Origin of the sequence: Microseira sp. BLCC-F43 (genome assembly GCF_041929235.1) — a bacterium.
Classification (GTDB): Bacteria; Cyanobacteriota; Cyanobacteriia; order Cyanobacteriales; family Aerosakkonemataceae; genus Microseira.
Window position 1 is genome coordinate 1 of the sequence record NZ_JBHFNP010000115.1, and the last position, 96,542, is coordinate 96,542.

The 96,542-nt window shown below is 45.4% G+C and carries 70 protein-coding genes, 1 pseudogene and 1 riboswitch; of the genes and pseudogenes, 35 read left to right on the top strand and 36 right to left on the bottom strand.

What is annotated here, in order from left to right; all coding sequences use genetic code 11:
• Positions 1-25: 25 nt before the first annotated feature.
• The 5 genes from ACE1CM_RS16695 to gyrA form a co-directional block, all read right to left on the bottom strand.
• Entirely contained in the window at positions 26-1,285 is a 1,260-nt protein-coding gene (locus ACE1CM_RS16695) for a GUN4 domain-containing protein (RefSeq protein ID WP_374878635.1), read from the bottom strand.
• A gap of 488 nt (positions 1,286-1,773) precedes the next feature.
• A complete protein-coding gene (locus ACE1CM_RS16700; RefSeq protein ID WP_374878636.1) occupies positions 1,774-2,778 on the bottom strand; it encodes a serine/threonine protein kinase in 1,005 nt (334 codons plus the stop codon).
• Positions 2,779-2,961: 183 nt separating this feature from the next.
• Positions 2,962-4,446, bottom strand: coding sequence for an amidophosphoribosyltransferase (purF, locus tag ACE1CM_RS16705; RefSeq protein WP_374878637.1), 1,485 nt, complete (start codon positions 4,444-4,446; stop codon positions 2,962-2,964).
• A gap of 179 nt (positions 4,447-4,625) precedes the next feature.
• Complete coding sequence (locus tag ACE1CM_RS16710; protein WP_374878638.1) at positions 4,626-8,729, bottom strand: AIR synthase-related protein; 4,104 nt, start codon at positions 8,727-8,729, stop codon at positions 4,626-4,628.
• 727 nt (positions 8,730-9,456) lie between these two features.
• A complete protein-coding gene (gene gyrA / locus ACE1CM_RS16715; RefSeq protein ID WP_374878639.1) occupies positions 9,457-11,958 on the bottom strand; it encodes a DNA gyrase subunit A in 2,502 nt (833 codons plus the stop codon).
• A 209-nt stretch (positions 11,959-12,167) separates the two neighbouring features.
• Between gyrA and ACE1CM_RS16720 the strand changes: the two genes are divergently transcribed.
• Complete coding sequence (locus tag ACE1CM_RS16720; RefSeq protein WP_374878640.1) at positions 12,168-12,566, top strand: response regulator; 399 nt, start codon at positions 12,168-12,170, stop codon at positions 12,564-12,566.
• A 444-nt stretch (positions 12,567-13,010) separates the two neighbouring features.
• Here ACE1CM_RS16720 and ACE1CM_RS16725 read toward each other — a convergent pair whose 3' ends face one another.
• Both ACE1CM_RS16725 and ACE1CM_RS16730 read right to left on the bottom strand, forming a co-directional pair.
• On the bottom strand, positions 13,011-13,295 hold the full coding sequence (locus ACE1CM_RS16725; RefSeq protein WP_374878641.1) for a hypothetical protein: 285 nt from the start codon (positions 13,293-13,295) through the stop codon (positions 13,011-13,013).
• Positions 13,296-13,425: 130 nt separating this feature from the next.
• On the bottom strand, positions 13,426-14,313 hold the full coding sequence (locus ACE1CM_RS16730) for a tetratricopeptide repeat protein (protein WP_374878642.1): 888 nt from the start codon (positions 14,311-14,313) through the stop codon (positions 13,426-13,428).
• 590 nt (positions 14,314-14,903) lie between these two features.
• On the opposite strand from ACE1CM_RS16730, the gene ACE1CM_RS16735 reads away from it, so the two are divergent.
• The 9 genes and pseudogenes from ACE1CM_RS16735 (at position 14,904) to ACE1CM_RS16775 (ending at position 32,997) form a co-directional block, all read left to right on the top strand.
• Positions 14,904-16,970, top strand: coding sequence for an efflux RND transporter periplasmic adaptor subunit (locus tag ACE1CM_RS16735; RefSeq protein WP_374878643.1), 2,067 nt, complete (start codon positions 14,904-14,906; stop codon positions 16,968-16,970).
• Between the two features lie 114 nt (positions 16,971-17,084).
• On the top strand, positions 17,085-18,299 hold the full coding sequence (locus tag ACE1CM_RS16740) for an ABC transporter permease (protein WP_374878644.1): 1,215 nt from the start codon (positions 17,085-17,087) through the stop codon (positions 18,297-18,299).
• 250 nt (positions 18,300-18,549) lie between these two features.
• Entirely contained in the window at positions 18,550-19,323 is a 774-nt protein-coding gene (locus ACE1CM_RS16745; protein WP_374878645.1) for an ABC transporter ATP-binding protein, read from the top strand.
• Between the two features lie 261 nt (positions 19,324-19,584).
• On the top strand, positions 19,585-20,592 hold the full coding sequence (locus ACE1CM_RS16750; protein WP_374878646.1) for an aspartate/glutamate racemase family protein: 1,008 nt from the start codon (positions 19,585-19,587) through the stop codon (positions 20,590-20,592).
• Between the two features lie 293 nt (positions 20,593-20,885).
• On the top strand, positions 20,886-26,024 hold the full coding sequence (locus ACE1CM_RS16755; protein WP_374878647.1) for an amino acid adenylation domain-containing protein: 5,139 nt from the start codon (positions 20,886-20,888) through the stop codon (positions 26,022-26,024).
• Positions 26,025-26,116: 92 nt separating this feature from the next.
• Positions 26,117-30,388: an aminotransferase class III-fold pyridoxal phosphate-dependent enzyme gene (locus ACE1CM_RS16760; protein ID WP_374878648.1), complete on the top strand. Its 4,272-nt coding sequence runs from the start codon at positions 26,117-26,119 to the stop codon at positions 30,386-30,388.
• A gap of 51 nt (positions 30,389-30,439) precedes the next feature.
• Complete coding sequence (locus tag ACE1CM_RS16765; RefSeq protein WP_374878649.1) at positions 30,440-30,961, top strand: hypothetical protein; 522 nt, start codon at positions 30,440-30,442, stop codon at positions 30,959-30,961.
• Positions 30,962-31,269: 308 nt separating this feature from the next.
• Positions 31,270-32,622: pseudogene (locus tag ACE1CM_RS16770) on the top strand (condensation domain-containing protein); the annotation flags it as partial.
• A gap of 96 nt (positions 32,623-32,718) precedes the next feature.
• A complete protein-coding gene (locus ACE1CM_RS16775) occupies positions 32,719-32,997 on the top strand; it encodes an acyl carrier protein (protein ID WP_374878702.1) in 279 nt (92 codons plus the stop codon).
• A gap of 584 nt (positions 32,998-33,581) precedes the next feature.
• Here ACE1CM_RS16775 and ACE1CM_RS16780 read toward each other — a convergent pair.
• From ACE1CM_RS16780 to hutH, 4 genes are all read right to left on the bottom strand, one after another.
• A complete protein-coding gene (locus ACE1CM_RS16780) occupies positions 33,582-34,841 on the bottom strand; it encodes an MFS transporter (RefSeq protein WP_374878650.1) in 1,260 nt (419 codons plus the stop codon).
• A gap of 462 nt (positions 34,842-35,303) precedes the next feature.
• On the bottom strand, positions 35,304-35,549 hold the full coding sequence (locus ACE1CM_RS16785; protein WP_374878651.1) for a hypothetical protein: 246 nt from the start codon (positions 35,547-35,549) through the stop codon (positions 35,304-35,306).
• Positions 35,549-35,764, bottom strand: coding sequence for a hypothetical protein (locus ACE1CM_RS16790; protein WP_374878652.1), 216 nt, complete (start codon positions 35,762-35,764; stop codon positions 35,549-35,551). Before ACE1CM_RS16790 ends, ACE1CM_RS16785 begins: the two co-directional genes overlap by 1 nt.
• A gap of 13 nt (positions 35,765-35,777) precedes the next feature.
• Entirely contained in the window at positions 35,778-37,463 is a 1,686-nt protein-coding gene (gene hutH / locus ACE1CM_RS16795) for a histidine ammonia-lyase (protein WP_374878653.1), read from the bottom strand.
• Positions 37,464-37,971: 508 nt separating this feature from the next.
• Here hutH and ACE1CM_RS16800 point away from each other — a divergent pair.
• The 6 genes from ACE1CM_RS16800 to ACE1CM_RS16825 all read left to right on the top strand — a co-directional run bounded on the left by ACE1CM_RS16800 (position 37,972) and on the right by ACE1CM_RS16825 (position 46,223).
• On the top strand, positions 37,972-38,139 hold the full coding sequence (locus ACE1CM_RS16800; protein WP_374878654.1) for a hypothetical protein: 168 nt from the start codon (positions 37,972-37,974) through the stop codon (positions 38,137-38,139).
• 412 nt (positions 38,140-38,551) lie between these two features.
• Positions 38,552-40,375: an AMP-binding protein gene (locus ACE1CM_RS16805; protein WP_374878655.1), complete on the top strand. Its 1,824-nt coding sequence runs from the start codon at positions 38,552-38,554 to the stop codon at positions 40,373-40,375.
• A 6-nt stretch (positions 40,376-40,381) separates the two neighbouring features.
• On the top strand, positions 40,382-41,443 hold the full coding sequence (locus ACE1CM_RS16810; protein ID WP_374878656.1) for a thioesterase domain-containing protein: 1,062 nt from the start codon (positions 40,382-40,384) through the stop codon (positions 41,441-41,443).
• 99 nt (positions 41,444-41,542) lie between these two features.
• Positions 41,543-41,668 carry a hypothetical protein gene (locus tag ACE1CM_RS16815; protein ID WP_374878657.1) on the top strand — a complete coding sequence of 42 codons (126 nt, stop codon included), beginning with the start codon at positions 41,543-41,545 and terminating at the stop codon, positions 41,666-41,668.
• 95 nt (positions 41,669-41,763) lie between these two features.
• The gene (locus tag ACE1CM_RS16820) at positions 41,764-44,427 is read left to right on the top strand and encodes an amino acid adenylation domain-containing protein (RefSeq protein ID WP_374878658.1); all 2,664 of its coding nucleotides are present in this window, start codon (positions 41,764-41,766) and stop codon (positions 44,425-44,427) included.
• A 290-nt stretch (positions 44,428-44,717) separates the two neighbouring features.
• The gene (locus tag ACE1CM_RS16825) at positions 44,718-46,223 is read left to right on the top strand and encodes an MFS transporter (RefSeq protein ID WP_374878659.1); all 1,506 of its coding nucleotides are present in this window, start codon (positions 44,718-44,720) and stop codon (positions 46,221-46,223) included.
• An 804-nt stretch (positions 46,224-47,027) separates the two neighbouring features.
• Here the strand turns inward: ACE1CM_RS16825 and ACE1CM_RS16830 are convergent.
• Together ACE1CM_RS16830 and ACE1CM_RS16835 are read right to left on the bottom strand one after the other, a co-directional pair.
• Positions 47,028-47,306, bottom strand: a complete 279-nt coding sequence (locus ACE1CM_RS16830) for a hypothetical protein (RefSeq protein WP_374878660.1) — start codon at positions 47,304-47,306, stop codon at positions 47,028-47,030.
• Between the two features lie 524 nt (positions 47,307-47,830).
• Complete coding sequence (locus ACE1CM_RS16835) at positions 47,831-48,025, bottom strand: hypothetical protein (RefSeq protein WP_374878661.1); 195 nt, start codon at positions 48,023-48,025, stop codon at positions 47,831-47,833.
• Positions 48,026-49,074: 1,049 nt separating this feature from the next.
• On the opposite strand from ACE1CM_RS16835, the gene ACE1CM_RS16840 reads away from it, so the two are divergent.
• Genes ACE1CM_RS16840 through ACE1CM_RS16850 form a run of 3 tightly spaced genes read left to right on the top strand, consistent with a single transcriptional unit; the run spans position 49,075 to position 55,482 of the window.
• Positions 49,075-53,049 carry an ATP-binding protein gene (locus ACE1CM_RS16840; protein ID WP_374878662.1) on the top strand — a complete coding sequence of 1,325 codons (3,975 nt, stop codon included), beginning with the start codon at positions 49,075-49,077 and terminating at the stop codon, positions 53,047-53,049.
• A 45-nt stretch (positions 53,050-53,094) separates the two neighbouring features.
• A complete protein-coding gene (locus ACE1CM_RS16845) occupies positions 53,095-54,288 on the top strand; it encodes a response regulator (RefSeq protein WP_374878663.1) in 1,194 nt (397 codons plus the stop codon).
• A gap of 21 nt (positions 54,289-54,309) precedes the next feature.
• Positions 54,310-55,482 (top strand): response regulator, encoded by a 1,173-nt coding sequence (locus ACE1CM_RS16850; RefSeq protein ID WP_374878664.1) that lies wholly within the window; start codon positions 54,310-54,312, stop codon positions 55,480-55,482.
• Between the two features lie 119 nt (positions 55,483-55,601).
• Here ACE1CM_RS16850 and ACE1CM_RS16855 read toward each other — a convergent pair whose 3' ends face one another.
• Both ACE1CM_RS16855 and ACE1CM_RS16860 read right to left on the bottom strand, forming a co-directional pair.
• Positions 55,602-56,246 (bottom strand): response regulator transcription factor, encoded by a 645-nt coding sequence (locus tag ACE1CM_RS16855; RefSeq protein WP_374878665.1) that lies wholly within the window; start codon positions 56,244-56,246, stop codon positions 55,602-55,604.
• Positions 56,247-56,965: 719 nt separating this feature from the next.
• Positions 56,966-57,409, bottom strand: a complete 444-nt coding sequence (locus ACE1CM_RS16860; RefSeq protein WP_374878666.1) for a ferredoxin — start codon at positions 57,407-57,409, stop codon at positions 56,966-56,968.
• On the opposite strand from ACE1CM_RS16860, the gene ACE1CM_RS16865 reads away from it, so the two are divergent.
• The 6 genes from ACE1CM_RS16865 (at position 57,403) to ACE1CM_RS16890 (ending at position 61,156) form a co-directional block, all read left to right on the top strand.
• Complete coding sequence (locus ACE1CM_RS16865; protein ID WP_374878667.1) at positions 57,403-57,660, top strand: hypothetical protein; 258 nt, start codon at positions 57,403-57,405, stop codon at positions 57,658-57,660. The two genes, ACE1CM_RS16860 and ACE1CM_RS16865, sit on opposite strands and share 7 nt — an antisense overlap.
• Before the next feature lie 173 nt (positions 57,661-57,833).
• The gene (gene groES / locus ACE1CM_RS16870) at positions 57,834-58,145 is read left to right on the top strand and encodes a co-chaperone GroES (RefSeq protein WP_374878668.1); all 312 of its coding nucleotides are present in this window, start codon (positions 57,834-57,836) and stop codon (positions 58,143-58,145) included.
• A gap of 145 nt (positions 58,146-58,290) precedes the next feature.
• Complete coding sequence (gene groL / locus ACE1CM_RS16875) at positions 58,291-59,931, top strand: chaperonin GroEL (protein WP_374878669.1); 1,641 nt, start codon at positions 58,291-58,293, stop codon at positions 59,929-59,931.
• Between the two features lie 371 nt (positions 59,932-60,302).
• Entirely contained in the window at positions 60,303-60,572 is a 270-nt protein-coding gene (locus tag ACE1CM_RS16880; RefSeq protein WP_374878670.1) for a hypothetical protein, read from the top strand.
• Between the two features lie 70 nt (positions 60,573-60,642).
• Complete coding sequence (locus ACE1CM_RS16885; RefSeq protein ID WP_374878671.1) at positions 60,643-60,843, top strand: hypothetical protein; 201 nt, start codon at positions 60,643-60,645, stop codon at positions 60,841-60,843.
• Between the two features lie 28 nt (positions 60,844-60,871).
• Positions 60,872-61,156: a hypothetical protein gene (locus tag ACE1CM_RS16890; RefSeq protein WP_374878672.1), complete on the top strand. Its 285-nt coding sequence runs from the start codon at positions 60,872-60,874 to the stop codon at positions 61,154-61,156.
• Positions 61,157-61,215: 59 nt separating this feature from the next.
• Here the strand turns inward: ACE1CM_RS16890 and ACE1CM_RS16895 are convergent, their stop codons facing one another.
• A complete protein-coding gene (locus ACE1CM_RS16895; protein ID WP_374878673.1) occupies positions 61,216-61,683 on the bottom strand; it encodes an NUDIX domain-containing protein in 468 nt (155 codons plus the stop codon).
• A gap of 686 nt (positions 61,684-62,369) precedes the next feature.
• Between ACE1CM_RS16895 and ACE1CM_RS16900 the strand changes: the two genes are divergently transcribed.
• Positions 62,370-63,026, top strand: a complete 657-nt coding sequence (locus ACE1CM_RS16900; protein ID WP_374878674.1) for a hypothetical protein — start codon at positions 62,370-62,372, stop codon at positions 63,024-63,026.
• A gap of 77 nt (positions 63,027-63,103) precedes the next feature.
• On the opposite strand, the gene ACE1CM_RS16905 is transcribed toward ACE1CM_RS16900, so the two are convergent.
• A complete protein-coding gene (locus ACE1CM_RS16905) occupies positions 63,104-63,571 on the bottom strand; it encodes a hypothetical protein (protein ID WP_374878675.1) in 468 nt (155 codons plus the stop codon).
• A 24-nt stretch (positions 63,572-63,595) separates the two neighbouring features.
• Here ACE1CM_RS16905 and ACE1CM_RS16910 point away from each other — a divergent pair, with 24 nt between their 5' ends.
• Entirely contained in the window at positions 63,596-64,291 is a 696-nt protein-coding gene (locus tag ACE1CM_RS16910; protein ID WP_374878676.1) for a hypothetical protein, read from the top strand.
• 207 nt (positions 64,292-64,498) lie between these two features.
• Here ACE1CM_RS16910 and ilvD read toward each other — a convergent pair whose 3' ends face one another.
• A complete protein-coding gene (gene ilvD / locus ACE1CM_RS16915) occupies positions 64,499-66,184 on the bottom strand; it encodes a dihydroxy-acid dehydratase (protein WP_374878677.1) in 1,686 nt (561 codons plus the stop codon).
• Between the two features lie 394 nt (positions 66,185-66,578).
• Between ilvD and ACE1CM_RS16920 the strand changes: the two genes are divergently transcribed.
• Complete coding sequence (locus ACE1CM_RS16920) at positions 66,579-67,415, top strand: pentapeptide repeat-containing protein (RefSeq protein WP_374878678.1); 837 nt, start codon at positions 66,579-66,581, stop codon at positions 67,413-67,415.
• 736 nt (positions 67,416-68,151) lie between these two features.
• On the opposite strand, the gene sir is transcribed toward ACE1CM_RS16920, so the two are convergent.
• Entirely contained in the window at positions 68,152-70,134 is a 1,983-nt protein-coding gene (sir, locus tag ACE1CM_RS16925; protein WP_374878703.1) for a sulfite reductase, ferredoxin dependent, read from the bottom strand.
• Between the two features lie 465 nt (positions 70,135-70,599).
• Between sir and ACE1CM_RS16930 the strand changes: the two genes are divergently transcribed.
• The gene (locus tag ACE1CM_RS16930) at positions 70,600-71,043 is read left to right on the top strand and encodes a hypothetical protein (protein WP_374878679.1); all 444 of its coding nucleotides are present in this window, start codon (positions 70,600-70,602) and stop codon (positions 71,041-71,043) included.
• A gap of 139 nt (positions 71,044-71,182) precedes the next feature.
• On the opposite strand, the gene ACE1CM_RS16935 is transcribed toward ACE1CM_RS16930, so the two are convergent.
• Positions 71,183-72,271 carry a tol-pal system YbgF family protein gene (locus ACE1CM_RS16935; protein ID WP_374878680.1) on the bottom strand — a complete coding sequence of 363 codons (1,089 nt, stop codon included), beginning with the start codon at positions 72,269-72,271 and terminating at the stop codon, positions 71,183-71,185.
• An 80-nt stretch (positions 72,272-72,351) separates the two neighbouring features.
• A complete protein-coding gene (locus tag ACE1CM_RS16940) occupies positions 72,352-73,092 on the bottom strand; it encodes a 16S rRNA (uracil(1498)-N(3))-methyltransferase (protein ID WP_374878704.1) in 741 nt (246 codons plus the stop codon).
• A gap of 201 nt (positions 73,093-73,293) precedes the next feature.
• Between ACE1CM_RS16940 and ACE1CM_RS16945 the strand changes: the two genes are divergently transcribed.
• Positions 73,294-74,376, top strand: a complete 1,083-nt coding sequence (locus tag ACE1CM_RS16945; RefSeq protein WP_374878681.1) for an N-acetylmuramoyl-L-alanine amidase — start codon at positions 73,294-73,296, stop codon at positions 74,374-74,376.
• On the opposite strand, the gene ACE1CM_RS16950 is transcribed toward ACE1CM_RS16945, so the two are convergent.
• Positions 74,373-74,714, bottom strand: a complete 342-nt coding sequence (locus tag ACE1CM_RS16950) for an ArsR/SmtB family transcription factor (RefSeq protein ID WP_374878682.1) — start codon at positions 74,712-74,714, stop codon at positions 74,373-74,375. The genes ACE1CM_RS16945 and ACE1CM_RS16950 overlap by 4 nt on opposite strands.
• Before the next feature lie 90 nt (positions 74,715-74,804).
• Between ACE1CM_RS16950 and ACE1CM_RS16955 the strand changes: the two genes are divergently transcribed.
• From ACE1CM_RS16955 to ACE1CM_RS16965, 3 genes are all read left to right on the top strand, one after another.
• The gene (locus ACE1CM_RS16955; protein ID WP_374878683.1) at positions 74,805-75,245 is read left to right on the top strand and encodes a beta-lactamase hydrolase domain-containing protein; all 441 of its coding nucleotides are present in this window, start codon (positions 74,805-74,807) and stop codon (positions 75,243-75,245) included.
• Positions 75,246-75,394: 149 nt separating this feature from the next.
• Positions 75,395-76,093 carry an MBL fold metallo-hydrolase gene (locus ACE1CM_RS16960; protein ID WP_374878684.1) on the top strand — a complete coding sequence of 233 codons (699 nt, stop codon included), beginning with the start codon at positions 75,395-75,397 and terminating at the stop codon, positions 76,091-76,093.
• Positions 76,094-76,114: 21 nt separating this feature from the next.
• Positions 76,115-77,062 carry a sulfite exporter TauE/SafE family protein gene (locus ACE1CM_RS16965; RefSeq protein ID WP_374878685.1) on the top strand — a complete coding sequence of 316 codons (948 nt, stop codon included), beginning with the start codon at positions 76,115-76,117 and terminating at the stop codon, positions 77,060-77,062.
• Positions 77,063-77,189: 127 nt separating this feature from the next.
• On the opposite strand, the gene ACE1CM_RS16970 is transcribed toward ACE1CM_RS16965, so the two are convergent.
• Both ACE1CM_RS16970 and ACE1CM_RS16975 read right to left on the bottom strand, forming a co-directional pair.
• Positions 77,190-77,663 (bottom strand): DUF6882 domain-containing protein, encoded by a 474-nt coding sequence (locus ACE1CM_RS16970; RefSeq protein WP_374878686.1) that lies wholly within the window; start codon positions 77,661-77,663, stop codon positions 77,190-77,192.
• Between the two features lie 591 nt (positions 77,664-78,254).
• Positions 78,255-81,347, bottom strand: coding sequence for an MFS transporter (locus ACE1CM_RS16975; RefSeq protein WP_374878687.1), 3,093 nt, complete (start codon positions 81,345-81,347; stop codon positions 78,255-78,257).
• Between the two features lie 433 nt (positions 81,348-81,780).
• Here ACE1CM_RS16975 and ACE1CM_RS16980 point away from each other — a divergent pair, with 433 nt between their 5' ends.
• Positions 81,781-81,999: a chlorophyll a/b-binding protein gene (locus tag ACE1CM_RS16980; RefSeq protein WP_374878688.1), complete on the top strand. Its 219-nt coding sequence runs from the start codon at positions 81,781-81,783 to the stop codon at positions 81,997-81,999.
• A 587-nt stretch (positions 82,000-82,586) separates the two neighbouring features.
• Here ACE1CM_RS16980 and ACE1CM_RS16985 read toward each other — a convergent pair.
• The 3 genes from ACE1CM_RS16985 to ACE1CM_RS16995 form a co-directional block, all read right to left on the bottom strand.
• Positions 82,587-83,924 carry an ArsB/NhaD family transporter gene (locus tag ACE1CM_RS16985; RefSeq protein WP_374878689.1) on the bottom strand — a complete coding sequence of 446 codons (1,338 nt, stop codon included), beginning with the start codon at positions 83,922-83,924 and terminating at the stop codon, positions 82,587-82,589.
• 362 nt (positions 83,925-84,286) lie between these two features.
• Positions 84,287-84,457, bottom strand: a complete 171-nt coding sequence (locus tag ACE1CM_RS16990; protein ID WP_374878690.1) for a hypothetical protein — start codon at positions 84,455-84,457, stop codon at positions 84,287-84,289.
• A gap of 87 nt (positions 84,458-84,544) precedes the next feature.
• Positions 84,545-84,694: riboswitch (cyclic di-AMP (ydaO/yuaA leader) on the bottom strand.
• Between the two features lie 381 nt (positions 84,695-85,075).
• Positions 85,076-87,802: a cation-translocating P-type ATPase gene (locus ACE1CM_RS16995; RefSeq protein WP_374878691.1), complete on the bottom strand. Its 2,727-nt coding sequence runs from the start codon at positions 87,800-87,802 to the stop codon at positions 85,076-85,078.
• A 26-nt stretch (positions 87,803-87,828) separates the two neighbouring features.
• Between ACE1CM_RS16995 and ACE1CM_RS17000 the strand changes: the two genes are divergently transcribed.
• Complete coding sequence (locus ACE1CM_RS17000; RefSeq protein WP_374878692.1) at positions 87,829-87,996, top strand: hypothetical protein; 168 nt, start codon at positions 87,829-87,831, stop codon at positions 87,994-87,996.
• A 131-nt stretch (positions 87,997-88,127) separates the two neighbouring features.
• On the opposite strand, the gene ACE1CM_RS17005 is transcribed toward ACE1CM_RS17000, so the two are convergent.
• The 9 genes from ACE1CM_RS17005 to ACE1CM_RS17045 form a co-directional block, all read right to left on the bottom strand.
• Entirely contained in the window at positions 88,128-88,796 is a 669-nt protein-coding gene (locus ACE1CM_RS17005) for a response regulator transcription factor (RefSeq protein WP_374878693.1), read from the bottom strand.
• Positions 88,797-88,841: 45 nt separating this feature from the next.
• A complete protein-coding gene (locus ACE1CM_RS17010; protein WP_374878694.1) occupies positions 88,842-89,432 on the bottom strand; it encodes a Uma2 family endonuclease in 591 nt (196 codons plus the stop codon).
• Between the two features lie 17 nt (positions 89,433-89,449).
• The gene (locus ACE1CM_RS17015; protein ID WP_374878695.1) at positions 89,450-90,877 is read right to left on the bottom strand and encodes a sensor histidine kinase; all 1,428 of its coding nucleotides are present in this window, start codon (positions 90,875-90,877) and stop codon (positions 89,450-89,452) included.
• Positions 90,878-91,091: 214 nt separating this feature from the next.
• Complete coding sequence (locus ACE1CM_RS17020) at positions 91,092-91,682, bottom strand: sensor histidine kinase (RefSeq protein ID WP_374878696.1); 591 nt, start codon at positions 91,680-91,682, stop codon at positions 91,092-91,094.
• Positions 91,683-91,702: 20 nt separating this feature from the next.
• Positions 91,703-92,191: a hypothetical protein gene (locus ACE1CM_RS17025; protein ID WP_374878697.1), complete on the bottom strand. Its 489-nt coding sequence runs from the start codon at positions 92,189-92,191 to the stop codon at positions 91,703-91,705.
• A complete protein-coding gene (locus ACE1CM_RS17030) occupies positions 92,191-93,213 on the bottom strand; it encodes an adenylate/guanylate cyclase domain-containing protein (RefSeq protein ID WP_374878698.1) in 1,023 nt (340 codons plus the stop codon). The genes ACE1CM_RS17025 and ACE1CM_RS17030 overlap by 1 nt, the downstream gene beginning before the upstream one ends.
• The gene (locus ACE1CM_RS17035; RefSeq protein ID WP_374878699.1) at positions 93,185-93,712 is read right to left on the bottom strand and encodes a Rab family GTPase; all 528 of its coding nucleotides are present in this window, start codon (positions 93,710-93,712) and stop codon (positions 93,185-93,187) included. Before ACE1CM_RS17035 ends, ACE1CM_RS17030 begins: the two co-directional genes overlap by 29 nt.
• A 14-nt stretch (positions 93,713-93,726) precedes the next feature.
• Entirely contained in the window at positions 93,727-95,493 is a 1,767-nt protein-coding gene (locus ACE1CM_RS17040; protein ID WP_374878700.1) for an OmpA family protein, read from the bottom strand.
• Positions 95,494-95,540: 47 nt separating this feature from the next.
• Positions 95,541-96,140, bottom strand: a complete 600-nt coding sequence (locus tag ACE1CM_RS17045; protein ID WP_374878701.1) for a hypothetical protein — start codon at positions 96,138-96,140, stop codon at positions 95,541-95,543.
• Between the last annotated feature and the right edge of the window lie 402 nt (positions 96,141-96,542).

The window sequence follows — 96,542 nt, forward strand, 5'->3', positions numbered from 1 at the left end:
CGAAAGTAGGCTGAGTCATTCACCCTTAGAGCAGTTCTGCATGAAGCCAGAAACGGTTAGCCAGATAGCTATTAATGAGCGAAAAGCTAACTCTAATTCCTGGCCTGATTCCTCGTCTCTTTAGAGCGAGGAGCGGCTCAAGCCATCCTACGCGATCGCCCAGGCGGCATTCTGTTTCATCATCCACTTTTCCGCCCACTTCTTGCCAGATGCGCTTCTGCACGCTAAAGCCGAAGCGCCCATTGCTGTATTTTACCCAGAGTTGGTCAATGGCGCGGAGGTCTTCACAGGGAAAGTTTTTGATGGAATCGGAATCAAGCCAGCCTTCTTTTGTTCTCCCAGCCACCTGAAGCATCACCTTTGCCGTTTCTTGATCCGCCTCTTTCCACTTCCCAGCTTGAAGCAAATCCCGCAATTGCCGATATCGGGGTAGAACTTGTTCGCTATCCTCCTGACTGGGGAACAAAGCCAACCAATCCGACACAGAAGCCGGACGCTGATTGGGTTCAAATTCCAATCCGGCAATAATAGCCCAGTTCAATTCATCGCTGAGACTGGCTACGTGACTTTGAGGTGGAATTAATTCCTCACCATCCCTGCGATCATAAGCTTTGGTTGGATATTCACCCGTTACCGCATAGTACAGCGAAGCAGCCAGGGTGTAGATATCCACCCTTGGGGCGCTATAGCCTGGTTTTCTGCGAAGTAACTCATAGGGTGCAAATATCTCATTGCCAAACAGCTTTGAACTAATGGAGATAGGAACAATTTCTCCCGCCAACCCAAAGTCAATCAGCACCGCCGAAACAGAATTTCCCCCTGTTGTATGGCGCAGCATAATATTTCCAGGGTGAACATCCCGATGCACGATGCCCTCGCGATGTACGACTTCCAACGCCGAAGCAACTTGCCGAATATACTGTACCGCTTCCGCTTCCGGTAACCTGCCTCGATTGCGAACTAGATGAAACAAGTTCTCCCCTGGAATAAATTCCATTACCAAACAAGGAGTTCCTTTTTCATCAAACAGGTCATTCACCCAGACAATATGAGGATGGCGACAGCGCTGACACAATTGAGCGAGTAACCGTCCTTCTCGGCGAAACTTTCTTACATAACTGGTATATTCCGGGTCGGATTGTAGCGTTGGATCGGGCGTTTTGATTACAACATGGGTGTTAAACTCGGTGTGGAGTGCTTTGTAAGTAATTCCAAATCCCCCGCGTCCCAAAATTCTTTCAATTCGGTATCTCCCGCCCTGTAACTCCTGCCCATCCCGAAACATAAAGGTTTTTTGGATAACTGAGTTAATTTTTACACAGCAGCCAGGTTAAAATCCGGGCTGCGGGAATCTTGATGATTGAAGTTGGGGATGCATAACCAAAGATGCGCGTCGGGGTACGGCAATATAGATATCTCAGTTTGAGATTGATGATTGATGATGCCGTGCCCCTACAGTGTGATATCACAGATGCGGGTCGGGGCACGGCAATATATATCTTTCGATTTGAGGTTGATGATTGATGATGCCGTGCCCCTACAGTTTGGGATCGGTAGATTTATATTTTATCAACTGCAATGTTTGACCCCTCCCCAAACCCCTCCCCGAAGCGGGGAGGGGCTTTCCAGACCCCCCTTTCCCTCGCTGCGAAGAACTTTCCGGCCCCCCCTTTCCCTCGCTGCGAAGAACTTTCCGGCCCCCCCTTCCCTCGCTGCGAAGAACTTTCCGGCCCCCCCTTCCCTCGCTGCGAAGGGGGCTGGGGGGTTAGGTTTTTATTTATTCCTAGATGGAGTTGGTATCTCCACAGGTGTTGCAGTGGGAGAAGGTGATCCAGGAGGTTTTAAATAAGCAACCAAAGCTACAATAGCCGCTAACACTCCCGCTAATGATCCTACTGCTGCCCAAACAGTCATCGCATCCGACTGAGGAAAAGGAATAGCAATTTGTTGTTTCAATCCCAATAAACTTAACCATTCTTGCATTGTCTGGGGACGATTTTTTCCTTCTAATTGCATCCCTTCAAGAATGGCATGATTCACGCGATCGGAAATTTGAGGATTCAACTGTTTAGGCGGAATTAATTGCACTTTGCCATCTTTCAAATCTTGAGCATCCGGCGGCACTTCCCCGGTTAAAACTGCATACAATGTCGCCGCCAAGGCATAAACATCGGTATAAGCGCCCTTCTCTCTTTTATCGCCATACAATTCCAGCGGGGTAAATCCTGCCGCAATAACGTGACGGGATAAAGGATAATTAAATCCCCGTACTAAGTCAAAATCAATCAACACGGCTTCATACTTTCCCGCCCGAATCATAATATTTTCTGGCTTCACATCTCGATGCACCCAATTTAATTGATGCACCTCGATCAAAGCTTCTCCAATTTGCTGAATGTAGCGCAATGCTTCTGGTTCTGGCAAAACTCTTTTGACTAACCGATTCAGCGTATCCCCTGGAATATATTCCATGACGATACACCCTTGCTGCCCTTCCCTAAAAGTATCGATGACTTTGACAATATGGGGATGTTTGTGTAAAAGTCGGATTTTTTCTGCTTCTTCTAGAAACTTGCCTTCTAACTGAATTCGTTCTTCTGGGGTAAGTTGATTTGTTTGGATTTGTAAGTTCAGTTCGTCATCATTTAGAGTTTTGATAACCACATCTTTACCATTTTTATCTTTAGCAAGGTAGGTGATACAGTAGCGACCTTGCCCTAATTTTTGTTGAATGATATAATCGTCGTTCTGTAATGAATGATTGTTAGGCCAAACCATAAAGCAATTCTCAACCCGCATTGATTGCAGATTCAATCACAGAGATTTATTTTCCGGAGATTGGCGATCCCCCCCCAAGCCCCCCTTGATAAGGGGGGTTTGGGGGGATCTAATGGTATTAGATATAAATAAGCGATCGCACACAAAATGCGATCGATCCCATCAAACTCAAGTTAAATCCAATTAGCTAACTGCCACTTTTTCCAACATCAACTTAGACCGTTTCACCATCTCTGGAACTGGGATGGGATAATCGCCAGTAAAGCAGGCAGAACAGAAGCTGTTGGGATCTTCCCCAGTAGCTTTGAGCATTCCTTCCCAACTGAGATAAGCTAAGCTATCAACGTCAATTTGTTTGGCTATTTCTTCCACCGATTTCGTAGCAGCAATTAACTGGTCTTGACTATCGGTGTCGATGCCGTAGAAGCAGGGGTGCGTCACTGGCGGCGAGGAAATTCGCATGTGAACTTCAGTTGCACCTGCATCCCGCAACGCCTTGACCAGTTTGCGACTGGTGGTTCCCCGCACAATCGAGTCATCTACAATCACGACGCGCTTGCCTGCTAAAACATCTTTGAGGGGATTGAGTTTCATGCGAATCCCCGCTTCGCGCATTTTTTGCGTTGGCTGAATGAAGGTACGACCGACGTAGCGATTTTTAATCAATCCTTCTGCGTATGGGATGCCAGATTCCTGGGAAAATCCGATCGCAGCAGGTATGCCAGAGTCTGGAACTCCTATTACTATATCGGCTTCTACGGGTGCTTCTTCCCCTAACCGACGACCCAACCGCAGGCGATAGGTGTATAAACTTTCACCTTCCATGATGCTATCTGGACGGGCAAAGTAAATCATTTCAAAGATACACAGCTTGCGCTGAGGTTTTTGCGTCCAGTGGAACGATGCTAAACCTTCTTCGGTAATCCAGACTAATTCTCCGGGTTCCACATCCCGCAGGTATTCTGCACCGATAATGTCTAAACCGCAGGTTTCGGAAGCGAGGACGTAGCGGACTGGATTGCTGCCAAAGGTGCCAATTACTAGGGGACGGATGCCGTTGGGGTCGCGGGCGCCCATTATACCCTCTGGGGTGGCGATCGCTAAACTAAATGCACCAAGACATTTGTGAAACGCACGAATCGCCCCTTCTAACCAATCTTTGCCTTCGTTGATTTCCAGGGCGATCGCATGGGCAATCATTTCCGAATCTGTCGTAGTTATTAGGTTACAGTCCCGCCGCAGCAATTCTTCGCGCAACTCTGCTGTATTGACAATATTGCCATTATGTGCTAAAGCAAGCGAACCTAAGCGAGTTGCGACGACAGCGGGTTGGGCGTTGACAACGCGGCTAGAACCTGTAGTCGAGTAGCGGGTATGACCCACCGCCAACTGACCCACGAGATGTTGCAATATGGATTCGTTAAACACTTGGGAAACCAACCCCATCTCTTTGTGCAGGTGTACCTGCTTGCCGTCAAAGGTGGCAATTCCTGCCGATTCCTGTCCCCGGTGCTGCAAGGCGTACAAACCAAAGTAAGTTAATTTGGCGACATCTTCTTCTGGTGCGTAGATACCAAAAACGCCGCACGCTTCTTCTGGTTTATCGGGTGGCGCCTCGCTAGCATTGGCAGAATGTTCGTCAGCAGAGAAGGGATGATTGGGGATCATTGCTACGGCTTCGCTCCTAATTAAGATCTTGAGTCAGGGGAATTGCTTGAGGACGGAAAAAGTTAGAAAAGTTGACCTATCTTAATAATGTCTTAACGATACCACCATTAAGCACAAATACTCCGGGAGTAGCACCAAATTATGGTAGCGAAGCGAGTCGGTCAACTTGGCAGAGGGTACTAAATCTTTAAGCGCCGTTCGATGGCGTTGTAATAGCGATCGCTCATATCTGACATGCTAGCGTCGATTAGGGGAATGCGATCGTCGGTAAATATTCGTAAATTGCTGTCGGTATTTCCAACTTGACCGATTTTTTCCCAAGCTGAGGGGAGATTTTCCTGTAAATAAGATTCCCAGGGACAGGCGGACTCAGGCGATACAGAGACGATAATTCTGGCACCGCCTTCACCGAAGAGGAAGCCTTCCCAACGCACAGACGTATCCTGCTTTACATGTAAATTCACCTCTGCACCCAGACGATTGCCGAGACAAGCTTCTGCCAAAGCAACTGCCAGACCTCCCTCTGCACAGTCGTGTGCCGAATTTATCCAACCATTACGAATGCCCTCGCGAGTAACTGCTTGCACGCGTCGTTCTAAATCAAAATCGACGATTGGGGGTTTTCCGGCAACGGTATCGTGAATCGTTGCCAAATATTCAGAAGCACCCAAGGTGACGCCATCCTGCTTGCCTAACAGATAAATCAAATCGCCTGCTTTGTGCCAACTTTGACCGCAAATGCGCGCCAGATCTGGAATTAAGCCTACCATACCGACAACGGGGGTCGGATAAATAGGTTGAGGGTTACCTTGCCGATCGAGGGTTTCATTGTACAGAGAAACATTCCCACCCGTGACGGGTGTTTTAAATTCGCGACAAGCATCGGCAATACCGCGACAAGCAGAGGCGAGTTGCCAATATCCAATCGGTTTTTCTGGACTGCCAAAATTAAGATTATCTGTCACTGCTAAAGGTTCTGCACCAACACAGCTAATATTGCGCGCAGCTTCAGCAACAACTGCTTTTGCACCTTCATAAGGGTCGAGATAGACGTAACGGGAATTGCAATCAACAGTAGCAGCGACACCTGATTTTGGATTGTTATCTTCAACATCTCTTGTGGGGTGGGCATCTTGGCCGCCGACTGGGACTGCCAAATCTCTTGTGGGGTGGGCATCTTGGCCGCCGACTGGGACTGCCAAATCTCTTGTGGGGTGGGCATCTTGCCCGCCGACTGGGACTGCCAAATCTCTTGTGGGGTGGGCATCTTGCCCGCCCATGTCCTTGGGCAGGCGAGACGCTTGCCCCACAAGAGGATGATCTTCCAAGGGACGCAAGCGAATTACAGCTGCATCTGCACCGCCTGGTAACATGACAGTATTGTTTTGCACTTGATGGTCGTATTGGCGATAAACCCAACGTTTGGATGCAATTGTCGGAGTATCCAACAGGGTCAGTAAAATATCCGTCCAAGATTGCAACTTGCCTTGGATTTCAATTCCATTTGTTGTGGAAGGGGGTAAAGAATCTGGAGTCCATTCCCAAGCTTTGCGCGCATATTCTGGCGGTTCGGCTAATAACTCGCGATGGTAAATTGGGGTATTATCTGCCAAAGCAGTTGCTGGAACTTCTGCGGCGACTTCCCCTTGAAATAAAATCCGCACAATCGGTTCTTCGATCACAGTTCCTGCGACAACGGCATGGAGTCCCCAGCGATGGAAGATATCAATTAATTCTTGTTCGCGACCTTTGTGGGCCACAAAGAGCATCCGTTCCTGGGATTCTGATAATAAGTATTCGTAGGGAACCATGCCTGTTTCGCGATGGGGAACTTTATCTAAATCGAATTCAATGCCCACGCCGCCTTTTGCTGCCATTTCAGAAGTAGAACAGGTAATACCTGCTGCACCCATATCTTGTGCGGCGACGACTGCACCTGTTTTGAACGCTTCCAGACAAGCTTCAATTAAAGACTTCTCTAAAAATGGGTCGCCGACTTGCACTGCTGGACGGTCATCCATGGAAGCATCGCTGAGTTCTGCACTGGCAAAACTTGCGCCTCCCATGCCGTCTCGTCCCGTCGTAGAACCAACGTATAAAACGGGATTTCCGATTCCGGATGCACCTGCTTTAACTATTTCTTTTGTTTCCATTAATCCGAGTGCCATTACATTCACTAACGGATTGTCAGAATAGGCAGGATTGAAATAAACTTCCCCGCCTACTGTGGGGACGCCGACGCAATTATGGGTAACGATGCCAGAACTTGTAGCGAAAAGATGGGTATTGTCTACCTCGATATCATACACATCGCATTCATCTACATTGTTAATTTCTCTGCTCTTAATCTTGACAAATGCCAACTCATTCGATACTGATAAACTCGGCACAGAATATTTTGTCCCGTTCTCGCCAGGACTGACGCAAAACAACCCTGTTTCTCCCACAAATCCTGGGTTTCCAGTCGCGATATTGCCGCATAAACCGGGTTTTTCGCCCCGCTTGCGTAAGATGCAAAACAACCCGGTTTTTCGCAAAAATCCTGGGTTTCCAGTCGCGATATTGCCGCATAAACCGGGTTTTTGGCTTCGCGTGCTAGAGTCCTGATAGCGAGTAATATCCTCACCTAATTCGGCGTTGCTTTCTGCACCAAATACATTGATTAATTCTGCCAATCCAGAAGTAACTTCCAATTGCCACATTGGTAAGCGCTGATGCTTGCGACCTTGAATTTCTCCTTTAGCAGCACGACGATAATAGATATACGGGATGGACCCCTGGATTTGAATCAGCATTACAGTTTGCTCAAATAGTTTGCGGCTGGTTGTCGCCAAGGCGATTTTGGTATCGCCTCGGATTAAACCTTTCAATGCTTCATATTGCAAATAGCGAGGCCATTGGAAAACACAAGCGGGAAAAGCCTTATCACTCGCACAAATACCGCATTTCCAAAGGTTTTTCAAAGCGTGTCCTAACAGCCATGAAGTTGCCTGAACGGCAATTGTGGAATCGCGTTTTTCGATACAGGGGTTTAGTCCTAAATTCTTTAATCCCTGCACAACATCATCGACGTATTCGCTTTCGTCTAGTGCGAATGTAAAAATGATTTTATAGGTATTCCCGTTTGGAGAAACACATCCTTTTGAGAGATAGTAGCCGAGTAAACGTGCAAAGGTTTCATCAGGTTGGATAACTGCATTTGCGTAATTGGCTTTACCTTGTCCCAGACGAATATCCGAGGGGGAAATATTCAGTATTGGTTCTATAGGATATTTCAAGTAGCGACTGCTTGCAGAAGGTTTGATTTCGCGCAAAGCTTTGCGGATGATATCTGTAGGTTGCCAATTGGGTGGTAAGTCTACATAAACATCTTTATCACCGTCCTGTTCGTCCAAAGTACCGAGCAAATTGATTGGCGATACATTTTCTTTGCCATTTTCTCCTTCTGGAAATGGCATATTAATTAATATGGGAATTTGGTCGCCGACTTTTAACAAGTGTGCTTCGCGGATGCACCATTTGCCGTTTTCGAGTATTAATGTTGGATGCTCTGGCGTTACCGTAATCCTGCGACCCAAAGCTGTACGAATCGTTACCAGTTTTTCAGCACGTCGCTTAAATATCCGCCGCACGGGTTGCCAACAACTTTGCAGCGTATCGGCGTCTAGGGAAAGGGTTTCAACTGAAGTAGAGGGTGTTAGCTCAACGGTGGTTTTCCCTGGTTGCAAACGCGACTCTACAAAGTTGCCGATGGTATCGAAATGGACACCACGGTCATCGCGCCAGATAATTGTCTCGCTGCCAATCAAGCAATTACCATAATGGGAAATTCCCTCAACTACGCCAGTAAATAATCTGCGAGTTTTGGCATCATCTAAAGAACCGAAGCGGAGGGAATTTAAAACAGCAATGGGACGCGCACCCATTGTAAAGATATCTCGTAAGATACCGCCGACTCCGGTGGCTGCACCTTGGAAGGGTTCGACGGCGGAGGGGTGATTGTGGGATTCTATTTTAAAGGCGAGGCGGAGGCCATTGTCTAAGTCTACCACTCCGGCGTTTTCTCCGGGGCCGACTAGGATGCGATCGCCCTCGGTGGGAAACTGCTTTAATAAAGGTCGAGAGTTCTTGTAACAACAGTGTTCCGACCACATGACGCCGAACATTCCCAACTCAGCTTTGTTGGGATGACGCCCGAGTCGCTTAACAATTTCTTCGTACTCTTCGGGTTTAATACCAAGAGTGGCAATTTCGTTGGGGGAGAAAGGGGAAGTAGGAGACATGGAACCTTTGCACAGATGGCACAGCCTTTTATTTTATCGGGAATTGCGGCAATCAATACGTTATTGTAAGTTTTTTATTAGTTTGCGTACGCCAGCGCTTCTCGATCAAGTTGCTGACTAATCCGTTTACCTTGAGCAACTATAAAACTGGTTTTGGTAATTGGTAACTGGTAATTGGTAATTGGATTCATTGGTAGTCTACTCTTGAAGTCATCAACCCGGTTTCTGAGTAGACGATTTTTCAGAGAACCCGGGTTTTTTTGCCAAGATTGCAACCGTATGAGGTACACCTGAGTTTGTCAAGCGCGCAGCATTAAGGGTGCTTGCACACCAAGCCAAAAGGCTGTACCTGACTCGAAAAGCAATCTGCTCAGGAATTATATCATGTCCGTTGAATCACCCGTAATAAAAACCTTCTCTTGTGCGTTTTCTTGTAGGGAACATCAATTGGTTAAAAGTTTTTTCACGCAGCTGTTGGATGTTCCCTACTCCTAATTTAGGGTAACGACCGGACATGATATTACGCGCGACAAGACCATCACCTTTGTTTCGACCTAGATTTCTAGTTTCCTTTCCCAAGGATTTTTCAGAGAAACTTTGGTGTTTGCCTAAGTCCTGCCGCTGTAAAGGTCGCCCCGAACGATGGGATTTGAGCTAACGCAAAAAAGTGAGAATTGCACTAAGTAATAGGTAATGGTAAAAGCAATTACCCATTACCCCTTACCAATTACCCATTACCCATTACCACATTGATAATTTTCTCATCGGCATTGAGTTGGACAATCCGATCGCCCATCCCATCTTTCCCATAAAACTGTACCGACTTCACTCCGACGCGCACGACTCGCCGTTCGGTGACTAAAGTTACCTCCGCTGATTCTTTTGCCCCTACCATGCCAACTAAATTATCGATTCTGCCGATAAATTGCATCATCTGAGTCCCTATTTCGCCGATATTAACCAGTCGTAGGGCGCTAACTGGCATCCGTTTGGCATACCCTAATGAAGAGACTAGCAAGATATTTTCATTCGGAGAAAGGGTTAAACCGCCGACTAATTTTTCTTGCGATCGCAACCTTACTGCCTGTATCCCCTGGGCGGTTCTACCCATTATCGGCAATTGTTGCTCGTTAATTTGAAACCGCAACACGCGCCCGCCAGAGGTTGCCAAAATAACTTCTTGACGCTGGTTAGTCAGGCTAGCATAGCTGACTTTATCGTTATCTTTTAGCTTGATTAAAGTGATGCCCCGCGCGCTCAAACTGGCAATTTCTGTTGCGGGTAGTCGCTTAATCCGCCCCTGAGAAGTCAGAATTATTAAATCGGCATTGTCTAGTTTTTCCGGCAACAAAAAGTAAGTCGCAATTGTTTCGTTAGCCGCTTGCGCCCCATTGGGAAGTAACAAGGGTAACGGAGTCCCCCGACTTTGTCCAGAAGTTTGGGGAATGTCCTTTACTTTAACCGAATAAGCTTTACCGCTGTCGGTTATTATTACTAATTCTGCACCCGTATTAGACACCTGAGTTTTAACTGCAAAATCATCCCCCGTTTTTAGGGCAGTAGATTTTCCATTCTTCGACAGTCGTCGCACATACCCTTTTTGAGTAAATTCTAAAACGACTTCTTCTTCTGGTAATGGGTCATTGGTAATTGGTAATTGGGGGGTGGCATTTTTCGCTCCCCTGCTCTTATTCTCCTCTACTCCCTTGCTCGCTTGCTCCTCTACTTTTGCAGCTTTATGAATGCGAGTCCGACGCGCATCGCCGTATTTGCGTTTGAGGGCGCGCAAGTCTTTCTTTAAAGCTTTGAGGAGTTCGTGACGATCGCCCAACAACCGCTGCAACTCGTCAATTTTGGCAGATAATTCGTCAAACTCTGTCTGCAACTGCTGTCTTTCTAACCCCGTCAATCGTCGCAACGGCATCGATAAAATCGCATCGCACTGGCGATCGCTAAAATTAAATCTACTTTGCAGCGTTAATTTAGCGCTACTGCCATCGGGCGCATTTCTGAGAATATCAATCACCGCGTCTAACTGAGAAAGCGATGTGAGCAAACCTTCTACCAGATGGCGGCGTCTCTCTGCTTGTTCTAACTCGTGGGTATATTGACGAGTCAGGGTTTGCTCGCGGAAACTGAGAAATTCTTGTAATACCTGCTGCAAGCTTAACTGACGCGGCTGTCCGTCTACCAACGCCAACATAATAGTGCCAAAGTTGCTAGAAAGTGCAGTTTGCTTGTAAAGCTGTTCTAGGACATCTTGGGGATTGACCTCGCGTTTGAGTTCGATAACGACGCGCATCCCGTCGCGATCGCTCTCATCCCGCAAATCGGCAATGCCTTCAACTCGCCCCTGATTAACTAATTCTGCTACCTTTTCGATCCAGCCAGCTTTATTCACCTGGAAAGGCAACTCAGTCACTACAATAGCTTGTCTGCGATGCCGTCCCCGACTTCCCTGAATTTCCTCAATTTTGATCGCACCCCGCACCGTAATGCTGCCTTTACCCGTCGAGTAAGCTTCCCGGATGCCTTCAATTCCCACAATTTCGCCCCCGGTGGGGAAATCTGGTCCTGGAATCAGTTCTAGCAGCTTCTCAAACGGCAATTCTGGGTTATCGATCAAGGCAATTAAACCATCCACCAGTTCCCCTAAATTGTGCGGCGGTACGTTAGTTGCCATTCCCACCGCAATTCCCGCACATCCGTTGAGTAACAAAAACGGCAGTTGGGCAGGCAATACGCTTGGCTCTTGCTGGGAATTATCGAAGTTGCTGATAAAATCAACTGTAGCCTCGCCAATCTGCGACAGCATCGCCTCGTGACTGATGGGAGCAAGGCGGGTTTCCGTATACCGCATTGCCGCCGGAGGGTCATCATCCACCGAACCAAAATTACCATGTCCCCCCAGGAGGGGGTAGCGACAGGAAAAGTCTTGTACCATCCGTACCAGGGCGTCATAAACCGCCTGATCGCCGTGGGGGTGATATTTCCCCAGCACGTCCCCCACCACGCGGGCGCACTTGCGGTAGGGACGATCTGGTGTTAATCCCAACTCGTGCATCGCATATAAAATGCGACGATGGACGGGTTTCAACCCATCGCGAACATCGGGTAATGCTCTCCCAACGATGACACTCATGGCATATTCAAGATATGACCGTTGCATCTCGGTGTGCAGGGCAGTAGTGATGACTTGTCCCGAGAGAAGGTTTAGTTGTTTAGCCATGAGTCTAATTCCTTATGAATACAAAAAAATAACAAAATTGGTCATGAGTCGTGGGTCATCGGTCATGGAGAGCGGTCGCCTTTGAACAACTGACTGCTCTTTAGGCGCATCTACTGACCAGCGATCAAGGACAAATGACTCTTTTCACAGTAGTATCAAACGGCAGAAGCAAGGGTGTCTTACTCTAAATTAAGTAAAAAGGAAAAGCCATGAAGACTGTTCTGATTGTCGAAGACGATCCGATAAATTATCGCGTTTTCTCCAAGATTCTCACCAAGCGGGGAGGTCTATCGGTTCAGGGAACCGAGGACGTGGAAGAGGTGATACAAATTGCCCAGTCCGGGAAAGCTGACTTGATTTTGATGGATGTTTCCCTGGCTCGCAGTGTATACCAAGGTCAGGCAGTTGATGGCATTAAGATCACCCAGATGCTCAAAGCTGACCCCCAGACTGCCAACCTTCCTATTATCCTGGTCACAGCTCACGCGATGGAGGGCGATCGCGAAAACTTTCTCAAGCAAAGCGGTGCGGATGGATACATCTCTAAACCCGTGGTCGATCATCAAATGTTTGTGGATCAGATTATGGCACTGCTGCCCAAAGATTAAGTAGCTTGTGCCCCACGGATCCCCCCAACCCCCTTAACCAGAAGATAGTGGCAAGAAGGCTCGCTTGTTGCCCCAAGCCAGCTTGCCCTTGTTATTAAGTACTTATGTACTATATTTAGCTGTTTGGGGCAAATACCGAGGGCGTTCTGGAGAAAAACCCTTTCTGCCAGGGTCGGTAGCCAAATTTTGCTACTGGGTTTTTGGCATCGGATAAATTACCATTTTTGCTGCTGCCGTGCAAGAGTGCAGATCGCTTTTGCCTTGGCTAGCAACGCTGCAAGCCTCCTATAGACAAGGGAGTTATTTCTGCCACGCTGCACTGACCGTATATTTGATACTTTCTCTCGTGTAGCACGGCAGGTGCTTTTCCAGCCATTATTTTTAGCTTATTTTAACATTTTTGCGGTGGTTTTTAGCCGCAATCTTACTAATTAAAGTTGCTAGTTAATAGTTGTGACAGCGGTAATTGGTAATTGGTAATTGGTAATTTCCCAGTAGGATTACGATAGAGACTGAAGTATCAGGAATTACGCAAACACCAAAGTTTCTCTGAAAAATCGTCGCCAGAGAACTAGAGAGCGACGCAGAAACTTTGGTGATAAGATCGTCGCGGGTAAATCCTGAGTATTTGAGGAGAATTGGGTCAGAATTAGTATTAAAGATAATCGGTTTTTCTGCCCTGGAGAAGGTGCAGAGTTTCAGATAGAACAGCAAAATTGTCAGCAGCAAGAGGAGCGGGTGTGCAGGTGTGCAGGTGAAGTCAATTTAACTTGTTTTTTCCCTAGAAACGATCGCAATGCTGCTTAAATCCCTTGTACAATCCCACGTGCATACCTGCCCACCTGCCCCTATGCTCAACTTACCGGGGAGGGCGTTGCTGTTGTTGCGCTCGCTGCTCTTGCGCTTGAGCAATTGTCGCTTGAATTCTGGGGGTAGCGAGGAGTTTTTGGGCATCTTGAATCAAGCGATCGCCCCAAAGATTTTCCTTTAAAAAGTCTACATTGGCGTAACGATCGTCGGAGCGCAGCGCGGCTTCTCCCAAGGCGATGCCTTGTTCGCGATCGCCTTTAGCATACAATGCCACGGCGAGCGCCAGTTGGGGTTCTGCGGCTTCCTTGTCAATTTCCACCGACTTGCGCCACATAGCTATCGCCCCGTCTATATCGCCTTGTTCGTATTTAATCAAGCCGATATTGGTCAGTGCAGGCCAAAATTTTGCTTCCGCCGCGATCGCTTTTTCATAAGATGCGATCGCTTCGGGAAACTTCCTTAACTTATAATAGGCGTTGCCCATATCAAATAACGCTTCCGGTACATTGGGTTTAATTTTTAACCCAGCTTGGATTTCTGCGATCGCTTGTTCGTATAGCTGCTTTTGAAAGTAAGCCGATCCCAATGCAAACAAAATCGTCGATTCATTGGCATTCAAACTCTTCGCCTGCTGCAACGCGGCAATTCCTTTATCTATCTCATCGGATTGTAAATACAAGCCTCCCAACAAAAACCAAGCTTGAAAGTTCTTCGGTGCCAGCTGCGTTGCTAGCCTTGCCCGCGGCAGGGCCAGTTCGTATTGTTGAAATTGTGCCAACTGTGCTGCTTCCTGTGCCAAACTCAAACCCTGTTGCTCTAGCTGAGCCGAGTTGAGTTGCAGCGTGTGGGGTATTAATGCCTGCGCGGATGCAGGCTTGGTCATATTTAACAGACCAAACAGCAGGATAACAGAAAGCCAAGAATTGCGATTGGGCATATAGCCATTAAGACAAGAGGGTGTTTTCCAGCTTAAATCATAGTTGATTCACCAGGGCGAGGTAGATCTTGTTTGTGCAGGTGTGCAGGGGAAATTGGGAGATTGGGAAGGTGATGGAGGTGATGGAAGTGATGAACAGGACTTACCCACGAAGAGGCCATCACCTTTGTTTCAAGGTAGAGAAACCCGGTTTCTTTGCGTCAGTCCTGATGAAGATGGGGAAGAAATTACTTCCACTTCAAGAGAGGGGGGGATCTTCCTTGTCTTCTTTGTCTTCCTCTTCTTCCCATCTCCTCTGTCCACCTGCTCCTGGACCCACCTGCCCCTCTGCTCACCTACCCACCTGCCCAAGAGCCGCAGGTTTAGCCGATCGGGCGAAGCCGGATTCCCACCCCTAACCGTACTATGAGAATGGAACCGGAAACCGTTATCAAATCGTTAAGATTAAGAAAGATGAAGCAAAAAACGTCACGGTTTTCATCCCGATTGGCTCGAAGAAGTCTGGATTATATAAACATAAGGCTGGAAAACGGACGCTTAGGGCAACTCGGCGAAAATGTTCCTTACTCCCTGCTCGGAAAACCAAGCCCATGCAACTCCCTTTAATTGGTAAAAAAGTTGACCAGCGGACACCTTGGGTCGTCGGGTTAGTCGCCGCAGGTCTGTTGGCTGCTTCTGGTGGCACTTATGTGGCGCTGAATCGAGCAGCGCCCAAGACCGATGTGACGGCTTTAACCGTGCCGGTGGAATCGAAAAACCTCACCGTCAGGATTACTGCCAGCGGTACAATCGTGCCAATTCAAAGCGTCAACATCAGTCCTAAAACTTCTGGGATTTTGCGAGAGTTGCTGGTAGAGCAAGGGGATAAGGTGCAGGCGGGACAAATCATTGCCCGGATGGATAATTCCCAACTGCAAGCGCAGTTACTCCAAGCCAAAGCCAGCTTAGAGCAAGCCCAAGCCCAGTTGGCTAAAGTGCTTTCCGGGAGTCGTCCAGAAGAAATTGCCCAAGCTAGAGCGCGTCTAGCCGCAGCACAAGCTCAGTTAGCCGACGCGCAAGCGGGGAGTCGTCCGGAAGAAATAGCCCAAGCGCGCAGTCGTTTAGCCGCAGCCCAAGCGCAGCTAGCCCAAGCGCGTGCGGGGAGTCGTCCAGAAGAAATAGCCCAAGGGAGAGCGCGTCTAGCCGCAGCACAAGCGCAGCTAGCCGCAGCACAAGCGGGGAGTCGTCCAGAAGAAATAGCCCAAGCGCGCAGTCGTTTAGCCCAAGCCCAAGCGCAGCTAGCCGAAGCAGAAGCGGGGAGTCGTCCGGAAGAAATAGCCCAAGCTAGAGCGCGTCTAGCCCAAGCTCAAGCCCAGTTAACGGCGGCGAGAACTGCTAATCCCGAACAGATTGCCCAAGCTCAATCTCAAATACAAGCAGCCCAAGCACGAGTAGACTTAGCAAGCGAGCGTTTGAGTGCCAATCAATCTTTGGCACAGCAAGGAGCGATTTCCCGCGATCGCTTGCAAGAGGTAATCTCAGAATACCGCACCGCACAAGCTAATTTGGAAGAAGCCAATCGCCGTCTGGCACAAGTCCAGAATGGCACCTCGCCAGGGGAAATTGCTCAACGAGAAGCAGCGGTAAGAGAAGCGCAGCAAGCTTTAAATTTGGTGCTTTCCGGCACCAGACGCGAGGAAATTGCCCGCCGGGAAGCGGCGGTAAGAGAAGCGCAACAAGCTGTAAATTTGTTGCTTTCCGGCACCAGACGCGAGGAAATTGCCCAACGAGAAGCAGCGGTAAGAGAAGCGCAACAAGCTGTAAATTTGTTGCTTTCCGGCACAAGGCGCGAGGAAATTGCCCAACGAGAAGCAGCGGTAAGAGAAGCGCAACAAGCTGTAGATTTGTTGCTTTCCGGCACTCGAAAGGAAATAATTGCCCAGCGACAAGCGGCGGTAAAAGAAGCGCAGCAAGCATTAGATCAGCTGCAAAACGGTAGTCGCAGAGAAGATATTGCCCAAGCCGAAGCAACGGTAGCAGAAGCAAGGGGACGCTTGCAAGCAATTCAAGTGCAAATCGACGATACGATTATCCGCGCACCTTTCGCTGGCATCGTGACGCAGAAATACGCCAACGTCGGTGCTTTCGTGACGCCGACTACTTCAGGTTCTAGTTCCGCTTCTGCAACTTCTACTTCTATTGTGGCGATCGCCAGGGGTTTAGAAGTCCTCGCCAGAGTCCCAGAAGTCAATATCGGACAAATTAAACTCAACCAACCAGTTGAAATTATCGCCGATGCCTATCCCGACCAAACCTTTAAAGGTAGCGTCCGCTTAATTGCCCCCGAAGCAGTACTCGAGCAAAACGTTACTGCTTTCCAAGTACGAGCATCACTTGATACTGGGCAAGAAGCGCTCAGATCGGGAATGAATATCGATTTAACGTTCTTGGGTCAAGAATTACCCAATGCCCTCGTCGTACCTACGGTATCAATTGTGACTCAAAAAGGCAAGCAAGGCGTGATGGTACCGGACAAGGATAACAAACCCGAGTTTCGTCCCGTAACGATTGGGCCAACAATCGGCGACCAAACCCAGATTTTACAGGGAGTTAATCGGGGCGAGCGCGTATTCATCGACATGCCGAAAGATAGAAGACCAAAACCAGAGCTAGATTAGCTAATGGCTAATGGCTAATGGCTAATAGAAAATAGCAATTAGCAATTAGCAATTAGCAATTAGCAATTAGCAATTAGCAATTAGCAATTAGCAATTAGCAATTAGCAATTAGCAATGGACATTTTAGAAAGCGTAAAAATGGCGACGACTACCCTAACAGCAAATAAGCTGCGTAGTAGTCTGACAATGTTAGGAATTATCATCGGCAACGCTTCGGTGATTGCAATGGTGGGAATTGGACAAGGGGCGCAGCGGTTGGCATCCGAGCAATTTGAATCCCTTGGTCCTAACGTTTTGTTTATCCTTCCAGGTAATCAAAATGCCCAACGAAATCGAGACTTACCGAGAACATTGGTACTAGAAGATGCACAAGCGATCGCGCGCCAAGTACCCTCAGTTAGAGAAGTCGCACCGCAAATTCAAAGCCAACAAACAGTAACTTATCGCAACAAAAATACCAGTACCCAAATATTTGGCGTCACGCCAGAATTCCTGACAGTACGCAGCTTTGATGTTGCCAAAGGAAGATTTATTAGCAACGAAGATATCAAAAGCAATAACCAAGTAGTCCTTCTAGGTTCGGATGTGGTTAATAAAATGTTTGGTAATAGCGATCCAATTGGGGAACGCATCCGAATTAGAAATACCAGCTTTACAGTGATTGGAGTGATGCAACCCAAAGGTTCGTTTTTGGGAAGCAACCAAGACGATGCCGTGTATATTCCCCTCACGACAATGGCGAACCGCCTGCGGGGTAGAACTTCTCCCTATGGACTTTTGGTAGATTTTATTGCGGTTTCGGCTAAAGATACCAATAGCATCGGTGCGGCACAGTTTCAAATTGGCAATTTGTTGCGACTGCGGCACAAAATTACTAACCAAGATGACTTTACCATTAGAACTCAGCGCGACGTGCTGACAATTGTGGGTACGATTACTAATGGGTTGACCTTGATGTTGGCAGCGATCGCAGGCATTTCCCTATTAGTAGGCGGCATCGGCGTCATGAATATTATGCTCGTTTCCGTTACCGAACGCACCCACGAAATTGGACTGCGTAAAGCGATCGGTGCCACCGAACAAGATATCTTGATTCAATTTATGATCGAAGCAATTATTCTTTCCGCCGTCGGTGGTGCAATCGGTACTTTAATCGGCGTTGGCGGCGTCACCTTGGTGAGTGTCGTCTCTCCCTTAAAAGCAGGAATTTCACCCGCAGCAATTCTGGTTGCGACTGGCGTTTCTGGCGGAATTGGTTTATTCTTCGGCGTCGTTCCTGCGAGGCGCGCTGCAAAACTCGATCCGATTGTGGCATTAAGAAGCGCTTAAAAATATAGCGGGGGCGGGTTTATATAAACAGTCTTTTATTCTATACGACATGGTTGGTAAAACCCGCCCCTACACAACTGATATCAAATCCCTTGGCATCGGAATTACAAATCTCTCTTCTCTTTCTCTGCTTCCTCTGCGCCTGGAGCGGTTCATTAATTAGCAATATGACAACTGGCGGGGCGGGTTTAGATAAACAGTCTGCTATCGTATAAATGGTTGGTAAAACCCGCCCGGGAAACAAAACACTATGATAAATCAATTTTCAGATAGCGAAATTAAAACTCAACATTCGACGCTGACAGCGGTTCCCAAACACGTTATAATCCGCCTCGAAAATATCTATAAAATCTACGGTAGCGGCGAAACTCAGGTGCAGGCGCTACGGGATATTAATTTGATTATAGAAGAAGGCGAATATTGCTCGATCATGGGTGCGTCTGGATCGGGTAAATCTACCGCGATGAATATTATCGGTTGTCTCGACCGTCCGTCGTCTGGACACTATTATTTAGATCGGGTAGATGTGTCTTCTTTAGGAGATGCGGAATTAGCCAAAATTCGCAATAAAAAATTGGGGTTTGTCTTCCAACAATTCCACCTGTTGCAGCAGTTATCGGCGGTGGAAAACGTGATGTTACCGATGGTGTATGCGGGGGTTCCGAGTCAAGAACGACGCGATCGCGCAGTCGAAGCTCTCACCAAGGTAGGATTGGCAAACAGACTCAATAATAAACCAAATCAACTTTCTGGAGGACAACAACAAAGAGTTGCGATCGCCCGCGCCATTGTCAACCGTCCTGTGGTACTTTTAGCAGACGAACCAACGGGTGCGTTAGACTCTAAAACTACCCAAGAAGTGATGGATATTTTTACCGAACTCAACGCTAGCGGTATCACAGTTGTAATGGTCACCCACGAACCCGATGTAGCGCGTCAAACCAAACGAATTGTCTGGTTTCGCGATGGTGAGGTGTTGCATTCCCATCTCACCCCCGACGAAATCGGTCACGTTGCAGTATAGCGCTTGAAGAGGACGCGGTGACTCGGGGAGACGGTGACGCGGGGACAATCTATGTCTAAAGTCTGGTGATTCCAGCTGGGAAGAGGACGGGGTGACGTGGGGAGACGGTGACGCGGGGACAATCTATGTCTAAAGTCTGGTGATTTCAGCTGGGAAACAGTCAACTCGATTATGAGCAAGCAAAGGCTTTGTTTAAATCATATCTGACTCGTTTAGGGTTAGTGATGGAAGAGCTAACCGTGGCAATGCAGCAGGAAATCAATGAGTCCAAAAATCTCTTGTGTGTCTCTTAAGGCAGAGCGCGAATATTGTTTCGCCACTGCACAAGAAGCCATTGCAGCAATCGGGAGTTTCCCACAACGTTTAAATGCGATCGCCCAAGCGCAAAAACAGCGGGGAGAATTGGTGATCGACCAAATTTATCCCACAGAAGTCATCGCCATCAGACCACGAAGAACTCAAGCGCCGCCTTTAATTTTACTAGGTGGAATGGGACATTTGGCTGGTTTAGGAGGATTTGAACAAGCCTGTAAGAGGTTTCAAAATACTAGGGAAATCGTCCTCTTTCAAGCTTGTTCGCTGCACAACAGAACCTCGGTAATTGAGCATGAAACTTGCCAAAGTGCAAATTCTTCAGAACAGCAGTTTGTTACCATGTTCGCAGCAGCAGTGGTAAAAGCGATGGAGTATGTTCGCTCTAGTGAGAAAACCATACACATCATGGTTCTGTGCAATACGGCTCATTACTTTCTACCCAAAGTAAGACAGCAATTAAAGTACCATCACCCGCAAGTTTTTATCAGGTTGCAATGGTTCTCTTTGGTCGAATCTGTTGTAGACTATCTGCAATGGCAAAATCTGGGACAGCCTCTAATTCTCTGTACCAATGGCACAAAACAGGGGCGTGTTTACTCTCACCCACTAGAAAGAGCAGGCATTGCTTACACAGAACTGAACGATACCTTGCAATCAATCCTCATGGATGGTATATATCAAGGTGTCAAAGCTTTTGAGCGAGATTTCGCCTGCCAAGCAGGGGAAAAACTTTTCCGAAAGTTCTTGAAAACTGATTCGAAAATTGACTGTATCATTGCCGGATGTAGCGAAGTACCTTATCTATTAGACTGGTTAAAACTAACCGCATCTGATTCAGTGCAGCAGTTTCTATCCTCAGTAGAAATCATCGATCCTGTGCAGCTAGCTTTAGCAAGCACCAGCAAATGCGTTCAACTGTGTAGCTGCAGTCAAAAGATGGCGATAAATCGCTGACTACAAACGACGTGAACAGGTTTGTAGTAGGGACAATAGTCCTAAGCATGGCGATAAATCGCTGACTACAAACCACGCCAACTTTGTTTGGTAAACTGCTAGTATTTTGTGGATAATTCATCGAAGGGTGCATTTTGATCGGCTTTCACCAAAAAAGTGTTAAGCTGGTACGCATTTAAATCCAATAAAGAGGCGGGCAAGATGCCCACCCCACAAGAAGAAGGGAAAATTTGACTCTCAAATTAGGTGCGTAGCAGCTTAGCTTTGTTGATTTAGCTTAAAAGGAAATAATCATGACATCTGGATATCAACAAGTTCAAACTGAACCCAACAATCAATCCACGAAGAAGTTTATTACCTTCCCAAAAGAAGTAGAACAATCAATCCCAGAACGTTTTTTACAACAGGTAAAGTCTCAAGGCGATCGCCTAGCTATCAAAACCGATCGATATCAACTGACTTACCATCAACTTAATCAATTATCAAACCGGATTGCGAGGGGAATTCTAGCCCAATCTAAACCCGAACCAGAACCGATTGCCTTACTCTTAGCCAGCGATGCGCCCTTAATTGCAGCGATGCTAGGAGTGTTAAAAACGGGTAAGTTTTATGTTCCTCTAGATCCAGCCCAACCTCAATCTAGAATTGGTTATATTTTAGCTGATTCTCAAAGTCGGTTAATTATTACTAACAAGCAATATTTAAACTTAGCAAATCAGCTTGTTTTTGATGGTGTATCCATCCTCAATTTAGACGAATTGGATAGCAATCTATCATCAGAAGAACTGAACCTATCTCTATCGCCGGATAGCCTTGCATACATTATATATACCTCCGGTTCCACAGGAAAACCCAAAGGTGTGATGCAAGCTCATAACTATGTCTTGCATTTAACCAAAAGCTACACCAATAGCGGTAAAATTACCAAGCAAGACCGCTTGGCGTTGTTATATTCTCCGAGTTTTGCAGGCGCTGTGAGAGATATCTATTGCGCGCTTTTAAATGGAGCAAGTCTGCATTTCTTTGATGTTCAACAACTCGGACTGAATCATTTAGCTGCTTGGCTAAGAGATGCGGAAATTACAGTATTTTTTGCTGTAGCGACGATGTTTCGTCACTTCGCCATGACATTAAGGGGAGATGAACAATTCCCCAATTTACGCTTAATCTTCTTGGGAAGCGAGACAGTTTACGAACGGGATGTCCAACTGTATCAGAAATATTTTAGCGATCGCTGTCAACTGATAGTCAATTTAGGCGGTACGGAAGTTAGCCCCATTCGTCAATTCAAAGTCGATCGCGATACGCAGATAGCGACAAGTAACGTACCCGCAGGATATGCCGTAGAAGACCATGAAATTTTACTGCTTGATGAAGAAGGGCGTGAAGTTGGTGTGGGAGAAGTTGGGGAAATTGTTGTCAGAAGTCGTTATCTTGCTGTAGGTTATTGGCAACAACCCGAATTAACTGCGGCTGTTTTCAGTGTTGACAGCCAAAACCGCCAACAAAGATGCTATAAAACAGGGGATTTAGGTCGCTTCTTACCCGATGGTTGTCTCCTGCATTTGGGGAGAAAAGATTTTCAGGTCAAAATTAGAGGATATCGGGTTGAACTGAGCGAAATTGAGATGGCTTTATGCCGTTTGCCTGGAATAAAAGAAGCCGTTGTCACCACTCAGGGCGACTCTCTAGGTGAACCAATTTTAGTCGCTTACATTGTCCCTTCCGAGTCGAATTTAACTCTGGATACCCAACAGTTGCGAGAGGTACTCAAGGAACAATTACCCGCGTATATGTTACCGACAGCTTTTGTGAGCTTGTCAGAGTTACCATTAACTGCGACAGGTAAAATCGATCGTCGTTCCTTACCCGCCCCAACAGAAGTTAATTCTCAAGTATTCAAGGATTATCTGGCACCGCGTACCTGCACAGAGAAGAAAATTGCAGAGATTTATGCAGAAGTTTTAAAGATTAACCAGATTGGAGTTAACGATAACTTTTTTGAGTTAGGCGGACATTCCTTATTAGCCTTACAAGCGATTGTCAGAATCAACAAAGTTTTTGGCATCAACCTCTATGTCAAAGACTTTTTTACCTTAGCTACAGTAGAGAAACTGGCTAAGTATATCGAAAGTCAAGAATCCCAGGGTTTCAGTGTCACTGAAAATATTCACAAAATCGCCAGGACAGAGAATTTACCCTTATCCTTCGACCAACAGCGACTCTGGTTTATTGACCAACTCGAAGGCGCAAATTCAATCTATAACATTACTCGCGCCTTTAAGTTGCAGGGACAACTAAATATCAAAGTATTAGAGCAAGCAATTCAAACAATTATTAACCGCCAGGAAAGCTTACGCACTAGCTTCAAGACAGTTAATGGTTCTCCCGTAGAACACATTGTAGATGAGATTTGTTTCAGCTTGCCAGTGATTGATTTACAATCATTTCCCAAAGCAACGCGCCTAGCAGAAGCAGAAAAACAACTTACCCAAGAATGGCGAAAAACCTTTGATTTAACTCAGTCACCGCTATTCCGAGCCGTTGTGTTAACAATAGAGCCAGATAGCCACCTATTAATGTTTTCTCTGCACCACATTATCGGGGATGACTGGTCAGTTCAAGTCTTTTTACGGGAACTTTCAACGCTATATGATGCCCATTTAAACAAGATTCCCGCTAGTTTACCTTCTTTATCAATTCAATATGCCGATTATGCTCATTGGCAGCGTCAATATTTACAGGGAGAGGTATTAAACAACCTACTGGACTATTGGCGACAACAACTCGCTGATGCACCGGAGATTTTAGAATTACCCTGCACTCGCGCAGGCACAATTAACCAGCCTTTTGTCAGCCAAAAAATTCCGTTTCACCTGGGTGAAGATTTAACTCAAAAGTTAAAACAGTTAAGTCTGCAAAAAGGAACAACCTTATTTGTGACGATACTGACCGCCTTTTATACGTTACTCTATCGATATACCGATCGGCAGGATTTGGTTGTTGGAACCGGGTTAAGCAATCGGAATTTTTTAGAAACAGAATCATTGATTGGCTTTTTTGTCAATCTTTTGCCTTTGCGCTGTCAACTAACACCCGAACAAACATTTCAGGAACTTTTACTCAAAGTTCATCAAACCGCTTTAGAAGGTTATGCTCACGGGCAATTACCGTTTGATTTGCTAGTCGAAAATCTTCAACCACAACGTCATCCCGGTTACACTCCCTTGTTCCAAATTCTTTTTCTCTGGCAAAATGTGACAAAAGAAGTGTTACATTTACCCGGTTTAACCACCGAACCTTGGGAATTAGATAAACCCACCGCCGGAGCTACTTTTGATTTGACATTCTCGGTGCAAGAAACCAACGCCGAATTGCAAGGATACTGGGAATACAATACAAATATTTTGGATGCAGATATCGTTGAGGGATTAACAGAACATTTTCAAACCCTGCTCAACGCGATTGTGGCTGATTCTCAACAATCTATTTGCAAATATCCTTTACTCACCGCCGCGCAAAAACATCAACTGCTCGAAGAATGGAATCAGACTGATAGGATTTTCGACAATAAATTATGCGTGCATCAGTGGTTTGAAACCCAAGTAGAACAAACTCCTGATGCGGTGGCGGTGGTGTATGCAGAACAAACACTCACCTATCGCGAGTTAAATCAAAAAGCTAATCAACTCGCCCACCATCTGCAAAGTTTAGGGGTAAAACCAGATCAATTAGTTGGAATTTGTGTGCAACGTTCCCTAGAAATGGCGATCGGGATGTTGGCTATTCTTAAAGCTGGTGGTGCATACCTACCACTCGATCCAAGCTATCCCCAAGAACGTCTAGCCTATATGTTAGAAGATGCAGGGGTTTCTGTGTTGCTGACTCAATCTAAATTAACAGCTAACTTGCCTGCACAGGGAACCAAAGAAGTCTGTTTCGATCAAGATTGGCAATTGATTAGCAACTATAGCAGTGACAATCCAAAAACTGAAGTAATACCTACCAACTTAGCTTATGTAATCTACACATCTGGTTCAACCGGAAACCCCAAAGGCGTTGCTGTTCCTCACCAGGCGATTGTGCGCTTAGTCAGGGAAACCAATTATGTGCAAATCACTCCAGATGATTGTATCGCACAAGCTTCAAACGCCAACTTTGATGCAGCAACTTTCGAGATTTGGGGAGCGTTACTTAATGGAGCTAAAATGGTAGGAATAACCAAGGAAGTAATGCTTTCCCCAGAGCAGCTTTATCAGCAGTTAAAGAAAGATAAAATAACCATATTATTTATCACGACTGCACTGTTCAACCAATTAGTTAGCTTCCGTGCCGATATATTTGCATCGTTGAAAACGATATTGTTTGGAGGAGAAGCTGTCAACCCATCGTGGGTACAAGCAGTCCTCAAAAATAAACCTCCTGCAAGATTGTTGCACGTTTACGGGCCAACAGAAAGCACCACATTCGCCACTTGGTATTTAATAGAAGAAGTTCCAGAAGGAGCGACAAACATTCCGATAGGTCGTCCCCTATCCAATACAACCCTTTATGTTTTAGACAGTCACCTGCAACCTGTCCCCATCGGAGTTCCCGGAGAATTGTATATTGGGGGTTACGGTTTAGCCAGAGGTTACTTAAATCGTCCAGAATTAACAGAGCAAAAATTTATCCCTAATCCATTCAGCAAAATCCCAAGTCGCCTTTACAAAACCGGGGATTTGGTTCGTTACCTCACTGATGGAAGCATTGAGTTTATCACTAGAATTGACAATCAAGTGAAAATTCGCGGTTTTCCCATTGAACTGGAAGAAATTAAAGCCATTTTAGAGCAGCATTCCATTGTGAAAGAAGCTGTGGCGATCGCTAGAACTGACAGCGACGGAAATAAGCAATTAGTTGCTTATATTGTTCCTCAATACAGTCAAAATGAACTACTCGCCGACTTGCGGAATTTCCTGCAAGCTCAACTGCCAGAGTATATGATTCCTTCTGCATTTTTGCTGTTGGATGCTTTCCCACTGACTGTTAATGGGAAAATTGATACTCGCAGTCTTCCCGAACCCAATGCCAACCATGCTATCCGTAAAACGTCAGAAAATCCTCAAACTGAAATCGAACAAAAAATTGCAGAAGTTTGGCAGGAAATTCTCAAATTAAATTCGGTGGGGCGCGATGATAATTTCTTTGAAGTGGGGGGACATTCTCTCCTTTTGATTCAAGTGAATCAAAAGTTAAAAGCAGTTTTAAATGCGGAATTGTCGATGTTAGAAATGTTCCAATATCCGACAATTCGGGCTTTAGGGGAACGTCTGGGCAAAACTAAACCGGAATCTTCTCCAACAACGAAAGATGATAAAGGTCGTCGTCCAGAACGTCAAAATTTGCTGCAACAACAACGAAAAGCTAGACAACAAAAACGCAAAAGTTAATATTTAGTTATTTGCCGGTCAAAGAATATTTATTAATGAACCGCTCCAGACGCAGAGAACGCAGAGATAAGAGAAAAGGAGAGGAAGGAAAGATGATGTTGGATAATTTGAAGAGTGAGGTGAGGGATTCGGATATTGCAATTATTGGAATGTCTGTCAATGTGCCGGGGGCAAAAAATATTGATGAATTCTGGCAGAATTTAAAAAATGGGGTGGAATCGATTCAGTTTTTCTCGACAGAAGAGGTTTTAGCTTCTGGGGTGAATCGGGAATTAGCCTATCATCCTAACTATGTAAAAGCTAAGGCGGTGGTGGATGATATCGATAAGTTTGATGCTGAATTTTTTGGGATTCATCCCAGGGAAGCAGAAATTTCTGACCCCCAACATCGCTTATTTTTAGAATGTGCGCGATCGGCTTTGGAAATATCGGGTTACGATTCCCAAAGTTATGATGGACTGATTGGGGTTTATGCAAGTGCGGGAATCAGTCGATACTATTTGCAGAATATTTATGGCAATAGTGAGTTATTAAAGTTTTTTGATGATTTTCAACTGTACTTGGCTAATGATAGCGAGTTTCTGGCTACGAGAACTGCTTATCGATTGAATCTTAAAGGTCCTGCAATTAATATTCAAACCGCTTGTTCGAGTTCTTTAGTTGCAGTTCATTTGGCTTGTCAAGGGTTACTTAGTGGAGAATGCGATATCGCGTTAGCGGGAGGTGTCACCCTGAAGGTAAATCCTGAAATTGGCTATTTGTACCAAGAGGGAATGATTCATTCTCCTGATGGTCATTGTCGCGCTTTTGATGCTCAAGCAAAGGGAACAGTTGGGAGTGGTGGAGTGGCAATTGTCACCTTGAAACGAGCGACAGAAGCGATCGCGGATGGGGATTACATTTATGCTCTAATTAAAGGGTCTGCTATTAATAACGATGGTGCGGTGAAAGTCGGTTATACAGCACCAAGTATTGAAGGTCAAGTTAATGTGATTCTGTCGGCTCAATCTGTAGCTGATGTAGCAGCAGAAACGATTACTTATATTGAAGCACACGGTACGGGAACGCAACTCGGAGATCCGATCGAAATTGCAGCATTAACTCAAGCATTTCGCGAGAGTACGAATCAAACTCAATTTTGTGCGATTGGTTCCCTCAAAACAAATGTGGGACACTTAAATAGTGCTGCTGGTGTTGCGGGTCTAATCAAAACCGCCTTAGCTATTAAGCATCAGCAAATTCCCCCCAGTTTGCATTTTGAGCATCCCAACCCCAATATTGATTTTGCTAATAGTCCATTTTATGTCAATACCAAATTATCTCATTGGGAGAGTCAAGAAGCACCTCGACGAGCGGGAGTGAGTTCTTTTGGGATTGGCGGAACGAATGCACATATTATTCTGGAAGAAGCTCCCACGATTAACAACCTAAATCGGGAGGGAAAATATCCAGATCAATTACTCATTTTATCTGCTAAAACCCCAGCCGCTCTTGAGCAAGCAACTGAGAATTTGGGACACCATCTGCAACAGCATCCTGACCTAGAATTGGGGGATGTTGCTTATACTTTGAGTCTAGGACGAAAAGCCTTTGAACATCGGCGGATAGTCGTTGCTGCAAATCTTGAAGAAACAACAAATCATCTCTTATCAAACTCTTCTTCCCTCGTGACAGGAAAGGCGAAAAAGAGTCCCCCACCCGTGATTTTTATGTTTTCGGGACAGGGTTCTCAATATGTCAATATGGCGCGGGGTTTATATGAGCAGGAAAAGGTATTTCGCGAAACGGTCGATCGATGTGCTGAATTATTGTTCAGCGACTTGAGATTGGATTTGCGTTCCCTGATTTACCCGGAAACTGACCAGCAAGAAAAAGCCGAACAACAACTGCAACAAACTGCGCTCGCACAACCCGCTTTATTTACCATAGAATATGCTCTGGCTCAATTGTGGCAATCTTGGGGTGTTCAACCTGCGGGATTTATTGGTCATAGTGTGGGAGAATATGTAGCGGCTTGTTTAGCAGGAGTTTTCTCCCTGGAAGATGCACTTTCCTTGATAGCAGCACGAGGAAAAATGATTCAGCAACTTCCACCCGGAGCCATGTTATCTATTCCGATTGCTCCCGAAAAAGTACAACCATTTTTAAATGAATCCTTAGGGATTGCTGCGATTAACGAACCCTCTCGTTGCGTTGTTTCTGGGACTATAGACGCGATCGCGGCTTTAGAAAATCAACTCAAAACTCAAGGGATTGAAACACGACCTTTGAAGACTTCCCATGCTTTTCATTCGCCAATGATGGAGCCAATTTTAGATGCCTTTACCCGTCGAGTGGCAAAAGTCAAGCTGTCTTCCCCTCAAATTCCTTTGGTTTCTAATGTTACGGGAAATTGGATGACTCCAACCCAAGCAACCGATCCAAACTATTGGAGTAACCATGTCAGATCCTTAGTCAATTTTGCTGGCGGAATTGAGTGTTTTCTCAACAACCCAGACCAAATCCTGCTAGAAGTTGGACCGGGAAGAACCTTAAGCACCTTCGTCAAACGCCATCCGCTTTTTAAAACCACCCAAATTGTCTTGAATTCTGTACGTCATCCGCAAGAAACAGAGTCAGATATTCGCTTTGTTTTGAAAACCTTGGGACAGCTTTGGGTTAATGGTGTAGCGGTGAATTGGGATTGTGTTTATCAGGAGCAATCGTGCGATCGCATTCCTTTACCTACCTATCCCTTTCAACGTCAGCGCTATTGGGTAGAACCAAATAAAACTACTCAAACGACTCAATCTCCCAATGTGGCGATCGATTCAGATTTTTCCTCTAATAGTAAGCCTGAAATGACTCCTCAAACCTCAAACTTAGCGTACTCCCCTACTCCTAACCTGATGACCGATATCAAAGAAATCTTTGCAGAAATATCGGGACTCAATCCTGCTGCTTTGGATGAGTCGGCAACCTTTTTAGAAATGGGGTTTGATTCATTAACCTTAGCTCAAATTGCCCAAGCTTTAGAAAAACGATTTAAGCTCAAACTGACTTTCCGCCAACTGATTCAGGAATTTTCTACCCTGAAGTTGTTGTCTGAGTATTTGAGTGCAAACTTACCCGCAGAGTTGGTTAAACCCATCCAAACCAACCCAATTCCAACCAACCCAATTCCATCCAATCCCGTCCCTATTAAAACACCGCCTGTTTCCCCTACTAATCAGCCCGATATTCAATCTATCATCACTCAGCAATTGCAAGTGATGTCCGAGCAGTTAGCGGTACTGCGGCAATGGGACAGTAGTGTTCGTCCAGAGGCGCAGAATCCGCAAAGAGGAAATAATTTCGCTACAAATGGAGTGGATAGTACTCGAAATTCCCAGCCGGAAACATCACCCAATTACAAACCTTTGACTGTGGGAGCCAAGATTCAAAAAAATCCCAAACAAGCGTTAACTCCAAGTCAGCAAACTTTTCTTCAAGACTTAATCAAACGATATACAACAAAAACAACTCAATCAAAAGCCTACACTCAAGCTAATCGCTCTCATTTTGCCGATCCTCGCACGGTTTCTGGGTTTAATCCCACGCTCAAAGAAATGGTTTATCCCATTGTTACCACCCGTTCAGCATGCGCAAAACTATGGGATATAGATGGGAATGAATACATCGATTTAGTCAACGGTTTTGGGTCTAACTTTTTGGGACACTCATCCCCTCTGATTCAATCTGCGATCGCCAAACAACTGGAACAGGGAATAGAAATTGGACCGATGACTCTTCTCGCCGGAGAAGTCGCACAATTAATTTGCCAGATGACTAACTTCGATCGAGCAACATTTTGTAATACGGGTTCAGAAGCCGTATTAGGCGCGATGCGAATTGCTCGCCCGGTGACAAATCGCAGCAAAATCGCCATTTTTTCAGGAGGTTATCACGGCATTTGTGATGAGGTAATTGTTCGTCCTACCAAAGACTACCGAGCCATTCCCGCCGCTTGTGGCATTATGCCAGAAGCACTCCAAAATATGGTAGTAGTTGATTATAATAACCCTGAATCCTTAAAAATTCTGGCAGAATTAGCGGATGATTTAGCTGCGATTTTAATTGAACCCGTGCAAAGTCGCTATCCAGATATTCAACCGCAAGAATTTCTGCGTCAGCTTCGTCAATTGTGCGACAGATCGGGAACAGTTCTCATTTTTGATGAAATGATTACGGGTTTCAGAATACACCCATCCGGAGCGCAAGCAGCATTTGGCGTTCAAGCAGATATCGCCACTTACGGCAAAATTGTAGGGGGAGGAATGCCGATTGGTGTAATTGCCGGAAAATCCCGTTTTATGGATGCTTTAGATGGCGGATTTTGGCAATAGGTCGACGAATCTGTTCCCGAAGTTGGTGTCACCTTTTTAGCCGGAACTTTTGTGCGTCATCCCTTAGCAATGGCAGCAGCTAAAGCAATATTGTCTTATTTTCAACAAAATGGTGAGGAGTTACATACCCAGTTAAATCAGAAAACTCATCAAATGGTGGCAACCCTAAACAATTATTTTGATTCCATCCAAGCCCCACTGAAAATGGTGAATTTTGGCTCTCTGATGATGCTGAAATTTACCCAAGATATCAGTTATTCCGAACTGATGTTCTATTTATTGCGAGAGCGAGGAATCTATATTCAAGAAAACCGACCCATCTTTCTCACCCTCGCTCACTCCGATGGGGAAATTCAAGCGGTAATTGATGCCTTTTGTGAAAGTGTTAACTCACTGCAAAAAGCAGGTTTTTTCGGACAGATAGTGACTGCTACCGATACCCACTTAAGCGAACATCCAGAAAATCAGCCCCCTCTTCCAGGAGCTAAATTAGGACGAGATCCCCAAGGGAATCCGGGTTGGTATTTTCAAGATCGACAAACAGGTGTTTATCAACTGATCAAAAGTTTGTAGATAAGTAAGTCTGCGCAAAAAATCAAGGTTTGTAGTAAGCGCTTAAGCGCTGACTACGAGCGGTATCTTCAACAGCGACAAACAGGTGTTTATCAACTGTAGCTCGCTAAGTCGGCGAAAAAAAAGGTTTGTAGTAAGCGCTTAAGCGCTGACTACGAGCGGTATCTTCAACAGCGACAAACAGGTGTTTATCAACTGATAAAAAGTTTGTAGCTCGCTAAGTCGGCGAAAAAAAACAAGGTTTGTAGTAAGCGCTTAAGCGCTTACTACGAGCGACTTTTATTCACCAGTTGAGTAGCATTCAATCAATGTCAAAACCCCTTTTCGTCCCTGTAGATTTTGACCCATTTGCTAAGGGGGAACTACAGTCAACTGTCCCCACCACAGAATCACAACAGGAAATTTGGCTCTCTGTACAGATGGGAGAAGATGCTAATTGTGCCTTCAATCTCTCAATGGTGCTGAATTTATCTGGTTCCCTCAATATAGAGGCGTTGCACTTTGCTCTCGCTACGATCGTCGAACGACATGAATCTCTTAGAAGTACCTTTAGTCCCGATGGTCGTAAGTTATGTATTGCTCCTAGTATCAAGTTTGATATCCCTTTGATTTCTCTAGAATAACTGTCTATTGATGAGCAAAAACAAGCATGGCAAAATCTTCAATTCGATGCTGTCAAGCAACCCTTCGATTTGATTTGGGGACCTTTATTTCGGGTCAAATTAGTTAGGCTCAGTCCCCAAGAACATAGACTCCTGTTTACAGCCCATCATATTATTTTTGATGGTTGGTCTTTAGGAGTTTTTTATTCTGAGTTATCAACCCTTTACAATGCGATAAAAAGAGGTGAAATTCCCAAGCTTCCTCATGCTATTCCCTTTAGTGAATACGCTCTCTGGTCGCAACAACAGATGAGGACAGAAGCCTATCTATTGGCTGAAAAATATTGGTTAAACCGACTTAATCCACCAGTACCACCATTAAATTTGCCTACAGATCGTCCCTATCCCAAAGAGCGAAGTTTTAATGCTTCTAGAGAGGATTGGGAGATTCCTGCTAAAACTATAGTTTCCCTCAAAAAAATCGGGATGAGTCAGGGGGCTACGTTTATGATTACGTTAACGGCAGCTTTTGAAGTTTTTCTGTATTCCCTCACCCAACAGCCAGATTTTGTCCTCGGTATTGCGATCGCCGGACAATCGGTAAGCGATAAATTTCAATTAATCGGACATTGCGTGAATTTGCTTCCTTCACGCACCAAGGTTAACCCACAGATAAATTTTGCCGATTATTTGCGCTGGCGTTCTGACACTTTAATGTCAGATATTGAACATCATCAGCTAACATTTGGGAGTCTGCTGAAAAAGTTAAAATTGACCCGACAGCCCAACCGAATTCCTTTAATTTCGATTAGATTCAATGTCGATCGAGTGACTAAACCGCAAAAACTTCACTTAGAAAAATTAACGGTTGAAAGTTCGATTATTCCCAGATATTACGAAAAGTTAGAGCTATTTATTGATGCTTTAGAAACCGAGGAGCAATTATTGTTGCGGTGTTACTACAATACAGATTTATTTGAAGATCAAACAATCTGTAGCTACCTGCAAGAATTTGAGAAGCTACTGAATAAGATGGTGGATAGTCCCCAATTGACGATCGCTAAATATGCAGAACAACTCAGTCTTGAGATGCAAGCGCGATGTTTACAGATACCAGATGAATCATCTGTAGCCAACCTCAATAAAAATGGTAAGATGACCCCATTGCTTCAGCAAAGAACAACGCCAAAAACCGTCTGCACAGTCGGTACACTGGAAGCAAAACTGATTGAGATTTGGGAAAATCTTCTCCAAACTAAACCGATTTCTGTGGAGGATGATTTTTTTGATTTGGGAGGTAACTCTTTGCTGATGATGGTTCTGGCGGCGGAGATTGAAAAACAATTTTCCATAAAATTGCCGTTACGTTTATTAGTTTATGCATCTAGACTAGAGGATTTAGCTAAGATAATCCGTCAGAAAAAATCCGATTAATACCAATTTCCTAAAATTGGGCTACATATTGACCCTCTTTTATGACTCTCGATACAGAATATTGAGAAACCATTGATTTTGTAGGGGTGAAGCATTGCGGCGATAAATCTATCGTCAAAGGGGAAAGTGTAGATACCGCAATGCTTCACCCTTTTTCTTGGTGGCGATAAATCTATCGTCAAAGGGGAAAGTGTAGATACCGCAATGCTTCACCCTTTTTCTTGAGCCATAGTGACAGAAGAGCGATAAACTTGTACTTAGAAAGGCAACTATAGCAGTGAGCGAATCCTGTATTTACAGATTCCGATTAAACTGAATAATATCATATCCGTTTCCGTTTGTCTCGGTTGCCTAAGGGCAGGGCGAAGCATTCGGATAAAAACCTTGGGTTTCTTACAGAAGTTATCGCCCGAATGCTTCGCCCCTACAAATATACACAACCGATGCTATCGGACATGATATAAGTTTCCTATCTAGGAGACCTGATACTCCTAAAAAAAAGCGTGGAATTGTCGGGTAGGGTTGAGGGATTAACCTCGCCCTCCCCAACCCAGATTAAAGTGTGTTTATTCGGATTTCTATCGTTATTCAGCAAGCCCTTCTTGAGATAAAGAATTCTGCTGCAAGGAAAACAAGGAACTTTCCAAAATTACCAAAATGGTTACAGCAACAACGAGTACGCCCCCACCTACTAGGATTAATGAAGCACCATAGCGATCTGCTAATATGCCCCCGAACAAATAGCCGATTGTCGTACCCAACTGCCCTAGAGAATTACGAATACTAAAGATGCGTCCTTGTAGCCTTTCGGGTACCCACTCAAGCCAAATTGCGGTACTTGAAGTATTGACGGCAGGTCCGACTACACCATAGAGAAAAGTAAAACCCATCGCCAATGCGACTGTAGGACTTATCCCTAGAGAAGCCCTACATAAACCGCAAGCAGGCATTCCTATTAGTAACGCCTGTACTCGTTGGGAAAAACCTCCGGTTGCTGTGACAGCTATACTACTAACTATCCATCCAATACCATAAGCCGTTTCCAGAGCAGCCAAGACACCAGGACCTCCATTGAATACTTGAGTGACAAGCAGTGGCAGGATTGAAGGAAGTGTAATTCCAATGTTGACTAACATGAAGAACACTAAAAGTATAGTTAGACCACGGTTTTGACACATAAAGTGCCAAGCTTCAATCAGGTCTTGCTTATACTCATCATTGGCTGTCCACAAACCCTGTTTTTCTCTGTCCAGAAGCGGTGGAAGTTTCACAAAGATTAACGAAACAAAAGAGATAATAAAAGTCAGCAGTTGCACTTCCAAAATTTGAGACACAGCAAACCAATTGAATAGCAATGTTGCTATCACTGGTCCAAAAACTGACTTTGAGGCGTGCATGACTTCTCGGATTCCAGCAAGTTTGCCACGACCTTCTGGGGTGATGATTTGACTACAGGCTGAAAGGAGTGTGGGTTGGTGGACTGCTGCAAGCACGCTAGAGAGTACAGCGAACAGCACCAACAAAGGTATATTAATTTTTTCTAGGGCAAAGGCTGCAATGATTGGCACAAGCAGCACTGCGTTGAGCAAGTCGCAGACCAGCATTATTTTCTGCCGTGGCAGTCGGTCTACTATAGGAGCAAGTAACGGACCCAATAAAATGCCAGGTACCATAGAAGCTATGAGCTGTATCGCAATAAGCGTACCTGAGTTATATGTGGCGGTCAGCCACCACACGATAGCAAAAGTACTGATTCCGCTTCCCAATACAGAGAGAAACTGTCCTATGATTAGCAAAAAAAAAGCTAACTCGATATCCAGGAAAGAGCATGATTTGAGACTCAAAAATGTTTACGAATTACGCAACGGGCACACTCTTCCTGCATCAAATATGGTAATTATTTCTGCTGAATGTGTCTTTTTATTTTGCTACGCGACTTAAATCCAGTCAATCACTCCAAAAGGATATATATGCGCCCGTCCTGAGTAAGATAAACTGGTCTGACGCGCACCCATCCGGATTTCTATGAAAAATAGTTGGGAAAGGCAACTAGAGATCGACGGTCTCACCTTTGTTTCTTTTCTCGTCGTGGGTCAGTCCTGATAACTTGACAAAATAACTGTTGCCTTATACTTCGCTATACTTGAAATTGTGGTAAAATTAGAATTTGACGCAAGTTGAGATCGCCCCAGAAAATTTGCCTTTTCAACATCAAAAATTGGTTAATGTTCGTAGGTTCGTTCTTGGAGTCTTTTGACAAACGGTCTCGCCCAACCCGTGTGGTCGCCCCCTAAGACAATTCGGGGCTACGGCGGGATTTGTCTGATATAAAGCTTGATTAACTCTTCTGTATCGGGTCGAGTATCTTGTAGGGCTTCATAGGTACTCGACCATTGGCGACGAAAGACCGCGTACAACGAGAAATCCGCTAAACTGTCTGCTTTTGGACTCAGCAACAGCGCATTCATTAACTCAAAGGTAGCATCTTGCGCTTTGCATATATTTTTGTAGATCTCTTGACGAAATTCTTGTATTTGAGTGAGATTTTTCATCACGAAAGATGAGCCTTGGTCAGACTTCTCTCATCTTCTGTCATCCGGGTCAACTTCCCAAAAGCTGACCCGCTATTTTTTTCCTCTCCGATTATCTCCACTCCTACTTGGATTCCTTTTGCGCTCTCTACCTCTCCTAAATTCCAGTTAAAAATTAGAGCAATTTCATCAGGAAATAGCGAGGGACCTCCTTCTATATGATGAGCAATATTCATAGTGCTTTCATCCTTACTTCAAGCTAGACAAAATTTGGTTAACGGCTGCAACAATCTTACCCCCAGAGGCGATATCAGCTGCAATTTGGGCAATGTGCAAGTCTAGGGATTGTTCCTCGTCGTTCCAAATGTAAGGACGGTCAGCAGAAGGAGGGTGTCCTACTACGTTCCGCACTGCCATATATAACTCTCTGGTTGCAGGCGAGAGGGTATCGCGACCATCGTAATGTTCCGCAATTTTATACGTGCGTAAATCAACAGCTTGCACCCCAAACATCAGAGCGATCGCCATATATTGTTGAAAAATTTCTACACTCGTTCGGGCTAAATTAGCAGAAGCAAAACCTTGGCTGTTGATATTTTGGTTATATTGTTCTGCGTGGCTAGGAAATCTGTCTGCTATAGAATTTCCATAAAAAGTTAACAATGGCATAATTGAGTTGCCAGTAATTTGCAACCCCTTTAGTCCCATGTTGACTATCCTCTGTGGATTCCCTACTAACGATGGTGGCAATCCGTTATTAAATTCTGGAGCGACAAGAGAGGCAATTTGTACGTCCAAATGCTTGGCTAATAAACCGATATAGTACCGCAACCGATCCATTCCTACACCAACGTATTGCCCCAAAAAATTACCGCCGTGATAGCTTGCTTGGTTTTCCACATCAATCAGTGGGTTATCAGTGGCTGAGTTAATTTCTACTTCAATTTGTTTTTGAATTTCTGCAATCCCTTCTACAATCGGCCCCATATATTGTGGTAAGCAACGCAGCGAATAGCGGTCTTGAATTGGTTGAGAGCCGCGATAGTCGTGAGAACCGTCTAATTCTTCCCTGATCAGGCGCGAACCTAACAGCAAGTCGAGCATTTGGTTGGCAGTCCAGAGTTGTCCTAGATGGGGTTTTAATTTATGGATGAAGCGGTGAAATGATTGATTGGTGCCGTTTAAGCCTTGGATAACTAGGGCATGGACACCCATTGCTAGTGCTAATAAAACTTTAGTATCGTAGATGCAATTGGCAGCAATACCTGTCATCACTGAGGTGCCATTCATCATTGCCAACCCTTCTTTAGGAAGTAATTGCAATCGCTCTAAACCAAGCAGTTCGAGGGCTGTCAGTGCGTCCAGTTCTTTTCCGTTAAAGTCTACAGTGTAAATTGAGTCCAAACCGATCAACGCCCCAGCAATGTAGCTTAAAGGTGTCAAATCTCCGCTAGCACCGATTGAACCTAATTCATATACATGGGGTGTAACACCACTATTGAGGAACTTTACCATGCGTCCGAGAAGTTCGAGGCGAATGCCTGATGCCCCATACAAGTGAGAATTGAGCCGCAAAAGCATCGCAGCGCGCACATCAGCCAGAGGTAATTTTTTTCCAGCCCCTACCTTGTGATACCGCATCAAGTTGTTTTGCAGCAGTGCCGCACATTCGCGTGAGATCGGAACATTTGCCATGCCGCCAAAGCCGCTGGTGACACCGTAAATAGGCTGACCCGATTCCACAGCATCCTGAATGTAGTCACAGGATGCTTGCACGCCGCCGAGAATATCAGGCGCATCAGTTATGCGTACCTGGACACCGTGACGTGCTACAATAACTACTTCATTTATTGTCAGAGGGCGATCGCCCACTACTAGAGGTTGCTCTGAATTTTCCAGACACATTTTTTCTACAGCCATTGTCATACCAATCATGGGTTTAAATTCCCTCCTAGTAAAGCAGCGAACTAGGTGTTAACCTGTAAAATCGATTTCTGTAGATGTCTAACGATCTATTTAACTCAAGTTTCTAGTTATGATCTTAAACATTTTCGCTCCCCCTAAATCTCCCTTAATAAGAAGTGGTATTTTTAAGGAATGTTCCCCCCTTATTAAGGGGTATCAGGGGGTATCTAATCATATTTGTAACTATCAACTTGCGTTATTTATATTTCCGCTTTGTTGTTCTTCTATCATACCTGAACTCGACCTAATCTGTAAATATCAAATTATTTTTGCCCTCTCTTTGTCCGCCAAACTGCTTTCCTGTATATCTCTTCCAGCATTAAATTTGTTAATTTATTTTCCAACTATTTTTGTGACAAAATTTCCCTTACGGGGCGACAACAATCGTTCAATCCCCCACTCAGTAAGCTATTGACCTATTCATTTTAAATAAAAAAATAGGTCGGCTATTCTCAACCAGACATTACTAATTGAAAATATGAAGTTATTCCCCAGATTATACATCTCAGACCTGAAAAGTCAACTCAAAAGAACAGAAGTTTTAATTTTTTGGCTGTTGGTTACCATTCGGCAACAGGAGAGATGGGTGGGGCTGGAAGAATCAACGATATTTTATGGACTATCGGAAAAATACGTTATGCTGTAAGCTAATATAATCAACAGCGCTCAATTCTGAGGTAGAAAGGGAAGGGTAATTGGTGGCTATGGCGTGAAGCGCCCGTAGCAAATATAATAAAAAAAACCAACCGGAGGCTCTTAGGTGAAGCCATAACAATAACTATTGGGGAAAACTAGCGGGTGGCGATGGTTTGATCGCCAACGAGCGCAAAAAACACTACCTGGCATCCCAGGGATGGTTTTTGCACTCAAAGATCTAAAATTTAGGAAAGCTGCTAGTTGCACAAATACCAAATATTATTGGTGTGGCAGTTGCTCCCAATCGATGAGTAAACGTCGAAAGCGCATTATTATTGGAGAAATGACCCACGTCTACTACTTTAAAAAACCGCCTATTATTTAGATTATAGTCTTGACATGCCACGAGGAACTATCTAACTATGGACTTAGAAAAAAAGCGGCCTTTGTCCGATTTATCTATTGTCAATATAATTAAAAAAAAAGCAGAGAAAAACCCGGAAAGAATTGCTCTTGTCGCTCAAAACCGTACTCCCCTCACGTACAGAAGTCTCTACAATCAAATTGAAGATATTGTTACCAAGTTAAATTCGCTCGGTGTGGGACACAATGACCGGGTGGCAATTGCTTTACCCAATGGACCGGAGATGGCTGTCGCTTTTTTATCCGTAGCTGCTGCTGCGACCTGCGCCCCACTCAATCCAGCCTATAGCGCCAAGGAATTTGAATTTTATCTATCTTCTTTGAAGGCGAAAGCGCTAATCGTACAGTCAGGAATAGACTCGCCAGCAAGAGCCGTAGCCCAAGACCAAGGCATCGCCATTTTTGAACTATCTCCTGTATGGGAAGCTGCGGCGGGAATCTTCAACTTAACTGGCAATATGTCCTCCCCTAATCCAGCACAAAGCGGTTTTGCCAAACCTGATGATGTGGCTTTAGTGCTGCATACTTCCGGCACCACCTCCCGTCCCAAAATAGTACCGCTGAGTCACATAAACCTCTGCACTTCAGCAAAAAATATTCGCGTGGCTCTCAATCTGGTTGAGGGCGATCGCTGTCTCAATGTCCTGCCCTTATTTCACATTTACGGTCTGATTGGCTCAATACTTTCATCCCTGAGTGCTGGTGGAAGTGTGGTTTGTACCTCAGGGTTTGATGCTTCTAGTTTTTTCTCAGGGTTGTTAGCGTTTCAACCAACTTGGTATGCAGCAGTGCCAACCATGCATCAGGAAGTTCTAACACACACTCCAGCCAACCGCGACAAAATTTCCCAGCATCCACTGCGACTTATTTGTTCTGGAGCTGCGGCTGTGCCACAGCAGGTAATACACCAGCTAGAAGCTACTTTCCAAGCTCCTGTGATTGAACAGTACGGAATGACGGAAGCCTCCCTTATCGCTAGCAATCCTCTACCTCCAGGCGAACGCAAGCCGGGTTCGGTGGGTTTGGCGGCGGGAACCCAAATAGCGATTATGGATGAAATGGGTAATTTACTGCCTACTGGAGAAGTAGGGGAAGTTGTCATCCAAGGTGCAAATGTTACTCAAGGTTATGAGAATAATCCAGAAGCCAATGCCAAAGCTTTTACGAATGGTTGGTTTAGAACCGGTGACCTTGGGTATTTAGATGAAAATGGATACCTGTTCCTCAAGGGACGGCTCAAGGAAATTATCAATCGTGGCGGGGAGAAAATTTACCCGATAGAAGTTGATGAAGTTCTGATGGAGCTTCCTGGTATTGTTCAAGCTATAACCTTTGGGGTTCCCCATCCCACACTAGGTGAGGATGTTGCTGCTGCTGTTGTATTGAAGGAAGGTACACAGCTTGAAGAACAAACGATTCGCAGGTTTTTGTTTGAGCGCTTAGCTGATTTTAAAGTCCCTAGTCAGGTAGCGATCGTAGATGCCATTCCCAAGGGAGCAACAGGCAAAGTGCAACGTCTTGGACTTGCCGAGAAACTCGCTGGGTATCTCAAGCGAGAGTACATTCCCCCAAGAAATGAGATAGAACATGAGATTGCAGATATATTTGCTCAAGTCCTAATGCTGGAACGGGTGGGTGTCCACGATAATTTTTTTGGGTTAGGGGGACATTCTCTATTAGCTGCCCAAATTATTTCTTGCTTGCGCCAAGCCTTTTGTATAGAATTACACCTACAAAATCTCTTTCAATTGCCTACTGTAGCTGAACTGGCTAAGTATATTGAGACAGTTGGTTTAATCCAAATTGAAGAGGGAGAACTTTAAAAAATTATGGAACAACTTATAGCTTACCTTGAAAGTTTAAATGTGAAACTGTGGGTTGAGGGTGGTCGCTTACGCTATCAAGCTCCCTTGGGGGTAATCACCTCAGAGCGGCTTGAGCAACTACGAGAACACAAAGCCGACATAATCCAGTTTCTGCAAAAGGATAAACAGAGCTTCAATTCTACCCAACCGAAGGTGCGACGCTGGTCTCCCCTGGTAGGAATTCAAACTCTCGGTCTCAAACCGCCTTTTTTCTGTGTCCATCCTTTATCTGGCAACATTCTGAGCTTCCCAGTTTTAAGCCGTCATCTGGGTGCGGAACAACCGTTTTACGGTTTGGAGGCAATTGGAATGCTGGGACAACAAGAGCCGTTAACAACAATAGAAGATTTGGCAACTTGTTACATCCAAGCAATATCTGTAGTTCAACCTTCAGGACCCTACTTTCTGGGAGGTTACTCTTTCGGTGGATTGGTAGCCTTTGAAATGGCTCAACAACTCGAACAGCAGGGGCATGAAGTCGCTTTACTGGCTATTATCGACACAATGGCACCCACTGCCAAGTTAGATATTGCCCCAGCGAATAATGATACCGACTGGATAAAGCTCTGTTTTAGGATAATAGAATACGAATTCAGAAAAAAATTGCCTTTTGTCTGCGAACAAGTCCAAAAGCTTCAGCCACAAGAGCAAATAGACTACTTCTTGGAGACATTAAAAGCTGCTAACCTGATCTCTCCAAATGTAGGACAGGAGGGGATTCGTCGGCTCGTGCAACTTTGGATGATTCTTGCCAAAGCTGCCATGAGCTACATACCAAGACTGTACAGAGGTAAAATCACCCTTTTTCGATCCTCCGAGGAGCTTCCGCTTGAGGACGACAGAGTGGTAAATAACAGGTTTAAGGAATACGCGATGGGTTGGGGTGAGTTTACAACTAAACCGATAGAAATATATCATATACCGGGCAACCATCGGACTATGATGACTGAGCCTAATTGCTCAGTCCTAGGAGATAAGTTAAAATTCTGTCTCGAACGGGCACAAGCCGGTTCAACTCAGCTATAAAAAGTAGGATTTCTCCCAAATCCGCCTTGAGAACCCCTGTTTTGTGTTTAACCTCGACTCTCTTTCCATCGAATATATCTCACTATTGGAGAAATATTAATGCCAAATCCAGACCACAACAAACCAAACTTCAATAATCTAGGAACGATCGCGCAAGCAGCTGTAAATCTGTCGCCGGAAGAATTGATTAAAACAGAATATTTACAGATGGCGAAACTATGGTAATTATAATATGGATATTCCATGGCAAAAAGTATTCCAAACTGAAGATAAAAAAGAGGTAGAAAATTATTGTGAGGAAATTGAGTGAGAGTGGAAAGATGATAATCATTCAAGTTATGGAAAACCATTTGGAGAAGCAACTGGCTTACTGGAAGCAACAGTTAGCGGACTTACCCCTTCTACTACAGTTACCGACAGATCGCCCTCGTCCCCTCATCCAGCGCTACCACGGTCAAACGCTGCGATTCTCGCTCAATTGCGCTGTAACCGAACAATTGTATAAGCTGAGTCAAGCACAAGGTACGACGCTGTTCACAACCCTGTTAGCCGCGTTTGCCACTTTGCTCTATCGCTACAGTGGTCAAACCGATATCGCGATCGGTTCTCTGATTGCCAACCCTACCCCTGCCGAACTCGATCCGCCGAGCAGATGTTTTGTGAATAGGTTGGTGTTGCGAACTCGCTTTGAGGACAACCCCAGTTTTAGTCAATTACTCGCCCAATTACAAAAAGTGACGCGGGAAGCTTATGCCCATCAAGATGTGACGTTTGAGGAACTGGTAAAAGCGCTGCAACCAGAACGGGATTTAAGTTACTCGCCGCTCTTCCAGGTGATGTTTGTATTGCAGAATACTCCAATGCCAACCCAGGAGTTAACAAATGCCAGATTAACACCGCTAACTACAGAGACGGTCAGTCCAGAGTACGATCTGAGCCTGTGGATAGAGGAGACGGATACAGGGCTGTTGGGGTCTTTGCAGTATAACACTGAGCTGTTCGACGACCAGACCGTTACCCAGATGGTGCGTCATTTTCAGACTCTGCTCGCAGGAATCGTAGCAAGTCCAGAGGAGAGGGTGGGGTATTTGCCGCTGTTAACGCAGGCAGAACAGCATCAGATATTAGTGGAATGGAATGATACGGCAGTTGATTATCCGAAGGACAAGTGTATCCATCAGTTATTTGAGGCACAGGTGGAACGCACTCCAGATGCAGTGGCACTGAGATTTGAAGATCAACAGTTGACCTATCGGCAGTTGAATGAACGAGCTAATCAGGTAGCACACTACTTGCAAAATTTGGGTGTAAAGCCAGAAGTTCTTGTGGGGATTTGCATGGAGCGTTCCCTGGAGATGGTCTTGGGGTTGTTAGGCATTCTCAAGGCGGGGGGAGCGTATGTGCCGATGGATCCAAGTTATCCGGAGGAGCGATTAGGGTACATGATGGGGGATGCTAAGGTAAAGATTTTGCTGAGCCTGCGGTCATTGCAGAAACCCTTGCCTGAGCATCAAGCGGAGGTTGTATATTTGGATGCCGATTGGCAAGTGATTGGGCAGCAGAGTCAGGAGAATCCTGACAGTGGGGTGAGAGGGGAGAACCTGGCTTATGTAATTTATACCTCAGGCTCTACAGGAACCCCTAAAGGCGTCAGAGTCGGACACAACAATTTGTGTCATTACGTGCAGGCAATGCAAATAGCTCTGGGAATCACAGCCGAAGATGTCTATTTGCACACGGCATCTATTGCCTTCTCATCTTCTACCAGACAGTTAATAATGCCTCTAACTCAAGGTGCTACTGTCACAATTGCAACGTCCGAACAGAGAAAAGATCCCTTAGCGCTGTTTGCGAAAATTAAGCAACATGATGTCACGGTTATTGATATTGTCCCCTCCTACTGGCGCAACTGCAATTATGCACTGGCTGGCTTAGCACCAGAGTCAAGACAAGCACTCTTAGACAACAAATTACGGTTAATCCTGTCCGCAAGTGAACCTCTGTTGTCAGATATTCCTAGCAACTGGAACTCTAACTTCCAGCAGGACACACACGCGATCAATATGTTTGGTCAGACAGAAACCTGTGGGATTGTTTCAACCTATCCTATTCCTGCTCAACAGGGTGAGGGGGTACAAGTCGTTCTGATCGGTCGTCCTATCCCCAACACGCAAATCTATTTGTTAGACAGACACCTACAACCAGTGCCAATTGGTGTTCCAGGCGAACTATATATTGGTGGTCGGGGCGTAGGTCAAGGTTATCTCCATCGCCCCGATTTAACTGCTGAGAAATTCATCCCCAACCCCTTTAGCAATGAACCAGATACACGCCTGTACAAAACTGGGGACTTAGCTCGTTACCTAAGCGATGGCAACATTGAGTACATTGGTCGCATCGACCAGCAAGTGAAAATTCGCGGTTTTCGCATTGAACTAGGAGAAATTGAGGCAGCGATCGGAGAACACCCCAATGTTCGGGAAGCAGCCGTCATTGTTCGAGAAGACACCCCAGGGAATAAACGTTTGGTGGCTTATCTCGTTGCCTCAGACCAGTCCACGAACCCCGATGACCTGCGTAGTTTCCTCAAACAGCAACTTCCTGAATATATGATACCCAGTGCATTTGTTCTCTTAGAAGCCTTGCCCTTGACTCCCAATGGTAAAGTAGACCGAAAGGCGTTGTCAGCAACAGCAGCGGAACTCACACGGGAAGAAGAGTTTGTCCCACCTCAGACTCCTATCCATCAAACAATAGCCAATATCTTCTCTTCTGTCTTGGGAGTACAAGCAGTAGGCATCCACGATAATTTTTTCGATCTGGGTGGCAATTCTGTTCTAGCGATGATTGCGATTAACAATATCGAGGAAAAAACGAAACAGGAATTACATGTTGTAACTCTATTTGAGGCACCAACTGTTGCCAAATTTGCAGATTATCTCAATAGAGAGTTTCTCCAAGCTCAGGAAGAGGCGGAAATATGAAAACAGTTGAAGCAATCTTAGAGAAAGGCTAATATGCTTCCAACCTAACTGGGGCAAATAAGCTGACGCCAAGCTAAATTTAAGATTTTGAAGCCTAGACTTAGTTCGCTATCTGCCTGATGGTAATATTGAGTCTCTTGGTCGAATCGATCGCCAAGTAAAGATTAGAGGTATCCGCATCGAACTGGGCAAAATTGAAGCCACCCTAGCACAACACCCAGACCTCCGCTGAACCTGAGTGTGCCAACTGAGTAAAAACTGGTGGCTCTTTCAAATTAGAAAATCAATCAATGAATTCCCAAGAATTAGACTTACTCTCCCCGCTCGAAGAAGTGCAATCTGATGATCTGCAAAATCAGCCTTCCAAATCTGGAAAATGGTGGGCAATGTTGGGCATTGGCATTGGCGTATTCATGCTCTCCTTGGATGTCTTCATTGTCAACATCGCCCTGCCCACCCTGACGCGAGATCTCCACGCTAGCTTTGCCACCATTCAATGGGTTCGCTTAATTTATCCGCTGATGCTCAGCGTTTTAGTGCTGGGTGCCGCACGCCTAGGCGATATGTGGAGTAAGAAGTGGTTGTATCTGAGTGGACTGATCTTGTTCACCATCAGCTCCCTGTTGTGTGGAGTTGCACCAACGGTAAGCTTTTTGATAGCTTTCCGAGCGCTGCAAGGACTCGGTGCCGTGTTTATGTCGGCACTCGCGAGTGCAATTATTACGCAATCGTTCCCTTCACAGGAGCGCGGGAAGGCGCTAGGCATTATTAGCTCGATTGCCTTGTTGGGAATCAGCATCGGACCAACAGTAGGAGGTCTGCTGATTGGTCTGTGGAGTTGGCATACGATTTTCTTGGTTAATGTGCCGATTGGTCTAATTGCCAGCGTAGTTATTGCCCTGGTTGTCCCAGAGGGTGCGACACCTCAAACCAAACAAAGCTTTGATTGGGTTGGAGCGTTGCTGATGAGTGTAACCCTCAGTGGCTTTGCACTTGCCATGACTTCATTACAGAGCGAGAGCAAAAGTTCTCAGACAGGGCTGATAATGCTGGCATTAGCTTTTGTCGGTTTGGGGTGCTTTTTAGCCGTAGAGTCTCGCCTAGAGTCACCGATGCTCGACCTGGCGATTTTTCGCTCCGTAAAGTTTAGCTTCAGCTTATTGCTGAATGCGATGAAATCTGTGGTTCTAGCAGGTATAACTTTGATCGATCCTTTCTTCCTAGAGTTGGTGAAACACTACTCAGCCTTTGAGGTGGGGTTATTGATGGCAATCGGGCCAATTTCAGCGGGGTTGATGGCACCGATTGCTGGGACTTTATCTGACCGCTTTGGTACGCGTATCGTCAGCCTAACTGGGCTAGTGTTGATGGGATGTGGGTGTTTAACAATTAGTACCTTTGACAGCGAATTGACTGTCGGAGGCTATATTGTGCGATTCTTACCCTTCGGGCTGGGGATAGGAATATTCAACTCACCCAACCAAAGCGCCATTATGGGAGCAGCCCCCCAAGAACAGCTAGGCATCGCTTCGGGATTGTTGTCTTTGTCGCAGAACTTGGGACAGACAATTGGTTTGGCGCTTATGGGTACTCTGTTTTCGCTCTTGACCCTGTCTCGCAGACCAGCTCAATCTGTCATGGATGTCACAGAGGCACCGATTGAGGCATTAGTGTTTGGCGTGCAGATGAGTTTTCGCCTAGTTGCACCAATTGTGATGGCGGCGACAATTTTGGCAGCTTACTTGTGGTGGTTGGAGCAAAGGAAAGAGCTTCCGGATGAGGACATACTTGAATAGCCAGCTCAAGGGAAACTTTCATGTTCGGTTTCGCTAGAGAGGGGGAGTTTAGTAATAAATTTCCTCGACTCTAACGGTTTCCGAATTTTACTCATTCGTTGGGATACAGCAGATTGCAAGTGAGTCAGGTACAGCCTTAAGGCTCTCGTTTGTCAAGCGCGCGCTGGACAAACGAGAGGTGTACCTCATGCGGGTGCAAACCGCTATAAACTGCCTTTCTCGCTATTTGGGATTTATAGCGGTTTGCGACTTGATAGAACACACTTTATTTTGCATAAGTTAATAGCCCTTGTCTTGCGTTGCTCTGTTTGTCAAGCGCGCTGCCATTTTTGCTGCGCGCTTGACAAACAAAGCCCCAAGGGCTGTATTCCACTAAGTCGCAAACTGCTATATTCAACTGGCGGCTTGCTTAATGGGAGTATCGCAAACTGGTCAACGCCGCGGCGAAAAGAGCAGGAAGTGTATCCTGAAGATGGTGGCAATTAACTCGGCAACATCCAATGCGAGCGCTTCGCTCAACTGCAAAAGGCTGCACTTTCTCGCTCTCACCTTGACTCTTTAATCACCCATGGTGCGAGCCGATTACCCATGGAGTCTCAACTTTTCCACCTATTTAGTAACCCCTCGCCTAACTGATTTTGATTATCACAATTTGAGAAGCTACTTAATAAGATTGTTCAGGGGGCGACAAGGGTCTTATAAAGCTTGTTGTATAAGTGTTATGGCTTTCACCCCCCGTTGATAAAATGCCCGCTTATTGGGAAGGTTGTCTATTAATTCCTGTATCCATGCCTGACATGAATGTCAGGCCACTATCCAATTGTGACCAGATAAACCTATCCAAAAATTGCTATGTCTTCTCCTTGTTCTTCCTGTTTCTTTTGGGCGGCAAATATAAGGAGCATTTCCTGAAATTAATGTTTTTTCACCAGGCGTCCAGGCGATTGTCATCGCGATGGGAATCAGTAAAATTATCCTCACTAATTTATCTGATGAAGCCCCGCAACCTTCCAGATTATAACCGCCTGTTTTACAATCCTTAAACATCGCTTCTATACCAAAGCGCTGTTGATAAACTTTCACAGCCGTTTCGGCATCATCAAAATTTGTTAGCAAATACCAAGGAGCTTTCTCTTGTTTATTTTTATACTTTCTTCGCCAATAGACAGCTAGGTTAAACCGACCAAACCCTTGTTTTTGTGTGATGTTAATTTCTCAAATAAATTGCCGTTCTCCTGGATTTATTTTTAGACTTGATAATGGGGTCAATTTTTGCCTTTTTTGCCGATAATTCGTGTCTTTCTTTTGCCTCAAAACAAACTTCACCCCTTGAGTGCGTAACCATTTGGCTAGCTCTCCACTGTGAAATTCAAGGGAACCCCACAATCACTATTTTATAAGTTTTAAATAACTTGATAACTGGTCTTAAAAGGTTTTGTTGCTCTCGGAAGTTACTGTTGCCTTTTTTAGACAATCCCATCCAAAATATCGGAAATGCTCTTTTTTGATGAATCGCGCTTGCCATCAAAATATTATTTGATGACCAATGGGAATCCGATTCAAAATTATCTCTTGAATTATTAAAGGAAACCAGAGAATAACTATACTTAGCTCAAATTTAAAAACCGTTGTATGTGGCGACGACTACTATTATGCTGAATTGGTAAAGCGAGAGTTGCTGCCAGCCTTTCTATTTTTACTTGTTTATGGGATTGCAATAACCACACTATCAGTTTTAACGTCATCATTTGAGCTTCGCTCAAGTATTTTTCCAAATGAGAGTGATAGAATGTTGGTAGCATTTTAAATTTCGGTCTTGTTCTAGTAATAAGACCGTTCTTTTTTACCATATACGGGCTATAACTGCGAAAGATGTTTCTAGCCCCACCGTCTCATTGTCAATAAGCCTCGGATTTCTGGGAGGGGGAATCAAGGAGGCAAACCCTTTGGGCATAAGGATTTGGGGGCGCTTGTCGCCCCCTGAAATAAGATTGTGGATAGTACCCAATTGACGATTGCTAAATATGCTGCTACGCATTTAAATCCAATAAAGAGGCGGGCAAGATGCCCACCCCACAAGAAGAAGAGAAAATTTGACTCTCAAATTAGGTGCGTAGCAGCTTATGCTGAAAAACTCAGTCTTGCGATGCAAGTGCGATGTTTACGGATACCAGATGATATCATTTCCGTTTGATTACCCATAGTTAGGACTGACGCACCAGACAAGGGAGACACACGGTCGGATCTGAGTTTTAATTATGGGTGAAAAGCCGGACATCATATAAATCATCCATGCTATATTTTATCCGCTTGGGTTGAGGAACGAAACTCAACTTGTTAGTCCGGAGAGAGTTGGTTTTCGCTTGCCTCAACCCAACCTACGAATGATATCATGTCCGGTTAATCACCCATATTTTGGAATGACTCTGAGGGGGTGACACGGTGACTTGGGAGAGATTTTTATTCAGGGTAATTAGGTGGACATCATATAATTAGATAAATTTATCACCCCCTATTACGGCACCCATCCGAGTTTTTCTTAAAAATCATCGGTTTGCCAAGGAAATATCTCAGCAAGAAACCGGCAACAAACCGGGTTTCTCTCAAAAATCATCAGTTTGCCAAGGAAATATCTCAGCAAGAAACCCGGTTTCTACGATCCTAGGCAAGTTGAGATCGCCCCAGAAAATTTGCCTTTTCAACATCAAAAATTGGTTACATAATAATTATTATAATCAATACTTTTAACTCCAAGGCGCTCGATATCCCTTGGATAGGTGCAGGTCCACCGTTGCAGGTGCGATAGCGAACTTTGCGTTGCATTTTTTCCTATCTAGGACATTTTTAAACCATGATTGCTATCCCTGGTTACAAAATTGTAGAACAGATTTACGCCCGGTCAAAGACAGTCGTATATCGCGCCGTTAGGGAAACCGATCGACAATCGGTGATTATCAAAAGTTTAAAAACAGATTATCCTAGTTTAAATGACATTGCCGAAATCAGACAAGAGTATGAAATTCTCAAAAATCTGGATATACCAGGCGTTGTAAAACCTCTGGGTTTGGAAACTTATAGTAACTCAATTGCGCTGATTTTAGAAGACTTTGGTGGAATATCGCTGCAACAAGCGATCGCATCAAAGCAAAAAATAGAATTATCCCGCTTCTTGCACCTAGCCATCCAGCTAGCAGATGCCATCGGTCAACTGCATCAAAACAATATTATTCATAAAGATATTAAGCCGGACAATATCGTCATCAATTTAGCAACAAACCAGGTAAAAATTATCGATTTTGGCATGGCAACGCGCCTGACAAAAGAAACCGAGAGAATTAGCAATCCCAACTTACTAGAAGGAACCCTAGCTTATATTTCTCCCGAACAAACCGGACGGATGAATCGGTATATCGATTACCGCACTGACTTTTATTCTTTGGGGCTTACTTTTTATGAAATGCTGACGGGAACCCTACCTTTTACTGCCAAAGACCCAATCGAATTGGTACACTGCCATATTGCTAAAATACCAACTCCACCCGATAGGATCGAACCAGAAATTCCGCCAGTGGTTTCTGAGATTGTAATGAAATTATTAGCCAAAACAGCGGAAGACATATATCAATGTGGTTGGGGGCTAAAAGCTGATTTAGAAAATTGTCTAAATCAATGGTTAGCTACAGGAAAAATAGAAAATTTTCCTTTGGGGACGCAACAAATATCAGAAAAATTTCAAATAACCTCCGCTCCGATTAAGTGTCAAGTTCACAAAGTATTTGCCAGTCATATTCAACCTTGGAAAGAACCCTTGCGGCGTGCGATACCTAATTTTCTCACCGCGATTCAAACCAAACTCGAAACCGGCAATGTTGAATACTTGGGTTATGGTAGTACCGAATATTGTATGTATTTATTTTTCAGCGCCGAAAATCTAGAATACCTAGAGCAAAAGTATGGGTCTTATGAGGAACTACTGGAAAAGCTGAAACAAGAGTTAGGAACATATTATATAAAAATTGGTCGCCAAGCCGCCTTAAATTTAGCGGGTAAGGCAGATAATCCTTGCATTCTAACAGGTGAAAGTTTCAGCGAAGAAACAATGCTGCCGATGGTGGTTAAAGCCAATTTTAAAATGCTAATCTTTTGTTTCTATCTTTTCAAGTTAATTTTATTATATTTGTTTAAAAAATCCGATGATGCTGTAGAATATGCCGAGTTAGCCACCACCCAACTAGACGGTGTAGTCGGTATTCTTTATGTTGCCGAACATAATTTTTATTATTCTCTAGCACTGCTGGCGCGGTATCCCCATCTGTGCAAAAGCGAGCAAGCAGAATGCCTGGACAAGGTGACAAAAAATCAAGAAATGATGCAAATTTGGGCAGTTCATGCAGCGAGTAATTTCCAGCATAAATACGACTTAGTAGAAGCTGAGAAAGCAAGGGTTTTGGGGCAAACTTTAGTAGCAATGGAGTACTACGATCGCGCCATTCAAGGTGCTAAAGAACAGGAATACATTCAGGAAGAAGCACTTGCGAATGAATTAGCAGCAGAATTTTATTTTTACATTGGCAGACAGAAGATTGCTCAAACTTATCTAATAGAATCTCACTATGGATATACTTGCTGGGGAGCAAAAGCGAAGATAGCAGATTTGGAGTCTAGATATCCCCAGCTAGCTGCCCAAAATTATGCCAGAGAAAGTAGCACTATTCAGGGAACTACCACAAATACCACAACTGTTGGCACTTCGGGAGTTCTAGACTTGAGGACGTTTATTAAAGTCTATCAAGCTCTCTCCGGTGAAATCTCACTAGAGAAATTGCTGAATAAATTGATGAAGATTGCGATCGAAAACGCAGGCGCTCAAACTGGACTGCTGATTTTAGAAAAAAATGGAAATTTGTTGATAGAAGCAGCGGGTTCAGCGGATAAAGATGAGGTCGTCGTGCGGCAATCAACGCCAGTAGAAAACAGTAATATGTTGCCGTTATCTGCCATCAATTACGTCGTCATAACTCAAGAAAATGTGGTGTTAAATGATGCCACACAAGCCGGAATATTTACGACGGATAGTTATATTATCAGCCAGCAACCAAAGTCTATTTTATGTACTCCTATCGTCAATCAAGGTAAATTAATCGGGCTACTTTATTTAGAAAATAATCTGACAACTGGTGCATTTACTCCAGAGCGTATAGAGGTTTTAAACATTCTATCTTCTCAGATTGCCATTTCTCTAGAAAATGCCCGGCTTTTGGAAAACCTAACACTTGCCAAAGAGCAGTTAGAAGAATATTCGCGCACGCTGGAATTAAAATTAGAAGAGAGAACCCAGGAATTACAAGAAAGCAACTTGCAACTGCAACAAGCTAAAGCAAAAGCCGATGTGGCGAACCGAGCAAAAAGCGAATTTTTATCTAATATGAGCCACGAACTCAGAACGCCTTTGAATGGAATTTTGGGGTACGCGCAAATCCTCAAACGCAATACTCGGAAATTAGCTGGAGAAAAGCCAGATATCGAGCAACAAAAAGAAGGGCTGAATATTATTCAACAGTGCGGCGAACACCTGCTGACACTAATCAACGATATTTTAGACATTTCTAAAATTGCAGCTCAGAAAATGGAAATACAACCGAACAATTTTCATTTTGCCAGCTTTCTTAAAAGCTTGTGCGATATCATTCGCATTCGAGCGGAACAAAAAGCTATTGCCTTTATTTACGATCCCATTCATCCCTTACCTACTGGGGTGAATGCTGATGAGAAAAGGTTAAGGCAAGTTTTAATTAATTTACTAGGCAATGCTGTCAAGTTTACCGACTCTGGCAGCGTCACTTTCAAAGTAAAGGTGATAGATAATCCAGAAAAGCATAACCCATTACCGATTACCAAAATACGCTTTCAAATAGAAGATACAGGTATAGGCATGACACCGGAACATTTAACAAAAATATTTTTGCCCTTTGAGCAAGTAGGAGAGCGCCGCCGCCAGACTGAAGGGACGGGTTTGGGATTGGCAATTAGCCAGAAAATAGTCGAGCTAATGGGGGGCGAAATTAAAGTCAAAAGTACCTTGGGTCAAGGTAGCGTTTTCTGGTTTGATTTGGATTTACCAGAACTTGAACAATGGACTGATGCTCCCCAGACCGAACAACGTAATATTATCGGTTTTAAAGGGGAAAAACGCAAAGTTTTGGTAGTGGACGATAAGTGGTCAAATCGGGCAGTATTGGTGAATTTACTATCGCCTTTAGGGTTTGAAATTATTGAGGCAGTCGATGGTCAGGACTGTCTGAAAAAGGCTATTGAGTTTGAGCCAGATTGTATTTTAATGGATTTGGTAATGCCAGTAATGGACGGTTTTGAAGCAATTAGGCAAATTCGGCAGTTAACCGAACTAAAAGGGGTGGTAGTAATCGCTACATCTGCCAGCATTTTTGATCGGAATCAGCGCCAGAGTTTCCAGGCAGGCTGTAACGATTTTATCTCCAAACCTGTGGGTTACGAGATACTTCTTGAACGTTTACGGGTACATCTGGGTTTGGAATGGATTTACGAAGAAAAGGAGGAAGTAGAAAAGATAAAGGATGAAAATCAGCAGTCACTTCAAACGGCTATTGTGCCTCCGCCGAGGGAGCAAGTCAACGCTTTGCTCGATTTGGCAATGCGTGGCAACATCAAAGCCATTCTGGAACGAGTTGCTTTAATTGAACAATTGGATGAGAAATTTGTGCCGTTTGTCACCGAGGTGCGAAAGTTAGCCAAAGGTTTTCAGGTCAAACAAATTCGCGAGTTTCTCAAAGCTTATTTACCTGGATAAAATATTCGCAATTGAATTCATTGAAAAATCAGATAGGGTGCAGCTATGAACGCAACTACACAAGGCACTATTTTAATCGTTGATGATATGCCTAACAATTTAGGAGTGCTGCTGGATTGTTTAAATGAATCTGGCTTTGAAGTGTTGGTAGCAGAAGATGGGGAAAGCGCAATCGAGCAGGTCAAATATGCTTCCCCCGATCTGATTTTATTGGATGTACTGATGCCCGGAATAGACGGGTTTGAAACTTGCCGCCGCCTCAAGTCCGATCGGGCAACTAAAGATATCCCAGTGATTTTTATGACGGCGCTTAGCGATGCCGAAGATAAAGTCAAAGGGTTTAGCGTCGGCGGGGTGGATTATATCACGAAACCGATTCAACAGGCAGAGGTTTTAGCCCGCGTGACGACGCACTTGAGCATCCGCAACTTGCAAAAGAAACTGCAAAAACAAAACGAACGCTTGCAACAGGAAATCGTCGAACGCATCAAAGTCGAGAAAGAAATCAAACAACTCAATGAAAACTTAAAGCGCCGTACCATCCAGTTAGAAGCAGTAAACAAAGAACTAGAAGCTTTTTCTTATTCGGTTTCCCACGATTTACGCGCCTACGTCCGCAGACTTATGGCCTTCAGCCAAGTTCTACGAAACCAATATGAAAACAAATTAGACCCTCCTGGTAAAAATTACCTGCAACAAGTACGGCTGGCATCTGGGCAGATGAATCAATTGATTGATGGTTTGCTGCATTTGTCTTATGTGACTCGCAGCGAAATTTGCTTTGAAACTGTTAATTTAAGCAACATAGCGCGACAGATTGCGACTTCGCTGCGGCAAACCAATCCAGCAAGAGCAGTGGATTTTGTGATTGAAGAAGGCATAATTGTTCAAGGGGATAGGCGGCTGCTGAAGATTATGCTGGAAAATCTGCTGGGCAATGCCTGGAAGTACACGGGAAAAAACCTCGTGTCTTGGATAGAATTTGGCGTTGCTAATACCAATAACCAATTGCATAATACTGATAATGCCTTATATTTCATCCGCGACAACGGTGTAGGCTTCGACATGGTTGACGCTGAAAAACTATTTGGCACTTTCGTGCGCCTGCACAGCAATAAAGAGTATGAAGGAACCGGCATTGGTCTGGCAACGGTGCAGCGCATTATCCAGCGCCACGGCGGGCAAATCTGGGCTGAAGCAGCAGTAAATCAGGGGGCAACGTTCTACTTTACACTTTGAGCAAACATAAAAAAAGTAAATATGAAAAAACCAGAACAAAACACTATTTTAATTGTCGATGATATGCCCAATAATTTGGGAGCGTTGCTCGATTATTTGACCGATTTCGGCTTTGAAGTGTTGGTGGCAGAAGATGGGGAAAGTGCGATCGAGCAGGTGGAATATGCCTTACCAGATATAATTTTATTGGATGTACTGATGCCGGGAATAGACGGGTTTGAAACTTGCTCGCGCCTCAAGTCTAATCAGACTACTAAAGATATCCCGGTGATTTTTATGACGGCACTTAGCGATGGCGAAGATAAAGTCAAAGGGTTTAGCGTCGGCGGGGTGGATTATATCACGAAACCGATTCAACAGGCAGAGGTTTTAGCCCGCGTGACGACGCACTTGAGCATCCGCAACTTGCAACAAAAACTGCAACAACAAAACGATCGCTTGCAACAGGAAATATGGGATCGGATCAAAATAGAACAACAACTGCAAACGCGCACCACCCAACTAGAAGTTGCGAATAAAGAACTAGAAGCTTTCAGCTATTCAGTTGCCCACGACCTGCGTAACCCAATCACCAGTATCAACGGCTATATATGGGCGTTAGAAGAAGAATACGCTTCCCTGTTCGACGAAGACGGCAAACATTACTTGGAACGGGTACGTGTAGCAACAGAGCGCATGGAGCAACTAATCGACGATATCTTGCGCCTATCCCAGGTGACGAGCAGCAAGATGCAATTTGATACCGTTGATTTGAGTCACATAACCAAAGAGATTGCCATTTCTCTGCGCCAAACCTCAAACCAAAGAGAGGTCGAATTTATCATTGCAGAAGGCGTCGTGGTTCAGGGAGACTCGCCACTGCTTAAGATAGTCCTAGAAAACCTGCTCGGTAATGCCTGGAAGTACACCCGCAACAAACCCCGCGCTCGCATAGAATTCGGCGTCTTAGAACGGGGGATAGATACAGCATCTTCACTTCACACTTATTTTGTCCGCGATGACGGTGCCGGTTTCGATATGGCTAAAGCTGACAAACTTTTCGGTGCTTTCTGTCGCCTGCACGGCAAAAACGAGTTTGAAGGCACCGGCATCGGGTTGGCTACGGTACAGCGGATTATTCACCGCCACGGCGGGCAGATCTGGGCTGATGGGGAAGTCAATAAAGGTGCGACGTTTTACTTTACTCTGGGTTAGCGCCTCGCTATCACAAATTTTTTACCATAAAAGCTTGTAATAGGTTATAGGTAATGGGCAATTGGTCAAACTGCAAACAGTCCGACCCTGACCTATAACCCATGACCCATGACCCCCCCTTAAGCCATATTGTTTTCAATCGCCCAGCGTGCTAATTCTGTGCGATTGTGCAGTCCTGTTTTGCCCAACATATTTGATACGTGGCTTTCCACAGTGCGCTGACTCACGTTGAGTTCGTCCGCAATTTCCCGGTTAGCCAAACCCCGTGCCACATGCTGTACAACTTTTAATTCCGTCGGGGTTAACTGCACGTCAAACGGCACATGAATTCTCGTTGCTTCGTCTCCCTTGGCCTGATGCTGCAACAGGCGCGAGGTATGCTTGAGCGAGGATTCCACTTGCGCCACCAATTCTTCTGGTTCAAAGGGCTTGACCATGTAAACATCGGCACCAGTGTTCAACCCCTTGACCTTGTCTTGGCTTTGCCCTTTGGCGGAAAGGAATAAAACCGGAATCCAGCTGGTGCGAGGTTCTTCTCTAACATGTTTGACGAAGGTATAGCCGTCCATTTCCGGCATCATCACGTCGCAGATAATTAGGTCTGGCATTTCCTGATCGAGTACATCGAGTGCTTGGCGACCATTTTCTGCCGTGACTACCTCGTAGCCTCTAAATTCCAGGTAATCCTTAACCAGCAAAATCAGGTTCGGATCGTCATCTATTAACAGTAATCGTTTTGTATCTCTGATGCGAGTGTCTTTCATAGAAAACTCTTGGGAGCGTAGAAACGGGGTGATTCATCCGGTGCAGGAAACAAGGGCTTGGCGCGGTTTTAACCATTCCTGGCGGGGGGATAGGGAGAGGTACAGTCTCTATCCACTCCGTCATGCCAACGGCTGCTGCCATTGAACGAGAGCCGGAGTACGCTTACCCTGTACGGTGTAACGTTCGCCCTATCTTGTAGCGCGCTAAAGCGCGAGCAAGTACGCCAACGTTTAGGGTTTTTACAATCCAGAATGCACTGGATTAAACCCCATCGAGCTGTTTAACGTTCCGGTTCTAGCAGCCTTTAATCGCTATGGACGCATTTGAGGTTAGGTCTTTAACCCTTGTCCTCAAAGCAGCCGTTAGCCTGAGGCTGGTCAGCTACCTGAAACTGGGGACACAAAAGCCACCCATGTTTCAGCCGGGGGTGCTGACAAGATCTCGCCCGCAGTGTGGCAACCCTGTGGCTTGAACCCAGGGAGGAACGGGGCGATCTGAATAGATCCAGAGTCAAAATGCTCCAGTCCTTGACCAATAAACTTCCCAGTGTTCTATGCATTCTACTGACACAGTGTATCCCGCAACCTGTGAGCAAGGTCACAACTGGTATGCGGAATTTAAGGTCAGTAGAATGCATAATAGCAAAGGAAGTTTAGTAGTAATACGGAAGTATGCTGTATAAGTGCAATGATATTATAGTGGGTTTTAATCTGGGAAGTTAATCAAAAACACCTGTCTCAATTTCTGGTTCTGGTAAGGGATGGGTTAAGAACGCATACTCGTCTACGATCCGATTGCCGATCAGATGTTCCTGAATTATCCGCTCGATCGCTTCCGGCGTTGCATTACGATACCAGACTCCATCGGGATAGACGACCATAATTGGTCCAGCGGCGCATACTCGCAAGCAGTTCGCCTTGGTGCGAAAGATACAACCCGGTCGCGTGTCGGTTGGTTTATCCAGTTTCAGTTCCACAAGACGCCGTTTCAGATACTCCCAAGATGCTAAACTCGCTTCCTTCGAGCAACATTGGGGAACTGTCTGGTCTGCACAAATAAACACGTGTCGCTCAATTTGACCGAGTCCCAAATTTTTCACGCACGCTGCTAAGGCGCTATCGTTTTTCGGCGAGCAAGTTTCTAAAGTTTCATCCGATGACATTGTCGCTAGATTCTCCCTCATGCTGCTTTTTGGGTCATGGGTCATGGGTCACCTTGGGTGACCAACGACCTATTATCAACATTATGTGTAGCAGACTGCGGCAAGACTTAGGTACTATCTCGCCAGAAACCCGGTTTCTGCGTCGCTCTCTGGTTACCACACCCTGGATTTTTCCGAGAAACCGGGTTTCTTTACCGCGTCCTAGAGCGCCTCATAAGTATTTATACTTAGCAATTCTGGCGATGTGTTAAGTTCGGGAACCCGTACAAGAAAAATTGTTGCCATCGCGTTCCACTCGGTTTAAATTAGCACTCAGGAGATGAGAGTGCTAACTCTCGGAAGGGAAGTGGGAATTGAGCATGGATGTTCACCAATGACCCATGACCCATGACCCATCAAAATCTGTAGTCGGAGTATTGTTTGTATGGCAGCAGTATCTTTAAGCGTTTCTACCGTTAAACCGTTGGGCGATCGCGTATTCGTGAAAGTAAGCGCGTCTGAAGAAAAAACCGCTGGCGGTATTCTCCTACCCGACACCGCCAAAGAAAAACCCCAGGTGGGAGAAGTCGTCCAAGTTGGCTCTGGGAAGCGGAACGATGACGGTTCGCGCCAAGAAATGGAAGTCAAAGTCGGCGATCAGGTTCTCTACTCCAAGTATGCCGGAACCGATGTCAAACTCGGTGGTGATGAATACGTCCTGCTCTCCGAAAAAGATATTCTCGCGATCGTTAGCTAATAGCTAATGGCTAATGGCTAATGGCTAATGGCTAGAACAGCTAATAGCTAATGGCTAATGGCTAATGGCAAGAACAAGGCAATTAGCAGTTAGCAATTAGCAATTACCAATTACCAATCACCAATTATCAAAATCGTCGAAAACTATGGCTAAGCGCATCATCTACAACGAAAACGCTCGTCGCGCCCTGGAAAAAGGGATTGATATTCTGGCAGAAGCAGTTGCAGTGACTTTGGGTCCCAAAGGCCGCAACGTCGTGCTAGAAAAGAAATTCGGCGCTCCTCAAATCGTCAATGATGGTGTCACCATCGCCAAGGAAATCGAACTCGAAGACCACATAGAAAATACCGGCGTTGCCCTGATTCGTCAAGCCGCTTCTAAAACCAACGACGCTGCTGGCGACGGTACTACAACTGCTACCGTTCTCGCCCACGCAATGGTAAAAGAAGGTCTGCGGAACGTTGCCGCTGGTGCAAATGCGATCTCCCTCAAGCGCGGTATTGACAAAGCTACCCACTTCCTGGTCGAAAAAATCGCCGAACATGCCCGTCAAGTAGAAGAAACCAAAGCTATTGCTCAAGTCGGTACGATTTCTGCCGGTAACGACGAAGAAGTCGGCAACATGATCGCCGAAGCAATGGATAAGGTGGGCAAAGAAGGCGTCATCTCCCTGGAAGAAGGGAAGTCGATGACCACCGAACTGGAAATCACCGAAGGGATGCGCTTTGATAAAGGCTACATCTCGCCTTACTTCGCCACCGATGCCGAACGGATGGAAGCAGTTCTCGACGAACCTTTCATTCTGTTGACCGATAAGAAGATTGCCTTAGTGCAAGATTTAGTACCAGTACTAGAGCAAGTCGCTCGTTCTGGTCGTCCCTTGCTGATTATCGCCGAAGATATTGAGAAAGAAGCTTTGGCTACCTTGGTAGTCAACAAGCTGCGGGGCGTGCTGAATGTTACTGCGGTTAAGGCTCCTGGTTTTGGCGATCGCCGCAAGGCCATGCTGGAAGATATTGCCGTTCTGACTGGCGGTCAATTAATCACCGAAGACGCTGGCTTGCGCTTGGAAACCACCAAGTTGGATATGCTGGGCAAAGCCCGTCGCATCACGATTACCAAGGACAGTACCACGATCGTCGCCGAAGGTAACGAAAAGGCTGTCCAAGCTCGTTGCGAACAAATTCGCCGTCAAATGGAAGAAAGCGACTCTTCCTACGATAAGGAAAAACTGCAAGAGCGTTTGGCTAAATTGGCTGGTGGCGTAGCAGTCGTTAAAGTGGGTGCTGCTACCGAAACCGAAATGAAGGACAAGAAACTGCGCCTGGAAGATGCGATTAACGCTACCAAAGCAGCAGTAGAAGAAGGGATTGTTCCTGGTGGCGGTACTACCCTGGCTCACCTATCTCCTCAAGTCGAAGAATGGGCGAATGCCAACCTCAAGAATGAAGAGTTGACAGGCGCTTTGATCGTAGCCCGCGCCCTGGCTGCTCCCCTGAAGCGGATTGCTGAAAACGCCGGACAAAACGGTGCAGTAATTGCCGAGCGCGTCAAAGAAAAGGCATTTGACATCGGCTACGATGCAGCAAAAGGCGAGTTTGTCAATATGTTTGAAGCCGGAATTGTTGACCCCGCCAAGGTGACTCGTTCCGCGCTGCAAAATGCTGCTTCCATCGCCGGTATGGTGCTGACCACCGAATGTATCGTCGTTGACAAGCCCGAACCCAAGGAAGGCGCTCCTGCTGGTGCTGGCGCTGGTATGGGCGGCGGCGACTTCGATTACTAATATTCTCTGTTTCTTGTGGGGTGGGCATTGGAGCCTGCCCTCTCACAGGCAAGATGCCTGTGCTACAAGAGCCGCTTCCCTGGTGGAGGCGGCTTTTTTTATTGAACCGCAGAGGCGCAGAGAACGCAGAGGAAGATATAGCGGGTTGCGACATGATGGAATACAGTAGGGGCGGGTTTTACCAATCAATTGGTCGAACCACGAGATATCTCGTTAAACCCGCCCCTACAACCGGTGTATTTAACCAAGTCGCAACCCGCTGTAAGCAAGCGAACCAAATACTCATATAAAAATAGTTTTAGAACCAAGCTCCAGCCATATATTTATAAACCATTAGGCTCAAAACCCGGCAGTATCAAAACAGAGAGAGTATGAGGAGACTGCTTTTGGAGCCAGAAGAGTACTGTCGGCGGTGGGTTCCCGTTCACCAAGGCAAGCATCCGGGGGAGCGGGGGTACAGGGCAGCTTGCGTTAGAGAACTAGCGAAAGTTGCCGGAATTAAGGAAAGCACCATCGATATCAACTGGGGAGCCAACTTTGAAAAACGACCCAATTACATGCCGAGGCTACTACGCATGGCTGATGTCATCAACCAACTCAAGCAAGTTTTGCCGCTTCCCCCAGAATTCCCATTTGAGTAACTTCTCAAAATATACTATATTTTTATAAAAAATGACCCGTTCGTGGACTCCCCGATCAAGGAGGTTACAGTTGACGCAAGATAAAAATCGAAAGCTGTCGTTGGACGAGGCGGCGAAGGTAGTAGAGAATTGGGTTGACGATGTTAATGAAAGTGTGGATGATGTAAAAAAACGACAAGACACTGTAGAAAGACAACTTGAGGAACTTAAGAAACGAGTCGAGAAACTAGAAAACAAAAGTAGGCAGAAGGAAGATTTAGATGAACTCTAGCGATAGTTTAAATAGTTTGTTTGAAACGATGAAAAGGTCCAGCGAGAATCTTAAGAGGATATCGGCTGAATCCAAAGCTGCTGTGGAGAGAAACGAAAAGCTGGCAACAGAGAGTGCATTGGGACGACCAAAGAGAACGTCTGTCTTGGCGGATTTTGTAGATGACTTGGTTCACCGTCCACCCAATGCCGAACAGATACGTCAGTTGAAAGAGGCTATTTTGGCGGAACAAAAAATCCTCTCCCAAATTTTAGCGTTGATTGAAAAGTGGCAGAGTCACGAATCAGAAAATCAACCAAGGATAGAATCTTAAATGGGTAGGGTGCGTTAGCTTTCTTCGTAACGCACCGTCTAATCCAGGTGGTGCTGGACTCAGCAACCCGGTTTCTCGTTACCCGTCGAAACTGTGTTGGTAGAATACTTGACTAACCGATGCTTTAATCTCAAGTATTTCTCAATAATTTGCCCTGCTGATTGACCCATTATTACATCGTCACCGGGTCGATAAAATCGGATGGCAACGATGCCATCATTGGGTTGAGGACTGCCAATTGCTTCGATTAAGAATACAGCGTGTTGATTTTGACGCTGCCGATAGTCAACGGAGTGTACTCTACCCATATGATCGAAGAGAAATTGCGCCCAAACTGCTTCTAAACCCGTTTCTTCTCTAAGTTCTCGAATTGTCGCTGCTTCAGTTGATTCGCCTTGGTGTACCCCACCACCAGGTAAGCTATACACACCATTACTTTCTTGAACAATCAGAATGCCTGCGTTGGTTTCAACTATCGCAGTACCCCTGTGTCTAACGTGAATTTGACTTGTGTTGGGTAGGTTCATGGAACTGATTTGTAGGATGATTGCTCTTGTTTTCTACTCTGTCTCGCGGTGCAATTTCGTAAGCTTAGCTTTGGGAAAAAGCAATTCTGACGACTTGGCAGCAATCCCACACCCGAAAATTAGGGGAGCGTGGTAGCCTCGTCAATTCATTGCGAGGCTCTAACCCGACGCGGGCAGATTTATCTTCGGTAAATATTAATCAAATTAAATTAAAATTGGCTAGATATTTAAACGAGTAGTTTATAGTTAAAAAGCAACCTAGCACGAGGTGATAGTAATTGGCTAGAACTAGACCTGATAATCGATCGCAGAAATTCCACTGATTGTAGACAGCAAGCAGCACAGAGAACGATTGTCTCGTTTTCAAGCAGCGCAACAACTATACAATGCTTGTCTTAACGAAGCAATGGCAAGAATGAGACTGGTGATAAAGTCAGAAGCATACCTGCAATATCAAAAATTATGTTTCTGATGGAATTATTGGGCTAGATATTAATATTTCCAATATTGCTTTCGTAGGCGACAACAAAGCCGGATTGCTCCCTTTTGCGGATAAAGTAAAAACATACTCGCGCTGGCATCAAAACGCTACAGCGTCAGATGCAGCGTTCCCAGAGAAGCTCAAATCCAGAAAACTACTCACCTGATTTCAGTCGCCAGGTAGGACGTAAGGTTGTTATCAAAAAATGATTATCTGTTTTGAAGGTGCGCCTGCGGTTGGCAAATCAACTACATCACAAATAATGGCAAATCGCTATAAAGCTTTTGTCGTACCAGAAGTAAATCTGCTGTTTGCGCGTCCCAAAAATGAGCCAGAAAATTGGTATCTAAACCGACAGGTTGCCCGATGGGAAATGGGAATGCGCCAATTAGACAATTTCGATTGGATTATTTTTGATGGGGACTTGTTTCAGCCTCTCTGGTTCAATTGGATATACTTTGATGAAGGTTGGACTGACCTTGAATCTAGTGAAAATTTTTTTCGGGAACAGATTATTCTAGATAGAATTGCATTCCCGGATATCTATGTCTTTTTTTTAACGACTCGCGAGCAACGTTGGGAAAGAGCGTTAAAAAGAGGACGGGAAAAAGGAAGGCATGAAGAAAGAATTAGAAAGAAATTTGAAAGGTATGAAAAACTGGTTGAGCCTCAAACAAGATATTTTCAAGCATTTAGAGAGCAATTCCCCGAAAAAGTCAAGGTTTTAGAGTCAGCCACGGTAGAAGAAAATCTAAAATTTATCATCTCAATTACTTTGGAAAAGAAAGTAGCACAAGCTCTTGAAGTTTTTGATTTTTTAGTGTCATGGCTGCGAGAAAATAAGCCAGAACAATTTGATTAAATCTCCCCTAATAAACCCAGACTTGCCATCAGTTTTTGAGAGTTAGCCAGTCTTTCAATTCTGTCTTCATAGTTTGTTCATACTTCTAGATTGATTTTATCTGAAGCCATTATTGCTGCAACTTCTTGCAATAACTCGTTCTGCTCTTTTTGCAGCACCTCTAAACGACTGGAAATTTCTGCCAATCTTTGCTTTTTATCCGGCAGAACTGGTTGAGAACTTGCCGGTGGTAAGGCGGGAACCGTCTTTTTATTTCCTGCTAATGGTTTTAAGGCTAAATCTCCAACTGCATTCAGGGATTTAGCGCCAATACCCAATAAGAAATGAAGTAATTTTATCGGCGCTTGCATCAGACTTCGCACGCCGATTTCGATTAAGTAACCCAGCAATTTAATCAGCTGCCAAATCAGCGCGATCGCAAACAATACTATCACCACGCTGATAATCGGATGATCGCTCATCCATATCAGTATCTGAATGAACCGGAATACTGCCGGATGCTCTTGCAACCAATAACTGGGGGAGGAACCGATCGCTATTTTCATAGTATTCAATATCACAGGTCTGGGATGGTCGAAACAGGAGTTTTTTTAAAGGAATGGGAATTTGGGTTTTCCGCTATTGTATCCTCTGAGGAAACGCGATCAATCTCTGGGAGCAACTCGAACGTGTACTTAAAATTCTGCGCCGCCGCTGCTATAGCCACCCCTTTTTCCCTAGCAACTACAGCCTTAGCAGCAAACCCCTCACTACGTCAACCCTTACCCACCTACCAAGTTACGTTGGTACACAATACTTTCTCCCCCTCGTCTACATTAGTTGCTCAAACTAGCTGGAACGAGTTTTCTTCTTCCGAGGGGAAGTTCGCTGTCTCGATGCCCGGTACTCCCAAGCAGGAGACAGAAACCGATGAAGATGGTTTAACCGCCCACTCGTTTACCGTCGAACTCCAAAATCCAGACAGTGCATACCTAGTAACTTACTATGATGTGCCTGAAGTTGCTAAAGCTACGCCAGAGCAAGTTAAAGAACTCCTCGATGGTACGCCGGATGCGTTTGCTAAGGGGGGTAATGCTAACTTGACGCGATCGCAAAACATTATCCTCGATGGCAACCCAGGCAGAGAATTTGAATTCACCTCCACTGAAGGTTTCTCCGGCAAGGGACGAGTCTATCTGGTGCAGCAGCGACTGTTTTTAGTCGTGGCAATTGCTCCTCAAACACAAAGCATTCAACGCTTTCTAGAGTCGTTCCGCCTGCTATAGCAATCCTACTCCTTTCCCTGGGAATGAATAGTTATTTAATTAACCGCAGAGGACGCAGAGGACACAGAGAGAAGAAATTTGAAGAGATTTTCAGTCCCTGTCTGAACATTGTCTCCGCGTCTGATGCGTCCTTCAACTCTCTTCTCTTCCTTGGCGTTCTACCCTACGGGAAGTCGCTACCCTTGTCTATGGCGTCTTGGCGGTTAATTAAAACAAATCCAAATCCGTCACGGCACCGATACTGCTCGAGGATACCAATTTGGCATATTTCGCCAGTACACCTGTTGTATAGCGCGGTTTGGGAGGTTGCCATGCAGCGCGACGCCGTTCTAATTCCTCATCGCTGACTTGCAGGTGCAACAAACGTTGGTTGGCATCGATGGTAATCCTATCGCCTTCTTGCACTAGCGCGATCGCTCCTCCCACCGCCGCTTCTGGTGCCACATGTCCCACAACCATTCCGTATGTCCCGCCAGAAAAGCGTCCATCGGTAATTAATCCTACCGAGTCTCCCAGTCCTGCACCGATAATTGCTGATGTCGGTGCGAGCATTTCCCGCATTCCTGGGCCACCTTTCGGGCCTTCGTAGCGAACGACAATTACTTCTCCCGCCTGAATTTTCCCCGCTAGAATCGCTTCTAGGCACGATTCCTCCGATTCATAGACTCTCGCAGCGCCGGTAATTTGTGGCTTTTTAATCCCGGTAATTTTTGCTACAGCCCCTTCCGTTGCCAAGTTTCCTTTCAAGATTGCTAAGTGTCCTTGGGAATACATGGGATTGTTCCAAGGACGGATAACATCTTGGTCTGCGGGTGGTTCATCCGGCACGTTGGCTAGTACTTCGGCGATGGTTTGACCCGTAATAGTCTGGGCATCTCCGTGTAGCAAATTATGCTTTAACAGCATTTTCATTACTTGGGGAATGCCGCCTGCTTTGTGCAAGTCTGTTGCTACGTACCTACCAGATGGTTTTAAATCGCACAAAACGGGTACGCGGGCGCGGATGGTTTCAAAGTCGTCTAAGGTTAATTCGACACCAGCGGCGCGAGCGATCGCTAAAAAGTGCAATACGGCGTTGGTGGAGCCACCGACTGCCATAATCACGGAGATGGCATTTTCGATTGATTTGCGGGTAATAATTTGACGGGGCAGAATTTGGTTGCGAATTGCCTCGACTAAAATCTTTCCAGATAGTTCGGTGCTTTCGGCTTTTTCTTCATCTTCGGCTGCCATTGTGGAAGAATAAGGCAAGCTCATGCCCAATGCTTCAAACGCACTTGACATGGTATTGGCAGTAAACATGCCGCCGCAGGAACCAGCACCGGGACAAGCACGACGTTCGACTTCGATCAGTTCGGTTTCGTCGATTTTGCCAGCGCTATATTGTCCTACGGCTTCAAACGCGCTGACGACGGTTAAATCGCGTCCGTTGTAGTGACCGGGTTTGATTGTACCGCCATAGACGAAAATAGCAGGGATATTCATGCGGGCGATCGCGATCATCGCCCCTGGCATATTTTTATCGCACCCGCCAATCGCCAAAACACCGTCCATGCTTTGACCTTTACAAGCGGTTTCGATCGAATCGGCAATTACTTCCCGCGATACTAGGGAATATTTCATCCCTTCGGTTCCCATCGAGATGCCATCGCTGATGGTAATCGTACCGAAGATTTGGGGCATGGCTCCCGCGTTGCGAAGTCCTGTTTCTGCCCGCGCTGCCAGGGTGTTAATTCCCATATTGCATGGGGTGATCGTACTATAGCTGTTGGCAACACCGACAATCGGTTTGGTGAAATCAGAGTCGGTAAAACCAACCGCGCGCAGCATGGCGCGGTTAGGCGATCGCTGCACCCCTTGAGTAACAACAGAACTTCTAAGATTGTCCGACATTTTTAACCCTTCTTAGAGAATTAATCATTTTGCATTTTGAGTTTTGAGTTAGATTCAGAATTTAGATCTGAGAACTCAGAACTAACCCAGCACGCTCTACCCTAGTTTGGTAGGGATCGCTATGGCAACACCGATGGCGCAACTGCAACACAACCCCATACAGGATGGGAAAAGCCGTTTTCTGGGCATCTTTAGTAATAGGTAGACCTCCAACAAGCTACCCTTGGTTTTCACGGCACTATAACGAGCAGAGTGCCATTTTTCATTTTCTCAGAATGATGCACTGTTGTTTGATATGAGCAACTAACCCAGGTGCGATTTCTGTGGATGAGAAAGTAAGTAATGGAAACCATAACCAGACAAACTAATCTGAAGGAACTGTGAGGCTATCTAGATGGATGCCAACGAACTGTTGACGCGATATGCTGCCGGAGAGAGGGATTTTCGGGAAATCAAGCTGCATGGAGTTTCTTTAATCGGTGCTGATTTGAGCGAGATTAACATGCGCGGCGCCGATTTAAGCGAAGCGAATTTAATCGGCGCCTCGTTAGTAGGCGCTAACCTGCGGGAAGCCAACCTGCGGGGAGCCAACCTGCGAGCGAACCTGAGCGAGGCTAATCTCATTACTGCTAACCTGAGCGAAGCGAACCTGATAGCCGCCAACCTGCGGGAAGCTAGCCTGCGAGGGGCTAGCTTAGTCAAGTGTACCCTGATGGGAGCGAACCTGAGCGATGCGAACCTGAGCGAAGCGAACCTGCGCGAAGCTAATTTAAGCAGAGCCAAAATGATTGATGTACCCCTGTGTCGAGCCAACCTGACAAAGGCTATCTTGAGCGGCGCCATTCTGGAGGGAGCTAACCTAACAAACGCCGTTTTGATTGGGGCGATTTTAGAAGAAGCCAATCTCACGAATGCCATTCTTCACGGCGCTATTTTGGAAAATGCTAATTTGAGTGGAGCCGATCTGAGTCGGGCAAAAATCAGCGGTACTAACTTGAGTGGCGCTTGTTTGAGTAAAGCCAATTTGCGAGGAGCGAACATGAGTTGGTCGAGTTTGCGCGGTGCAGATTTGCGCGGTGCTAACTTGTTCAGAGCGAAACTCGGCTGGTCTAACCTCAGTGGCGCTAACTTAACAGAGGCGATCATGATTGAAGCCAACCTCAATCATACTAACCTCCGCAACACCGACTTACGCTGGGCAATTATGCCCGATGGCAGAACTCACGAATAAATTTATTAACATCAAGGGTGCATGACTAGGCCAATATAACCGCCAAATCAACTCGGACAAAAGCTTTAGGGCGCGCGCATCTATGGGATAATTCACAGTATTCCCTGGTGGAAAAACGGTCGAGTTACAAAGGTGATGCTCGTGGAGGGTTAAAGTTTTAGGCAGCACCAGTTGAAGCGATAAAAGAGTAAAAGGTTGATGCGGTTTTTCCGCGTTTTTCCGATGAAATTATAACTGCAAAATCCAACGCCTCAGAGGGGCTTGTTGGGGCAGAAGGTAAAAATTAACAATATCTATCTGCTTTTATCTGCTGTTAAAAATCTCAAAAACTCAGTTGGCTCAAATACACGGTGGGGGCACGGCATCAACTACACTTTGACTTATGACAGACATTGTTCGATGCCGTGCCCCTACCTCTACAAAAATGGGGCACTTTGACTTGTCAAACAGATTGTTCGATGCCTTGCCCCTACCTCTACAAAAATGGGGCACGGCATCAACTACACTTTGATTTGTGAAAGACATTGTTCGATGCCTTGCCCCTACCTCTACAAAAATGGGGCACGGCATCAACTACACTTTGATTTGTGAAAGACATTGTTCGATGCCTTGCCCCTACCTCTACAAAAATGGGGCACGGCATCAACTACACTTTGACTTGTGACAGAGATTGAGCGATGCCGTGCCCCTACCTCTACAAAAACGAGCCTACCAAACTTGACCTCACCGCTCAAAATTAAGCGTCCGAATTTGCCTTTAAGTAGGCTTCTATCGCTTCAGTTGCTAGCTGAATCAGTGGCTTGCCTTCGCGGACTGCGGCTTCTTTCAGCCGTTGATAAACATCATCGCGCACGCTAATGCGACGCCGAACTTTACCGGGAACTGCTATTGATTCAATCGTTGCATCCTTTGTAACTTGACCGTTGGTTACTTCTGCTTCACCTAATTCAGGTTCGTAGGATGCGGCAAACTGGCGCAGTGCGTCGAACCCAACTCGATGACAAAAATCCCCAAAACTTTCTGGTTCTGGTTGCAGTTTTCGTTCTTGCTTGAAATAAACAAATAATGGTTCTAGGGTCGTCTCCAAATCCTGATGAGCTAGCTTCTCGGTGTAAACTTCTGCTAGCCGCGTTTGATGCGGATCTGCTCCCAGCCAAAGCTGATAGGAATTAGGCGCTTTACCCACCAATCCTATTTCTGCCAAGTAAGGACGCGCGCAGCCATTTGGGCATCCGGTCATCCGCACGATAAAGTGTGAGTTTTCTAAGCCAACTTTGACCAATAGCGCCCGAATTCGCGCTAAAATTCCGGGCATTGCCCGTTCTGATTCGGTGATGGCTAAGCCGCAGGTGGGTAATGCTGGGCAAGCCATTGAATAACGCAGAAGCGGGTCAATTTCTGTTTCCATCTTGATGCCGCAGCGGGTTAAAATATTTTGGATTTCTTGCCGCTGTTCCGGTTGGATGTCGCAGAAAATTAGGTTTTGGTGCGGTGTGAGTCGCATGGTTAAATTAAACCGTTCTACGATTTCGCGCAGGGCGGTTTTCAGCTGGAAGGAACCGTCATCTTTAATCCGCCCGTTTTCAATCGAAATACCCAGGAAAAGTTTACCATCTCCCTGTTCTTGCCATCCCAAGAAATCTTCATATTTCCACTCTGGCAAGGGTTTTAATGGTTGCAGTTTTTTGCCAAAATAACCTTCTACGGTGGTGCGGAATTTATCAACGCCCCAATCTTCTAGCAAATATTTCATCCTGGCGTGTCGCCGATTGAAGCGATCGCCATAATCTCTCTGGGTCGCTACAATCGCTTTAACTAAGTCGTAGACATCTGCTTTTTCTACATATCCAATCTCATCCGCAAGGCGAGGAAAGGTTTCTTCTTGGTTGTGGGTGCGTCCTAAACCACCCCCAGCGAAAACGTTAAATCCCAGCAACTCTCCTCGAGCATCGGTAATGACGACTAAGCTGAGGTCTTGGGAAAACAAATCAACGGAATTATCCCCCGGTACGGTGACGCTGCACTTAAATTTCCGGGGCATGTAGCGATCGCCGTATATCGGTTCTTGTTTATCGTTGATAATTGTACCGTTGCCGTTGCCCTGTCTTGCGGCTTTGACTTCGGGGTTTTCTTCGGCTGAGATTGCTTTTTCCCCATCTAGCCAAATTTCGTAATATGCACCCGTTTGCGGTGTTAGCAAGTCGGCGACGTTGTTGGCGTATTCCCAGGCATATTCGTATTCTGGGCGGTTTTTGAACGGTGCTGGGGGTGCCATGACGTTGCGGTTGAGGTCGCCGCAAGCACCCAAGGTCGAACCCATGTTGCGAACTATCGATGCGATCGCGCTCTTTAAATTCTGCTTTAAAATACCGTGCAGCTGAAACCCTTGTCGGGTGGTTGCTCTCAGCGTGTGATTCCCGTATTCGGAAGCTAGCTTGTCCAGCGCTAAATAAAGTTGCGGCGGAATGTATCCCCCCGGACTGCGGGTACGCAGCATGAACTGATAGTCTTTTTCCTGCCCTTTGACTCGGTTGTCCCGGTTATCTTGCTGGTAAGACCCGTGAAATTTCAAAATCTGAACGGCATCTTCGCTAAAGTGGGTTGTATCCTCTAATAGCTCCGTCGCCACGGGTTCCCGCAAATAATTACTGCGTTCTTTTATTCCTTCTACCTTGGACAGCTTTGAAGGTGAAATCGTTTGTGTCGGAGACTGGGTCATGGGATATACCAGGGCTTGCATGAAACAATTATTTTCCACCAGGTGTCCCTTGCGATCGCTTTTGGCCGCTTGAACCCTGTTTTCAATTATTCCGGTAATTCGGTCGGAATTCTGTACTTATCATTATTTTAACACGGTGCCTGGAAGCGGTCGTGGGTCGTGGGTCGTAGGTACTTATTCTTACTTTTCCCGGCATTGAGATTTTCTGTCAGTAGTAACGATTACCTACCGACTAGCTTTTACCTTCTGGGAAAATTCTTAGAGGTTTGTAAAGGTATGCAAAGGAAGCGTTGCTCGATCTTTCCCGAATCGTTTAAGAGCTAGCAGGTATCGCTGCCTTTTTAAATTTTGTTAAGAAAGGTCAAATTATCTTGCAAGAACGCCCCATAAACTTATAATTAAACCTGATGGCACTAACAATCCGCAATTTGGGCGAGCGACAGAGATATCCCAGGAGAAGTTATAATGTTCGGTTTTCTCAAAAAAAATGATTCCAAAGACGCGCCTAAAGCTCGTAAAGGGAGCAATGGCTTTTACATGGAATTAGACGAATCAAAGGCGTCAACGTCAGAAAATGGCAAGCAACCGGCAGAGTCAGCCGTAAAAGTCGAGACAGCAGCCGCACCCGCACCTGCGGCTGAACCGGCAAAAGCTACCAAGTCAGCAGCCAAATCCAAACCGGCTAAAGCCTTGGAAACAGCCACAGCCGCACCCGCAGCCGCACCCGCAGCCGCACCGGCTAAACCCGCCGCACCCGCAGCCGCTGCTAACGGACAAGCTCAACCCCAGGCGATCAAAACTTTTGCTCCCGACTATTTGCTGACGCTGACAAGTACAAACGGGCGTCGTCGTCCGGGTGCGAATATGAATTCGTTCCTGGAAATGGCTCGTCAGATGAAAACAAAATAGAATTTGAGATTTGAGATTTTGGATTTTGGATGCGTGGATTGTGAATGGAATTCCAATCTAAAATCGGCAATTTGAAATCTGCAATTGGTTAGATGGAATTCCAATCTAAAATCTGCAAGTGGAAATCTGCAATGGGAAATTACCCATTACCAGGAACAGGTAGATTCTTAAGAAAAACCAGCCCGCTGTACAACTGAAAAGCAGGGTCCCAGTGGCTTTCAGTGCGGCGAAACAGGTGCATGTGGGATTTAATCCGGTCTAGAAGTTCGGTCTGATCTAAAGCTGTTTCGGCAAAAGGGGTAAAATCAGACCAAACTTTTGTATTTGGTAGTTGATGATTGAGGAATTCCAGCAAGCGGTTCCAGTTTCTGCGGATGGTATCTTTATCGGGTTCGGGAGTCAGGTGAATTCCATTCTGAAACTGGTAACCGCTATCGTAAAGCCGTAAAATAGAGCGCCTGCTGGGTAGGTGCAGGTCGCAAAATTGGGCGTAGTCTTGGGTTTGGACTTTGCGTTGCAGTTTTTTGCGGTAATCGAGGTCTACGACTTCCTCAAAGATGGGTAGAAGTCCGTCTACCCGGTGGCTGACTTCCGACCAATTAAAGGTTAAGGAACCGATGCGATCGCTCTCATCGGTGCAAATAACGGTAGGCTGGGGAAAAGCTGTCTGGAAATAGCTGACGCGAAAAACATTGATTTTTTGAATTTCCCCAATCGCCACCCAAAAACAAGGTATCTTAGCTTCCCGCAACTGTTGACCGAAAAATTTCAGTTCCCCAATCGCACCCGTGCGGTATAAACGCCAACCGCGACTTTGCAGCAGCAGGCGCGCGGTGTAGGGATCGATATTCATAATCCGGGCAAAGTTTTGGGCAGCTGCGGTTTTGGCTTCTGGCGGTACAGGTTCTAAAATTAACACGCCTATTTCCGTACTGCCTGGCTCGGCTTTGGCTTGAGCGATCGCATTTTTTCGCTGTTCTTTTTTGGTTGTTTCCACTCGCTGCAATCCTTGACGTGCAGCAGTAACGATTTTGGGGTTGGTAGAATCGCGCAGCAGTTGGCGATACACTTTTTCTGCTGCTGCCAACTTTCCGGTTACTTCGTGCAGGCGTGCGGTATAAAATTGTACCGAAGGGTTGTTGGGGGAAGTTTTCAGCAACTGTTTGAGCAATTGGGCGGCTTCCCGATAGTCTTTACGTTCAAACGCGGCGGCAACTTTTTCTATCATGGGTAATTGGTAATTGCTAATTGCTAATTGCTAATTGCTAATTGGTCATTAGTTTTCTTGCTGCTCCTGTGCTCGTCTGCTCACCTGCTCACCTGCTCTTGTTCAAAAGCAGCTGATATCAAAGATAAAGCGACTATGGGGGCGGTGAGGGCGCGGAGGATGCGTTTTCCCAGGGAAACGGGTTGAATTCCGGCGGCGCAAGCTTGCTCGATTTCTGCGGGTGTCCATCCGCCTTCTGGGCCTGTGGCAATTGTAATCGTGGTTTGGGGGGATTGATTCGCTATTTTTACTGTATCCTGCAAGCAAGTGAGTAAATGGGGAAAGTCCCCGCGTGCTTCGCAGATATAACGATAGTTTTTTTCTGATGATAATGCGCCAGAAAAAGGAATGGGGTCGAGAATTTCGGGAACGATGACGCGTTCTGATTGTTCGGCGGCTTCTATGGCAATTTTGCGCCAGCGTTCTAGTTTTTGGGGACTGGGGTGAAGTAGGGTGCGATCGCTGACTACAGGTATCAAATTTGTCACCCCCAATTCTGTCGCTTGACGGACAATTTCATCAAATCCATTTTTGGGTAGTGCTACCATCAGCGAGACAGTGACGGGTAACTCGGTTTGGACGGAAATTGGTTGTAAAATTTGAGCTTGAGCGCCCTCCAAAATAGCCAGCCACCATTGTCCTTGTCCGTTCATGGCGATAAAGCTTGCGCCTGCTTGTAACCGCAACACTCGGCTTAAATAATGCTGTTGTTGGGGCGTTAGTTCAATTTGTTGCCCGTGCAATTGTGACGGTGAGATTACTAGCCGTTGCAGTTGAGTCAATTGATGTTCCTGAATCCATTTCAAGATGTTTCTGCTTGCACTTAAAAGCACTTCCACTACGATAATAGGGTTTGGCGTTCCCACTGCCCCCATCTGAGGAGTTGAGCGTTCGCACCAACTAATTTCGATGTATAATCTGGATTTGCCATTTGCTGGTGTCTAGTAACTCGTTATACCGCGCGCGGGATTGGAGACATTATTTTGAAATTACATCAGCTCTTACCCGGTCTTTTAGGCTTTTTTTTACTATCTTCTCCGGTAGAAGCAGCTAATTTACGGTTTTGGCGCTTTGATGCCAATGCTGGCAGGCTGGTCTTTAGAACCGACCAAGGGATTCAACCCAAGGCACAACTGCTGTTCAATCCGACTCGTTTGGTAATTGATTTGCCAGGGACATGGCTAGGAGGATGGCCCACGGCGAAGCGGGAAGTGGGAGAAGTGATTCGTTCTGTGCGAGTGGGACAGTTTGATGACCGGACAACGCGCATTGTAATTGAATTGGCTCCAGGTTACTCCCTAGACCCCCAACAAGTCAAAGTCGTCGGCATTTCACCGACTACTTGGACAGTACAATTACCAACTCCCCAACCCATGGGCGCGGTTATTAGTCCCCCACCCGCCGATTTGGTTTCCAATCCCGACGCTAGCAGTCCGATACCCGTACCCCCGCCCCCCTCACCCCCACCCATACCACCGCAACCTGCTTTTGAACCGCCTGTTGAGAGGATAATACCCCGCGTTCCCAAAACCCGCCCCGTCGTGGTCATAGATCCCGGACATGGGGGCAAAGATGTAGGCGCGATTGGCGTTGGAGGAATTCACGAGGCAGATATTATTTTGTCAATTTCCCAACAGGTGGCGCGAATATTGGAACAAAGGGGTATTCAAGTCGTGATGACGCGGGACAGCGATTATTTTGTCGATTTAGCGCCACGAGTGGTAATCGCAAAGCGGGTGGATGCGGATGTGTTTGTCAGCATTCATGCCAATGCGATTGATAATCGCCCTGATGTTAATGGATTAGAAACCTATTATTTTGGTAACGGCGCTGTCCTGGCGCGGACAATCCACAACAGCATTTTACAGAGTCTTGATATTAATAACCGAGGCGTGCGCCGCGCTAGATTTTTTGTTCTCCGGAATAACCCGATGCCTGCTGTTTTAGTGGAAACGGGTTACGTGACTTCCCCATCGGAGAGTCGTAGATTGACCGATCCAGCTTACCAAAGTCAAATGGCGGCGGCGATCGCTCGCGGCATCCTCCAGTATCTAGGCATGAACTAACCCCTTAGGTTTTTCAGTTCTTCTAATTGTTGAGTTTGTTCGTCGAGTCGAATCCCTAAGCGATCGCATACCACTTCGCATAACTGAAACACGATTGGATCGGTAATTTCGTAAAACACACTCGTTCCCTGTGGCGTGCGAGTCACAATCCCTGCTTGCGCCAGCACCTTCAAATGCTTGGAAACATTCGCCTGTCCCAGTCCCGTCGCCTCGATAATTTCCGTCACGTTTTTCCCTCCAGACTTGAGACAGCACAACACTTGCAACCGACTCACTTCCGACAAAACTTTGAAATACTCAGCCACGGCAAGAAGTGCTTGCCCAGACACCTTTAACATACAAACCTAAAAATTACGTCTTCAGGGAGAGCTTATCTACCATATTACCAGATAGTAATATAGTAGATAGAGTTGATCTCCAAGATAGCAATGGAAAACGTCAAAAAGATCGATGAGGATATTACCGTAGCAGGACAGGTGACGCCAGAGCAGTTGCAACAAGCAGCGGCAGAGGGTTACAAGTCGGTGTTAAATCTGCGATCGCCCGACGAACAGGGATTTTTGCCGGATGAACAGCAGCTAGCAGAAGCTGCCGGACTGGAATACGTCAACATTCCCGTCAAACCCAGCGAGATGACAGAGGAATTGACCGATAAAGTTTTAGAGCAAATTGACGCACTACCGAAACCCGCTTTGATTCACTGTGCTAGTGCCATGCGCGCCGGTGCGATGGCATTCATGAATCTGGCAACGCGGCGAGGTATGACAGCAGAACGAGTGTTTGAGAAAGCAGGCGAGGCGGGTTTTGATTGTAATGCCAACCCCCAGATGAAGCAGTTCCTGGAACAATACATTTCCACACACAGCTAGTAATGCAAGTTGGTAATGGCTAATGGCTAATTGCTAATTGCTAAGGGAGGATTTTTCCTAACACTAGCTATTAGCTATTAACCATTAGCCATTAGCTCCAGGTAGCAACTTGAGTTACTATTCAAACGCGCTTATAGGAGCAAAAGCAGATGTTATTTCGTCAATTATTTGACTCTGAATCGAGTACGTACACCTATCTAATTGCAGACGCAGAAACAAAAGAGGCGATTCTAATTGACCCAGTGCTAGAGCAAGTAGACCGGGACTTGAAACTGCTGCAAGAATTAGGATTAACCCTGCGGTACTGTTTAGAAACACACGTTCATGCCGACCACATTACAGGTACAGCCAAATTGCGGCAAGCTACAGGTTGCTTAGGTATTGTGCCAGATAAAGCTGATGTTGGTTGTGCCGATCGGCAGATCAAAGATGGAGAAAATCTGGGATTGGTAAGCATTACAATTGAAGCGATCGCTACACCCGGACACACCGATAGTCACATGACCTATTACGTCAATCGCGACCGAGTATTGACAGGCGATGCTTTATTCATCCGGGGTTGCGGTCGCACCGATTTCCAAAGTGGCGATGCGGGAACTTTGTTTGACTCGGTAACCCAAAGGCTATTTACTTTACCCGATGAAACCCTTGTCTATCCCGCTCATGACTATCGCGGTCATACAGTATCGACAATAGGGGAAGAAAAGCAATGGAATCCTCGTTTTGTCGGACGCAGTCGCGACAACTTTATTGAGTTTATGGGAAAACTCAACTTACCAGATCCGAAAAAGATAATGGAAGCAATCCCCGCCAATGAGCGTTGCGGTAATTTAGTTGCTGCTAGTTAAATTTTCCTCCCATTACCCATCATGATTACCTGGATTGTTGGTCATGTTTTAGCTGCCTGTATCGGCATCAGTTTGGGATTAATAGGAGGAGGAGGATCGGTTTTAGCCGTCCCAATTTTAGTTTACGTCATGGGGGTGTCACCGAAGCCAGCAATTGCCATGAGTTTATCGATCGTGGGTGCTGTTAGTCTGATCGGTGTGATTCCCCACTGGCAGCGCGGCAATGTTAATTTAAAAACAGCCTTTATCTTTGGCGCTGCCACAATGTTAGGTGCTTTCTTTGGAGCAAAAATCGCTACGCTTCCTTTTATTACTGGCACAATTCAAATGATTTTATTTGCTGTGATGATGATGATAGCGGCTGGGTTTATGATTTACAAAAGTCAGAAACCTGCTGCTAAAACCGCTAATAATCAACTTGATTTGAGCTTATATCCCAAACCGATTTGCAAATATTGTTGGTTGTGGATGATGAGCGAAGGTTTAGGCGTAGGTGTGCTGACGGGATTGGTGGGCGTAGGCGGAGGATTTGCCATTGTGCCTGCACTTGTTTTATTGGGAAATACACCGATAAAACAAGCAGTTGGCACGTCACTGGTAATTATTGCTTTGAATTCTGTAGCAGCTATTTTAGGATATCTGGGACAGGTGCAGTTGAACTGGAATTTAATCGCTTCTTTTACAGTAGCCGCTAGTTTGGGAACCGTGGGGGGCGCTTATTTATCTCAGTTTGTTAACCCTAGGCAACTTCAGCGAGGGTTTGGTTATTTTCTCGTTGTTATTGCCAGTTTCATTCTGTTCCAAAACCGCAGCAAATTCTACTCTTCTCAGCAATCTATCGAACATTATCAGCAGCAAGATCAGCGGGAAGTCTATAGCAGTTTGTCACCCTTGTGGCGCAAGGCAAGTGTAGCGGCACCCTTAAGGGTGCCGCTACACAAACTCAGCCCGCAAGACAAGGGCTATTAACTTATGGAAAATAAAGTGTATTCTATCAAGTCACAATCCGCTATAATCCTAGTTGCGCTTTCATTGGGTTTTAGCAACGTTATATTTAATTGCAACTTGGTAGCAAATGGGTGCTGGGTTTCGTGCCTCAACCCAGCCTACTTTCTACAGTTTCTATCTCATCAATAGTAGCGAAAACCCAAACCCCTCCAGCCGCTGCACGATAACAGCCCATTGATTTGAGGTGGTGACATGCCATTGCAGCGATTTCCCAGACGGTTTCTGATGCGGCTGGGAAAATTTTGTTTTCAAATATTTTCAATCCCGTAATGCTGCCCAATTGTTTAAGTTGCTCGGCTTTCTGTTTGAGTGTATCGGGGATAAAAGGATATTCCCACGCCCACATCCAGGTTGAATTGGTTGTTGAATAAGAACCTAGTGGCGTAATTTTCGCCATTAATTTAACAGTTGAGTTTTCTTTGAATTTTAAAATTCCTCGCTCCCAGTCAATCTCATATTTTTCGCAGTATCCTATGCCGAATTCTGCTTTTAAATAAAATTGCTTTTTCTCTAATTCTTCGTAACAATGGTCTAAAAACTGGTCCAAGTCGGTGTAATTCATAATTGAGACACCATAAATCTAATAAATCAAGTTGCTAGGTAATAGGTTGTGACAGCGGGAATTGGGAATTGGGAATTGGGAATTGGGAATTGGATTAACAGGCTTTTGCCGTCAGCAGTCAGAAACCCGGTTTATTCATAGACGATTTTTCAGAGAAACCAGGTTTCTTTGGCTCGATGTAACTAACTCAAGTTGCTAGTTATCTCTCTGGGAGCGGCTAATGGCGTTCCCAGGCTCTGCCGTGGTCACGAGGCTAATGGCGAGATTGGTAACAATCCTATATTAGCAATTAGCAAGCTTGCAACGCGCTTGTTTATAACTAGCAATTTGCGTTAACTAGCAACTTGAGTTAGTAGTAGATTCACTTCTTTTACCTCCGATTACGCAAGAAAGGTGGGGAAGGGGAGGATGGGGAAGAAAAAACCCTCGCTCATCTCCCAGATTATTTTTCCCACAGCAACAAACGGAATTCACATCGGCGATAAAAAAAACCGGGTTTCTTAAAGAAACCCGGTTTCTGGGTAAGCGATAAAAAAGCCTCCCAAGATTGAGAGGCTTGGCTTTCAGGTTAGCGGAGAACAACTTTAAAGACTAGGTGGCGACAGCGATCGCACCCGCAAGTGCAGCAGCTATAGCCGACAGCAGCGCGGTGCCAAATAACCACCAAGCGGCGGTTTCGGCGGCTTTGCGGGTTTCTTCAGCTTGTTTAGCTGCTTGTCGCTTGACTTCTTCCACACGTCGCTGTGCTTCCTGTTGAATCCGTTCTGCGCGTTGCAGGACGTTGTTACGTGCTGATTCAATTTGGTCGATAATGCGGTTAGCATCGGCTTCGGAGATATCCTCGCGGGAACTTAAAAGCGCTACCAGGGTGTCGCGATTGAACTCGCCCAGACGATGGCGTAAAGCATCGAAACCTGCTTGCCGGTCTTCAAACACCCGGCGGACATCGCGCTTGATGCCATCATAGTTGAGTTCGGGACGATCCAAGGAGTTAAGGTAGTTGCGGATGCGGGCAAAAATCCCATCGATTACATCTTGTATGCGACGTTGGATGGTTCGCACTTGTTCCACAAATTGATCGCGCACTGCTAAAACTTGATCCACAATGCGCGTAGCTTCTGCCTCAGATATATCCGGACGCTGAGATAGCAATTTTATCATCGTGTCGCGGTCGATCTGCGCGAGGCGATCGCCTAAACTTTCCATTCCCACCCGCGGATCGTGGAGCAACAATTGCAAGTCGCGTTTGATACCTTCGGGGTTAAGGGCATCTTTGCCCGTATTCCGCAGGTATTCTGCCAAAGTTGCTTGGAAATCTTGCACTTGGGCTTGCGTCCGCTTCGCGAGGCGGCGAGGCGCTTTGACGATGTTGCTAATCGAATCTTGTACTTGGTCGATAATTTGATTGACTTGGTCTTCGCTTAAGTCTTGCCGCTGACTCAGTAATTTTACGAGGGTATCGCGATCTATTTGAGACAAGCGACGGCGGAGAGCGCTCGCGCCTTCTTTGGGGTTGTCGAAGAGTCGAGCGAAGTCGCGTTTGATACCTTCGGGGTTGAGTTCGTCTTTGCCGGTATTGCGGAGGTAGTCGGCGATCGCATTGGTAACGTTGTCGTATTGTTCCTTCGCTTTATCCGCTACAACTTGCGGCGCGTGGACAACGCTACTCCAAGACTCTTGAACTTGATCGACAATCCGATTCACCTGATCTTCGCTCAAGTCTTGACGCTGGGACAGCAGTTTCACCAAAGTATCCCGGTCAAAGCGAGACAAACGGGCACGGATCAAATACATACCAGCGCCTGGGTTATCCAGCAGGGTCCGCAGATCCCGCTTAATCGCATCGGGGTTGAGTTCTTCTTTCCCCGTATTCCGCAAGTACGACTCTAAATTCAACCACAGCGCTTCCGCTTCAGCTTTGGCGCGATCTTGCAGACCTTTCGCTTCGGACGCCACGAGATCGCGGGTTCTTTCCAAATCGTTGACAATCGCGTCAGCTTCTGTAGGAGTTATATCTGCGCGCTGATAGAGCATTTGCAGCAAAGTAGCGCGGTCTAATTGAGCGAAGCGAACCTGCAACTGTTCGTAACTCCCCTGGGTATCTTCCAGCAGCGGTTTGAAATTGCTCAGAATACCGGAAGTATTGAGTTGTTCTTTAGGTGTATAACGAAGATAATTTTCCACTCGCCTGCGGAGGTCGAAGATTTTTTCCCGTTCTTCTGCCGCAATAACCGAGTTTAAAACCTCTAACCGCACTGATTCCAAGCGGTCGGCAATTTGGTTAATTTCTTCTTGGGTAAGCAGACCTTTTTCTTGCAGGATATTGAAGAAATCTGCCCGCTTAATTTGCTCCAATTGGCGGCGCACTTCAATCGGATCTGCTTCCGCATCGTAGATTACATCTCTAAATTCCTGCCTGACTGCTTCCCGGTTTAATTGCCAGGGATAGGCATTCATTAGATAGTTTTCCATATCCAATCGAATCGTATTGGCAGGTTGTGGTTGACCAGTTAGTTGCTTTGCACCACCAGCTACTCGATCTTTAACCTCTTGCAATCGATTTAAGATTGATTGGATATCTAAATCCGACAGATCTGTTCTTCCCATTAGTGCGCCGGTAATCGCACTCATCGCCATTTGGCGTGCTTGACCGAACAAACCGGGAGCTTTTTCGGTTTGTTCTTGATTTGCTTGCTTAGCAGCGCGCATTTCTGCAATTAATTGGTCGAGTTTCCCGCTTAATTCGGGGGATTTTAACTCTTTAGCTGATGCAGATTTGAGATAATCCACCAATTCCCCCATCACATCCCGCTGGGGTAGGCGATTCGTGGCTTGTTTCCAAGCGCCTTCGAGTTGGTCTACAATCCGGTTGGCGTCGCGTTTGGAAAGATTGGTGTTTTTGGTCACCAAATCTACAAACGTATCGCGATTAATGTTTTTGAGGTTTTCTGGAGAAATAGATTTCAAATCTGGCGACGCCAGCAAGGATTCAAATTCGCGCCGGATTGATTTTACATCTAAATCCGCAGGGCGCAGAGTTTCCAGATAATCTTCCAGGGAATGGCGGATATTAACCGGATCGATGGCGCTACCAATTTGCCGACCAACTGCGGCGGCGGCGGCTTCGGCGGTAGCAACGACTTGATTGCTTGCTGCTTTCGCACCCAACGCCGCCGTCGCGGTGCCTACAAGCGCTTGAAACCCGCTAGTAGCGGTATTGACAATCGAACCAATTAACGATCCTACAGTTGTCGAACTCGCCCAAACTAGCAGCGAGAAATATGCACCCCAGATCACCAAACCTAGAATAGCGCCCAAACCGACATCAAAGGTGAGCAAGCTGAGATTTACTGCTAAAAAACAAGCCAGGAATAAGGAAAGCGTGACGGTGACTAAAGTCCAAATTCCCACAGTTTTGCTAACTTTGTTAATCGTACCGCCAAAGCTACCAGAATCATGACGATCCGAGTCGGAATCATCATCTGATTTGCGTCCCAAATAGGAAATTCCAGCAGCCACAGAAAGGTTAGTTAGTAACAATTGGAACGCAAAAGCCAGCACTATCCCAGCAATCAAGGCTTCAAAAAACCGCACCGAAGAAATTGCTTCCGCTGCTGCGACAGGCACGGGAACCACCGGATCTGGCACGGGAACCTGCAACAGCCAAAATCCTATGTCAATCATAGAAATTCCCTCATTTTGTCTTCTTTTTGAGATTTATAGAATACACCCCGACAGTAGGGACACGGCATCAACAATAAAGAATAGTTTTGACAACTATTTATTTTTGCCGTGTCCCTACGCCGTAATTGGGGAAAAATTCACCCCCCTTGGGTTAGAATGGCTGGATATGAGGGTTAAAAACATCTCTCCCAAGTCTGAACTTTGCTTCAAGAGCAGGATTGAGAAGCGAGTTTATATAAAGTTGGAATAATTGATTTATTTTCTAGCTATTTGCTCACTTTCTAGAGATAGAGTTTTTTAGTGAAAATGGGAATTTTGAGATCAACCTTTAGATAGCTTGCTTTATGTACCTATAGACAGACATCGCTGTTGAGGAGGGTAGCTACTATCAAAGTATCAAACGTTAAGTAATGTAAATCGAGGTTTGGAAATTATGCAAACTCCTGAAACCCGCAGCACCACCAATCTACCTCCTGTTGCTCTAGCCTACAACGGTAAAGACCGCAACGCTTTCTTGTTTGGCTTCAATCCCCAAGCAGAACTGTGGAATGGTCGTCTCGCTATGATTGGCTTCCTCGCCTATTTGCTGTGGGATATGGGTGGCTATAGCGTTCTGCGCGACGTGCTGCACTTCATCTCTTATACCCACTAGAAACTTAACCCAACTCTTCTCTTTCATTAGTTGTTAGTTGTTAGTTATTAGTTGAAGAGGCATCAGCTAACGATTAATGACTAATAACTAATTTGTTTTTTAGGTATTTGTTAGATTGTAGGGTGCGTTAGCGACAGCGTAACGCACCGTTACCCTCTTTTGCAATTTTATAACCCCTTTTTTAAATGAACCGCCATAGACAAGGGTAGCGGCTTCCCGCAGAGTAGACGCCAAGAACGCCAAGAAGAAAGAAGATTATAGGGGTTGTCGATCTGGATTTAATATTAAGCTGCTACGCATTTAAATCCAATAAAGAGGCGGGCAAGATGCCCACCCCACAAGAAGAAGGAAAAATTTGACTCTCAAATTAGGTGCGTAGCAGCTTACTACTATTTTTATTCAAACACTTTGGCGGTGCGTTACGCTGTCGCTAACGCACCCTACTATATAAAAACACATAGTGCGTTACGCTGTCGCTAACGCACCCTACTATATAAAAACACATAGCAGAATCCCGGTTTCTTACAGAAACCGGGATTCTGAACAAAATTGTCGATTAGTGCCTAAATGGTTGGTGCAACCCGCCTCTACAATAAAAAACGAACGATGACAAACAAGGCGGATGTTATTAATTGCAATGTCATTACCGGGATGCCGTAACGCAAAAATCTTTGAAACGTGATTCGGCGTCCGTGTTGTTCAGCAATTCCCGCCGCTACGATATTTGATGATGCGCCTACTAGGGTGCCATTCCCTCCTAATGTTGCCCCAAACATCATGGCATAAAATAGCGGCAGCACTTCGGGGGGAAGCTGTCCTTGAAAGTCTGGCGATAAAACTTCGGCTCCTACTAATCCTACATTGACAACATATTGTTTGAGTAATGGCACCATCGCTACTACGAGGGGAATATTTGGAACCACGCTGGATACAAGTCCCACAAAAAAGAGGATAGCTATCGAACCCAAGGCTATATTTTTTCCTAAGATTGTTGCCAATACTCCTGATAAACCTTGAACGACGCCTGTTTTTTCCAATCCCCCAATTAAAACAAAAATCGACATGAAGAATATTAAGGTACTCCAGTCTACATCGCGCAAGATATGGTTGACTGTATCTATTTTGGTATGATGAGCCAAAAGCATGGCTAAAGCAGCTCCCAGTAAGGCTGCCGCAGCAGGTGAAATGGGAACGGGTAGGGATTCTCCTACGACAAAAAACAGCAGTACAAAGGCTATAATTAATCCTCCCACTGCCAAGACTCGCGGATGGTTAATTTGAGGATGGGGGAGTTGGTTGAGGTTTTCTAATTTGGTGTTCCAAATTTTACGAAATAAAAATGGTAGGGTGGCGACTACGGTAACAATAGCAATAACGCCACCTAAACTGAGGCGAAATAGGTAATCTGTAAAGCTGAGATTGATCGCATCTCCGACAATAAATGTTGCCGGATCGCCGACGATGGTTAACAATCCGGCACTGTTTGCTACAAATACCATTAAAATTAGTAACGGAACAAAATTTATTCCTACTTCTTCTGCCATTGGTGGAATTAAAGGTGCTAACAACATGACGGTTGTGGCGTTGGGTAAAACGGCACATATCGGCGTTGTAATGCCAACAATAGCTAATAGTAAAAGATTGCCTCTACCTTTAGCAAATATCACCATTTGGGTGGCTAAGTAGTCAAAAATTTTGGTGGGTTCAAAGGCGCGCACCAGTACCATGATTCCGAAGAATAAACCCAAGGTTCCGTGACTTTGACCAATATAACCAATGGCTTCTGGCAAAGTCATAACGTTTAAAAATACGAGTAGCACTGCACCTAAAAATGCGGCAATGGTTAGGTGTATCCACTCGGTCATGACTAAGAAGATGACAGTAACAAACGTTATCGTAGCGATGATGGCTTGCCAGTTTTCCACGGTATACCTCTATACAGAGTGAATGACTTGGTTGAATCTTACAGAAAAAACTCGATCGTAAAGATGGAATTTGCTGAATTTTTTGTAAAGTAATTCAGTTTTGTAGGTGCTGGTGCGGAACTCGCGATCGCTTCCTCTGGGATACAATACCGCCAGGGAAAATGTAATTAGGCGATCGCGTAGTTAATCGATGTCTCTACTGGCATAACACCAAGTATGACATTAGTGATACTTTAAGATTGCGGATTGTCAATTTAAGCATTATTGACTAAATCTCAATCTGAAATCTGCTGTTTTCAGGAGGTAAAAATGTCATCTAAATTAGCGACCAGTACCTCTGGCGAAATGGGCATCAATTTGCACTAGCGTGCGGTCGGCATATCGCCAAGTGCAATAATCCACCATAGGATGATTATTCCTAAAAAACCAATGGCTGGTAGGATAACAACATCTCGAACAACGAGCGGTTTAGCGCGTCGCCAAGCTGCTTGTCCAGCAACAGCAATAGCAGACAAGTTGAGTTGTATTGTCATAGGTGTCAAGAGCAGGTACAAATGTTACTGAGCAGTACCAGCCAAGGACACTGATGAGTTTAGAACATTAGGGAAAATGCTCGCTCTTCAGTCTCCTCTCAATGCCTACGAAGTTAGCTGACGGACTAGGGCTGAGAGTTGCCCTTCTCTACTGCACTCCTCACGAAACTAGCAGAGATTTGCCCCACAATTTGGTTCCTCCGCTCCAGCAAAAGCTGGATTAGGCTGACTTACTCTGATTTCAAAGTATTAAAGCACGTCTGTTTAAAATTGTCTAGCGCTGAAAGTTAAAGAATTGTTATCAGAGGTTCTGATTAAGCTCCGCATATCTGGGAGCATCTATCTCAGGATAGATTTTTTCGAGGGAGCGGGACTTTAGAATCCCGGTTTCTTAAAGAAACCGGGATTCTGTGGGTTTAGGGGGGCGGGTTTATTTAACCTGTTTGTGGGATGGAGAAATTGTTGGTAAAACCCGCCCCGAATTTCAGGCATCGCGGGGCGGGGCGGGTTTATTTAACCTGTTTGTGGGATGGAGAAATTGTTGGTAAAACCCGCCCCTACATCAATAATAAAAAGAGTTACCTGTCAACTGTCAACTGTCAACTGTCAACTGTTGAATTAGTTTGGCGGATCGAAGCGGTTGACGGATGCTGCGATCGCAATCATCGGTAAACTCGCTAAGAAGCAGATAATCCACTGGTCAAGTGTCATTGGTGCGGTTTGGAAGATGTTGTTAATAAACTGGGAGTTGGCGAAGATAATCTGCAAGATTACCGCCACAATAATACCACCTGCCAGGGCGGGCGCCCCGCTGACTTTTTCTGTCGAACCTTGTAATTTTGCCATCAATGAAGGCAGCAACTGGCTAATACTCAGCAGGTAAAAAATCCGTCCCATCACTAATGCTTGAATTGCCATTGTCCGGGCTAATTCGATGCTGCCCCAAGGTGCTTGTCTGACAAATTCAAACATGCCGAAAATCAGCGTCCAGTTGTAGAGAGAAACTGCCAAAATCCGCTTGATGCGATTTGGCGTCAGGAAGGGTTCGTTAACCGGACGGGGCGGCTGTTTCATCACTCCTTCTGACTTGGGTTCAAACGAAAGGGGAACCGTCATCGTAATCGAGTTGAGCATGTTTAGCCAGAGAATTTGTAGTGACAAAATTGGCAAGTCTCGACCCAAAAGCGTGCTGATTAAAATCGTCATCGATTCCCCACCGTTGACTGGCAGAATAAAGCAAATGGCTTTAATTAGGTTCTTATAAACAGATCGCCCTTCTTCCACCGCTGCTGCAATCGAAGCAAAGTTATCATCAGTTAACAGCATATCTGCCGCTTCTTTTGATACTTCCGTACCGCTTCCCATGGCGATACCGATATCCGCTTGTTTGAGGGCGGGGGCGTCGTTTACTCCGTCTCCCGTCATTGCTACGATTTCACCTTTTGATTGCAATGCTTCGACAATTCGCAGCTTTTGTTCGGGGGCGACGCGGGCAAATACTACCCCTTCTTCTACCGCATTTGCTAATTTGTTCGGGTTCATTTTGGCAAGTTGGGCACCTGTGTATGCCACAACTTTTTTATTCTGATTGCGGAAACCCATGCGGCGGGCGATCGCTTGTGCGGTGGTGATGTGATCTCCGGTAATCATCTTCACCTGAATTCCCGCAGCTTGACAGGCGTGGACCGCGGCGATCGCTTCCGGGCGGGGCGGATCGATCATTGCTTGCAATCCGATGAATGCCAACCCCGATTCAATATCAGAATGATCGACTTTATCTTGTGATTCGGCTATTTTTTTCTTGGCAAAAGCTAGCACCCGCAACCCTTGTTTTGCCATTTCATCGACGCGCCGATCAATCGCTTCCACATCCAGGGTGGTAATTTTTCCATCTTTATTGAAGGCAGCAGAACAGCGTTTTAAAATCGCTTCTGCCGAACCTTTGACATAAATTACCTTGGCATGGCGAGTTTGGTGCAATGTTGCCATGTATTGAAACTCGGACTCGAAGGGAATTGAGTCAAATCTGGGGTTCATTCTTTCTGCTGCTTTTTGAATTAACCCCGCTTTACTCGCAACGGTAATTAACGCGCCTTCGGTGGGGTCTCCAATGACTACCCAATTGCCGTTCTTTTGTTCTAAGTGGGAATCGTTGCACAATACTCCTGCCAACAGCAATTCTGCCAAAACCGGGAGATCTTTGGCATTAATTGGCGTTTGTTTATGCTGAATTTCGCCTTCGGGATTGTAACCGCCACCCGTGACGGTATAAGTTTCACCGCCTGCATAAATTTCTTGGACGGTCATTTGGTTTTCGGTCAAAGTTCCGGTTTTATCGGAACAAACCACCGTCGCACCGCCGAGGGTTTCTACTGCTGGTAATTTGCGGACAATTGCATTTCGCTTCGCCATGCGGGCGACACCAACTGCTAAGGTGACGGTAATAACTGCGGGCAAACCTTCAGGAATGGCGCCGACAATTAATGCGATCGCAGGTTCTACAGCATCTTGAAAAGTATATCGTCCCAAACCAATCGCAAACGTCAGCGTCGCCGCAAATAACACGAAGTAAAGCCAATTTTGGCTGAATTGATTAAACTTGCGCGTTAAGGGCGTGGTAAGGTCTACCCGTTGTTCAATTAACTGGGAAATTTTACCCGTTTCGGTTTGATTCCCCGTCGCGACAACAATCCCGCTACCTTGTCCAAAGGTGACGAAACCTCCGGCATATGCCATGTTTAAACGTTCTGCTAGCGGGGTTTCCGGTGGTAAGGTTGCATCTGCGGCATCTTTTTCTACTGCTACCGACTCGCCTGTCAAACCAGATTCATCGATTTGCAAATCGCGGGTTTTTATTAAGCGCAAATCGGCGGGAACTTTGTCGCCAGAGGTGAGTAATACTAAATCCCCCGGTACTAATTCTTGCGAGGGGACTTTTAATTTTTTGCCGCCGCGAATCACGGTCGCTTCTGTACGCACGGCGGAAGCAAGCGCTGCGATAGCGCTTTCTGCTTGCGATTCTTGGGTAAAGCTAATAATCGCGTTTGTTGTCGTAACGCCCCAAATTACGCTGGCATTTATCCACTCTCCAAGAAATGCTTTAATTGCACCGGCGCACACCAAGATGATCAGGAGGGGTTGGTTAAATTGCAGGATGAATTTTAACCAAACAGGTTTGCCTTCTTTTGCAGTTAGTTCGTTTGCCCCATATTCGCGCAAACGCTGGGGAATTTCAACTTCGTCTAAACCTTTTTCCAGGTCGGTTACTAAAATATGGCTGATTTTGTCTTCAGGTAAATTGTGCCACTGGTGTTCTTGTGCGTTCTTTATAGCTGTTGCTGTCATATTTGTCCCCGATAAGTTGCTAAATTATGACTATTCCAAGGGCGGGCGAGACGCCCACCCCACCAGAAATTGACTGGTTTTGTGGGGTGGGCATTCTGCCCGCCCAAGGCAAAAGCCCCGAAGCCAAGCGGGTTTTAACCGCTTCTACTCTCAGTTTGTGCCTTGCGGATAAAATTTTTATTAAAGTTTCATGAGAAAGTTCTTATCTTTCAGTGGACAGTGGACAGTGGACAGTGGAAAATTATCAACGAAAAACTGGGTTTAAAGCAATGTTCTTCTGGGAAGATTGACTAACTGTCAACTGTCAACTGTCAACTGTCAACTGTTATAAACGCAGCCGATACCCCATGCTTCTGACGGTTTCTATCTTGTTGCTGCCTAATTTTTTTCTTAAATAACCCACATAAACATCTACAACATTAGAGTTGGGGTCGTAATCGTAACCCCAGACATGATTGAGTAATTGCTCTCGACTTAAAACTTGTCCGGGATGTCTGACAAAGGTTTCGGTTAAGATGAATTCGCGGGCGGATAATTCGACAACGCGATCGCCTACTGTAACCGTGCGCGATCGCAAGTCTAAAACAATATCCCCCGCTTTGAGAATCATCTCATCTTTTTTAGGCGCAGATTTTTGATTTCTTAACCGGGCGCGCACTCGCGCCAGCAATTCTTCAAATCGAAATGGTTTGGTAACGTAATCATCCGCACCGCCTTCAAATCCCGCTACTTTATCGTTGATTTCATCCCTGGCGGTTAAAATTATAATCGGCAGAGTTTCCCCTCTTCCCCGCAATTCTTCTAATACCTGCAATCCATCTTTTCCAGGCAATCCCAAGTCTAAAATTAACAGATCGAAATCGTTGCTATCAGCAACTCTAATCGCTGCATCGCCGTCTTCCACAACGATGGTGGTAAAACCATTCGCTTTTAATCCTTTTTCCAGAAACGAAGCGATGCGCGGTTCGTCTTCCGCGATGAGAATCCGGTTCATGGTGTATGTGGTGAGTTGAGCGATCGCGCAGTTCGTAGTAGGCGCTTAAGCGCCGTCCGGTTTTGGCGGAAACACCCTAACCAAATCGAGGGACAGTTCTGGAAAACAAGGCAGAGTTACCATCTGATTCGGTAAAATAATCCGCTTGTTTTTATATCCATATTTACCTTGACTACTTTGATAAGGTTCGCTGTATGCTTCTAGCTGATTATCGAACAAATTGAATATCCAATAATCGGAAATACCAGCTTCAGCATATAAAGGCAACTTTACATTTTGGTCGTAATTCAAAGTCGAATCAGAAATTTCAATAACCAGTAACACATTAGCAGGCTGAGGGTGAGCTAATAGATAATCGTCAGGGCTATTTTGGACAAGGGAAAAATCCGGTTCTGGTTCGCTGTCGTTTGGTAGAATAATAGGAGATTGACACCGGAGAGTTGCCCTATCTCCTAACAGTACGATCAATTCCCGCAGCAATTTAGAAATACAAACTTCGTGCGCTGTCCCTTTCGCCGACATTTGGATGATTTCTCCTTTGATTAACTCAATTCGGTCATCTTCATGAAAAAATCCTAGTTCTCCCAATCTGTGATATTCATCGAGCGTGAACCGCTTAACCTGAGCGATACTCATTGCATTTCTCCATATTGCTATTTTAAAGTACCAAAATGAGGTTCTACTGGCAAAATTAAGATAAAAGTTGAACCCTTTCCCGGCTGACTTTTTAATTCTACCTTGCCGCCGTGGGCTTCTGCGATCGCTCGCACAATTGCCAATCCCAAACCATACCCTTCAGAACGCCTGCGAGTTTTAGCAGCACGAGCAAACCGATCGAAAATGCGCTGTTGATCTTCAGGCAGAATTCCTTCTCCCGTATCCCGCAACCAAAAGCGAATCTGGCTTTTTGTTAAATCGGATCCTAAAGTAATTGTATCATTAACCGTTGTATGTTCAACCGCATTTTGAGCCAAATTCATCAGTGCCTGAGTCAGTCGCTGTTTGTCTGCCAAAATCTGACCCGATGCGTTTAATTCCAATTGCCAATGCCGTTCTCCCAAAGCTTTAAGCTTCGCAAATAATTCTTGAATAAACCTATTAATTTCTAAATATTCTAAACCTAAAAAATCTGGTCTTTCTGCTTTAGCTAACAACAGCAAATCGTTAACCAATCGGTTCATCCTATCCAACTCATCGTTCACTATAACCAAAGTTTCATCCAGTTCTTCTGGTTGATATTGTAACAATTCCAAATGACCGCGAATAATAGTAATTGGCGTCCGCAATTCGTGACCGGCATCGTTGATAAAATTCCGTTGGCTGGTAAAAGCTGCCTCAATTCGATCGAGCATTTCATTAAAAGCGATCGCGAGTTCGGCAATTTCATCAGAACCCTCTACCGAGATGCGCTGACTGACATTTGAATCGGTAATATAATGGGCTGTTGCAGTTAGCGATCGCAAAGGTTTTAACACTTGTCCAGCTACCGCCCCAGTCACAAATACACTCACAAATAAGATAGCGCTAGTTACTAAAATCATTACAGCAGTTGTTTCATTAACTTTCTCCATCTCAAACGAGGTAGAGTGGAGAATGACAAACACCCCGCGCGTTTTTCCCCCAATTATGACTGGCTCTGCCATGTAGCGCAGCATATCCGTCGGAGTAACTTTTTCCCCCTTTTCTGGCTGGGTTAATTGCGCCCAATGCTCTATGTTTTTCCCATTCATGCGTAGGGTTTCTGGTAGAGCAACCGGACTGGATTTGTAAAGCTTACCGTTGAGGAAGGTTAGCATAAATTCCCCTTCAACCGGGATATTTCGGTCAAGAAAAGTGTCAAATAAATTCGACGCTTTACAACTGGAATTATGACATTGTTTAAGCAGTTGGCGAAATTCCTGCACCTCTTGAACCAGAAGGTTTTTACCCCGTTGTTCTAACCGCACTGAAAGAACCTGACGCACGGCTAAAATCGATATACCTGTCGAACCAGCCATCAGCAATAGGTACAAAGCGATAATCCGGGTGCGGATACCAAAGAAAAATCTACGCCATCTGGGAAATTTTTGATTCTTTTCCACAATTGATTTAGTTGTTAATAAAGGGCGAGGCAGCAGCCCACTGGTCGTCGTTCCCAGGCAGGAGCCTGGGAACGAGTTATATCATGTCCTTAAGCAATGGTAGTATATAATTTTTTATGCTGTAGGGGCGGGTTTTACCAATCAATCAGTAAAACCATGAAATATCTTTTTAAACCCGCCCCGGTTGGCGCTGCCGATGCCTAAGGACATGATATTAAACTGCTTTACGAAGGCGAACCCAAAACCGAGAACCGCCTGACTGACGCAGTGTATAACCAATAGTACCACCCCAACTTTCTACCGTAATACGACAAAAATAAAGCCCCAAACCAGCTCGACCAGTTTTACCTTTCCCTTGAACAAATTTTTGAAACAGTCTGTTGACAATATCCGGGGATAGACCCGCACCTTCATCTTCCACTGTCAACAGCAGAAATTCTCCTTCATCGCTAACGTCAACGGTTACCGTAGTGTGCGGGGGACTATGGCGGAAGGCATTTTCCACCAGGTTAAACAGAACCCGATCGAGATGTAATTTTTCGCCAACAGCTTTACTTTCTTCCAGTCTATCGATGTTTGAACCCAGACACAAATTGATGTTGCTCATGGCAAAACTCGGTCGGAAACCATCAACGATTTCTTTGACAGCAGTCGCCACATCTGGAGCTAAATCGGGGTCGAATATAAAATTTTCCATCGATTCCATGTCAGCCGAAAATGCGTTCAATATTTCCCTGATTAACATTCCTTGCTGCATGGCTTGACTCTTGCCAATTTCTAAAAATTTTCTGGCTGGCGGAGTCAAATTTTCGCTGCTAAGTAGCTCTAAAGAATTAGCAGCGAAAATTTGACTCCCAAATCGTGAACGATGCAGTGCCAGAGTATTTCTTGTTTTTGGATTTCTTTAACTAACCGATCGTACAGTAAACGATTTTCCCTTCCTTTCTGGATGAGCAAGTGTTTATCTTGATAGGCAAACTTTAGCAACTCGATTAATAATATCTTTCTCTCTCCCAAACGAATTGCTCTGGCTTCAAACTGGTATTCGTTCCCCGATACATCGGTTTCAATCCAGATTCCCGAACTCAGCGGTTCGGCTTCAGAACTATTCCAAAAATTTTCAGCATCGATGATAAAATTAGCAATAAAATGAAATTTTTCCAGCGTTAATCCATCTCGTTTAGAGGCAAATTCTGGGTCAAATTGACTAAACCAATCGGGAACTTGACCGATAACTTTAAAACCTCCGTCCTCCAGCTCTAAAACTACAATATTCAGAGCGGCAAAAATTTCATCTGTAATCGATTCGCTCATTATTTTACCAGACACGAATATATGCGTATCGGCTCAGCTATTCCTTGCAATAACAGGGACGCTGGCGCAAAATTTTGTTGCAGAATGTTTCCAGTTTGATTAAATGTATTTTCATCGATTAGAATTTCGCTGGGACGAGCTTGGCTTTCAAGACGTGCAGCCAAATTGACGTGGTAGCCAATGGCGTTAAATGTTCTGTGGAGTCTACCTCCCAGTATACCCAAGGCTACGGGGCCAGAAGCTATTCCGATGCTAATGTCGAGTTTCGAGCCATTATTTACTTTAGATATCTTACCAATATCTCTGACGGCTTCTATCATCCGTAAGGCTGCTTTTACTGCGCGATCGCGCGAAGACCCGCTAGCAGGAACAACCCCAAAGAATGCCGTTACTAAATCTCCCACTATCTTATCTACTAAACCGGCTTCATCCAGAATCTGCTGGAGCATACTGGTAAAGCATAAGTTGAGCATTCTGAAAACTACCTCCGGCGGATGTTGTTCGCTGTAAGAAGAAAGTCCCCAAATATGAGCGAACAGAATGGTCACATCCTTGCGTTCCCCCCTCTCGTGTAACTTAAAAAGCTCTTGTGCTAAATCTTCAGGGATATCTCGTTCCAAATATTGGTTTAATATTCGCACTTGTTCTTGTCTCAAAAGGCTGAGATCGTTTCCTTGTTGTTGAATTAAACTGCGCTGAATCTCTTCTAAAGTCGCGTCTAGCAGTAACACCCAGTCTCCCTCATCTCCGGGGAAAATATGCAGATCGGCAGAACGCCCGTACTCGGTTTTAATACAAGGCAGAAATATGGGAAAATCATCCGCAGGCAAAAGTCCTTCCAGAAAAAACAGTTGTTCTGCTACATATTGCCCTTTTTGCAAATTCTTAATTCCATAAGCTGCTAACTTTCCGCCCCAGTCGGACAAGCGCCCGTTTTTTTCTACGAAAAGATAAGCGGGAGAACTATTTTCAAACGTGAGGCTATGAAGATAATTAACTATCGGACTTGGTAGTTCCAGCATTGATTCCCTCTATCATTTTTTTAGCTAAAATAAAAAAAGCTTCTTCCACGCCTAAGCCGGTTTTAGCGCTTGTTTTAATTACAGTCCAACCTTTTTCTGATAGTTCGGCGATCGCTCCTTCGTCAATATCCCATTCATCGGTCAAATCCGATTTATTCAGTAAGAGAATAAATGGCACGGATCCGACTGTTTCTTCTACCCGATGTTGGAGCATAATCGCCTTATCAAAAGTATAGCGCCTCGTTCCATCAACGACCAAAAGGTAACCTGATGAACCGCGCAAATAGGACATCCTAACTTTTTGAAATTCGTCTTCTCCGTGAATATCCCACAGGATCATATTGACTTCCTGCTTCCCTAGATTTACTGTTTTTTTATCAATTTTTACGCCAACGGTAGTTTGATAAATTTCCGAGTAAATGCTTTTAACAAAACGCTCTACAAGAGAAGTTTTCCCCGTGGCGAAAGCTCCAACCATACATACTTTTTTCTGTAGCATAAGCGGGGATATTATTATTGAGAAACATCGTTGACAATGACTTTGAAAGATCCACTTCGGTTAACTGCTTTATCTTTTTTACTTAATTCTTTACGGAAATTATTTTTACTTCCCAGACCAGCGGTAGAAAGCTGGTTCGCTGCAATTCCTTGGGCGACTAAAATCGACTTTATTTTATCGGCTCGTGCTTTGCTCAGTCTGATATTGGCTGGTTCTGGCCCTTCTTTATCTGTATGCCCGATAATTTGAATCGTGACGTTTTTGTCCAGAACGTTGGCGTAGTCCGCAAGCTTTTGTATTTCTCTAACTAAGTTTTGGATTTTTTGCTCTTGAGCGGGGATAAAATTTTCGCTTCCCCGCGCAAAAAATATCACTTGTTCTTCAATATTTTTTCTGGTTGACTCAAATTTTTTCATATCCGTCTCTACCAGATTTTTTTCCTGTAATTTAGTCACGCCGGGAATTGTTGGCGCCAGTCTCCTCGCTGCCACAATCCAGCGGCGAGGAGCAGTTCCCGATGCATAAAGAATGCCGTTTTCATCTACGCTTAAATTGACGGTTTTGGGGGGTTCTAGCACCTTTTTTGCTCGCGCCGCGATCGTTTCTGGATCGAGGGATAGGTAACCCTGCCATCTGCTTACTACAGTTTTGGGATTAATCTCGGTTTCTTGCAAGATTTTAATTGGATCGGCTGCCACCGGATCGCGCAGTCCGGAAATAAAATATTTCCCATGACGTTTCTTGGCATCAGTAATTACAATTCCTGGTTCAGCTTGCAGTTTTTCTAAATAATCTGCCCAGCGACGCTGTTCGCGAAATTCAAAAAAGCCCCAGCTTCCCAATCCAAAAAGTATGCCTCCTAACAACATCCATAAAATCGGAGAAACTTTGTATTTTTTGGGTTTATATCTTTGTTGCAGGCAAGCTTCCACGTAGGGTAGGCTGGCTTCAAAGGTTGCAGTATCTCCTTGAAAATTTCTCAGGGCGTTTGCTTGACGCAGGTGAATTTTTTCGCTCGCTTCTTGGAAAGTTAACCTTAATTCTTTGGGTGCGTTTCCTTTGATAATGCCTGCCAATATTGCATAAGGTCCTTGTTCGATCCAAATCGTGAGATCGCCATACTGCAAGCTTTCAAGTGTATTGCTCGTCGCTACGTTGAAAGAGTCTCGCACAAAATCTTGGATAGCCGTTAACATTGCTGAAACTAAGTCAGCATCCATCGCTACTACCCCTTCTGCTACGATGTGTTGCAGCAGCAATCCGGTTTCTTTGTGAATGAGGAAAACTTGTTCAACCCGATAAACCAGGGTACGCAGCATTATGACTTCGGCGAATGATTTGCCTGTCTGTAATGCTTCTATTCTCCACAAAAAGCTTTGTGGGGAAAGACTGTGTTCTACGACTTGATTGAGGGATTGGATCGTGGCTTCCAGCGCTGTAGCAATAGCTTTGCGAGTCGCTGGTCCGATGACGGGGAAAATGGCATCCGCAAGCACGTTCAAATCTCTTTTAACCGAAACTTCGATCGCTGTTTCAACGGTGGGGACAATTGCTTCGCCCAGTTGTTTGTCTTTGAGCGAGCGTAAAATAATCGCCTCTGGAAGCAATTGGCTGACTTCCTCTGCACTAATGTTGGGATTTTCCAAGCGCTTGTGCAGTTTGTCAAGCTCGCTAGTCTCAAAACCTAGCAGCAAACTGCGGAGTTCGGCAAGCGCTTCTTCCGTTGCAGCATCGTTATTTGGGGTATTGTTTTTGACATCCTGGGTGGAAGGATCTGTCATACCTCAAATCTCCCGATTTATGGTTAATTATTACAAGGTATAATTTACTATTGCTTGTTCAGTCGCACAGCTAGTTCTGCAAATAAAGTGGCGAGATATGACCGCTCGGTCTTGTCCCTACGAAGTCTCTCGGTTTCTTGTTCTAGAACCGCTAATATTTCTTCGTTCTTTTGCTTTATCCCATCCTCTATATTTTTAGACTGATCTAATATTTGCTGGCGCAATTCCCGCTGACTTTGGTTTGCTTGTTGCTGCAATTGGGTAATCTTATTATCCAAAGCATCTATTAAATTTTTAATTTCCCGCTCCAGGTCTTTGACGGCTTTATCTCTTGCGGTTGGTTCGCGATCTACTCGATCGGTTAGCGAGTCAATCTCGCGCCGGATATAATTTTCCAGGTTGTCTAGGCGTTTTTTTATGTCTTCTCGCAAGTCAGATTGTTCTTTAACTAAACCTTCTTCCAAGCGGGCAAATCTTTTTTCATTTTCCCGCATCTGATTCCCGAAAAGAATATCTCTTATTTTATCTAAACTTCCAGTTTCAACAGCTTCTATCCCACTCATTTGATGTTTAATCCCTTGAGGTAAGCTGGTATTTGTTTCTTCTATTTCCATATAGTTTATTTTTTTTCCTTCTGGTGCATTCATGCTTTTTTTTTGATATTAAGCGGGCTTTTTAAAACTAGATAAAACACAAAAATGTTATCAGCAATGACTAGAAAAATGATAAATCAAGGTTATTTATCATTTTTCTTCTGGCTAAAGCAAAGTGAATCGTGGTAGCGAGCGCCTAAAACTAACAAGGGGGGCAAAGGTAACATTTGTATCATCCTCAGTATACAGGCGGGTCTGGCGCTAGCGTACAAAGACGCTAAAGCATTAAATTATAGCTTAGAATAGAATAACCAAATTGAGCCACTCCCCGGTCTCTTGACACGGGGATTCAGGCTGGAATAATGGTACATCTTTTCGTCCGGTCTTGTTTGCACAAAACGACTATCTGGACATACTTTTCCAGCTTAAAGGAGATCCTCTCGGATGGGGAACCAG

What these genes read in the sequence shown, in the direction of transcription:
- ACE1CM_RS16695 (WP_374878635.1), bottom strand. Translation starts at nt 1,285, where the DNA reads ATGTTTCGGGATGGGCAGGAGTTACAGGGCGGGAGATACCGAATTGAA.
- ACE1CM_RS16700 (WP_374878636.1), bottom strand. Translation starts at nt 2,778, where the DNA reads ATGGTTTGGCCTAACAATCATTCATTACAGAACGACGATTATATCATT.
- purF (WP_374878637.1), bottom strand. Translation starts at nt 4,446, where the DNA reads ATGATCCCCAATCATCCCTTCTCTGCTGACGAACATTCTGCCAATGCT.
- ACE1CM_RS16710 (WP_374878638.1), bottom strand. Translation starts at nt 8,729, where the DNA reads ATGTCTCCTACTTCCCCTTTCTCCCCCAACGAAATTGCCACTCTTGGT.
- gyrA (WP_374878639.1), bottom strand. Translation starts at nt 11,958, where the DNA reads ATGGCTAAACAACTAAACCTTCTCTCGGGACAAGTCATCACTACTGCC.
- ACE1CM_RS16720 (WP_374878640.1), top strand. Translation starts at nt 12,168, where the DNA reads ATGAAGACTGTTCTGATTGTCGAAGACGATCCGATAAATTATCGCGTT.
- ACE1CM_RS16730 (WP_374878642.1), bottom strand. Translation starts at nt 14,313, where the DNA reads ATGCCCAATCGCAATTCTTGGCTTTCTGTTATCCTGCTGTTTGGTCTG.
- ACE1CM_RS16735 (WP_374878643.1), top strand. Translation starts at nt 14,904, where the DNA reads ATGCAACTCCCTTTAATTGGTAAAAAAGTTGACCAGCGGACACCTTGG.
- ACE1CM_RS16740 (WP_374878644.1), top strand. Translation starts at nt 17,085, where the DNA reads ATGGACATTTTAGAAAGCGTAAAAATGGCGACGACTACCCTAACAGCA.
- ACE1CM_RS16745 (WP_374878645.1), top strand. Translation starts at nt 18,550, where the DNA reads ATGATAAATCAATTTTCAGATAGCGAAATTAAAACTCAACATTCGACG.
- ACE1CM_RS16750 (WP_374878646.1), top strand. Translation starts at nt 19,585, where the DNA reads ATGAGTCCAAAAATCTCTTGTGTGTCTCTTAAGGCAGAGCGCGAATAT.
- ACE1CM_RS16755 (WP_374878647.1), top strand. Translation starts at nt 20,886, where the DNA reads ATGACATCTGGATATCAACAAGTTCAAACTGAACCCAACAATCAATCC.
- ACE1CM_RS16760 (WP_374878648.1), top strand. Translation starts at nt 26,117, where the DNA reads ATGATGTTGGATAATTTGAAGAGTGAGGTGAGGGATTCGGATATTGCA.
- ACE1CM_RS16775 (WP_374878702.1), top strand. Translation starts at nt 32,719, where the DNA reads ATGACCCCATTGCTTCAGCAAAGAACAACGCCAAAAACCGTCTGCACA.
- ACE1CM_RS16785 (WP_374878651.1), bottom strand. Translation starts at nt 35,549, where the DNA reads ATGAAAAATCTCACTCAAATACAAGAATTTCGTCAAGAGATCTACAAA.
- ACE1CM_RS16790 (WP_374878652.1), bottom strand. Translation starts at nt 35,764, where the DNA reads ATGAATATTGCTCATCATATAGAAGGAGGTCCCTCGCTATTTCCTGAT.
- hutH (WP_374878653.1), bottom strand. Translation starts at nt 37,463, where the DNA reads ATGATTGGTATGACAATGGCTGTAGAAAAAATGTGTCTGGAAAATTCA.
- ACE1CM_RS16800 (WP_374878654.1), top strand. Translation starts at nt 37,972, where the DNA reads ATGAAGTTATTCCCCAGATTATACATCTCAGACCTGAAAAGTCAACTC.
- ACE1CM_RS16805 (WP_374878655.1), top strand. Translation starts at nt 38,552, where the DNA reads ATGGACTTAGAAAAAAAGCGGCCTTTGTCCGATTTATCTATTGTCAAT.
- ACE1CM_RS16810 (WP_374878656.1), top strand. Translation starts at nt 40,382, where the DNA reads ATGGAACAACTTATAGCTTACCTTGAAAGTTTAAATGTGAAACTGTGG.
- ACE1CM_RS16815 (WP_374878657.1), top strand. Translation starts at nt 41,543, where the DNA reads ATGCCAAATCCAGACCACAACAAACCAAACTTCAATAATCTAGGAACG.
- ACE1CM_RS16820 (WP_374878658.1), top strand. Translation starts at nt 41,764, where the DNA reads ATGATAATCATTCAAGTTATGGAAAACCATTTGGAGAAGCAACTGGCT.
- ACE1CM_RS16825 (WP_374878659.1), top strand. Translation starts at nt 44,718, where the DNA reads ATGAATTCCCAAGAATTAGACTTACTCTCCCCGCTCGAAGAAGTGCAA.
- ACE1CM_RS16835 (WP_374878661.1), bottom strand. Translation starts at nt 48,025, where the DNA reads ATGCTACCAACATTCTATCACTCTCATTTGGAAAAATACTTGAGCGAA.
- ACE1CM_RS16840 (WP_374878662.1), top strand. Translation starts at nt 49,075, where the DNA reads ATGATTGCTATCCCTGGTTACAAAATTGTAGAACAGATTTACGCCCGG.
- ACE1CM_RS16845 (WP_374878663.1), top strand. Translation starts at nt 53,095, where the DNA reads ATGAACGCAACTACACAAGGCACTATTTTAATCGTTGATGATATGCCT.
- ACE1CM_RS16850 (WP_374878664.1), top strand. Translation starts at nt 54,310, where the DNA reads ATGAAAAAACCAGAACAAAACACTATTTTAATTGTCGATGATATGCCC.
- ACE1CM_RS16855 (WP_374878665.1), bottom strand. Translation starts at nt 56,246, where the DNA reads ATGAAAGACACTCGCATCAGAGATACAAAACGATTACTGTTAATAGAT.
- ACE1CM_RS16865 (WP_374878667.1), top strand. Translation starts at nt 57,403, where the DNA reads ATGACATTGTCGCTAGATTCTCCCTCATGCTGCTTTTTGGGTCATGGG.
- ACE1CM_RS16860 (WP_374878666.1), bottom strand. Translation starts at nt 57,409, where the DNA reads ATGTCATCGGATGAAACTTTAGAAACTTGCTCGCCGAAAAACGATAGC.
- groES (WP_374878668.1), top strand. Translation starts at nt 57,834, where the DNA reads ATGGCAGCAGTATCTTTAAGCGTTTCTACCGTTAAACCGTTGGGCGAT.
- groL (WP_374878669.1), top strand. Translation starts at nt 58,291, where the DNA reads ATGGCTAAGCGCATCATCTACAACGAAAACGCTCGTCGCGCCCTGGAA.
- ACE1CM_RS16880 (WP_374878670.1), top strand. Translation starts at nt 60,303, where the DNA reads ATGAGGAGACTGCTTTTGGAGCCAGAAGAGTACTGTCGGCGGTGGGTT.
- ACE1CM_RS16890 (WP_374878672.1), top strand. Translation starts at nt 60,872, where the DNA reads ATGAAAAGGTCCAGCGAGAATCTTAAGAGGATATCGGCTGAATCCAAA.
- ACE1CM_RS16895 (WP_374878673.1), bottom strand. Translation starts at nt 61,683, where the DNA reads ATGAACCTACCCAACACAAGTCAAATTCACGTTAGACACAGGGGTACT.
- ACE1CM_RS16900 (WP_374878674.1), top strand. Translation starts at nt 62,370, where the DNA reads ATGATTATCTGTTTTGAAGGTGCGCCTGCGGTTGGCAAATCAACTACA.
- ACE1CM_RS16905 (WP_374878675.1), bottom strand. Translation starts at nt 63,571, where the DNA reads ATGAAAATAGCGATCGGTTCCTCCCCCAGTTATTGGTTGCAAGAGCAT.
- ACE1CM_RS16910 (WP_374878676.1), top strand. Translation starts at nt 63,596, where the DNA reads ATGGTCGAAACAGGAGTTTTTTTAAAGGAATGGGAATTTGGGTTTTCC.
- ilvD (WP_374878677.1), bottom strand. Translation starts at nt 66,184, where the DNA reads ATGTCGGACAATCTTAGAAGTTCTGTTGTTACTCAAGGGGTGCAGCGA.
- ACE1CM_RS16920 (WP_374878678.1), top strand. Translation starts at nt 66,579, where the DNA reads ATGGATGCCAACGAACTGTTGACGCGATATGCTGCCGGAGAGAGGGAT.
- sir (WP_374878703.1), bottom strand. Translation starts at nt 70,134, where the DNA reads ATGACCCAGTCTCCGACACAAACGATTTCACCTTCAAAGCTGTCCAAG.
- ACE1CM_RS16930 (WP_374878679.1), top strand. Translation starts at nt 70,600, where the DNA reads ATGTTCGGTTTTCTCAAAAAAAATGATTCCAAAGACGCGCCTAAAGCT.
- ACE1CM_RS16935 (WP_374878680.1), bottom strand. Translation starts at nt 72,271, where the DNA reads ATGATAGAAAAAGTTGCCGCCGCGTTTGAACGTAAAGACTATCGGGAA.
- ACE1CM_RS16950 (WP_374878682.1), bottom strand. Translation starts at nt 74,714, where the DNA reads ATGTTAAAGGTGTCTGGGCAAGCACTTCTTGCCGTGGCTGAGTATTTC.
- ACE1CM_RS16955 (WP_374878683.1), top strand. Translation starts at nt 74,805, where the DNA reads ATGGAAAACGTCAAAAAGATCGATGAGGATATTACCGTAGCAGGACAG.
- ACE1CM_RS16960 (WP_374878684.1), top strand. Translation starts at nt 75,395, where the DNA reads ATGTTATTTCGTCAATTATTTGACTCTGAATCGAGTACGTACACCTAT.
- ACE1CM_RS16965 (WP_374878685.1), top strand. Translation starts at nt 76,115, where the DNA reads ATGATTACCTGGATTGTTGGTCATGTTTTAGCTGCCTGTATCGGCATC.
- ACE1CM_RS16970 (WP_374878686.1), bottom strand. Translation starts at nt 77,663, where the DNA reads ATGAATTACACCGACTTGGACCAGTTTTTAGACCATTGTTACGAAGAA.
- ACE1CM_RS16975 (WP_374878687.1), bottom strand. Translation starts at nt 81,347, where the DNA reads ATGATTGACATAGGATTTTGGCTGTTGCAGGTTCCCGTGCCAGATCCG.
- ACE1CM_RS16980 (WP_374878688.1), top strand. Translation starts at nt 81,781, where the DNA reads ATGCAAACTCCTGAAACCCGCAGCACCACCAATCTACCTCCTGTTGCT.
- ACE1CM_RS16990 (WP_374878690.1), bottom strand. Translation starts at nt 84,457, where the DNA reads ATGACAATACAACTCAACTTGTCTGCTATTGCTGTTGCTGGACAAGCA.
- ACE1CM_RS16995 (WP_374878691.1), bottom strand. Translation starts at nt 87,802, where the DNA reads ATGACAGCAACAGCTATAAAGAACGCACAAGAACACCAGTGGCACAAT.
- ACE1CM_RS17000 (WP_374878692.1), top strand. Translation starts at nt 87,829, where the DNA reads ATGACTATTCCAAGGGCGGGCGAGACGCCCACCCCACCAGAAATTGAC.
- ACE1CM_RS17005 (WP_374878693.1), bottom strand. Translation starts at nt 88,796, where the DNA reads ATGAACCGGATTCTCATCGCGGAAGACGAACCGCGCATCGCTTCGTTT.
- ACE1CM_RS17010 (WP_374878694.1), bottom strand. Translation starts at nt 89,432, where the DNA reads ATGAGTATCGCTCAGGTTAAGCGGTTCACGCTCGATGAATATCACAGA.
- ACE1CM_RS17025 (WP_374878697.1), bottom strand. Translation starts at nt 92,191, where the DNA reads ATGAGCGAATCGATTACAGATGAAATTTTTGCCGCTCTGAATATTGTA.
- ACE1CM_RS17030 (WP_374878698.1), bottom strand. Translation starts at nt 93,213, where the DNA reads ATGCTGGAACTACCAAGTCCGATAGTTAATTATCTTCATAGCCTCACG.
- ACE1CM_RS17035 (WP_374878699.1), bottom strand. Translation starts at nt 93,712, where the DNA reads ATGCTACAGAAAAAAGTATGTATGGTTGGAGCTTTCGCCACGGGGAAA.
- ACE1CM_RS17040 (WP_374878700.1), bottom strand. Translation starts at nt 95,493, where the DNA reads ATGACAGATCCTTCCACCCAGGATGTCAAAAACAATACCCCAAATAAC.
- ACE1CM_RS17045 (WP_374878701.1), bottom strand. Translation starts at nt 96,140, where the DNA reads ATGAATGCACCAGAAGGAAAAAAAATAAACTATATGGAAATAGAAGAA.